The organism is Streptomyces sp. NPDC040432 (genome assembly GCF_055595445.1).
Window position 1 is genome coordinate 115,344 of sequence record NZ_JBVIVP010000008.1, and the last position, 110,769, is coordinate 226,112.

At 72.1% G+C, this 110,769-nt stretch carries 111 protein-coding genes and 1 pseudogene (2 of these 112 running past the window's edge); 62 read left to right on the plus strand and 50 right to left on the minus strand.

Features of this window, described 5'->3' with window-relative positions; all coding sequences use genetic code 11:
- The 5 genes from ACZ58N_RS19265 to ACZ58N_RS19285 form a co-directional block, all read right to left on the minus strand.
- Nucleotides 1-2,905, minus strand: partial view of a type I polyketide synthase gene (locus ACZ58N_RS19265; RefSeq protein ID WP_471161068.1) — the 5' portion only. Its footprint begins 5,519 nt before the window's first position; 2,905 of the gene's 8,424 nt are visible here — the first part of the coding sequence; its start codon is at nt 2,903-2,905; the stop codon falls past the left edge of the window.
- Nucleotides 2,906-3,116: 211 nt separating this feature from the next.
- Entirely contained in the window at nt 3,117-4,604 is a 1,488-nt protein-coding gene (locus tag ACZ58N_RS19270; protein ID WP_471161071.1) for a hypothetical protein, read from the minus strand.
- Between the two features lie 169 nt (nt 4,605-4,773).
- Nucleotides 4,774-5,118 carry an Asp23/Gls24 family envelope stress response protein gene (locus ACZ58N_RS19275; RefSeq protein WP_471161073.1) on the minus strand — a complete coding sequence of 115 codons (345 nt, stop codon included), beginning with the start codon at nt 5,116-5,118 and terminating at the stop codon, nt 4,774-4,776.
- The gene (locus tag ACZ58N_RS19280) at nt 5,115-5,765 is read right to left on the minus strand and encodes a hypothetical protein (protein WP_471161075.1); all 651 of its coding nucleotides are present in this window, start codon (nt 5,763-5,765) and stop codon (nt 5,115-5,117) included. Before ACZ58N_RS19280 ends, ACZ58N_RS19275 begins: the two co-directional genes overlap by 4 nt.
- Nucleotides 5,762-6,349: an RNA polymerase sigma factor gene (locus tag ACZ58N_RS19285; protein WP_471161077.1), complete on the minus strand. Its 588-nt coding sequence runs from the start codon at nt 6,347-6,349 to the stop codon at nt 5,762-5,764. Before ACZ58N_RS19285 ends, ACZ58N_RS19280 begins: the two co-directional genes overlap by 4 nt.
- A 418-nt stretch (nt 6,350-6,767) precedes the next feature.
- Here ACZ58N_RS19285 and ACZ58N_RS19290 point away from each other — a divergent pair, with 418 nt between their 5' ends.
- From ACZ58N_RS19290 to ACZ58N_RS19320, 7 genes and pseudogenes are all read left to right on the plus strand, one after another.
- Entirely contained in the window at nt 6,768-7,274 is a 507-nt protein-coding gene (locus ACZ58N_RS19290) for an Asp23/Gls24 family envelope stress response protein (RefSeq protein WP_471161079.1), read from the plus strand.
- Between the two features lie 80 nt (nt 7,275-7,354).
- Nucleotides 7,355-7,540 (plus strand): hypothetical protein, encoded by a 186-nt coding sequence (locus ACZ58N_RS19295; protein ID WP_471161082.1) that lies wholly within the window; start codon nt 7,355-7,357, stop codon nt 7,538-7,540.
- Nucleotides 7,537-8,508: a DUF6286 domain-containing Asp23/Gls24 family envelope stress response protein gene (locus ACZ58N_RS19300; protein WP_471161085.1), complete on the plus strand. Its 972-nt coding sequence runs from the start codon at nt 7,537-7,539 to the stop codon at nt 8,506-8,508. Before ACZ58N_RS19295 ends, ACZ58N_RS19300 begins: the two co-directional genes overlap by 4 nt.
- Nucleotides 8,508-9,089 carry a hypothetical protein gene (locus ACZ58N_RS19305; protein WP_471161087.1) on the plus strand — a complete coding sequence of 194 codons (582 nt, stop codon included), beginning with the start codon at nt 8,508-8,510 and terminating at the stop codon, nt 9,087-9,089. The genes ACZ58N_RS19300 and ACZ58N_RS19305 overlap by 1 nt, the downstream gene beginning before the upstream one ends.
- A gap of 16 nt (nt 9,090-9,105) precedes the next feature.
- Nucleotides 9,106-9,711: pseudogene (locus ACZ58N_RS19310) on the plus strand (YihY/virulence factor BrkB family protein); the annotation flags it as partial.
- Between the two features lie 479 nt (nt 9,712-10,190).
- Nucleotides 10,191-10,598: a DUF427 domain-containing protein gene (locus ACZ58N_RS19315; protein WP_471161090.1), complete on the plus strand. Its 408-nt coding sequence runs from the start codon at nt 10,191-10,193 to the stop codon at nt 10,596-10,598.
- A gap of 283 nt (nt 10,599-10,881) precedes the next feature.
- Complete coding sequence (locus ACZ58N_RS19320; RefSeq protein ID WP_471161093.1) at nt 10,882-11,112, plus strand: hypothetical protein; 231 nt, start codon at nt 10,882-10,884, stop codon at nt 11,110-11,112.
- A gap of 260 nt (nt 11,113-11,372) precedes the next feature.
- On the opposite strand, the gene ACZ58N_RS19325 is transcribed toward ACZ58N_RS19320, so the two are convergent.
- Nucleotides 11,373-12,500: a hypothetical protein gene (locus ACZ58N_RS19325; RefSeq protein WP_471161095.1), complete on the minus strand. Its 1,128-nt coding sequence runs from the start codon at nt 12,498-12,500 to the stop codon at nt 11,373-11,375.
- Between the two features lie 186 nt (nt 12,501-12,686).
- Between ACZ58N_RS19325 and ACZ58N_RS19330 the strand changes: the two genes are divergently transcribed.
- The 3 genes from ACZ58N_RS19330 to ACZ58N_RS19340 all read left to right on the plus strand — a co-directional run bounded on the left by ACZ58N_RS19330 (nt 12,687) and on the right by ACZ58N_RS19340 (nt 15,121).
- Nucleotides 12,687-13,580, plus strand: coding sequence for an SMI1/KNR4 family protein (locus ACZ58N_RS19330; protein ID WP_471161098.1), 894 nt, complete (start codon nt 12,687-12,689; stop codon nt 13,578-13,580).
- Between the two features lie 214 nt (nt 13,581-13,794).
- Complete coding sequence (locus tag ACZ58N_RS19335; protein ID WP_471161101.1) at nt 13,795-14,103, plus strand: hypothetical protein; 309 nt, start codon at nt 13,795-13,797, stop codon at nt 14,101-14,103.
- 172 nt (nt 14,104-14,275) lie between these two features.
- Nucleotides 14,276-15,121 carry a 2OG-Fe dioxygenase family protein gene (locus ACZ58N_RS19340; protein ID WP_471161103.1) on the plus strand — a complete coding sequence of 282 codons (846 nt, stop codon included), beginning with the start codon at nt 14,276-14,278 and terminating at the stop codon, nt 15,119-15,121.
- Between the two features lie 57 nt (nt 15,122-15,178).
- Here the strand turns inward: ACZ58N_RS19340 and ACZ58N_RS19345 are convergent, their stop codons facing one another.
- Both ACZ58N_RS19345 and ACZ58N_RS19350 read right to left on the minus strand, forming a co-directional pair.
- Nucleotides 15,179-16,474 (minus strand): diacylglycerol/lipid kinase family protein, encoded by a 1,296-nt coding sequence (locus tag ACZ58N_RS19345; RefSeq protein ID WP_471161445.1) that lies wholly within the window; start codon nt 16,472-16,474, stop codon nt 15,179-15,181.
- A gap of 94 nt (nt 16,475-16,568) precedes the next feature.
- Entirely contained in the window at nt 16,569-16,946 is a 378-nt protein-coding gene (locus tag ACZ58N_RS19350) for an amphi-Trp domain-containing protein (RefSeq protein WP_471161106.1), read from the minus strand.
- 278 nt (nt 16,947-17,224) lie between these two features.
- Here ACZ58N_RS19350 and ACZ58N_RS19355 point away from each other — a divergent pair, with 278 nt between their 5' ends.
- From ACZ58N_RS19355 to ACZ58N_RS19365, 3 genes are all read left to right on the plus strand, one after another.
- The gene (locus ACZ58N_RS19355) at nt 17,225-18,655 is read left to right on the plus strand and encodes a DUF2252 domain-containing protein (RefSeq protein ID WP_471161109.1); all 1,431 of its coding nucleotides are present in this window, start codon (nt 17,225-17,227) and stop codon (nt 18,653-18,655) included.
- 91 nt (nt 18,656-18,746) lie between these two features.
- The gene (locus tag ACZ58N_RS19360; RefSeq protein ID WP_471161110.1) at nt 18,747-19,199 is read left to right on the plus strand and encodes a hypothetical protein; all 453 of its coding nucleotides are present in this window, start codon (nt 18,747-18,749) and stop codon (nt 19,197-19,199) included.
- Nucleotides 19,200-19,308: 109 nt separating this feature from the next.
- Nucleotides 19,309-19,458 (plus strand): hypothetical protein, encoded by a 150-nt coding sequence (locus ACZ58N_RS19365; protein ID WP_471161113.1) that lies wholly within the window; start codon nt 19,309-19,311, stop codon nt 19,456-19,458.
- Between the two features lie 1,115 nt (nt 19,459-20,573).
- Here the strand turns inward: ACZ58N_RS19365 and ACZ58N_RS19370 are convergent.
- Nucleotides 20,574-21,032 (minus strand): nuclear transport factor 2 family protein, encoded by a 459-nt coding sequence (locus ACZ58N_RS19370; RefSeq protein WP_471161115.1) that lies wholly within the window; start codon nt 21,030-21,032, stop codon nt 20,574-20,576.
- Nucleotides 21,033-21,398: 366 nt separating this feature from the next.
- Here ACZ58N_RS19370 and ACZ58N_RS19375 point away from each other — a divergent pair, with 366 nt between their 5' ends.
- Entirely contained in the window at nt 21,399-21,896 is a 498-nt protein-coding gene (locus ACZ58N_RS19375; RefSeq protein WP_471161118.1) for a hypothetical protein, read from the plus strand.
- Nucleotides 21,897-21,908: 12 nt separating this feature from the next.
- Here ACZ58N_RS19375 and ACZ58N_RS19380 read toward each other — a convergent pair whose 3' ends face one another.
- Entirely contained in the window at nt 21,909-22,868 is a 960-nt protein-coding gene (locus ACZ58N_RS19380) for a DUF1152 domain-containing protein (protein WP_471161119.1), read from the minus strand.
- 314 nt (nt 22,869-23,182) lie between these two features.
- Between ACZ58N_RS19380 and ACZ58N_RS19385 the strand changes: the two genes are divergently transcribed.
- Nucleotides 23,183-24,751 carry an alpha/beta hydrolase gene (locus ACZ58N_RS19385; protein WP_471161122.1) on the plus strand — a complete coding sequence of 523 codons (1,569 nt, stop codon included), beginning with the start codon at nt 23,183-23,185 and terminating at the stop codon, nt 24,749-24,751.
- A 229-nt stretch (nt 24,752-24,980) separates the two neighbouring features.
- Here ACZ58N_RS19385 and ACZ58N_RS19390 read toward each other — a convergent pair whose 3' ends face one another.
- The gene (locus ACZ58N_RS19390; protein WP_471161124.1) at nt 24,981-25,553 is read right to left on the minus strand and encodes a snapalysin family zinc-dependent metalloprotease; all 573 of its coding nucleotides are present in this window, start codon (nt 25,551-25,553) and stop codon (nt 24,981-24,983) included.
- A 286-nt stretch (nt 25,554-25,839) separates the two neighbouring features.
- Complete coding sequence (locus ACZ58N_RS19395) at nt 25,840-26,790, minus strand: DUF4232 domain-containing protein (protein WP_471161127.1); 951 nt, start codon at nt 26,788-26,790, stop codon at nt 25,840-25,842.
- A gap of 194 nt (nt 26,791-26,984) precedes the next feature.
- Between ACZ58N_RS19395 and ACZ58N_RS19400 the strand changes: the two genes are divergently transcribed.
- Complete coding sequence (locus ACZ58N_RS19400) at nt 26,985-27,470, plus strand: hypothetical protein (protein ID WP_471161129.1); 486 nt, start codon at nt 26,985-26,987, stop codon at nt 27,468-27,470.
- 83 nt (nt 27,471-27,553) lie between these two features.
- Here ACZ58N_RS19400 and ACZ58N_RS19405 read toward each other — a convergent pair whose 3' ends face one another.
- A complete protein-coding gene (locus ACZ58N_RS19405; RefSeq protein ID WP_471161131.1) occupies nt 27,554-27,859 on the minus strand; it encodes a hypothetical protein in 306 nt (101 codons plus the stop codon).
- A gap of 146 nt (nt 27,860-28,005) precedes the next feature.
- Between ACZ58N_RS19405 and ACZ58N_RS19410 the strand changes: the two genes are divergently transcribed.
- Entirely contained in the window at nt 28,006-28,500 is a 495-nt protein-coding gene (locus tag ACZ58N_RS19410; protein WP_471161134.1) for an HIT family protein, read from the plus strand.
- Here the strand turns inward: ACZ58N_RS19410 and ACZ58N_RS19415 are convergent.
- On the minus strand, nt 28,469-28,942 hold the full coding sequence (locus tag ACZ58N_RS19415; protein WP_471161136.1) for a hypothetical protein: 474 nt from the start codon (nt 28,940-28,942) through the stop codon (nt 28,469-28,471). The genes ACZ58N_RS19410 and ACZ58N_RS19415 overlap by 32 nt on opposite strands.
- Between ACZ58N_RS19415 and ACZ58N_RS19420 the strand changes: the two genes are divergently transcribed.
- The 3 genes from ACZ58N_RS19420 to ACZ58N_RS19430 all read left to right on the plus strand — a co-directional run bounded on the left by ACZ58N_RS19420 (nt 28,932) and on the right by ACZ58N_RS19430 (nt 30,249).
- Entirely contained in the window at nt 28,932-29,324 is a 393-nt protein-coding gene (locus tag ACZ58N_RS19420; RefSeq protein WP_471161139.1) for a YciI family protein, read from the plus strand. The genes ACZ58N_RS19415 and ACZ58N_RS19420 overlap by 11 nt on opposite strands.
- 344 nt (nt 29,325-29,668) lie before the next feature.
- Nucleotides 29,669-29,893, plus strand: coding sequence for a hypothetical protein (locus ACZ58N_RS19425; protein ID WP_471161141.1), 225 nt, complete (start codon nt 29,669-29,671; stop codon nt 29,891-29,893).
- Entirely contained in the window at nt 29,890-30,249 is a 360-nt protein-coding gene (locus ACZ58N_RS19430; RefSeq protein ID WP_471161142.1) for an STAS domain-containing protein, read from the plus strand. The genes ACZ58N_RS19425 and ACZ58N_RS19430 overlap by 4 nt, the downstream gene beginning before the upstream one ends.
- Before the next feature lie 114 nt (nt 30,250-30,363).
- Here the strand turns inward: ACZ58N_RS19430 and ACZ58N_RS19435 are convergent, their stop codons facing one another.
- Complete coding sequence (locus tag ACZ58N_RS19435) at nt 30,364-31,572, minus strand: PucR family transcriptional regulator (RefSeq protein ID WP_471161144.1); 1,209 nt, start codon at nt 31,570-31,572, stop codon at nt 30,364-30,366.
- Nucleotides 31,573-31,784: 212 nt separating this feature from the next.
- Between ACZ58N_RS19435 and ACZ58N_RS19440 the strand changes: the two genes are divergently transcribed.
- The 9 genes from ACZ58N_RS19440 to ACZ58N_RS19480 all read left to right on the plus strand — a co-directional run bounded on the left by ACZ58N_RS19440 (nt 31,785) and on the right by ACZ58N_RS19480 (nt 40,219).
- Nucleotides 31,785-32,582 (plus strand): ABC transporter ATP-binding protein, encoded by a 798-nt coding sequence (locus ACZ58N_RS19440; protein WP_471161146.1) that lies wholly within the window; start codon nt 31,785-31,787, stop codon nt 32,580-32,582.
- Entirely contained in the window at nt 32,570-33,373 is an 804-nt protein-coding gene (locus ACZ58N_RS19445) for an ABC transporter ATP-binding protein (protein ID WP_471161149.1), read from the plus strand. Before ACZ58N_RS19440 ends, ACZ58N_RS19445 begins: the two co-directional genes overlap by 13 nt.
- Nucleotides 33,370-34,260 (plus strand): branched-chain amino acid ABC transporter permease, encoded by an 891-nt coding sequence (locus tag ACZ58N_RS19450; protein ID WP_471161151.1) that lies wholly within the window; start codon nt 33,370-33,372, stop codon nt 34,258-34,260. Before ACZ58N_RS19445 ends, ACZ58N_RS19450 begins: the two co-directional genes overlap by 4 nt.
- A 79-nt stretch (nt 34,261-34,339) precedes the next feature.
- Complete coding sequence (locus tag ACZ58N_RS19455; protein WP_471161448.1) at nt 34,340-35,389, plus strand: branched-chain amino acid ABC transporter permease; 1,050 nt, start codon at nt 34,340-34,342, stop codon at nt 35,387-35,389.
- Nucleotides 35,386-36,657, plus strand: coding sequence for an ABC transporter substrate-binding protein (locus tag ACZ58N_RS19460; protein ID WP_471161154.1), 1,272 nt, complete (start codon nt 35,386-35,388; stop codon nt 36,655-36,657). The genes ACZ58N_RS19455 and ACZ58N_RS19460 overlap by 4 nt, the downstream gene beginning before the upstream one ends.
- Nucleotides 36,658-36,826: 169 nt before the next feature.
- Nucleotides 36,827-37,600: a TetR/AcrR family transcriptional regulator gene (locus tag ACZ58N_RS19465; protein ID WP_471161157.1), complete on the plus strand. Its 774-nt coding sequence runs from the start codon at nt 36,827-36,829 to the stop codon at nt 37,598-37,600.
- A complete protein-coding gene (locus tag ACZ58N_RS19470) occupies nt 37,597-38,820 on the plus strand; it encodes a cytochrome P450 (RefSeq protein WP_471161160.1) in 1,224 nt (407 codons plus the stop codon). The genes ACZ58N_RS19465 and ACZ58N_RS19470 overlap by 4 nt, the downstream gene beginning before the upstream one ends.
- Before the next feature lie 119 nt (nt 38,821-38,939).
- Nucleotides 38,940-39,416: a hypothetical protein gene (locus tag ACZ58N_RS19475; protein ID WP_471161163.1), complete on the plus strand. Its 477-nt coding sequence runs from the start codon at nt 38,940-38,942 to the stop codon at nt 39,414-39,416.
- 137 nt (nt 39,417-39,553) lie between these two features.
- On the plus strand, nt 39,554-40,219 hold the full coding sequence (locus ACZ58N_RS19480; RefSeq protein ID WP_471161165.1) for a hypothetical protein: 666 nt from the start codon (nt 39,554-39,556) through the stop codon (nt 40,217-40,219).
- A 154-nt stretch (nt 40,220-40,373) separates the two neighbouring features.
- Here the strand turns inward: ACZ58N_RS19480 and ACZ58N_RS19485 are convergent, their stop codons facing one another.
- On the minus strand, nt 40,374-40,664 hold the full coding sequence (locus ACZ58N_RS19485; protein ID WP_471161168.1) for a VOC family protein: 291 nt from the start codon (nt 40,662-40,664) through the stop codon (nt 40,374-40,376).
- On the minus strand, nt 40,661-40,918 hold the full coding sequence (locus ACZ58N_RS19490) for a hypothetical protein (RefSeq protein WP_471161170.1): 258 nt from the start codon (nt 40,916-40,918) through the stop codon (nt 40,661-40,663). The genes ACZ58N_RS19485 and ACZ58N_RS19490 overlap by 4 nt, the downstream gene beginning before the upstream one ends.
- A 113-nt stretch (nt 40,919-41,031) precedes the next feature.
- On the opposite strand from ACZ58N_RS19490, the gene ACZ58N_RS19495 reads away from it, so the two are divergent.
- Together ACZ58N_RS19495 and ACZ58N_RS19500 are read left to right on the plus strand one after the other, a co-directional pair.
- Nucleotides 41,032-41,349 (plus strand): helix-turn-helix transcriptional regulator, encoded by a 318-nt coding sequence (locus ACZ58N_RS19495; protein ID WP_471161173.1) that lies wholly within the window; start codon nt 41,032-41,034, stop codon nt 41,347-41,349.
- The gene (locus tag ACZ58N_RS19500; RefSeq protein WP_471161175.1) at nt 41,346-41,909 is read left to right on the plus strand and encodes a hypothetical protein; all 564 of its coding nucleotides are present in this window, start codon (nt 41,346-41,348) and stop codon (nt 41,907-41,909) included. Before ACZ58N_RS19495 ends, ACZ58N_RS19500 begins: the two co-directional genes overlap by 4 nt.
- Nucleotides 41,910-41,960: 51 nt before the next feature.
- Here the strand turns inward: ACZ58N_RS19500 and ACZ58N_RS19505 are convergent, their stop codons facing one another.
- Entirely contained in the window at nt 41,961-43,061 is a 1,101-nt protein-coding gene (locus ACZ58N_RS19505; protein WP_471161177.1) for a C40 family peptidase, read from the minus strand.
- A 322-nt stretch (nt 43,062-43,383) separates the two neighbouring features.
- On the opposite strand from ACZ58N_RS19505, the gene ACZ58N_RS19510 reads away from it, so the two are divergent.
- Nucleotides 43,384-43,725, plus strand: coding sequence for a HopJ type III effector protein (locus tag ACZ58N_RS19510; RefSeq protein WP_471161180.1), 342 nt, complete (start codon nt 43,384-43,386; stop codon nt 43,723-43,725).
- 119 nt (nt 43,726-43,844) lie between these two features.
- Here ACZ58N_RS19510 and ACZ58N_RS19515 read toward each other — a convergent pair whose 3' ends face one another.
- Both ACZ58N_RS19515 and pgm read right to left on the minus strand, forming a co-directional pair.
- Nucleotides 43,845-44,717 carry a GNAT family N-acetyltransferase gene (locus tag ACZ58N_RS19515; RefSeq protein ID WP_471161182.1) on the minus strand — a complete coding sequence of 291 codons (873 nt, stop codon included), beginning with the start codon at nt 44,715-44,717 and terminating at the stop codon, nt 43,845-43,847.
- A 252-nt stretch (nt 44,718-44,969) separates the two neighbouring features.
- The gene (gene pgm / locus ACZ58N_RS19520; protein ID WP_471161185.1) at nt 44,970-46,610 is read right to left on the minus strand and encodes a phosphoglucomutase (alpha-D-glucose-1,6-bisphosphate-dependent); all 1,641 of its coding nucleotides are present in this window, start codon (nt 46,608-46,610) and stop codon (nt 44,970-44,972) included.
- A gap of 319 nt (nt 46,611-46,929) precedes the next feature.
- On the opposite strand from pgm, the gene ACZ58N_RS19525 reads away from it, so the two are divergent.
- From ACZ58N_RS19525 to ACZ58N_RS19545, 5 genes are all read left to right on the plus strand, one after another.
- Nucleotides 46,930-47,094: a hypothetical protein gene (locus ACZ58N_RS19525; protein ID WP_471161188.1), complete on the plus strand. Its 165-nt coding sequence runs from the start codon at nt 46,930-46,932 to the stop codon at nt 47,092-47,094.
- A gap of 514 nt (nt 47,095-47,608) precedes the next feature.
- The gene (locus ACZ58N_RS19530; RefSeq protein WP_471161190.1) at nt 47,609-47,779 is read left to right on the plus strand and encodes a hypothetical protein; all 171 of its coding nucleotides are present in this window, start codon (nt 47,609-47,611) and stop codon (nt 47,777-47,779) included.
- Nucleotides 47,780-47,929: 150 nt separating this feature from the next.
- Nucleotides 47,930-51,064: a lantibiotic dehydratase gene (locus tag ACZ58N_RS19535; RefSeq protein ID WP_471161192.1), complete on the plus strand. Its 3,135-nt coding sequence runs from the start codon at nt 47,930-47,932 to the stop codon at nt 51,062-51,064.
- Between the two features lie 4 nt (nt 51,065-51,068).
- Complete coding sequence (locus ACZ58N_RS19540; protein WP_471161195.1) at nt 51,069-52,268, plus strand: lanthionine synthetase LanC family protein; 1,200 nt, start codon at nt 51,069-51,071, stop codon at nt 52,266-52,268.
- Between the two features lie 210 nt (nt 52,269-52,478).
- Nucleotides 52,479-53,489 (plus strand): zinc-binding dehydrogenase, encoded by a 1,011-nt coding sequence (locus tag ACZ58N_RS19545; protein WP_471161197.1) that lies wholly within the window; start codon nt 52,479-52,481, stop codon nt 53,487-53,489.
- 41 nt (nt 53,490-53,530) lie between these two features.
- Here the strand turns inward: ACZ58N_RS19545 and ACZ58N_RS19550 are convergent, their stop codons facing one another.
- The 6 genes from ACZ58N_RS19550 to ACZ58N_RS19575 all read right to left on the minus strand — a co-directional run bounded on the left by ACZ58N_RS19550 (nt 53,531) and on the right by ACZ58N_RS19575 (nt 59,164).
- Nucleotides 53,531-54,073 (minus strand): DUF6368 family protein, encoded by a 543-nt coding sequence (locus ACZ58N_RS19550; protein WP_471161200.1) that lies wholly within the window; start codon nt 54,071-54,073, stop codon nt 53,531-53,533.
- 69 nt (nt 54,074-54,142) lie between these two features.
- Nucleotides 54,143-54,541, minus strand: coding sequence for an Imm32 family immunity protein (locus ACZ58N_RS19555; protein ID WP_471161202.1), 399 nt, complete (start codon nt 54,539-54,541; stop codon nt 54,143-54,145).
- A 155-nt stretch (nt 54,542-54,696) separates the two neighbouring features.
- Nucleotides 54,697-55,506 (minus strand): class I SAM-dependent methyltransferase, encoded by an 810-nt coding sequence (locus ACZ58N_RS19560; protein WP_471161205.1) that lies wholly within the window; start codon nt 55,504-55,506, stop codon nt 54,697-54,699.
- Between the two features lie 231 nt (nt 55,507-55,737).
- Nucleotides 55,738-56,946 carry a NupC/NupG family nucleoside CNT transporter gene (locus tag ACZ58N_RS19565; protein WP_471161207.1) on the minus strand — a complete coding sequence of 403 codons (1,209 nt, stop codon included), beginning with the start codon at nt 56,944-56,946 and terminating at the stop codon, nt 55,738-55,740.
- Nucleotides 56,947-57,229: 283 nt separating this feature from the next.
- Nucleotides 57,230-58,825 (minus strand): FAD-dependent monooxygenase, encoded by a 1,596-nt coding sequence (locus ACZ58N_RS19570; protein ID WP_471161210.1) that lies wholly within the window; start codon nt 58,823-58,825, stop codon nt 57,230-57,232.
- A gap of 87 nt (nt 58,826-58,912) precedes the next feature.
- A complete protein-coding gene (locus tag ACZ58N_RS19575) occupies nt 58,913-59,164 on the minus strand; it encodes a hypothetical protein (protein ID WP_471161212.1) in 252 nt (83 codons plus the stop codon).
- A gap of 354 nt (nt 59,165-59,518) precedes the next feature.
- Between ACZ58N_RS19575 and ACZ58N_RS19580 the strand changes: the two genes are divergently transcribed.
- From ACZ58N_RS19580 to ACZ58N_RS19590, 3 genes are all read left to right on the plus strand, one after another.
- Nucleotides 59,519-60,421, plus strand: a complete 903-nt coding sequence (locus tag ACZ58N_RS19580; RefSeq protein ID WP_471161214.1) for an MbnB/TglH/ChrH family RiPP precursor modification enzyme — start codon at nt 59,519-59,521, stop codon at nt 60,419-60,421.
- A complete protein-coding gene (locus ACZ58N_RS19585) occupies nt 60,421-61,224 on the plus strand; it encodes a hypothetical protein (protein ID WP_471161217.1) in 804 nt (267 codons plus the stop codon). The genes ACZ58N_RS19580 and ACZ58N_RS19585 overlap by 1 nt, the downstream gene beginning before the upstream one ends.
- Before the next feature lie 83 nt (nt 61,225-61,307).
- The gene (locus ACZ58N_RS19590) at nt 61,308-61,487 is read left to right on the plus strand and encodes a hypothetical protein (RefSeq protein ID WP_471161220.1); all 180 of its coding nucleotides are present in this window, start codon (nt 61,308-61,310) and stop codon (nt 61,485-61,487) included.
- 117 nt (nt 61,488-61,604) lie between these two features.
- Here ACZ58N_RS19590 and ACZ58N_RS19595 read toward each other — a convergent pair whose 3' ends face one another.
- From ACZ58N_RS19595 to ACZ58N_RS19605, 3 genes are all read right to left on the minus strand, one after another.
- Entirely contained in the window at nt 61,605-63,143 is a 1,539-nt protein-coding gene (locus ACZ58N_RS19595) for a serine/threonine-protein kinase (RefSeq protein WP_471161223.1), read from the minus strand.
- Nucleotides 63,144-63,356: 213 nt separating this feature from the next.
- The gene (locus tag ACZ58N_RS19600; protein WP_471161450.1) at nt 63,357-64,604 is read right to left on the minus strand and encodes a CoA transferase; all 1,248 of its coding nucleotides are present in this window, start codon (nt 64,602-64,604) and stop codon (nt 63,357-63,359) included.
- Nucleotides 64,605-65,193: 589 nt separating this feature from the next.
- Nucleotides 65,194-67,239 (minus strand): hypothetical protein, encoded by a 2,046-nt coding sequence (locus tag ACZ58N_RS19605; protein WP_471161225.1) that lies wholly within the window; start codon nt 67,237-67,239, stop codon nt 65,194-65,196.
- A 183-nt stretch (nt 67,240-67,422) separates the two neighbouring features.
- On the opposite strand from ACZ58N_RS19605, the gene ACZ58N_RS19610 reads away from it, so the two are divergent.
- Together ACZ58N_RS19610 and ACZ58N_RS19615 are read left to right on the plus strand one after the other, a co-directional pair.
- On the plus strand, nt 67,423-68,184 hold the full coding sequence (locus ACZ58N_RS19610) for a ricin-type beta-trefoil lectin domain protein (RefSeq protein ID WP_471161227.1): 762 nt from the start codon (nt 67,423-67,425) through the stop codon (nt 68,182-68,184).
- Between the two features lie 179 nt (nt 68,185-68,363).
- Nucleotides 68,364-69,437: a DUF4034 domain-containing protein gene (locus ACZ58N_RS19615; RefSeq protein ID WP_471161230.1), complete on the plus strand. Its 1,074-nt coding sequence runs from the start codon at nt 68,364-68,366 to the stop codon at nt 69,435-69,437.
- A 103-nt stretch (nt 69,438-69,540) separates the two neighbouring features.
- Here ACZ58N_RS19615 and ACZ58N_RS19620 read toward each other — a convergent pair whose 3' ends face one another.
- Nucleotides 69,541-70,284, minus strand: a complete 744-nt coding sequence (locus tag ACZ58N_RS19620) for a hypothetical protein (protein WP_471161233.1) — start codon at nt 70,282-70,284, stop codon at nt 69,541-69,543.
- A 156-nt stretch (nt 70,285-70,440) separates the two neighbouring features.
- Here ACZ58N_RS19620 and ACZ58N_RS19625 point away from each other — a divergent pair, with 156 nt between their 5' ends.
- Complete coding sequence (locus ACZ58N_RS19625; protein ID WP_471161236.1) at nt 70,441-71,046, plus strand: signal protein; 606 nt, start codon at nt 70,441-70,443, stop codon at nt 71,044-71,046.
- 100 nt (nt 71,047-71,146) lie between these two features.
- Here the strand turns inward: ACZ58N_RS19625 and pip are convergent, their stop codons facing one another.
- On the minus strand, nt 71,147-72,109 hold the full coding sequence (gene pip / locus ACZ58N_RS19630) for a prolyl aminopeptidase (RefSeq protein WP_471161239.1): 963 nt from the start codon (nt 72,107-72,109) through the stop codon (nt 71,147-71,149).
- Between the two features lie 141 nt (nt 72,110-72,250).
- Between pip and ACZ58N_RS19635 the strand changes: the two genes are divergently transcribed.
- Entirely contained in the window at nt 72,251-72,823 is a 573-nt protein-coding gene (locus tag ACZ58N_RS19635; RefSeq protein WP_471161242.1) for an SMI1/KNR4 family protein, read from the plus strand.
- Nucleotides 72,824-72,847: 24 nt separating this feature from the next.
- On the opposite strand, the gene ACZ58N_RS19640 is transcribed toward ACZ58N_RS19635, so the two are convergent.
- From ACZ58N_RS19640 to ACZ58N_RS19650, 3 genes are all read right to left on the minus strand, one after another.
- Entirely contained in the window at nt 72,848-73,471 is a 624-nt protein-coding gene (locus ACZ58N_RS19640; protein WP_471161245.1) for a hypothetical protein, read from the minus strand.
- A 296-nt stretch (nt 73,472-73,767) separates the two neighbouring features.
- Nucleotides 73,768-74,208 carry a hypothetical protein gene (locus ACZ58N_RS19645; RefSeq protein WP_471161247.1) on the minus strand — a complete coding sequence of 147 codons (441 nt, stop codon included), beginning with the start codon at nt 74,206-74,208 and terminating at the stop codon, nt 73,768-73,770.
- Nucleotides 74,209-74,420: 212 nt separating this feature from the next.
- Nucleotides 74,421-75,077 carry a hypothetical protein gene (locus tag ACZ58N_RS19650; RefSeq protein ID WP_471161250.1) on the minus strand — a complete coding sequence of 219 codons (657 nt, stop codon included), beginning with the start codon at nt 75,075-75,077 and terminating at the stop codon, nt 74,421-74,423.
- A gap of 14 nt (nt 75,078-75,091) precedes the next feature.
- Between ACZ58N_RS19650 and ACZ58N_RS19655 the strand changes: the two genes are divergently transcribed.
- Entirely contained in the window at nt 75,092-75,394 is a 303-nt protein-coding gene (locus tag ACZ58N_RS19655; RefSeq protein ID WP_471161252.1) for a heavy metal-binding domain-containing protein, read from the plus strand.
- 109 nt (nt 75,395-75,503) lie between these two features.
- Here ACZ58N_RS19655 and ACZ58N_RS19660 read toward each other — a convergent pair whose 3' ends face one another.
- From ACZ58N_RS19660 to ACZ58N_RS19675, 4 genes are all read right to left on the minus strand, one after another.
- On the minus strand, nt 75,504-77,015 hold the full coding sequence (locus tag ACZ58N_RS19660) for an oxidoreductase (RefSeq protein WP_471161253.1): 1,512 nt from the start codon (nt 77,013-77,015) through the stop codon (nt 75,504-75,506).
- A 225-nt stretch (nt 77,016-77,240) separates the two neighbouring features.
- Complete coding sequence (rpsR, locus tag ACZ58N_RS19665) at nt 77,241-77,477, minus strand: 30S ribosomal protein S18 (RefSeq protein WP_471161256.1); 237 nt, start codon at nt 77,475-77,477, stop codon at nt 77,241-77,243.
- 75 nt (nt 77,478-77,552) lie between these two features.
- Entirely contained in the window at nt 77,553-78,704 is a 1,152-nt protein-coding gene (locus tag ACZ58N_RS19670; protein WP_471161258.1) for a CobW family GTP-binding protein, read from the minus strand.
- Entirely contained in the window at nt 78,704-78,949 is a 246-nt protein-coding gene (locus ACZ58N_RS19675) for a type B 50S ribosomal protein L31 (RefSeq protein ID WP_471161261.1), read from the minus strand. Before ACZ58N_RS19675 ends, ACZ58N_RS19670 begins: the two co-directional genes overlap by 1 nt.
- A gap of 173 nt (nt 78,950-79,122) precedes the next feature.
- Between ACZ58N_RS19675 and rpmB the strand changes: the two genes are divergently transcribed.
- The 3 genes from rpmB to rpmF all read left to right on the plus strand — a co-directional run bounded on the left by rpmB (nt 79,123) and on the right by rpmF (nt 80,009).
- A complete protein-coding gene (gene rpmB / locus ACZ58N_RS19680) occupies nt 79,123-79,359 on the plus strand; it encodes a 50S ribosomal protein L28 (RefSeq protein WP_471161264.1) in 237 nt (78 codons plus the stop codon).
- On the plus strand, nt 79,359-79,664 hold the full coding sequence (gene rpsN / locus ACZ58N_RS19685; protein WP_471161267.1) for a 30S ribosomal protein S14: 306 nt from the start codon (nt 79,359-79,361) through the stop codon (nt 79,662-79,664). Before rpmB ends, rpsN begins: the two co-directional genes overlap by 1 nt.
- Before the next feature lie 174 nt (nt 79,665-79,838).
- Nucleotides 79,839-80,009 carry a 50S ribosomal protein L32 gene (rpmF, locus tag ACZ58N_RS19690; RefSeq protein WP_471161269.1) on the plus strand — a complete coding sequence of 57 codons (171 nt, stop codon included), beginning with the start codon at nt 79,839-79,841 and terminating at the stop codon, nt 80,007-80,009.
- Nucleotides 80,010-80,084: 75 nt separating this feature from the next.
- On the opposite strand, the gene ACZ58N_RS19695 is transcribed toward rpmF, so the two are convergent.
- The 6 genes from ACZ58N_RS19695 to ACZ58N_RS19720 form a co-directional block, all read right to left on the minus strand.
- On the minus strand, nt 80,085-80,723 hold the full coding sequence (locus ACZ58N_RS19695; RefSeq protein ID WP_471161272.1) for a histidine phosphatase family protein: 639 nt from the start codon (nt 80,721-80,723) through the stop codon (nt 80,085-80,087).
- A 237-nt stretch (nt 80,724-80,960) separates the two neighbouring features.
- Entirely contained in the window at nt 80,961-81,860 is a 900-nt protein-coding gene (locus ACZ58N_RS19700) for a hypothetical protein (protein ID WP_471161274.1), read from the minus strand.
- Nucleotides 81,857-82,870, minus strand: coding sequence for an SPFH domain-containing protein (locus ACZ58N_RS19705; protein ID WP_471161277.1), 1,014 nt, complete (start codon nt 82,868-82,870; stop codon nt 81,857-81,859). Before ACZ58N_RS19705 ends, ACZ58N_RS19700 begins: the two co-directional genes overlap by 4 nt.
- A gap of 125 nt (nt 82,871-82,995) precedes the next feature.
- Nucleotides 82,996-83,511, minus strand: a complete 516-nt coding sequence (locus ACZ58N_RS19710) for a carbonic anhydrase (RefSeq protein ID WP_471161280.1) — start codon at nt 83,509-83,511, stop codon at nt 82,996-82,998.
- 260 nt (nt 83,512-83,771) lie between these two features.
- Complete coding sequence (locus tag ACZ58N_RS19715) at nt 83,772-84,962, minus strand: M20 family metallopeptidase (protein WP_471161283.1); 1,191 nt, start codon at nt 84,960-84,962, stop codon at nt 83,772-83,774.
- Nucleotides 84,959-86,452, minus strand: coding sequence for an MFS transporter (locus ACZ58N_RS19720; RefSeq protein ID WP_471161285.1), 1,494 nt, complete (start codon nt 86,450-86,452; stop codon nt 84,959-84,961). Before ACZ58N_RS19720 ends, ACZ58N_RS19715 begins: the two co-directional genes overlap by 4 nt.
- A 313-nt stretch (nt 86,453-86,765) precedes the next feature.
- On the opposite strand from ACZ58N_RS19720, the gene ACZ58N_RS19725 reads away from it, so the two are divergent.
- Nucleotides 86,766-87,761: an Lrp/AsnC family transcriptional regulator gene (locus tag ACZ58N_RS19725; RefSeq protein WP_471161288.1), complete on the plus strand. Its 996-nt coding sequence runs from the start codon at nt 86,766-86,768 to the stop codon at nt 87,759-87,761.
- A 172-nt stretch (nt 87,762-87,933) separates the two neighbouring features.
- On the opposite strand, the gene ACZ58N_RS19730 is transcribed toward ACZ58N_RS19725, so the two are convergent.
- The gene (locus tag ACZ58N_RS19730) at nt 87,934-89,754 is read right to left on the minus strand and encodes a solute carrier family 23 protein (RefSeq protein WP_471161290.1); all 1,821 of its coding nucleotides are present in this window, start codon (nt 89,752-89,754) and stop codon (nt 87,934-87,936) included.
- 467 nt (nt 89,755-90,221) lie between these two features.
- Between ACZ58N_RS19730 and ACZ58N_RS19735 the strand changes: the two genes are divergently transcribed.
- Nucleotides 90,222-90,953 carry a helix-turn-helix domain-containing protein gene (locus ACZ58N_RS19735; protein ID WP_471161293.1) on the plus strand — a complete coding sequence of 244 codons (732 nt, stop codon included), beginning with the start codon at nt 90,222-90,224 and terminating at the stop codon, nt 90,951-90,953.
- A gap of 317 nt (nt 90,954-91,270) precedes the next feature.
- Nucleotides 91,271-92,704 carry a nucleobase:cation symporter-2 family protein gene (locus ACZ58N_RS19740; protein ID WP_471161296.1) on the plus strand — a complete coding sequence of 478 codons (1,434 nt, stop codon included), beginning with the start codon at nt 91,271-91,273 and terminating at the stop codon, nt 92,702-92,704.
- Nucleotides 92,705-92,774: 70 nt separating this feature from the next.
- On the opposite strand, the gene ACZ58N_RS19745 is transcribed toward ACZ58N_RS19740, so the two are convergent.
- Nucleotides 92,775-93,890, minus strand: a complete 1,116-nt coding sequence (locus tag ACZ58N_RS19745) for a hypothetical protein (protein ID WP_471161299.1) — start codon at nt 93,888-93,890, stop codon at nt 92,775-92,777.
- Between the two features lie 377 nt (nt 93,891-94,267).
- Between ACZ58N_RS19745 and ACZ58N_RS19750 the strand changes: the two genes are divergently transcribed.
- Nucleotides 94,268-95,683 (plus strand): DHA2 family efflux MFS transporter permease subunit, encoded by a 1,416-nt coding sequence (locus ACZ58N_RS19750; protein WP_471161301.1) that lies wholly within the window; start codon nt 94,268-94,270, stop codon nt 95,681-95,683.
- 78 nt (nt 95,684-95,761) lie between these two features.
- Here ACZ58N_RS19750 and ACZ58N_RS19755 read toward each other — a convergent pair whose 3' ends face one another.
- Nucleotides 95,762-96,643 carry an AraC family transcriptional regulator gene (locus ACZ58N_RS19755; RefSeq protein ID WP_471161304.1) on the minus strand — a complete coding sequence of 294 codons (882 nt, stop codon included), beginning with the start codon at nt 96,641-96,643 and terminating at the stop codon, nt 95,762-95,764.
- 206 nt (nt 96,644-96,849) lie between these two features.
- Between ACZ58N_RS19755 and ACZ58N_RS19760 the strand changes: the two genes are divergently transcribed.
- Complete coding sequence (locus ACZ58N_RS19760; protein ID WP_471161307.1) at nt 96,850-97,965, plus strand: serine hydrolase domain-containing protein; 1,116 nt, start codon at nt 96,850-96,852, stop codon at nt 97,963-97,965.
- A 108-nt stretch (nt 97,966-98,073) separates the two neighbouring features.
- Here the strand turns inward: ACZ58N_RS19760 and ACZ58N_RS19765 are convergent, their stop codons facing one another.
- Nucleotides 98,074-99,696 carry a serine/threonine-protein kinase gene (locus tag ACZ58N_RS19765; protein WP_471161453.1) on the minus strand — a complete coding sequence of 541 codons (1,623 nt, stop codon included), beginning with the start codon at nt 99,694-99,696 and terminating at the stop codon, nt 98,074-98,076.
- Nucleotides 99,697-100,155: 459 nt separating this feature from the next.
- Here ACZ58N_RS19765 and ACZ58N_RS19770 point away from each other — a divergent pair, with 459 nt between their 5' ends.
- From ACZ58N_RS19770 to ACZ58N_RS19795, 6 genes are all read left to right on the plus strand, one after another.
- Nucleotides 100,156-100,767, plus strand: coding sequence for a hypothetical protein (locus ACZ58N_RS19770; protein WP_471161310.1), 612 nt, complete (start codon nt 100,156-100,158; stop codon nt 100,765-100,767).
- A gap of 104 nt (nt 100,768-100,871) precedes the next feature.
- Nucleotides 100,872-101,540, plus strand: coding sequence for a hypothetical protein (locus tag ACZ58N_RS19775; protein WP_471161312.1), 669 nt, complete (start codon nt 100,872-100,874; stop codon nt 101,538-101,540).
- Nucleotides 101,541-101,542: 2 nt separating this feature from the next.
- Nucleotides 101,543-102,748, plus strand: a complete 1,206-nt coding sequence (locus ACZ58N_RS19780) for an MAB_1171c family putative transporter (RefSeq protein WP_471161315.1) — start codon at nt 101,543-101,545, stop codon at nt 102,746-102,748.
- A 40-nt stretch (nt 102,749-102,788) separates the two neighbouring features.
- Nucleotides 102,789-103,970, plus strand: coding sequence for an MAB_1171c family putative transporter (locus ACZ58N_RS19785; protein WP_471161318.1), 1,182 nt, complete (start codon nt 102,789-102,791; stop codon nt 103,968-103,970).
- 67 nt (nt 103,971-104,037) lie between these two features.
- Nucleotides 104,038-105,234 carry an FAD-dependent oxidoreductase gene (locus ACZ58N_RS19790; protein WP_471161321.1) on the plus strand — a complete coding sequence of 399 codons (1,197 nt, stop codon included), beginning with the start codon at nt 104,038-104,040 and terminating at the stop codon, nt 105,232-105,234.
- 127 nt (nt 105,235-105,361) lie between these two features.
- Complete coding sequence (locus ACZ58N_RS19795; protein ID WP_471161324.1) at nt 105,362-106,621, plus strand: NADH:flavin oxidoreductase/NADH oxidase family protein; 1,260 nt, start codon at nt 105,362-105,364, stop codon at nt 106,619-106,621.
- A 40-nt stretch (nt 106,622-106,661) separates the two neighbouring features.
- Here ACZ58N_RS19795 and ACZ58N_RS19800 read toward each other — a convergent pair whose 3' ends face one another.
- Nucleotides 106,662-106,862, minus strand: coding sequence for a hypothetical protein (locus ACZ58N_RS19800; protein ID WP_471161327.1), 201 nt, complete (start codon nt 106,860-106,862; stop codon nt 106,662-106,664).
- Between the two features lie 128 nt (nt 106,863-106,990).
- Here ACZ58N_RS19800 and ACZ58N_RS19805 point away from each other — a divergent pair, with 128 nt between their 5' ends.
- Nucleotides 106,991-108,355 carry an NAD(P)/FAD-dependent oxidoreductase gene (locus ACZ58N_RS19805; protein WP_471161330.1) on the plus strand — a complete coding sequence of 455 codons (1,365 nt, stop codon included), beginning with the start codon at nt 106,991-106,993 and terminating at the stop codon, nt 108,353-108,355.
- 428 nt (nt 108,356-108,783) lie between these two features.
- Nucleotides 108,784-109,188 carry an aggregation-promoting factor C-terminal-like domain-containing protein gene (locus ACZ58N_RS19810; protein ID WP_385685050.1) on the plus strand — a complete coding sequence of 135 codons (405 nt, stop codon included), beginning with the start codon at nt 108,784-108,786 and terminating at the stop codon, nt 109,186-109,188.
- A gap of 136 nt (nt 109,189-109,324) precedes the next feature.
- Here the strand turns inward: ACZ58N_RS19810 and galE are convergent, their stop codons facing one another.
- Complete coding sequence (galE, locus tag ACZ58N_RS19815) at nt 109,325-110,323, minus strand: UDP-glucose 4-epimerase GalE (protein WP_471161333.1); 999 nt, start codon at nt 110,321-110,323, stop codon at nt 109,325-109,327.
- A gap of 280 nt (nt 110,324-110,603) precedes the next feature.
- Here galE and ACZ58N_RS19820 point away from each other — a divergent pair, with 280 nt between their 5' ends.
- Nucleotides 110,604-110,769 carry the 5' portion of a hypothetical protein gene (locus tag ACZ58N_RS19820; RefSeq protein WP_471161335.1) on the plus strand. Its footprint extends 407 nt past the window's final position, so the window shows 166 of its 573 coding nt (coding positions 1-166); its start codon is at nt 110,604-110,606; its stop codon lies off the right edge, out of view.

Sequence of the window (110,769 nt, forward strand, 5' to 3'; positions counted from 1 at the left end):
CGGGGGCAAGCCTGCTGTCGGCCAGGGCCTGGCGGATCACCCGTTGCTGTGCCGGGCCGTGCGGTGCGGTCAGCCCGTTGCTCGCGCCGTCCTGGTTCACCGCCGAGCCGCGGACCACGGCCAGCACCGTGAGGCCCGTACGGCGTGCGTGCGACAGCCGGCTGAGCAGCAGCATCCCGGCGCCCTCGGCCCAGCCCGTGCCGTCGGCCGCCGCCCCGAACGCCTTGCAGCGGCCGTCCGGGGACAGCGCCCGCTGTCGGCTGAACTCCACGAAGGACGCGGGCGAGGACATTACGGTGACCCCGCCGGCCAGCGCGAGCGCGCACTCGCCGCGGCGCAGCGCCTGGCCCGCGAGGTGCAGTGCCACCAGCGACGAGGAACAGGCCGTGTCCACGGTGATCGCCGGCCCCTCCAGGCCGAAGGTGTACGCGATACGACCGGAGGCGACGCTGCCGGCGTTCCCGATGCCGAGGTAGCCCTCCACGTGTTCGGGTGTCACCGCGAAGCGGGCGGCGTAGTCGCTGTACATCAGTCCGGCGTACACCCCGGTCGCCGAACCGCGCAGGGTCAGGGGGTCGATCCCGGCCCGTTCGACGGCCTCCCAGGCGACCTCCAGCAGCAGCCGGTGCTGCGGGTCCATGGCCTGCGCCTCGCGGGGCGAGATGCCGAAGAAGGCAGCGTCGAAGCGGTCCGCGCCGCGAAGGAATCCACCTTCGCGGACGTACGTCCGGCCGGGGCGGTCGGGGTCGGGGTCGTACAGCCCGTCGGTGTCCCAGCCCCGGTCCGCGGGGAACGGGCCGATGGCGTCCGTCCCGTCGGCCACCAGCCGCCACAGTTCCTCCGGGGTGCTCACCCCGCCCGGGTAGCGGCAGGCCATCCCGACGAGGACCACCGGGTCGTCATCGTCGTCGCGGTCCCCGCCGCCGGAGGGGGCCCGGGCACAGTCGGGGAGGGCGGTTCCGGTGTCGGCCTCGCCGGCGCCGGCGCCGAGCGTGCCCAGGTGGTCGGCGAGGGCCGCGACCGTCGGGAAGTCGAAGGCGACGGCCTCGGAGAGCGGGATGCCGGTCGCCGCGGCCAGCCGCTCCCGCAGCACCGTTGCGGTCAACGAGTCCATCCCCAGGTCCCGCAGCGCGGTGCCGGGCTCCACCGCATCGGGCGCGCAGCCCAGTACGTCCGCTGCGGCGCCCCGCACCAGGGCCAGTACGTCGGCCCTCGCATCCCCGGCCGGTGCCGTTGCGCCCAGCCGCCGCCCGGTCAGGTCGGCGAGCCCGTGCCGCCGTACCTTCCCGGAAGAGGTGCGGGGGATGCGCTCGACCTCGTACAGGGCGGCGGGCACCTTGAAGAGGGACAGTTCCCGGCGGCAGGCCGCCAGGATTTCGGTTCGGTCGAGTACGCGGCCGGGCTCGGGGACCAGGAAGGCGACCGGTACCTCGCCGAAGGCGGGGTGCGGGCGGCCGGCCACGGCGGCGTCCGCCACCCGGGGCAGCCGGCGCAGCACGGCCTCCACTTCCGAGGGGTGGATGTTCGCCCCGCCGCGGATGATCAGATCACCGGCCCGGCCGGTGATCACGAGTTCCCCAGCCGCGTCGATCCGGGCCAGGTCTCCGGAGCGGAACCAGCCGTCGCGCAGCACCGCGGCGGTGGCCTGCGCATTGCCGTGGTACCCCGCCGTCACTCCGGGCCCGCTCACCCACAACTCCCCTTCGCCCACGTCCCTTCCGTCCGCTCCGCCGCCGACCCGGACCCGGGTGCCGGGCAGCACCCGGCCGCAGGACTCGGCCTTCGTCGGGGCGCCCGGCGCCGCCATGGTGACCGGGCCCGCCTCGGTGCTGCCGTAGTGCTCCAGGTAGGGGGCGCCGCAGACCTCCTCGAACTCCCGGCGGAACGCGGGCCCCGCCGAGGCGCCACCGCTGACGCACCCGCGCAGGGCGGGCGCGCCCAGGCCCGCTGGTGGTCGGCGGTCGCGCTCGGCGTCGTCCTCGCCCGTACGGCGTGCCGCTTCGGCGCGCACCTCGTCGAGCAGGGCGGAGTACGTCGTCGGCACCCCGCCGAGGAGGGTGTACGGGGCGTCCGTGCGGCGTAGTTCGGACAGCACCTCCGCCACGGTGAACCGGCGCGGGATCATGGCGCTCGCCCCGGTGGCCGCCACCCCCACCACGCAGACCACGTGGCTCATGGCATGGTGCAGCGGCAGGGGCCACAGCAGCCGGTCCTGCCGGGACATCCCGAGGACGCCCACGAGGCCGGCGGCCACGGGCGCGAGGCGGTTCCGCTGGGTGAGCAGTACGCCCTTGGGGGTGCCCGAGGAGCCCGAGGTGTAGAGCAACCAGGCCACCTCGTCCAGCCCGAGGTCGTCCGGCGCGGGCGTGCCCGGTTCGGTGGCCACCAGGTCCTCGTAGTGCAGGAGGCCGTGGTCCGTGCTGCCCGGCCGCGGGTGGCCCCGGGTGGCACCGTTCGGGTTCGTCCCCCGTGGGTCCTCGGCCTCCGCGAGCACCAGCACGGTCAGTGCGGGGCGGGCCTCCAGGAGCGGGCGCAGCCGGGGCAGGCGGGCGGATTCGGTGACGAGGACGCGCGCTCCGCTGTGGTCCAGCAGGTGGGCCAGCTCCGGCCCGGAGCCGTCGGGGTCCAGCGGCACACCCACCGCGCTCGCCCGGGTGACGGCCAGCAGACTCTCGACGGCCTCGACCCGGTTGCCGAGCAGGACGGCCACCCGCTCCCCGCGCGCCAGGCCCAGCCCCCCGAGATGCCCCGCCAGGCGTCGGGTTCTGCGTTCCAGATCCCGGTAGGTCAGCCGGGTTCGGGGGTCCTCGAAGGCGACCCGGTCCCCGATGCTCCCGGCATGCTCGCGCAGGAGCACCGGCAGCGGCCTGATGACGTCCTCGTCCGTACCCATCTGATCACTCACCCGTCCGAAACCTCCTGAGTGGACTCGTAGTTGAGATGTCCACACGGCCCTTCGGGTTCCATCGGCGGCTGTGGGCTTCAGCGGGCGAGGCGGAGTTCGGGCTTCAAGGGCGAGCGGGGCGTCGCCTGCCGGGCCGCGTCGAGCGGCGTTCTCCACAACTCGATCACGTCAAGGCCGACTTCTTCGGTCTGCTCTCGTTGCGAACGGATCGCTACGGCGTGATGGCGGCGTTCAGGCAATGGTCGAGGAGGGCGTGCATGCGGGGAACCGGGAGGGAGGGGTTGGCCGCGGCGCCCTCTGCGGTGCGGGGGTCGGCGAGGAGGGCTTCCAGAGTTGCCGCTGTCAGGGTCGGGTTGGTGGCCGCCGCCCGGCGTACCGCGTCGTCGGGGTCCTCCAGCGGAGGTTCGGTCAGCATCGGGTCGGCCGCGGCCCGGGCGCGCACCTCCGGGTCCGGGTGGCCGATGAGGTGGGTCCATCCCGTGCGGGGGAACGCCGGCAGGGTCAGCAGGTGCGGACGGTGGGCCGGGCGGGTGACGAAGACGTCCAACAGGAGGTGCGGCGGCGCCAGTGGGTGGTGGCAGGCCAACCGGATCCGCACCTCCTCGTCGTCGTCCAGCGCCAACGTCCCGACGAGCTCTGCGGGCAGGCCGGGCGAACTCGCCGCGACCCGGCGGAGCACCGGTTCCTCGGACACCGCGCAGGTGGCGTACCAGTCGGTCGACGGCTCGTCGGGTGAGACCGTGATCGGGCAGGTGCAGTTCGGACCGTGATCGAGCACACTCCGAACCGCTTCGCATTCGCCCCAGGTGCGGATGAGGGGCTGAAGTCGGGCACGCATCCGCACGTCCTCGTCCGGATCCTGCCTCAGCTCCGCCGCCTCCGGTCCCAAGTCGGGCCGGGTGGCGACCAGGCTGCGGATTTCCGCATCGGGGTGGCGGGCGAGTCGCGCGAGGGCATCGGCCGGAGCATGGCGGTTCCCGGCCAGCAGGTGCACTTCGCCGTCCGAGACACACTGCGCGACGACCGCGGGTGACAGGGCACAAGTGGCGAGTATGTACACGGTTTCGCGTGCTTCGACGGACTGAAGCCTGGCCTCCACCGCCTCCGGGTCCAGCACCCAGTTGTGCTCCCTGGCCTCCGTCCGCACCGTGGGGTCCGGGTCGTCGAGCAGCGCATCGCGCTGCGCGGCGGTGAGCGACTGCCACTGGAGCGCGGCGTGCAGGCGGAGTGCGGGGTGGTCGTGACCTGCCATGTCCCGCGGGAAGGAGCGGGGGACCCGCCGGGAGCACCAGAGTTGCCCGCTGATGTCCTTTTCATCCACCTTGCCGTCCTCGCCCCCGTCCTGGGCGGTGAGAAAGGTGACGAGGATGTCGTTCGGCAGGGGCCGGACCCATCGGGGCACGAGCCGGCCGCGGGCGCCTCCGGCGAGGTGCGCGCGGACGATTCCCGAAGGGTCCGATGCCAAGGGGGCGAGGCGTGCGGGGTCGACGTGCAGGTTGCGGGCGAGGGCACGCCGGATGTGATCGACCTCGTGGCGCAGTGCCGCGTCGATGACGGCGTCGGGCAGGTCGCGGCGCTCGCACATCAGCAAGCCGGCCTCGCCGGCCGCTTCGTCCAGGAGACGTTTCAGCACGTCGGCAGGTGCCGCCTCGTTGAAGGCGATTCCGCGCAGCCGGAGTTCACGGAGGGATTCGGACACCACGCCATCCTGCCACTGCCCGACGGTCGCGGGCTCGGTCGCGTCACGACCGGGGTCGGGCAACCGCGGCACCGGGCCGGGCCCGCCGTGAAGGATGCTCGTGTCGGTTCGAGCGATCAGTGCCGGGTTCGGGTCGGCTCGGCGGACCACCTGGCTCGACGACCTCCCGTCACAGGATCCCGGTCACCGTGACCCGTACCGGGGTCGTCCCCGTGCCGGTCGGGTACGCCGTGCGGACGGCGTCGCGGATGTCCCGCGTCACGTCCACGGCCCGGTGCCCGTGCAGCAGGACGACGTGGACCTCGACCCGCGCCGGCTGCCCGTCGGTACGGGTGATCCGGACACCGGCGTTGCCGCGCAGGGGTGTTCCCGGTGTGCGCGGGCCCGTCCTGGAGGCGACGGCGGAGCGCAGGACGTCACCGAGCGCGGGCTTGAGGAAGGCTACGCCGCTCACGCCCAGGACGGCGTCGGCGATGGCCGTCCGGGCCGCTTCGTCACTGTTCGCTGTGGTCATCGGGGGTCCTCGGTGGTGGGTTCTTCATGGAGGTCGATGACGACCACGTCGATGGCGGTGATCCGCAGGCCCAGGGCCTGTTCGGCGGATTCCGCGATCGCTGCGCGGATCCGGTCCGCGGTCGGTTGGAGGTCCTGGTGCATCCCGATGGTCACTTCGATCCGAACGCGGGCCGGTGTCCGGGCATCGGGGCGAGGGGAGGGTTCGGGATGGATGCGGCAGCTGCCCGCCCGCACCCCGGGGACCCGCTCGGCCACCGCGCGGAAGGTTCGGGCCGCGGCTGCTTCGTAGATCCAGGCGTCCTCGTCCGTGTCCCCCAGTGCGAGGGTGTGACCGGGGCGGAGTTCGAGGCGCACGACGTTCATGATGCTCGCGGTGAGCCGGGCCATGTCGGTGTCGGTGTCGCCGTCGGCGCCGGTCTCGCGGGTTCGGTGCAGGGCGGCGTCGCGGAGCAGGGCGAGGTCCGCGAGTGCGGCGGTGCAGTGGGGGCATCCCTTCGGGTGCGGGTCGTCGTCGCCCTGCCCGGTCGCGCCCGGTTGGTTCCGTGCCCCTTCGTCCCAGAGGAGCGCGAGGTCCCTGCCGCAGGGCAGGACGGTGTCGTCGTCCTCGGTGCCCGCGCCGTTCAGTGGCTCGTGGGGTTCGTTCATCGCCATGCGTCCATCGCCTCCGTCAGACAGCGCCGTGCTCGGAAGACTCTGGCCCGTACGGCTTCCTGGCTGATCCCGACCGTCTCCGCAATCGTCTCGTACGGCATTGTCTCGATCTCCCTCAGGATCCAACAGGCGCGCTGCTCCGGCGAGAGGAGTGCCATCGCCTTCCCCAAGGCGTGGACGGCGGCCTGGGACTCCGCGGCTCGCTCCGGGGAGCTCTGGTGTTCGGGTGCCGCCTGCTCGGGCAGCACGTCGATGTCGGTGATCGGGCGTCTGGCCCGCAGCGCGTTCAGGCAGCGGTTCGTGACGATCCGGTGCATCCAGGTCCCGAATCCGGCGTCGCCGCGGAATTCGGGGAGTTTGCGCCAAGCGTTGACGAATGCGTCCTGGACCGCGTCCTCCGCTTCGGATCGGTTGCCCAGGAACTGTGCCGCCAGCCGCAGCAGGGCAGGGCCGTGCCGGCGGACGAGGGCCTCGAAGGCCTCCTCGTCCCCTTCCGCCGCCCGGGAGGTGAGGAGGGCGTCGTCGTGCTCCGCCCCTGCTCCTGACTCCTGTGGGCCTTCGTCCCGCTCAGCCGTCACGCGTCGGCTCCTCTCGCGCTCTCCATGTTGGACACAGCAGACACCCATTTCGTTACGGGGTTCCTCCGATCCCCCGCATGTTCCCGGCAGCCCGATCCGAAACCGGTATGTGACGAATCTGCCCGGAATGGTGTCGTGCACGGGCGGTGGGCGTCCATCCGAGAGGTTCGGAGCGGTGGGGTGATCGGGTGGGCGCTGCTCGAAGGTTCGTCGGGGTGCGGTCCGGGTCAGCCCGCGAGAACCCTTCGTGCGGAAGCGGCCCGACGGCACCTGAATCCGGAGGCCGTGGAGCCCGCGCGGCGAGCGGATCGGATTTCTCGTGGCGGCCGCGTCACAGCCGGCCGTCGCCCGGGTCTATGGAAGTGACAGCACATCACGGCGCCGGTTCCCGCGGCGCCCGGAGAAGGGATGTACGACGATGCCCACCGAGCAGCTGGTTCCGGCGCCGAAGAAGGACCACCGCGCCCAGACGGACACGACGGCCACGGGTACGACCGACATCACCCTCGGCAGGCCGGGGGTGGACGAGCCCGCACAGACGCGGGGGAAGACGTCCATCGCCGATGTCGTCGTGGTGAAGGTGGCGGGACTTGCCGCGCGGGAGATCCCCGGCGTCCACGACATGGGCGGTGGCCTGTCACGCACGCTGGGCGCGGTTCGTGACCGGGTGCCCGGTGGCCGTCCGAACATCGGTCGGGGTGTGAAGGTCGAGGTCGGGGAGCGGCAGACCGCCATCGACCTGGACCTCGTGGTCGAGTACGGCGTTTCCGTCACCGAGGTGGCGGCCGATGTGAGGGAGAACGTCATCGGCGCGGTGGAGCGCATCACCGGCCTGGAGGTCGTCGAGGTGAACATCGCCGTCAACGACGTCCACCTCCCCGAGGACGAGGACCGGACCGCGTCCGGTGAGACCCGCGTCGAATAGCGGGCACGGGGTGTGCACGGGTTGCCAATGACCACCGCGCCGTCCCCTTTCGGACGCACGGGCAGAGAGGCGGAGAAGACGTGAGCAGGGCGTTCATCGGGATGTTCACAGGGATGGCTCTGGCGTTCGCCGGATACTTCGGAGGCTTCGCCGCGTTCGTGCTGGTCGCTGCCCTCGGCACGATCGGCTTCGCCGTCGGAGCCTGGCTGGACGGCGGCGGACAGCCGCACGAGTTGCGGGCGATGTTCGATCGGGGCCGGCGATGACCGCCCCCGCGCCCCGCGGGTCGACCCCGCCCGCCGCGCGTGGGACGACCACCGTCGCGGACAAGGTCGTTCGCAAGATCGCCGAGCGGGCGGTGGGGGAAGCGCTCCCCGCCACGATCGTCGGCAAGGTCGGCGGGACGGCAACCGTCGACGGCCGCAGGGCCGCGGTGGCCCTGCGCATCGCGCTGCCCTATCCCGCGCCGCTTTCGGACACGACCCGCCACGTGCAACAGCACGTCGCGGATCGCACCCGGCAGCTCACGGGGCTGGACATCGTCCGGCCGCGACTCGCCGTCGACCAACTGGTCGCCCGTAAGAAGGCACTTGGGCTGCCGGCCGCGACGCCATCGGCCGGGTCGCCGCGGCGCAGCCCGCGCCGGTGGTGGTCGGCGCGCAGCCTGCCCGTCGTGGTTCTGCTCCTCGTGGCCTTGCTGGTCTTCGCGGCGGTGACCGCCGACGTCATTCGCGTCCACGCCACCCATCACGCCGCAGCCGCCTGGCGGATGTCCACGGTGGAGTGGTTGGCAGGGCACCGCCTCGCGGACCGGGCCGTCACCATCGGCGCCCTGGCCGTCGCCATGGTCGGGGTGGTGCTCATCGTGTTGGCGTTCGCTCCCGGGCACCGGCGGCGGCTGGTCGTCATGGGCTCGGGTGCGTGCCGGACGGTCGCGGTGGACCGCTCCACCGTGGCCACCCTGGTGCGTGACGCGGTCGGCGCTGTGGACGGCATCGACGCGGTGCGGGTCCGGGTCGGTCGCCGCCGCGTCACTGCCCGTGCCCGTCTGGCCTTCGGCGACCAGGACGCGGCGCTCCTTCGTGCCACGGCTGCGGTGGACCGGATCCTGACCGCCTGCGCGCTCCGGCACACCCTCCGACACAAGGTGACCGTGACCCCTCTATCGACCTGGCAGGCTTCCGCGTCCGGCTCGGACACCCCCGCTCCGGACCCGGGGAAGGGAGGCGTCTGATGGCCGCACCGAGTACCACTGCCAACCGGCTTCTCCTCGCCGCCGTGGGCCTCTTCCTGCTGATCGGCGGCCTTTGGTCGGCGACCGCCCACACCTCGCTCTCCGGGTGGCTCCCGGCCGGTCCGCCCACCGCGCCGCCCGACGCGACCCTGCTCGACCGTGAGGCCTTGGCCGATCTCCGGACCCACGGATGGTGGACTCCGACCGTCATCACGGTAGGAGTCCTCGCCTCCGTCCTGCTCGCCCAACGGCTCCTCAGCCGGTTCCACCGCCGCCGCCGTCGTACCCTGCCGCTGGCCGCGGCGGGCGGCTCCCTGCGCACGCGCGCCCTGGAGGAGGCACTCACCGAGCGCGCGCTGACCATCGACGGCATCGGCCGCTGCCGTACCCGCGTCCACCATCGCCGCAGGCGCCTGCGCCTGGACCTGCGCCTGTGGCTGGACCCCGACACCACCCCGGACACCGTCATCGAACCCCTCACGGCCCTGGCGGCCGAAGCCCGAGCCGCGACCGCCCCCTACGACGTCGACACCCGCCTGCGCATGAGCCACCTGACCCACCGGATACCGCATGTCCGCTGAGACCCGACTCCGGCACTCCGCGGCCTGGACGCTCCTGGCCGCGGGCACGGGCAGCGCCCTGTGGTCCTCCTCCAGCTACCTGGCCGTCTTCCGCCGCGCGCTGCACCACATGCACCGGGTCCCCGACCGGCGCTCCCCCTGGCGCAAGGCCCACCGGATCCTCGCCACAGCCCTCACGCTGCTCGTACTGCTCGCGGTCATCTCCCTCGTCCTGATCCTGAGCGGCCCCGTCGTCACCGGCATCGGCCATCTGCTGCACCTCGACAGCGGCGTCCCGTTCGTCTGGGGACTCGTCCGCCTGCCGCTGCTCCTGACCCTGGTCGCGGCCCTCGTGGTCGTCCTCTTCCACACCGGTCCGGTTTCCGCCCACCGCCGTCGCCACAGCCTGCCGGGCGGCACGCTCGCGGCCGTCCTGTGGCTGACGGTCTCCGCGGGCTTCTCCCTGTTCACCTCCTTCCTGGGCACCTACAGCCGCCTGTACGGATCCCTGGCCGGGATCGTCGTCTTCCTGGTCTGGCTCTGGCTCTCCAACCTCGCCCTGCTCACCGGCGCACAGTTCACCGCCGAACTCCACAAGGGACAAGGCCCGGACGAGCGGGGTGCTGCGCCATCGACGGCGTGAAGCACCTCCACCGCCCCGCACCGGGCGGCGTGCGGACGCGACCGTGCCGGTCGGACGGTGTGCGGACCGGGTCGATGATCCACCTCCGGGACTGCCCGACCGTTCTGTCGTTTCCTACGAATCGTGGGATCACGCGCGGCGGGGGACGTATGCGCTGCAACCTTTCAGCCGGAAGAGGCGAAGGGAGAGGGTGACGGCCGGCCGCTCCCAGGTCCATCCGGCGGAACAACAGCCGGCCGGCCGGCCGCTCGCGGCCGACGCACACGAAGGAGGAACCATGACAGCGTCCGCAGCCCCACCCGTCAGGCCTCCGCAGGAGACCGGGTGCGTACGGATGGCCACCTACTGCCGCGGATCGCTCCCGCGGCCGAATCCGGAGGGCGGCAGTGATGCGTAGCGGCAGTGAGGGATCCGGACGGGAGGCCGAGTCCGTTTGGAGCTATCCCCGCCCGCCCCGGGTCGAGGCTGATGATCGGCACGTGGTGGTCACGTACGCAGGCGTGCGGGTGGCCGATACCCGCAGGGCTCTGCGCGTCCTGGAGACGAGTCACCCGCCGGTCTTCTACCTGCCGCTCGACGACGTCCGAGCGGACTTCCTGGTCCGATCCGCGTCGCGCTCGTTCTGCGAGTGGAAGGGAATCGCAACGTATTGGGACCTCGTAGTCCCGGATCGCGACAGATCCGTGAAGGCCGCCTGGAGCTACGAGGATCCCTCGCCCGCCTTCGCCCCGATCACCGGCTGCGTCGCCTTCTACCCGACCAGGGTCGAGGGTTGCTGGGTCGAGGACGAGCCGGTGGAAGCCCAGCCGGGAGACTTCTACGGCGGTTGGATCACGTCCGAGATCACGGGTCCGTTCAAGGGCACGCCCGGCTCGCAGGGCTGGTAGCCCTTACCCGCGGGAAGTGACCGGCGCGCCGGGACGTGCGCCCTCCCCGTTCCCGTCCCACAGCCGCCCGGGGCGGTGGGCGGCCATCCGCTCGGGCACTCCGGGCAGGTTCCGGCTCGCCCACCCGCATGCGACGAACTCCGCGCCAATGGCGACCTCTCGCGGCTCGGCGCACTCGGCAATCGGCATCCGCAGGGCACACTGGTAGCACCAAGAACTGCCGGGAGGCCGGATGAACTGGGCGTCATGGACCACGCGCGGGGTCTTCGCAGGGCGTGACGGTGTGCACACAGGTGAGAAGGGTCCCGTCCTCACCGGTGAGCTCGACATTCACACCACGTGGACCGAGGCCGACGGCCTGGCGCAGGTCACGGTGCAGTACAGCGGTGCGTCCGAGTGGCTGCCCATGGCCGGCAGCCCCGTCCCCTGCGCCGACGAGCAGGCCAGCCGTACCCTGCACGAGGAGGTCATCCGTGCCGTACGCGCCGGAGCCTCCTTCCCCCTGAGCACCTAGGGATCCCTGCACTCCGCCGGAGGCGCGGCCCACGGTCCGTCGCCGGGGGCCGGCCCCGACACGGTCCTGACCTCGGTCGGGGCCCGACGGCGGGGCCGGACGGATCTGCCGGTCGGGCCCCGCCGTCGTGCGTCGGCCCGAGTTCGGCGTCACCGCCGGCCGCGCCGCGGTCATGGTGTGTGACCACCTCGGCAGTGGCGGTGGGTCGCCCTACGTCCGGGGGTCGGCCGGTGGACGTTCAGGGTGGTACCGCGGTGCCGCTACCCCTGCGGGAGGTAGGCCTGCTTGGCGGCGCAGGTCCACACCGTCGGGCTGCCCAGGCCGTTCGCGTCCAGGAGGGTGCCGCCGACCCGGTCGTCGTCGGTGACGGTGTGGGCGCTGCCGCGACGGGGGCCGTCCCCGCCCGGCAGGGCCAGCACCGGCCCCTTGCCCGGCCAGTACGCGGGCTGGGTGCTCGCCGTCCAGAGCTCCTCGTAGGACGCCGCGTAACCGACTGCCACACCCGAGGTCGGGCTCGTGCCCTCCAGGGCCAACTCCGGCTCCCCCGCCAGCCGTCCGGGCTCGGTGGGCAGGGCGTCGTAGGGCTTCTTCCAGGTCGCCGGACGGTGCTCGCGCAGCTCGCGCCAGCTCGTCCGCTCGTGCCCGACCACCCGACCGCGTTCGTCGATGCCGGTGCCGACGGTGCTGTACACCTGCGCCTCCTCGTTCCAGACGCGGAGGCTGTACGGCGGGTAGCCACCGGCGGGCCAGACCACCGGGTGGAAACGCATGATGTTCTGGTCGTTGTCCTGGTCGTAGAACTCGGCGTTCACGTGGCCCAGGACGTCGCCCCGCTTGTTGATCGCCTTCACCGACAGCTTGCTGCCGGGGAAGGCGTCGGCGGGCAGCGGGAGTTCACGGACGACCTTGCCGTTCGCCCACTCCTTGGCGATGCCGTCCTCGCTCGTGACGATGCGTCCGCCCTCGTTGACGGCCACCGAGGACGCGTGGCGCCCGGGGGTGGTCAGCGTCTTCACCGCGGCGTCACCGGGGCGGTAGCTGAAGGCGACGGTGGTGTCCGTGTCGCGCCGGAGCGTGCCGACCATCAGCCCGCCATCGCTGACCGATGAGACCTGCCCGCCCGTCCACCCGTCGGGCAGGGGCACGGCGTGCACCGTGGTGCCCGTCCAGTACACGGGCAGGCCCTTGCTGGTGCCGACCGCCAGATCCGCCCGGCCGAAGTCCGACACGGTCCCCCCGTCCGCGACGGACCCGACGGGCAATGCCTGCAGGGTCCGGATCTCCGGTATGCAGCCGGCGGACGGCGCGGCCCCGGCCGGACCTGCGGCCGTCACCAACCCGGCCAGCACGGCTGCTGCGACGACTGCGACGGTGTTCTTCTTCCTCACGTGTGAGGCCCCCCTCGTGATCATGGCGTACTCGAACACACATACTGCCCGGCGATCCGGGGCGCTCGCACGTGTTTTCGCAGCCCGGACAACGATGTTGAGCAATTCGCCCGGCAGTGCGTCGGGGCTCCGCCCCGGTGCGAAACCCCGTCGATCCCCGCGCGTGGTGACGCATACGGTGCCTCCATGGCTGATCGGAAAACCAACACGCCCGACCACGACGACCCGCTGGTCCGGCTGCTCCGGCTCATTGAACCGCCTGCCGTCCTCGTCGACTCCCGTGGTGACTGGGCCGGCGCGGAGGCGATGCTCGGGACCCCGCTTCCCGACGACTACAAGCAGCTCGTCCAGGCGTACGGTTGGGGTGAGTTCTGTGACTTCCTCCGCCTCCGGACACCGTTCGGAACGAGCAGGCACAACGGCATCGAATGGCAGCGGGTCCACCCGACGGGATCCCGCGAACAGGACCACAGGCTCCACCCGTATCCGCAGCATCCCGCTCCCGGCGCACTGCTGATCTGGGGCACCACGATGGACGCCGACCGGCTGTGCTGGCTCACCGGCGGGGACCCCCAGGAATGGCCCGTCGTGGTATGGAGCAGCGAGGGCCGGTACGAGACCCACGCCATGGGCGCGGCCGAGTTCATCGAGAGCTGGACCCTCGGGGAAACGGATTCCGATGTGCTCGTGGGCATGGATCCGGGCCTGGCTCCCTGGTTCGACTCCTTCCGTCCGCGTACGCACCGGTGCCTGCGGCTGTCCGAAGGCCCCTTCTCCCACGCCGAACGCCTACGGCTCCTGCTCGAAGCACTGGCTCCCACTGCCGACCGGGGCTCATGGCGGTCCGAGCACGACGAGACGGGACAGGACCACTTCGCCACCCTCGATGACGACTGGCTGCTCACCTACGACGCCTCCGGGCCCCACCAAATCCGGGTCGAATTCCCGCCCGAGGAAAGCGGGCGGGTCGAGCAGCGCCTCCTCGGTGCCGTTCTCCACATGGGCTGCGAGGTCGTTGGGATCACGACCGCGGCCGGAACGTCGCTGCCGTCCTGGGACACGGTCACGGACGAGGATTGACAGGCCGTTCGGGCCGACCTACGGCTCCCGTCCACCGGCTCCCGGCTCCCGGCTCCCGGCTCCGACACGTCTTCCGGGGACGGGGGTTGCGGAGGTGGCGGTAAGGGGCTTTTAGGGGCGGAACAGGGGTCGGGTCCTGTGGTCCGCGGGTTGCCGGGCGGGAAGCATGAGGGGCGGCGTTTGCCAAATTGTCCGACCTACTCAGGAGTTGTTCATGCGACACCGCTTTGCTGCCGCCCTGGCCCTCGGGGCCGCTCTCGCCATCGCACCCGTGGCGACCGCTTCCGCCGCCACCGCGACCGCGACCGCGACCACGGTCACCGCCGATCAGTGCTTCAAGAACGGCGGCTTCTTCGGCGGATACAACAGTGACGCGAAGGCGTTCTGCACGCGCGGCGTGTACGACGGCATCCCGTTCGACAAGGACCCGAACCAGGGCTGGTGTCCCGAAGGCCAGCACATCGTCTTCCGATACCTCCAGGGCCTGTTCTGCGTCCCGAACGTGCCCACCGTCAAGGGCTGACCCCCGCCGCTCGGAGTTCGCTTGAGCCGACAGCCCCGCAGCAGACAGGCCGCTGCGGGGCTCGTGCGTACGCGAACTTTCCTCGCTCGCATGGAAGGATGCCGACTGCTCCCCGGACCGACGCGGGCAGGGCGGATCCGTGGCCCTGGTGGGCTACTTGGGTGGAGGACGCGTGGAAGAGGCAGAACCCGGGCGAAGTTCACCCTGCGAGGCGGCCGATCCGGCTGGAGGCCGGGCGGGTGGAGGCCCGGAGGATCTGCGCGAGCTCGGGTTCACCCGCTTCGGCGCGGACCGGCTCGGTACCGTCCCGGCGGGATCCCTCGCCGCCGATCTGGCCAGGATCCAGGAGGTCTGCTCGGCGCTGCCGCCCGATCCGTACGTGCCGGGAACGAACCGGTTCCGCCGGTACTCGCACGCCGTGCACCTACCGTGGAAGGGCGAGCTGTCCTGGATTCCCGGGGCCCCCGACCCCGTACACGGAACGGTCACGGACTTCTCGCAGGGCAGCGACGACCGTGAGCGCCTCCGCCCGAGACGCGCGCTCCCCGCCATCCCCGAGACCCTGCTCGACAACGCCCTGCTGCTGCGACTCCTGCACGGGGACGTCGAGCAGGCGCTGAGTGCGAAGGATCTGGGACGACGTCCCCTGTGGGTCGGTGTCCACCTGATCCGACTCGGCGTCGACGGGCCGGGGCAGGAGGCCGTGTCCTCACCGAACTGCCTCCATCAGGACGGAGGCTCGACCGGCACGTTCACCTTCGCCCATCTGATCAGCCGCACCAACGTCACCGGCGGGCAGAACGTCATCGCGACACCGGCCGGTGCGGGCCTCCAGCCCGACGACCCGTGGGCGGACATCCACGCCGCTTTCACCCTCACCGACCCACTGGACGGTTACGCGGTCCACGACCACCGGGTCAGCCACTACGTCGGCCCGGTCCGCGCGGGCTCCCGGCCGGGGCCCGGCGAACGGTCCGTCCTCATCGTCGGTATCGCCCCGTACGTTCCCCAGCTGTGAAGCCGGTGGCAAGACCGCGCCGCGGCCCGCACCCCACCGGCGGCCACCCGCCATCGGCTACCGGCCGGAGCCCGCGGCCCGCTTCGTCGTGAAGGCAAGTCTGCGCACCTCGGGCCAGTTCATCGGTGCCCCGGCACCGGCCCCGGGCCGGTGCCGGGGCAGCAGGACCCGCAGTGCTCCCGGCTCCACGTGACAGCGCACCGGCGCCGGCATCGTCAGGGACTCGCCGTCCACCCCGACCTGGATGACCGGACCGTCCGAGTCCACGACGACCTCGCGGACACGTGCCGAGGTCAAACCGCCGGCCCGGCCGTGACGCAGGATTCCCGCCGCCTGGGCGGCGTTGGTCACCTTCACACCCAGTACGCCGAGCGTGCCGGTGTCCAGCCGACTGCGCCTGCGGAGGCCCGCCGCGTCACCCCGGCCGTACGGATTGTTGCTCACCAGAACGGCCTGCGGACCGTCCACGGCGAACCCCGCGGCGCGCACACTGAGCCCGGGGCCGGTGTGGCCCGCGAGCAGGTCCGGCAACAGCGCCAGGATCGTACGGATCTTGTCGTCGCGGTACGCCGGGCTCCGGACCACCTCCGCGTACGTCCCGAAGGACGCGTTGTTCACGAAGGGCCGGCCGCCGATCCTGCCGAGGTCGACCCGGACCTCGACCCCGTCGGCCAAGGCGTCCAGGCAGGTCGCCGGGTTGCGCCGGTCCAGTCCGAGGTCCAGGGCGAAGTGGTTGCGCGTGCCCGCGCTGACGACCAGGAACGGTACGTCCCGCTCCGCGGCCACGCCGGCGACGAGGGCCTGCGTGCCGTCGCCACCCGCGACTCCCAGCAGGTCGGCCCCCTCGTCCACCGCCCGGCGCGCGAGAGCCGCGACGTCCTGGGGATGTTCCGGGTCGAGGAGCACCACGTGGGCGCCCATCGCCTCGGCCTTCTCGCGAAGGCGGAAGGAGCCGACCTTTCCCCCGCCTGAGCGGGGATTCATGATGATGTACGGCCGTCGCGGCGGCACGGCCGGCAGCTCGGGCATCCGGGACCGCCCCTCCTGGGCGAGCGCGGCGCGTCCGCACGCCGCGGCCAGCACCCACAGGAGGACCGAGCAGATCACGACACTGAGCAGTCCCACCCGCGAGAACCACACGATCACGGCGACGGGAGCCGCCACCAGCAACAGCGCCGCCATCCACCGAACGGGTCCCCGGTGCGACAGGACGAGCCAGGCGGCGACAGCGGTCAGGGACACTCCGACGAGCCCGACGCCCACCAGGACGAAGCTCCGGAGCCCGGCGAAGACCAGCATGACGATGAGGGCCGCCGCGCCGGACAGCAGGGCCAGACGTGCCTGGGCGTACATGCTCACGTGGGGGGCCTCCGTTCGACCACGCGTCTCCTCGTTCACGTCCTGAGGGCCGAGGGACTCCGCGTCCCGGGGGCCGCCGAGCCGTGGCTCACGGACGCTTCGCGGCGGACCGCCGGGGCTTGGCCGTCGCCGCGGTCTTCCTCGGTCGTGCGGGGCGCGGCTGTGCCGTCGGCGCCCGTTCTCCCTCGTCCGAGGTGCCCTGCGAGGTTTCCCGCCCGGCGCGGGCAGCCGTACGAGGTCGACCGGTCGTCCATTTCAGTTCGATCTCCAGCTCGATCTCGTCACCGTCCACCTCGATCTCGATCTCGCTGCGGAGCTCGTCGGGGACGCGCAGGCTCAGGACGCCCGAACCCAGCGTGACCTCGGCGTTCCCACCCTCCCTCAGTGCTTCGGCGAGCGCCGCGAGCTGCTCGGCCGCCTCGCTTCGGGACAACGAGCGTTTCTGTTCGAACTTGAGGTCCGACATGGTTCCTCCAGGACACGGAACACGTCTGACCGAACCGACCAGACACCTGCCATGGTCTGTTCCTGAGGCGCATCCCGCACGACCGCCCGGTCACACGGAGGACGATTCCCGGCGGCCCGGTGGTGTCCGTGCGCCGTGCGGGGCGCCCGGGGCGGATCTATGGTGGCAAGGAGCCCCGGCATCCGGCAGTGCTGGGAGCGCGAAGTCCCCCACCGCCCCGGCGGCTCGTCGGTACAGGGTGCTGCTCGACGGCCGTAGGGCCAGGCAGGAGGGCTCGGATGGACCGCCAATCGGGCACCGCGATGCGCGCGTCGCACCGGGCGAGCCCCGCGGAGCGGGCCGCACGTGGCAAGGAGGCCCGGCGCCGCTCGCCACGCTCGGGACACGCGGCGTACGAACCCCCGGCGCAAGGGCGGGACCCGCTGGCGGTCCTGGAGGCACAGTCCGCGACCCGGGTTCCCGAACTCGTACCGATCCGCTACGGCCGGATGACCGAGTCACCGTTCCGCTTCTACCGGGGCGCCGCCGCGATCATGGCCGCGGACCTGGCGGGCAGCCCCGACTCGGGGATCCACGCCCAGCTGTGCGGCGACGCCCACCTGCTGAACTTCCGATTGCTGGCATCGCCCGAGCGCGAGCTCATGTTCGACATCAACGACTTCGACGAGACGCTGCCCGGCCCGTGGGAGTGGGACGTGAAACGGCTGTCGGCGAGTTTCGTCATCGCCGGCCGGGCGAACGGCTTCGACGACGCCGAGCGGGCTCGCATCGTGAGCGGCACCGTGCGCTCCTACCGCGAGGCGATGATCGACTTCGCCCGCATGGGGAACCTCGACGTCTGGTACGCGAAGATCGACGCCGGACGCCTCAAGGAACTGGCAGCGGCCCGGCTCCGCAGGAAGGGCCGGCTGAAGCTCGACCGCGCCCTGGCAAGGGCGCGGTCGCGGGACACCCTGCAGGCGTTCGGCAAGCTCACCCGGTCGGTCGACGGTGACGCGATGATCGCGCCGGACCCTCCGCTGCTCGTCCGGGCCGCCGACCTCCTGCCGGACGCCGAACGCAGCCAGTTGGAAGAGCAGTTCAGCGGACTCATCGACCGGTACGGGCTGACACTGCCGTCCGACCGGCGACACCTGTTGGCGGACTACCGGCTGCAGGACGTCGCCCGCAAGGTGGTGGGGGTCGGCAGCGTGGGAACCCGGTGCTGGATCTTCCTGCTGCTCGGGCGGGACGGCGGGGACCCGTTGCTGCTGCAGGCCAAGGAGGCCGGCCCTTCCGTGCTCTCCGACCACCTCGGGACCGGCCAGTACCGCAACCAGGGCGAGCGCGTCGTCGCGGGACAACGACTGATGCAGGCGACGAGCGACATGTTCCTGGGTTGGGAGAGGGTCGACGGGATCGACGGCAAGCGTCGCGACTTCTACATCCGCCAGTTGCGCGACTGGAAGGGCATCGCGATGCCGGAGACGATGTCACCCGCACAGTTGGCGACGTTCGGCGAGGTCTGCGGCATCACACTGGCCCGCGCCCACGCGCGGTCGGGCGACCGGATCGCGATCGCCTCCTACCTGGGCAGCGGCGACTCCTTCGACCGGGCCCTCGTCCACTTCGCCGAGGAGTACGCGGACCAGAACGAGCGTGACCACCGGACACTGGTGGACGCGGTGCGCACGGGACGCCTTCCGGCCGAGCAACTGCCGACGGACTGAGGGCACGGCCCCACCGAGCCGACGGCTCAGATTTCAGCAGCAGATCGTGATCCTGGAGGCCGAGGTCGTAGCTCCCCGGTAGCCTGCCCGCGTGGCTGAGACCTGGAACGAAGAGCAGTTGATTGCGGACGGCTTCGAGCGTGTGTACGCCGAATTGGACTGGTACGACGGACCGCGCGCCGGCCTTGCTGACGTCGACGGGAAGCCGCACTACTTCCAGAACCACGACTACGACCACCGCGATGGAGCCGATGTGTACCAGGTCTGGCCCGCGAGCGAGGCGGCGGTGGAGCTGGAGCGCGAGCAGTGGGCGATCTTCGCCCGGTGGAACGAGCGTCATGAGGCCGGCGAGGTCGGACCGGAGAGCCATCCGGGCCACGGCGGAATTGACGCCCGTTATGACGAGCTGGAGCTGCTGCTGGCGCCGCACCACCAGGCGCCGGACAGCGCGCGTCGGCTTGTGGGTGAGCTGCGGTTCGATGCCGGCACTCGCTACCGGGTCGTGGGGCTCGATTACTGGTTTCGGTGGCGTCCGAGCAGGTGAGGCCGCCGTTGATCATTGGGTGCTGTGCGGATCATCAAGGATCACGCGGTGATCTCGGAGTCCACGGCGACAACCCGCAGCCGCGGACCGCCCTGGAACACCGCCGGACTTGCTACGTCCTGGCCGTGTCCAGCACCCACCCGTCATCACGCCCGCCGGGAAGTTCCAGTCCAAGACCCTGGCCGCGCGGATGCCGAAGCGGTCCTGGCAGCGGCTGTCGACCGGCGCGGGCGCGAAGGGCGAGCGGTACTACGACTGAGCCCGGATCGACATCCACGGCCGCATCGGTCGGCTCGGTGAGTGGTGTCTGCTGCCCCATCCGACCCGTCACACCGTTGAACTGGCCATCTACCGCTGCTTCTCACCGCGCCCGCCATCACCACAGCCGCCCAACGCCGCGACCGACCCGCCCCCGACGGCCTGAGCCCCATGACCGGCAATGAGATCGAGCACCTGTTCGCGGCACTGATATGCCCAGCCCACGACCTCGCACGCCGCCTGCCCTGGTCACACTCGCGACGCCGGCATCAAGCTCGCGCCCGCCGGTGCAACCACCGGCATCAAGCGGCTGTCCAGCCATGAAGATCACGATCTACGGCTGGGAGTATGGGGCCATGTCAACGCTGCGATCCGACAGCTTCACGGCGGAAAAATCCGCGAGGATCCGCGCGGATCGTGCCAGTGTGAGGGTGTGACCAGGATCGATGGGGCGGATGGGTTCGTGGCTGGAAGCACCGATGGGTTCGGAAGTCTCCACCCCTATCGAATTCGGGGACGAGACCGCAGCGCGGTGATCCTCTGGAGGGGCGGCAGGGGCGACGAACCCGATCAGGTGCTGGCGCTGCCGGAGGGGGATCGCTATCGGGTACCGGTGTTCACGACCGTCCGACGGGCACGGACGTACGCGAACCGGCAGGGGCCGAGGCCCGCCGCTTCCTCCGAGGCCAACACTCTGGATTTGGCCCGTGTCCAGTACTGGCTTGAGGCTCCGGAGCGTCGGCGGGTCCCCTCGGGGCCTGTGCTGGAGGCATGGAACTTCTTCGAGGACCTGTCGCGCGGACTCCGAGGAAACGACCGGCTGCCTCGGCAAAGCGCTCCGCACGACAGCGCCTACGAAAAACTGTTCGCGGACGAGTGCGTCGAATGGACTCCCGCGGAACACGCTGCGGCATGGGAACTGCTGTCGGTCGGGGTGGAGTTGTGGAACTCATGCCCCGTGATCGTGAATCCCCCCTTGCACGTGGCCCTCCGCGATCACGGTGCGGCGTCGGTGTCCACGCGGGGAAGGCAGGAGGCCTCGATCGAATCGGCGAGAACGGCAGGAATCGCGAGCGCGAGCGGAAGTCTCCGGTCGTAGCCGACCGCTTCCCCGGCTCACGGGGTGCAGGCCTCGGCGATCGACCTGCTGTTCTCGTAGAGGTGGTGCCGAGTGATCCGGCCGTCCTCGACGGTGAGGTGCAGCGCGAACGGGCCCTCGAAGGACTTTCCCGTCGCACGCACGGTCCCTGACAGGTGCCCCATCAGGACGGCTTCCGTGCCGTCGACGAGGAAGGTGTCGACAGAGGCACGCGCCTCTTCGGGCACGGTGTGCTCCAGCAACTCCGTGAGCTGGGCGGCACATTCCGCGGCGGTGGACCGCGGACGGATCCACGGGACGCCGGGGTTCTCGGCCAGCAGCCAGTCGACCTCGCCGGCGAAGAGTTCGACGAGCCGCCCGATGTCCCCGGCCGTCCGGGCTGCGAGGAACTCCTGCACCACTGCACGGGTTGCTGCGGCAACGGAATTCGTGGTGGTGTTCGCACGCGGTGTGTTCACGGTGGACCGGACGGACATGGCGCTCTCCTCGCGGCTGCGTTACCGACGGTGTTTCCGTCGATGTGCTCGATCCTGCCGGTGGAGGAGACCGTGGTCGATTACCCCAGGGGTCATGAGCGGCCGACGGGGACGGGCGCACCTGTTGCGGTGGAGCTCCGGCCGTGAACGGCTACCCTGTCGAGGATCTCGTCGGCGGCGCGTGTCGTCACCGCGATCATTCAGCAGTTCGGACCGGCCGGGCACATGAAGGAGCAGAACACATGCGCCTGGTGGGCATTGCCTTCTGGGCATTGCCTCGGGGCCGGTGGGACGAGCGTGTGGGGTTGCGCGGGACTTCTCCGTGCACCGCGACGAACCTGCTCCAACGGCTTGCAGGGGGGGCACATGAACAACAAGGTCAAGGGGCTCGCGGTGGTGATCGCCGGGCTCGGCGTTCTGGCGGCCGGGGGGCTGCTTTCTCCGGATGGCACAAGCTCCACAGGCAGTGGTTGGAAGCCGGAGCCGGACTCCGGTGCGCCGAAGTACACCGGTCCGGACCCCGTTCAGGAGGACGTTCTCCAGGACTTCGGTTCCGTGGCGGCGTCGGCAGGATTGGGACCCGGTATCGCCGGCGGCGGTGTGGTGAACGCGGCCGGGTGCGTGGCGGCCCAGAACCACATGGGCTCGACGAGCGACGCGCAGCTGGCCGTCATCGTGGACCGGCTGGCGGACCGCGGCTGGCGCATCACCGAACGCCGGACCGCCACCCCCGTGGCGGTGGCCCTGGCAAAGGGCACCTGGAGCCTGGTCGTCACTCCCGACCCGCCGGGCGGGACCGCGTACCTGTCGCTCGTGGCGGTCCGCGCCACTCCCGCCTGCGAGGAACAACTCGCCGCCCCTTGACCTGAATCGAGGTCAGTGCGGGATGCGCCGGGCCGGGCGGGTGACGATCTCCTCGCGGAACTCGGCGATCCGCGATTGGACCTGACGCAGCAGCGAGGTGTCCTCGATGCGGTCCAGGTAGAGGCAGCGCGCCGCCAGGGCCGGCAGCTCGAAGGCGAAGCACAGCGACATCAACGGGTTCACGAACAGCTCGCCGCCGCGGGTGCGCTCGGTGAACCGGACGTCGCCGAACGCACCGCGCACGGCCGCCGCGATGGAGCCGTTGACGATGCTGGGACGCTCGGGAGTGTGTTCCTGGGCGTGCGCCACCGCGTCCAGGTAGAGGGCGCCCTCACGGGTGGCCCGCGGAACCGAGAACGCCCCGAGGTACGCCCCGTCGCGTTCCAGGGCCGCGATGTTCTCCAGTACCAGACCGTGGCTGACGCCGTGGTAGGCGTCCACGCCGAATCCGACGGACACGACGAGGCGCTCCGGTACGTCGTCCAGCGCCGCCAGCGCCGCAACGCTCGTCAGGTCCTCCTCGGGGGTGCCGAGCCCGGCTTCGTCGCCGCGCATCAGAATGTCCGTGCCCCCGTCGACCAGGACGATCGCGTCGATGCCGTGGAGGTCGATCAGGGCCCGGTAGGCGGCGCGCAGGGGCTGCACCCCGACCTGTGGGAAGGCGTACACCGTGGACGGGTAGCCGAGGCGACGGAGCCACTGGGCGAGGGTCCGCTCGGGGAAGTAGGCCTGGTGGGGTGCGGTCTCAGGGGTGATCGCGGCGAGGTCGGGTGCCACCCAGTCCTCGGTCGGCAGTCCGGCGAGTGAGCTGAAGGAGAGGTTGGCCAGGTGAACGTCCTTGCCCTGGTGCATGAGGGAGAGCGCGATGGGGAGTCCGGAGTAGATGTCGAACCCCCCGCCCGCGCCGGTGACGAGGACGCGTTCGGCGCTGTCGAGTCGGGCGAACAGCGGGTTGGTGTGGAGGGCGGTCATGCCGCTCATTGTGGAGGGCCCGCGCGGACCGCGCCCCGGAATTTCCCGGGTGGCCGCAGGGGCGACGCCGTGCGGAGCGGCAATGGGCGCACCGATCACGACCGGAGTTCCTCAGGCCCTCGCATCCGGACGGGGCGTCGGCACCGCACCCGTGCCGGTGCGCCACCGGTGCTCAGCGCGTTCGGCTCGCGCGGTGTGCCGAATCGCGGTTTCGTGGTGGGAGGGGCTCACGCCACACCCCGACGCGGTGTGCGGGTCGGCAGGAGCCCAACGCAACGGAGGCAGGAGCCCAACGCAACGGAGGAGGGCCGGCCATGCCCCTGTCCGTACCGACCGGCGGCCGCCGGTACCGCGCGGCCGGGCTCGTCGCCGCAGCGGTCTGCTCGACGCTGCTCAGCTGTCCCGGACCCGCCGCCGCGCAGGAAACGCCGTCGCCGTCGCCGAGCGTCCCGCGGCTCGACTGGCGGCCCTGCACGCCCGGCAGCCCGTACGACTGCGCCACCGCCCGCGTCCCCCTCGACCACTCCGCCCCCGCCGGCCGCGCCATCGACCTGGCGGTGGTCCGCAGGAAGGCGACCGACGGCGCACACCGCGTCGGAACGCTCTTCGTGAACCCCGGCGGACCGGGCGGGCCCGGGACGGTGCAGGTCCCGCAGAACTACGACTCCGTCCCCAAGGAACTGCGGGAACGGTTCGACATCGTCAGCTGGGACCCCCGAGGCATCGGGAACAGCACGGCGGTGAACTGCTTCGCCGACGCCGAAGAAGCCGGGGCATGGGGGCGTACCAAGCCGGTCGGCTTCCCCGTGGGTGAGAAGGAACGCACCGCCTGGATCGACGCCTACGAGGACCTCGGCCGGCGCTGCGAGAAGCGCGACGCCGATCTCCTGCGCCACGTGTCGACCGCCGACACCGCCCGGGACCTCGACCTGCTCCGGCAGTCTCTGGGAGAGCAACAGCTCAACTACTTCGGCGTCTCCTACGGCACGATACTCGGCGCCACCTACGCGAACCTGTTCCCCGACAAGGTCCGCGCCATGGTCCTGGACAGCAACATCGCGCCCTCCGCGTGGACGAACGGCGGCCGTGCCGACGCCCGGACCCCCACCTTCCTGCGCATGGGCTCCGACCTCAGCGCCTCCGCCACCCTGAACAAGTTCCTCGATCTGTGCGGATCGGCCACCACGGCCCGCTGCGCCTTCTCGGCCGGCGGTCCTGAGGCGACCCGCGCGAAGTTCGACCAGCTCATGCAGCGCCTCAAGGTCCGCCCGATGGACACGTGGACCTATGCCAGGACGGTCGCCGACACGGTCAACGGCCTCTACATCGTCGACCCGGGCTGGACGGACCTCGCCCGCCGCCTCCAGGACCTGTGGGAGGGGCGGGCCCCGAAACCGGCCGCGCTCCCGTCCCCTCCGCCCGTCGCCGACCCCGAGCCGTACCTCGGCGACGAACAGGCGATGGCCGTGTGGTGCGGCGACAGTCCCAACCCCCGTGATCCCGCCGCCTACCACGCCCTGGAGGAAAACAGCGCCGAGCGGGCGGGCGACGCGGGCCGCTTCTGGACCTGGGCCGGAGAGCCGTGCGCCACCTGGCCGGCCCGGGCCGCCGACGGGTACACCGGACCGTGGAACAACCCCACCGCACACCCCGTCCTCGTCGTCGGCACCACCTACGACCCCTCCACCTCGTACGCGGGTTCGCGGGCCATGGCGAGGGAACTGGCGAACGCCCGCCTCCTCACCCACGACGGGTACGGCCACACCGTCCTGTTCAACAACTCCAGTGGCTGTGTGAAGGCGTACGAGAGCCGCTACTTCATCGACGGCACGCTGCCGCCCCCCGGAACCACCTGCCGCCCGGACGAGCAGCCCTTCTCCTGATCCCGCTGAATCCGGTCCGGGTCGATCGATGCCGCGCACGATGACGTCCGGCCCGATCAGGTGGCATCCCATGCCATCCGGCAGCGATCGGCCCGAGAACGACGCGCCGCGAAATCCGGGTTCACCTGCCGGCGCTTCTGACGAAGGCCTGCGGCGGACCGGCGCGGGCGCCTTCCGGGAGTCCGTCCCGGCCGGGCGCCCGCACCGGCCCACACGCCGGCCCCGACGGTCAGGGGGCGTCGATGAGTACCCGGCCGTCGGTGGGCACGATGGCCGCGAGCCCGTTCGCGTACGCGTTCTGCACGCGCGTCCGCTCCGTCGCATTGGGCACGGCGTTGGCGCAGGCCGTACCGGCGCTGGACCCGGACATCAGCTGGGAGCACGGTCCCGGCTTGGTGTCCGGCAGGCCCAGGCTGTGGCCCAGCTCGTGCGCGGCGATGCGCGTCTTGTCGTACCCCTGGCTCACGGCTTGCGAACCGAGTTCGACGCGCACCTGCCGCCCGGGGCGCACCGGGCCGAGTGTGGCCTGCGGCCAGCCGGTGGTCGCCACGATGACGATCTCCGCCCGGACTCCGGGCGCGGCCTCCACCAGCCGCACGTTGCTGACGTTCGCGTTCCAGGAGGCCACGCCGGCCGCGATGGCCGCCTCCCAGCCGCCGGCCCGACTGTCGTCATAGCGGAGCGTCACCACCGCCGCGGTGGCGTCCGGTGCGGGTGCGGGTGCCGCCGTCGCGGCGGTTGCCGCCGCGAGGACCAGCGCGGCGGCGGAGGTGCCTGCTTTCAGCCAGATGCCCAGGGACATGGTCGTCTTCCTTCACGCGTGGGGGGCCCGGCCCCTCGGCGGAGCCGGGGCACTGGAGACGCCGCCACCGCCCGCCTGTTGCCCGCGCGTTCGGACAGCCGCCCCTCCGGAGCCCTAAGAAGGTAGCCCCACTCCCCCTCAACCCGTCATGCACCTGCCAGCCAATTCCGGCAGGAACTCCGGCCGACGCCCGGTGAGCGGGCACCGCCACCCGGGGCCGACGCGGACTCACCCGACCAGCGAGCGGACCTTGGCGTCGGTACTCGGCGATGGCTGCGCGATCCGGTCAGCGCTTCGCCTTCGTCCAGGGTTTGACCCCGAGCCTTCCCGTGGTTCCGAGGTCGAGGTTCGGGGTCACCACGACCGGGTCGGCACCGGACTTCGCGCGGACCCGCACGTGGGGGATGTTCGTAGGCGTGCCGGACTCGGTGGTGTTGCGCCAGACCAGACCGGAGATCGCCGACTCACCGGGCTTGAGCGTGACGGGCCGGGGTTGCTCGTCGGGCCCGGCACCGGTGGTGATCTCGCCGCTGCCCTTGAGGATCCTGATGCCGTCGACGGGCTTGAGTTCGCCGTCCAGGAGCTCCAACAGGGGGTAGCCCTCGACGGCGTAGTCGCGCGTGCCGCAATTGTCGAGGTGCAGGCCCACGACGCGCAGGCCCATGGCCGCATCGCCCTGGTCCACGCTGACACGGATCCCTGAAGCGGGGCACGTGCCCGGATCGGTGGGCGCCTCGCTCGCGGGGACCTTCGCCACTTCGAGCACCTTGGCCCGCGTGATCCGTGGCGCGGCCGGCGGCAGTTCCCCGGCCCGGACGGTGCCCCGTACGGTCTTCCCGGGGCCGACGTCGCGGACGGTCGCCGTGCGGTTCGTCAGTGCCTGACCATCGCCGCTGACGAAGGTGAACACGATGGTGTAGGTCAGGGCCTCGGCGCCCGTGTTCGTGACTTCGTAGGCCGCGCCGACGCCCGCGTCCGCGGGCAGGCCGTCGGCGGAGACCGAGTGGCCGCGGGAGGCGGAGGCGGAGGGCTTCGGAAGGGTCAGCGCGGTGACCTTCACGCCGTCCTTGCCCGGGTCGTCGACCTGGGTACGGGACGTCGGATCGGACGCGTCGGCACTCCCGGTGCCGCCCTGCTCGGTCCCGCATGCCGTGAGCAGCACAGCGGTCGCGGCGAGGGCCGACAGGAAGGGAGCGGTGCGGGCACGAGCCGGACGTAGGGGGGCGGTTCTCAGCATCCAGTCATCCGATCAGGAGATGGGCCCCGTGCCTGTGGCGGAGGGCACAGTTCCTGTCATAGGGGTGTCACAGGTTCGGGGCACGGTCCATGGCTCAGGCCTGACGGTCCCATGGGGGGGGAGGAAGCGGCCCTGATCATGCGCGTTCCCTGGGGCGTACCGTTGCACCAGGTCACGAGGTGGGAACGGGCAGGATGAGGGACTTGGACACCGAGGGGAACACGGACTTCGCGCTGCTCCGTGGTGCGACAGGCTTCTTCGTGCCGGGTGACGGTCCGCTCCCGGACACCGACCTGAGGGTGTTCCGAAGCGCGCTGCATGCCGCCGCCCGAGTCGTCGGGGGCCGGGTGGGCGAGGTCGAGGAGCAGGCGTACCCCCGCACCTTCCATACCGCGTCGGTCATCGATCGCACGGGCGAGAGCGTCGTCCTGTGCCACGGCCATCACCCGTGGATCGCCTTCGCCGAGGAACGCCGCGATTGGTACCTGGAGGAGTTCCGCCGCCCTCCGTCGTGGGCCCGCGCCTTCACCGAAGCAGGTTTCGCGGTTCTGAGCAGCGAGCAGCTCGCCACACCTCTCTCCGCGATGGACACTTCAGTGCTCACGCGGGGCGAGTGGCGCCAGATCCGCTCCTACGGCATCACCACGTTGGGCGGGGTGCTCTTCAACTCGTGGGCTTGACTGCCTGTCCGGCCGGTTCCTCGGATTCGCCGACCGGACACGACCTCCCCGTGGGAGGTCCCACGTGCCGATGGCCTCGACCGTCAGTACTCCTCGTCCGGGTAGTTCCACTCCAGCACCACCGTCGCCGACGGCGCGACCTCCTTCACGTACCAGACGACGGACTCCTCGAATTTCGGGCACCACAGGTAGGAGCGGCTCACGATGAGCGGGAAGTCGGTCCTCCCCTCGACGAGCCAGGCGTCGCCGTCCTTTTCCGCCGTCACCCCGACCTGGTCGGCGATGCTCTCGTCCCGCAGCAACTCCCGGAGCTCCGCGACGATCGCTCGCGCCTGCGCCTCGTCGGCGACGGTCGACACCCGGAGATCGAATCCAATGTTCACTGACATGCCGGGCAGGCTAACCGATCGATTCCCGCCATCGTGTTCGGTCCGGCCACGGGCGTTGCGTCGAGCTGGTGGCTGTCGTGGTGCTGCGGCAGACTGGTCGATCCCCTACCGAGAGGCGCGCCCCGGTGTCAACGGACAAGCTGCCCATGGACCTTGATGCGTACACGGAGCGGACCCGGACCGGTCCGTGCTTCGTCTGTGCCTTCCTGGCGGGGAACCCGGACTACCCGCACGAGACGGTTTTCGAGGACGCCGCTCACGTGGCGTTCCTGGACCGGTGGCCCACGGTGCCGGGAAAGGTTCTCGTCGCACCCAAGGCACACGTCGAGCACGCCGTCCGCGACCTGAACGAGGCTGCCTACGGTCGGCTCATGTTGTTCGTCCGGGAGATCGCCCTCGCCGTCGAGGCCGTCTGCGAGCCGGAGCGCACCTACCTCTACTCGCTCGGCAGCCAGCAGGGCAATGCGCACCTGCACTGGCACATCGCCGCTCTGCCCCCCGGCGTCCCCTATGCCGAGCAGCAGTTCCACGCGCTGATGACGGAGAACGGGGTCCTGGCCCCGTCACCGGACCAGGCGGCGGCGCTGGCCGCAGACCTGCGTGCGGCGATCATCGCACGGGGAGTGCTGGGGCCCGGGTGACCGACGTCGCGTCACCGTTCCGCAATGGCAGCCCGGCCGGCGCGGCGGAGACGGGACCGTCGGTGCACGGGTGACGGGACTCACGCGGGACTTGGAGACCACTACGGGTGACGGCCGGGTCGCCCCGTCGGTCCGCGACTCGATTCGCCGTCGAGCGGAAGCCGACCTCGACGCCGGCCCCGTCGCAGCCGCCCGCGACCTGGCCCGGCTCTTGAGGCTGATCGGCGAGAACCACGCCTCGGGGCTCCTGGGAGCGCTCCTCCCCCAGGAGGAACTCAAGGATCTTGACCCGGTCACGAACCGGATCGCGTTGCGCGAAACCGGCTTGGCGGAAAGTGGATGCCGGCGCACCGATGAGTTCTGCGGCGTTCAGCGGTCCAACCTGTGTAAGCCCGAAACGCTCCACCAGCCGCCCCGGAAGGGTGAAGACGATGAAGTACATGATCCAGATGAACGTGCCCGCCGATCAGTGGGACGCCGTCATGTCCGGGTACTCGCAGGAAGACATGGAGGCGATGTTCGCCCACATGAATGCCCTCAACGAGGACCTCACCGCCGCCGGGGAGTGGGTCGACGGGCAGGGCCTCGGTGGCCCCTCCCTGGTCAAGACGGTGCGGGCCGGAGACGACGGGCGCCCTCAGGTGACCGACGGACCGGCTCACCCCGGCTCCATCCTGGCCGGGTACTGGGTGGTCGATGTCCGGAGCGAGGACCGCGCCCTGGAAATCGCCGCCCGGGCATCGGCGTGCCCGGGGGCGGGCGGGAAGGTCGGCAACGACCCGGTCGAAGTGCACCCGATCCCCGCGGATCCGACCCAGGCCTGATCCGGGACACGGAGGGCCCTGATCCGTTGGAGATGCCGAGCAGCGCCCGGTCCGCAGCACGGGCGTACGGGGTGGGCGGCGCATCGTCGACGGCGTGCCGAGGGGGTGACCGGTGGCGGCGGCACGTCGTTGTCCCGGCATGCGCGTGCACGTGATGCTGCCGGGCACCGGAGGACGGGAGTGGTGTCGAAGCGGTCCGCCGCCGCAGGGGGGCGTCTCCCCCGCGACGGCCGGTACCGGGAAGCGGCGGAGCGGCCGTCGAAATGACACGCCGCGTTTGCGGGGCCGTATCCCGGCAACACTCCGTAGTTGCAGGCGGTCGAAACCCGACGGAAGGCAGGAACGTGACCCTCGATACCCGGCTCGACCTCGTCGCGGCCCTCACCCCGGTCGCGTCGCGCGCCCTCGTCGCGACACCCGCCCCGGCCCTCGCACCCCCGCGTGACGCGATTCCCTTCCCGGACCTGCCGCCGCCCCGCCGGCACCTCCTCGCGGGACGCGTGCGGCCTCAAGGCCGTCCGCGGCCGTCGGCCCTCCTCACCCTCGGCCCCACCAGGACTTCGCGATGAGCACCGTGCCCCACAGCCCGCTCCAGGTGTCGTGTGCCGTCGCGCAGGACACCGTCCGGGTCCAGCTGTCCGGCAACCTCGATCACACGTCGGCCCACGTCCTCCTGGGCGCCGTCACCCGGGTGCTCGCCGAACATTCCGGCCTCCGCGAGGTCCGCCTGCACTTCACGGACGTCGATGACGTCGATTCGACGGGACTGGCCGAACTGCTGATGATCCGACGGCAGACCGACGCGTCCGGCATCCGACTCCGCCTGGAGAACCGGCCCCTGCGCCTCGAACGCCTCCTGCACCTCACCGGAACCCTGGACTACCTCACCGACGCCGACGGTCGCGGCGCCGCCATGTCGGAGTAGTCCCGAAGGGCCCGCTCCGGCAATGCCGACGGACACCACTGACACAGGCGACGGGGGCCGGCCCGCCCGGGCGTCCGCGAGGCCCGCGTCGCCACGGCGTCGAGGGCCTCGCGGTCAGCCGCCCGACAGGCGGTAGGCGTCCCGCGCCAAGGTCAGGGCGATCAGGTCTCGGGGACGGGACAGGGACGTCGAGGTCAGGTGTTCCAGCCGGCGCAGCCGGTTGAATACCGTGTTGCGGTGGCAGTACAGGCGGCTCGCAGCGCGGCCCGCCGAGCCCTCCGCCGCCAGCCACGCGTCGAGGGTCTCCAGCAGCATCGCCCGGTCCGCCGGGTCCAGGTCCAGCAGGGGGCCGAGGACCGCGTGGACGAGTTCCGCCGAGAGTTCGGGCTGGCGCACCACCAGCGCGGTGGGCAGCCGGTCGGCCAGCTGCACCAGTACCCGTTCCTCCTGCCCGCAGGTGCGGAGCGCGGTCTCCGCCAGTCGGCGGGCCCGGCCCAGTTCGGTGAGTCCCCCCACCACCGGGCTGATTCCGCCCGGCCCCGGACAGCGGTCCGCGAGCTCCGCCACCAGGTCGCCCGGTGAGGAGTCGCCCAACGCCACCACGGCCAGTTCCCGATCGGTGCGCATCCGCCAGAACAGTCTCATGCCGTTCGCCGCCGCCACCCGGTGCACCGATTCGCCCCGGTCCGCGGGCAGCACCACCACCACGTACCGGCCCTGCTCGGGCAGGTCCAGGGCGAGTGCCACCTGGGCGGCCAGGGCCGGCGCGCCCTCCCCCTCCAGCAGGGCGTCCAGGAGGACCTGCACCCTCTCGTCGCTGCGCCGGCGCATCTCCACCTCCGCGGTGCGGTAGGCCTCGGCGGTCGCGGTCGCCTGCTGCTCGATACCCGCCCACATGGCCCCGGCCGCGCGGGCCAGCACCGGCAGCGCCTCCGGATCCTTCTCCGTGACGATGTCCAGCAGCGCGTCCCACGTCAGCCGCCCCGCCCGGCGGTAGGCGTGGAGGAGGAGGTCCAGCGGGAGCCCCTGCTCGGCGCGTCGGCGGCCCAACTCCTCGGCGTACGCCAGGTCCTTGCGGGGCGCCGACCGGCGGGCCGCGAAGGCCTCGATCCCGTAGTGCATGGCCTCGCTGATCTGTTGCCAGTGCTCGTCGCGCGGGACGGCCAGGTCGAACAGTGGCGAGTGCTTCGCCAGATCCTCGATCAGGTGGTCGGTGAGTCCGGGGATGTCGGCGATCAACACGTCCGCCGCCGACAGCAGGACCGACCATTCCTCTTCCGTGCGCGTTCTGCGTCCGCCGCCCATGGCCGCCGAGAATGTCATCCGCCGCCGCTGCCGTCAGGGGCGCGCGCATCAGGTCTGTGCCGGTGCACAACGCGTTCCGGTTCCGGCTGGTCATCGGCAGCGATTCCGCATCCGGGCGTGGACGGCCGCCCCGCGCCGATGTTGGGGTGTGCGCCAGCACACAGACCGTACGCAGCCCACTCGAAGGACCTTCGGGGCCGTCGGGGGCCGTTCGGAGGAAGGAGGAGTACGTGGGTTCGCTACAGGTGCGCGCACTGTCCGTCGGCTACGGGCCGGTCCGGGCCCTGCGCTCGGTGTCGCTCGACGTGCCGGCCGGCGCGGTGGTCGTCGTGCTCGGCGGGAACGGCGCGGGGAAGTCGACGTTGCTGCGCGCGGTGTCACGGACGCTCGGGTTCCACCGGGGTGCCGTGACGGACGGGAGCATCACCTTCGACGGCAGGCCGCTGGACGGGCTCGGTCCGGACCGGGTCGTCGCCGCGGGAGTCGTGCAGGTTCCCGAGGGGCGACAGGTGTTCACACGGATGACCGTCGCGGACAACCTGCGGGCCGGGGCGCTGGGCGGCCGGGCGGGGTCCCGGGCGGACACCGCCCGCTCCCTCGCGCGGGTCCACGAGCTGTTCCCCGTACTGGGCCGGCGGGCGCGGCAGCGCGCCGGGCTGCTCTCCGGCGGCGAGCAGCAGATGCTCGCCCTGGGGCGCGCCCTGATGGCCCGTCCCCGCCTGCTGCTGCTCGACGAACCCACCCTCGGGCTGGCGCCCCGGATGGCCGCCACCATCGCGGAGACCATCACCGAGATCAACGCCTCGGGTGCCTCGGTCCTCCTCGTCGAGCAGAACGCCGCGCTGGCGTTGCGCCTCTCCTCCCACGCGTACGTCCTGGAGGTCGGTGAGGTGACCCTCGACGGCCCGGCGGCCGAGCTGGCCGGCTCGGACGAGGTGCGGCGCCGCTACCTCGGCATCACCGACGGGGACGGCTCCGCGGTCGCTCCCGCCGGGGAGCGGCGGGAGTTGGGCCGGTGGTCGGCGTGAGCGCGTCCCCGTCCCCTCCCCCGCCGCTGACCGTCACCGACGTCACGGTCCGTTTCTCCGGCCTGATCGCGCTCGACTCCGTTTCCTTCACGGTGGAGCCCGGCAGCGTCCACGCCGTCATCGGTCCCAACGGCGCGGGCAAGTCGACCTGTTTCAACGTGCTGTCCGGGGTGTACCGGGCCTCCGCCGGCCGTGTCCGGTTCGGGGAGGCCGAGCTCACGGGCCTCGCCCCGCACGCCGTCGCGGGCCTCGGCATCGCCCGTACCTTCCAGAACCTGGCGCTGCCGCCGCACACCACAGTCGCGGACAGTCTCCTGCTGGGTCGCCACCGGCTGATGCGGTCCGGGTTCCTGGCCGCGGGGCTGCGGCTGCCGGCGGCCGCGCGTGAGGAACGTCGGCATCGCGAACGGGTGCGGGAGATAGCCGAGTTCGTCGGACTGGAAGGGGACCTGGCGGCGCCCGCGGGTTCCCTCCCGTACGGGAAGCAGAAACTCGTCGAATTGGCCCGGGCGCTGTGCATGGAGCCGCGGTTGCTGCTCCTCGACGAGCCCGTCGCCGGCATGACGGCGGACGAGAGGCACCGTACGGCGGCCGTCATCGCGGGCGTGCGCGACGGCCTCGGCATCTCGATCGTGCTGGTCGAACACGACATGGGGGTGGTGATGCGGCTCGCGGACGCGGTGACCGTACTCGACTTCGGCAGGCGCATCGGCGGCGGAACCCCCGCGCAGGTGCAGAACGATCCCGCGGTGATCCGCGCGTACCTCGGTGAGGAGGAGCCGGCGGCATGACCACTTTCCTCGAACTGCTCCTCGGTGGGCTCTCCATGGGCTCCGTCTACGCGCTGATCGCGCTCGGTTTCGTGGTCATCTTCAAGGCGACCGAGGTGGTCAACTTCGCGCACGCCTCGCTGCTGCTGGCGGGCGGGTACGTCACCGCGACGCTGCACGAGGAACTGGGCTTCTGGCCGGCCCTCCTGACCGGCGTCCTCGCGGCGGCGGTGGTGGGGTCGGCGATCGAGTTCCTGGTGATGCGACGCTATCGGGGCCAGGACCAGAGCGTGCTGGCCATCGTCACCATCGGCGTCGACATCCTCCTCATCACCGACCTCACCCGACGCATCGGCACGGACGTGCTCTCGCTCGGCGATCCGTGGGGCGATCGCGTCGTGCACCTCGGTCCGGTCACGGTGCCCCAGACGAGGATCGCCGCGATCCTCGCCGCGGGCCTGCTGATCACGGTGTTCATGCTCGTGTTCCGCCACACTTCTTGGGGCGTGGCGATGCGCGCCGCCGCCGAGCGGCCCGAGACGGCCGCGTTGATGGGCGTCCGGCTGGGTCGGGTCTCGCTCGCGGCCTGGGCGGTGGCCGGGGCCCTGGCCGCCGTGGCCGCCCTGTTCCTGACGGTCTTCCCCACGCCGGGCCTGGAGCGGGCCACCTCCCTCGCCGCGCTCAAGGCCTTCCCGGCGGCGATCCTCGGGGGTCTCGACTCCACGTCGGGCGCGCTGGCGGGCGGGCTGATCGTGGGCGTCACCGAGGCCCTCGCCACCGGCTACCAGGGCCAGTTGGCCTTCCTCGGTCGCGGCATCGGCGACCTGGCCCCCTACCTGGTGATGGTCCTGGTCCTGCTGGTCCGCCCCGCCGGCCTCCTCGGTACGAAGGAGCTCGCCCGTGTCTGACACCCGCAGTGCCGTGCGGCGCGACGCGGCCGTCGCCTCCCGGGCGGGCGGACGGTCACGGTCGGCGACCGTCCGTGGCGTGGCGGCGGCAGCCGCGGGCCTCGTGCTCCTCGCGCTGCCGTTCTACCTCGACCGGTTCTGGTTGCAGGCGGGACTGTTCGCCATCGCCGCCGCGATCGGTGCCATCGGGCTCAACCTGCTCACCGGGGCCACCGGGCAGCTGTCCATGGGGCACGCCTTCTTCCTCGCCGTCGGCGCCTACGGGTACTGCGCGTTCGCCGGGGACGACGGCGCGGCCGGCGGCCACGCGACGGTCGGGCTCGGACTGCCCGGTTGGCTGGCCGCCGCTCTGGCCGTCGCCCTCGCCGGGGCCGTGGGGGGTCTCTTCAGCCCGATCGCCGGCCGGCTGCGCGGGGCGTACCTGGGCATCGCCACCCTCGCGCTGATCTTCATCGGCCAGCACCTGCTGTTCAACGCGACGAGTCTCACGGGTGGCTTCAACGGGCGTGCCGTGGAGCCGCTGTCCCTGTTCGGATTCACCTTCGACGACACCGAGACCGTCATCGCCTCCGTCCCCTTCCACTCCGCGGAGAAGCTCTGGTACGTGGCGCTGGCCGCGCTCCTCGGCGGCGCCCTGTTCGCGCGCGGCGTCCTGCGGGGTCGGCCCGGCCGGGCCATGAACGCCCTGCGGGACCACAGCATCGCCGCGGGGGTGATGGGGGTGGCCGTCGCCCGGTACCGGGCCGCCGTCTTCGTCCTGTCGTCCATGTACGCGGGGCTCGCCGGCGTCCTGCTCGCCCTCGTCTTCCAGCGCACCGTGCCCGACTACTTCGGCATGGTCCTGTCCCTGGAGTACCTGGCCATGATCGTGATCGGCGGTCTGGGTACGGTCCGGGGCGCCGTCGTCGGGGCCGTCTTCGTCTCCCTGCTGCCCCAGTTGCTCACCCGCTACAGCGACGCCCTCCCGCTGGTGTCCGCGCCCGGAACGGGTGGGGTGTCGCCGGGCGAGGCCTCGCGCTACCTCTACGGCGCGGCCGTCGTCGCGGTCGTCCTGTTCCTGCCCGGCGGCCTCACGGGCATCGCCCGGACCGTCCGGAACCGCACCACACCCCCGAAGGAGCGAACGTGAACAGAAGAAGGCTCTCTGCCGCGGCCCTGGCGGCCGCACTCGTCCTGACCGGTGCCGCCGGGTGCAGCGGCAAGGCCAAGCCGGAAGGGGCCGCCGACGGGGACAAGCCGGCCGCGGGCGGGGTGAAGGCCGGGGTGGGGGTGAGCGACAAGAGCATCCGGCTCGGCTCGCTCACCGACATGACGGGCGTCTACGCGTCCCTCGGCAAGAGCGTCACCCAGGCCCAGCAGCTGTGGGCGAAGCAGACGAACGCCGGCGGCGGCATCTGTGGCCGCACCATCGAGCTGACGGTCCGCGACCACGGCTACGATCCGCAGAAGGCCCTCGCCGCCTACACCGAGCTGGAGCCCACCGTGCTGGGCTTCACCCAGTTCATCGGGTCCCCGTTCGTCTCCGCGGTCAAGGAGCGGATCGACGGCCGGGACAAGGGCCTGGTCATCCCGCAGGCCTGGTCGGCCTCGCTGCTGGGCAGTCCGTACATCCGTACGGTGGGAGCGACGTACGACGTGGAGACCATCAACGCCGTCGGTTTCCTCCTGGACCAGAAGCGGATCGCCTCGGGCGACCGGATCGGTCACGTCTACTTCGAGGGCGACTACGGCGAGAACGCGCTGACCGGGGCCAAGGCCGTGGCCACCGAAGCCGGGTTGACGGTCGTCGAACAGAAGATCAAGCCGACCGACAACGACATGACGGCCCAGGTCGCGGCGCTCAAGCAGGCCGGGGTCAAGGCCGTGGTGATCAGTGCCGGGCCCCGTCAGGCCGCCTCGCTCGTCGGGGTGGCCGCGGCGGGCGGCTGGAACGTGCCGATCGTCGGCAACAACTCCGCCTTCGCCCCGCAGCTGTTGGCGACTCCGGCCGGCGCGGCCCTGCAGAAGGACTACTACGTCGCCTCCTCCGCCCTGCCGATCGGCTCCACGGAGACGGCCCCGGCGGCGCTGGCCGCCGCGTACAAGGCGGAGTACCCGGACTCCGGGCTCGACAACGGCGTGGTGGCCGGCTTCACCGCCGGTGCCCTGTTCGGCGAGGTGCTGAAGAAGGCCTGCGCCGACAAGGACCTGACCCGGGAGGGCATCCGCGCGGCGTTGCTCAGCCTGAAGTCCTACGACAACGGATTCGGCATCACCCACGACTTCTCGGACCCGAAGGCGCCCTCCACCCGGCAGAGCGTGATCCTGAAGCCCGACGCGGGAGTCCCCGGCGGTATGAAGGTCGTGAAGGAGGCCGCCGCGGCGCCCGCCGCGACGAAATTCACACCCGCCGGCTGAGGGATGCCCCCGCCTGCGGCCGGCCCCGGCGGACCACCACCGGGGCCGGCCGCAGGGTCGGGACCGGCGGTCCCGACGCGACCGGTTCCGACTCCGCACGGGGATTGACGCCTCGTCAGGTTCGGGCGCACCTTTATATCGGAACTCCGATATAAGTCCGGGAGCCGCCATGACCCCGCGCCGCCACGCAGCCGATCCCTCAGCACCCCGGTCACCCGACGCACCGTCCGGCACCTGTGCACCGTCGGGTACGCCGCCGGGCGCGGAGCCGGGTCGGCAGGAGCGGCGGAAGGCCGAGACCCGGGGGCGGCTCATCGACGCGGCGGCCGGACTCTTCGCCCGCCACGGCTACCACGCCGTCTCGGCGGAGGCCGTCGCCGAGGCAGCCGGGCGGACCACCGGCGCCCTCTACAGCCACTTCGGCGGCAAGGAGGGCCTGCTCCTGGCGCTGCTGGAAGTGTGGAAGGAGAACACCGCGCAGGAGCTCAGCGCGCAGATCGCTGCCGACGCCGCCCCCGAGGACCCCGCCGTACGCCACGCCGCAATGTGGGGCAGCCTCACCCGCCCGCACCCCGAGCGCGGCGACTCCTGGCTTCTCCTCGAAGCCGAACTGTGGTTGCACGGCGCCCGCGGCCCCCTCGTCGGGACCAGGATCGCCGACCGCTACGCCGAAGTCCGCGCCCGGCTCGGCGAGGCGCACACGCAGCGGGCCGAGGCCACGGGAACCCCGCCGGCCCGGCCACCCCAGGAGGCGGGCGCCCTGGTCCTCGGGCTCCTGCTCGGCCTGGCCATGCAGCACCGCCTGGATCCCCACGCGGTCCCCGACTCGCTCGTCGTGGACGCCCTGGGTGTCCTGCTCGCGACGCCCGACCCGGCTCCCGGCGTCCCCGAACGCCGAAGCCCCGCAAATCCCGCAACCTCCCGAAGGGACGTGGACGCGTGATACCCACCGGCGAAGTGGACCTCCTCGAAGACACCTGGGCCGCCGGAGTCCCGCACGAACAGTTCGCCAGGCTGCGCCGCGAGGACCCGGTCCACTGGCACGAGATCCCGGGCCCCGGCAGCCACCAGGGCTTCTGGGCCGTCACCCGGCACGCCGACGTCAAGGCCGTCAGTCGCGACCCCGAGCTCTGGTCCACCGAACTCGGCTCGTTCATGGTCCGCGACCAGAGCCCCGAGTCACTGGAGAGCCTGCGCCTGGTCCTGCTCGGCATGGACGCCCCGCGCCACTCCCGCTACCGCGCCCTGGTCAGCGCGGGTTTCACCCCCCGAGTGGTACGTCGCCTCGCGGCAAGGATCGGCGAGCGGGCCGCCCGCCTGGTGGAGGAGGCCGTCGTCCCGGGTCGCGAGATGGACTTCGTCCCCGCGGTGGCCGCCCGGCTGCCGATCCAGACGATCTGCGAGATGGTCGGCGTGCCCTCCGAGGACGAACAGCTGATCTTCGAATGGAGCAACCGGATGGCCGGCGGCCAGGACCCCGAGTTGTCCGCCGGCCGGCACGACAGCGACCTCGCGGCGGCCGAGATCTACTCGTACTGCGACGCGTTGGCCGCCGATCGTCGTGCCCGCCCGCAGGACGACATCCTCTCCACGCTGGTCCACGCCGAGGTCGACGGGGACCGACTCGCCCAGCACGAGATCAACATGTTCTTCGTGCTGCTCTGCGTCGCCGGGAACGAGACCACCCGCAACCTCCTCTCCCACACGGTGCTGGCCCTGGCCGAACACCCCGCCGCCCGAGCCGAGCTGGCGGCCGCCCCGCACGACGAGGCGTTGTGGACCTCCGCGACCGAGGAGTTCCTGCGCTGGGGCGGCTCGATCCACAACTTCCGCCGCACCGCCACCCGCGACACCGTCCTGCGCGGGCGGTCGATCTCGGCGGGCCAGAAGGTGGTCACGTTCTACACCTCCGCCAACCGTGACGAGGAGGTGTTCGCCGACCCCTTCACCTTCGACGTCCGCCGTACCCCCAACGAGCACCTGGCCTTCGGCGGCGGAGGACCGCACTTCTGCCTGGGCGCCGGCCTGGCCCGTACCCAGATCAAGGCATTGATACGTGAACTCCTCGCCCGTCATCCGGACTTCGCCGTGACGGGAGAGGTTCGTCGGCTCCGCTCCGACTTCATCAACGGCATCAAGTACCTGCCCGTACGGTTCGGTTAGCCGGGGCCTTCGGGAACACCGTGTCGGCCTCGCAGACCGTGACCGACCGGCTGCTCCCGGCGCCGGACGAACCGTCGGCTCCGCCCTCGTTGTCAGTGGTCGACCGTAGTGTTGGTCGGGTGAGCGACCTCCATGAACTGATGGTCTCCGTCGACCTTCGGGACGAGATCTCCGAGGCCGAGCTGGCCGAGCTGCGCTGGCACCTGGGGGCCGGGCCGCGGCCCGAGAGCCTGTCCATCATCACCGACTTCCCGGTCGTGGTGGAGGACGATTCGGGTGCTCCGGTGATCGAGAACGATCCCCACCCACTGCTGGCCGAACAGGGCCCGGCGTCACGCGTGGGTGGTGTGCTCGTCTCGGCACTGGCCGGTCGCGACGACCAGCCCCGCAAGGGCTGGTCGCTGACGTCCCGACAGGAGATACACCCGGACCAGTTCGATGAGGTCGGGGAGCTGCTCTGCTGGCTGGCAGCGCGGGCCCGGACGACACACCTGCGCGAAGACGGCGCGGTCCGCGTCGGTTTCCTCAGGTTCCACGAGAGCGATGTTCCGGATGCCCTTCAGGTCGCGGGCGGAATGGTCGACTGGCCCGCCTGAAAGGCACGGCGAACGGCTTGCGGCGTGACGCTCTCGATGCTGCCGCGCGAAGGGCGCCCCTGGTCGCAGGGCGCTCTTTACGTGTCCGTGCCGTCGCGGTTACCTGGAGTGCGCAGGTACGAGTCACGGGGGTGGGCATGGCCGGTTGGCAAGGGGGATGGGTACGCGGGCTCCGGCGGACCGTGGTGGCGCTGGCCGCGCCACCGCTGACCGCGGCCCTGGCGTTCGCGGTGGCCCGGCAGTCCGCGTACGGGTCCCTGGGCACCTGGTGGTTCTTCCTCGGCGGGTTGCTGCTCCCGCTGGCCCTGCTCGCCCGGCACGCCGCCCTCGCGGCGCGGCGCGGAGCCCCGCTCATCGCGTCGTCCGCCCTGCCCGCCGCTCTCGGCGCCGTCCTGGCGCTCGCGTCCGTGGGGCACAGCACGCTGGAGGACCGGGGCGTCGAGATCAGCTGCGTCGTTCTGAAGGTCACCGAACGCACCGATACGGACGCCTCGATGGATGCCGAGGGCCACTGGACCCATACCACCCGGACGTCTTACGACCACCGCCTCGACTGCCCCGAGGGTGGCCCGGAATTCCTGAACACCCCCTCGCGGCTCGCGAAGGTCGGCGATTCCCTGGCCGTCGTGCACGACCCGCAGGGAAAGGTCTCCCCACGGGCCGCCGGGGACGTCCACGGCCGGGGAATGCGTACCGCAGCCGCGGTGGCGGTGGGTACGGCGATGATCCTGGGGCTGGTCGGCGGGATCCGGGAGGCGTACGAGAAGCGCACCCGGAGGCCGCGTCGGCCGACAAGGCGGTGAGCCCCCGCCCGGGAGCGCGACACCTCCCCCGCGGCGAGGCCCTGCTGCTGGTATGCCAATGCAGTGCGTCCGAAGCGGCACGTGGCACGATACCGATCATCCGGTGGGGGTGGAGTGGACCTCCACCCCCCCCACAGTCGATCGGTGTTCTCCCTCAGTTCGCCTGAGGCACCGTCAGGACAACCGTGCGACCATCAGGGTCGGTCAGGGTGTGCCTGCCGGCCTCGCCGTTCGCCGGAGCCGTCAGCCCGAGGCGCAGGTAGCCGGTCTCCGGCCGGCGGGTGGCCGGATACAGCTCCAGGACGGTTCCGTCGGCGAGGGTCATGGCGTAGTGCTCGACGCCGTTTCCGTGTTTCTCCGGTACGGGATCGAGGCCGAGGCCGGCGTAGAAGGCACGGCACTCCTCCAAGCGGGTCGTGTGGATGACGAGCAGATCGATGTTCATCCGGCGTCACCCCCACCGTTCGCCCGGCCTCCGGACACCGAGACGGGAGTCCGCGGGCCGGGCTTCCACCAGCCGCGGGTCATCGCTACGCCGACCGCTCCCATGAGAAGGATGATGACCACCGATACCGCCCAGATGGTCCACCACAGCGGGCGGACATCCCCCTGGGCCTCCGCCCCGACGAGCGTGAGCCCACCGGCCAAGGCGGTGAACAGGGCGATCACATTCGGGTACCGCGCAGCGAACTTGAGCATTCGTCTCTTCCCCCCGGTCGGAACGCTTGCAGCAGGGCGTCGACGCAAGGTGTGAACCTTGCGCGCACCGCCCGCTCTTGTGTCGGACTCAAGGTATACATACCTTTGGTGGTATGCCAAGCAAACAGCATCAGGAGTCCGACGAACTCGACGATCGCGATCTCGCCTACCGGATCGCCCAGGCGGTATTCGATCGTCGAACGGAACTCGGCTGGTCACAAAAGCAGTTGGCGGAGGCGGCCGGTATGAGGCAGCCGCACGTCTCCCGGCTGGAAGCCGCCAGGAGCCTGCCGAGCCTCGACGTCCTGCGCAGGGTCGCGGAGGCGTTGGGCACCGACCTCATGGTGTCCCTCGTACCGCGCACGGCCGGTCACGCGTCCGCCCCGGCCACCTCGGCATCCCGCAGAACCACAGAGGAGATCCACGGATGACGCACTGGCGCGTCCCGGCCCGCGAAGTGCGGCACCGTCACTACGGGGACATGTGGTTCGTGCCCGCCGCCGTCACCGCGGTGGTGCTCATGGTCACGTACCGGACGACGGTCGGCCTGATCGCCTCGGTGATCGGCGGGGCACTGATGGCAGCCTCCACCGTGATGCAGGTCCGGCACCGGTGGGGGCCGCCCTGCCTGGAGTGCGTCAAGGCGATGCCGCTCAACCCGGGGGAATCGGCCCGGGAGAACGTGGGTGCGCGCTGGGCCCTCAGGGCTTTCCACACCGTCGTGTGCCCGCTCCCGATGTTCCTGCTGGGTTCGACGGCGCAGTTCGTCCTCCTCGTCCTGGGCTGCCGACCGCTGTACGAGTCGGTCGGTATGGAGGACGCGGAGAACCTGGCGAGTGTCTTCCTCGGTCTCGGGCTGGGCCTCACCGCCACCACCCAGTGGATGACCCGGACGCACAACCGCCTCGCACCCTGGTGTCCTTACTGTGAGGACGACGAGTCGGCGCCGGCCGACCCCGACGGTGGGCGAAGTCGGCCCGTGGCGACGTGAACCCCACCCGTGGCGGCGGCCCCCCGGCCCGGCCGCCACGAGGGCGCGGCGTCAGGGGCCGATGAAGCGGGTCGCGCCCACGAACGGGCGGTTCGCCAGGGGCTCCTCCCTGACGCTCTCCCCGGTCCTGGGCGAGTTGATCATCATTGGTTCGCCCTTGTCGTTCCTGCCCACGTAGATGCCCACGTGGGTGACGTTCGAGGCGCCGGTACCGAAGCCCACGATGTCACCGGGCCGGAGGTCGCTGGTGGAGGTGATCCGCTCGCCCTCGGCCGATCCGGCCGGCGCGGCACCGCCGCCCGCGTCGAACTGCGGCTGGCTGTCCCGAGGGATGGTGATCCCGAGGGCGGAGTACACCTGACTCGTCAGGCCGGAGCAGTCGTACCCGAAGCCGGCCGTGCCGGACCACAGGTACTCCAGACCCAGGAACTTGCGCGCTTCGGCGACCACGGCGTCGCCGGTCACCCCCGATGCCGGCACCTTCGCGAGGTCGTCGCGCCGGAAGTAGATCGGGGTTCCGTTGTTGGCCCGGGCCTCCACGATGAACGGAGCGCCGGCGACGGGCTTCACGGCGAACTCGGTGTTGAACGAGTACTCGGTGCCCCCCTTGGACGGCGTCCCCTCCGCGAGCGCCGGACGGGAGGCGTAGCCGCGGGCCGTCGAGCTGGTGACGCGCTCCAGGGTCGTGCCGGACGGGGCCTTCTTGCGCACCTTCGTCAGCTGCCGGTCGGGCAGCCAGCCCGGGTAGCCGGCCGTGTTCCGCGGCGTGGGCTGACCGTGGACCACCACCTTGTCCCAGAGCACGCCGTCCTTCGTCATCGTGTCCACCACGGTGACCCGGCCTCCGTACAGGGCCTGCGTCTCACCCGGAACGTCTCGGCGCAGATCGATGTCGTGGGCCATAGCGGCGAACCAGCCCCTGATGTCGACCGGATTGGTGAGCGCCTTCGCGTCGACCGTCCGCACCTTCTCGGGGCTCTCCCAGATCTGGGCGACGGAGACGTCCACGTAGCAGGTCCGGTAACCCTTGCAGGCGCCGACCGGAGACGTGGCAGGGGCGGCGGTGTCCGCGGCGGTCGCCCGGTGCGCCAGGGGAACCAGGGCCATGACGGCGCTGAGGGCGACGGGCAGCGTGAGGTTCGAGAGGGGCATACGACGATTGTCCTGCGCGGGCCACCGGGAACCAGGGACCGATCGGCCGTCCATGCGGCTGATATCGGACATGCCGGCCGAGCGCATCCCGGTATCCCGGTACGCCCGCGTCGTGGCACCGAACGTGTGGCGCCGGCGCGGGAGGGACCCTGACGGGGACGTCGGGGTACGCGTGCCCGGGTCGCGCTGTCTCACATGGTGACCTGCGCAAACACCGTCCGTGCGGATGTATGGCGCGGCTCCTGGCGGCTGCGCGCGGCGCGGTATGGTCGTGCGGTCTCGGACGGCATTCGGTCCGTCCGTTCGATCCAGGGGAACCACCATGACTGATCTGAACTCGCTGCGGGCAAGCCTTGCGTCGGGTGAGCACGAGTTCGCCGACACCTTGGCCTTCGTCGCCGCGCACTACGACTACCAGCCGCAGGCGTTCCGCAACGGAGACCTGGAGAATGCGGCAGGCACGAACGAGGGGTCCTGCAAAACGCTGGGGCTGGCCCTGCTGGAGGGACTGAGCGACCAGGAGGCACTGCTGGCGTTCGGCGAGTACTACCGCAGCGTGCTGGCGACGCCGGACGACACCGATCACGGGAACATTCGCAACCTCATGGCCCATGGCCTGGGCGGGGTGAGCTTCGCCGGCCAACCGCTGGCCCGGCGGAGCTGATCGGAGAAACTCGGGCCGGCGCGCACGGTCAGCTGCGGCCCCGGGGCGTGAAGGCCTCGCCCCCGGCCGGCTCACACCGCACCGCGCCGGGATCCGAACCGATCACTCGCCACGACACGTTAGGCGATGCGTGCCCTGCTGTAGGAGTACAGCCGGTCGACTTCCACGAAACCGGACGTGTCGTAAAGGGCGTTGGCCGCCGTGCGGTCCCTCTCGTCACCGGGCACGGCGTCGTCGTCGACGTACAGGATCACCTCCGTGGCGCCGAGGTCGGCCGCCACGTCGAGAGCCGAGCCCAACATGGCCCGACCCAGGCCGCGGCCCCGCGCCGCGGCATCCACCTGGATCCACCACAGCACGGCGGCCCCTTGGACCGGCAGGCCGACAACGGCTTCCGCGTACACGGAGCCCCGCTCCCCCACCTCCAGCCTCCGGGCCTGCCGGCCCTCCGGGTCCGGTCCCACGCGTACGTGGGCCAGACGGGGCAGCGCCGGGGCGGGGAGAGCGGCGCGCATGTAGCGCCACAACCGCTCGCCGGTGAATCCGGCGTGCTCCAACACCCTTACGGTGGAGGGGCGGTGGACCGTCGGGAGCGCCTCAAGCCCCTGCGAGAGGGCGGAGGCGAACTGGAACGCCTCCACGCGGCGGGTCCCGAACACCCTCAGGACGTGCCGGACCAGCCGTTCGGCCAGGGGCTCGTCCTCGCGGCAGTGCAGCCACAGGAGCAGGCCGGTGCCGTCCTCCTGTCGGAGCGCGTACGAGACGACACCCGTCACCGCGCCGTCGCGGTCCAGCGCGACCCAGGTCTGCGGCTGTTCCAGCGCATCCCACCAGGCAGCGTCCACCGGCGAACGGCCCGCAAGGGCCTCTGCGAGCATGGCAGGGTTCGGTACCGGTTGACCGGGCAGCCTGTCGGCCGCCGACAACCGCAACACCGCGGGCTCGTCGCCGGGATCGTAGGGACGCAGGACCACCTCGTGCGCGGAACTCATGAGGACGACCCTGGCCAAGTACGGCTCCGGTGTCCAGAAGGCCGCGCGGGCCGTCCCCCGCCGCGTGCCGGGTGTGTGCCAGAGCAGGGCGACGGAGCTCGCCCGGTCCTTCATCGCGTCTCCGACGCTTCCCTACGAGGTCGACTGCTGGTCCTCCGGGTGGACGCCGGAGGCATGGGGTGCGCGTCCCACCATTTCGGGCGGGCGGCCGGAGCATCGACGCCCCGGCCGCCCCGGAGACCACCGCCGGGGTCAGGCGGACAGCGCCGCCGACACCACGGAGCGTGCCTCTTCCTGGACCTCCGCGAGGTGCTCGGGTCCGCGGAACGACTCCGCGTAGATCTTGTACACGTCCTCGGTGCCGGAGGGGCGGGCGGCGAACCAGGCCCGGTCGGTGCTCACCTTGATCCCGCCGAAGGCCGCGCCGTTGCCCGGAGCGCTCGTCAGCACCGCGGTGACCGGGTCGCCGGCCAGCGTGTCCGCGGTGACCTGGTCCGGGGACAGTCGGCCGAGCACGGCCTTCTCCGCGCGCGTGGCGGGCGCGTCGATCCGCGCGTACGCGGGTTCGCCGAACCTCGCCGTCAGCGCGGCGTACCGCTCGGAGGGGCTCTGTTGCGTCACCGCGAGGATTTCCGAGGCGAGCAGGGCGAGGAGGATGCCGTCCTTGTCGGTCGTCCATACCGAGCCGTCGCGGCGCAGGAACGACGCGCCGGCGGACTCCTCGCCACCGAAGCCGAGGGAGCCGTCGGCCAGTCCGTCCACGAACCATTTGAAGCCGACGGGCACTTCGACGAGTTCGCGGCCGAGGTCGGCGGCCACCCGGTCGATCATTCCCGAGGACACGAGCGTCTTGCCGATGGCCGCTCCGCGCGGCCATCCTTCGCGGTGGCGGTAGAGGTAGTCGATCGCGGTGGCGAGGAAGTGGTTGGGGTTCATCAGGCCGCCGTCCGGTGTGACGATGCCGTGCCGGTCGGCGTCCGCGTCGTTGCCGGTCGTGATGTCGAAGCGGTCCCGTCCCTCGATCAGCGAGGCCATCGCGTAAGGGGAGGAGCAGTCCATCCGGATCTTCCCGTCCCAGTCCAGGGTCATGAAGCGCCAGGTGGGGTCGGTCTCCGGGTTGATGACGGTCAGGTCCAGGCGGTGCTCCTCGGCGATGCGCCCCCAGTAGGCCACGGAGGCCCCGCCCAGCGGGTCGGCGCCGATGCGTACACCGGCCGCGCGGACGGCGTCGAGGTCCAGCACGGAAGGGAGGTCACGGACGTAGGCGTCGAGGAAGTCGTACCGGCCGGTCGTGGCGGCGGCGAGTGCCCGTGCGTAGGGGATCCTCCGTACTTCCTTGGAACCGGCGGCGATGATCTCGTTGGCTCGTTCCTGGATCCAGCCGGTCGCCTCGGAGCCGGCGGGCCCGCCGTGGGGCGGGTTGTACTTGAACCCGCCGTCGCCGGGCGGGTTGTGGGAGGGCGTGACGACGACGCCATCGGCCAGGGCTCCGGTAAGGCCGCGGTTGTGGGTCAGGATGGCGTGGGAAACGGCGGGGGTGGGCGTGTAGTGGTCGTCGGCGTCGATCAGGACGTTCACGCCGTTGGCGGCGAACACCTCGATGGCGGTGACCTTCGCGGGTTCGGACAACGCGTGCGTGTCGGCGCCGAGGAACAGCGGTCCGTCCACGCCGTGGTGAGCCCGGTATTCGCAGATGGCCTGGCTCGTCGCGGCGATGTGGTCCTCGTTGAAGGCCGTGTCGAGGGACGAGCCCCGGTGACCCGACGTTCCGAAACTGACGCGCTGGGCCGGGTCGGCGGTATCGGGGTGCAGGGCGTAGTACGCGGTCACCAGGCGGGACACGTCGATGAGGTCCTCGGCCCTCGCCGACTGCCCGGCTCGCTCGTTCGACATCCGTTCGCTCCTACGATTTCGGTCGGGACTCCGGACGGGGTCCGCACGGCTCCATGATCGTCCGGGCGGGGCATCGGGCCGCGCTCGACGCCCCGCCGCATCGCCACTCGACCTACCCAGGAATCCCGTGCCGGCACGCCCCGGATCCGGATCGATTGCCCGGTGTACGTTTTGCGGAGTATGTGATGGTAATAACGCCTATGCGTCCCTGCTCATCCCTGCTACCCGATCGCGGGTCGCAGCACCGTACGCGTCCCCGACGTCACGTCGCGCGGGAAACGGGGACCGCTACTCACCATCAGTTCCGAGGGAGGACCCCATGGGCAAGATCCGCAGCGGAGTGAAGGTGCTTCGCGGCATGAAGCAGGAGGCCGACGGCAAAGCGTTGATGGACCCCCGGCTTCGCACGGCAGGGCGACGACTCATCGATCAGGGGCGCAGCGAGATGCACCGCGGGCCCCACGGGGAGCAAGCGGGGCTCTGAGCGAGCCTCCGGGACGGACGGCTGCGGGGCGACCGAGCCGCGCATGCCAGGACCGTCCTCTCCGCCCGCCGGCTGACTTTCCGTAGCGTGGAGCTGGTCCGGAGCCTCTGCGCTGCGCGGTCCACCCGCGCAGCCGAGCCGCCCCGCCGTCGCGGTGGCGGATCCCCGTGTACGGGCGATTCTCGTCGCCCGTCGCGACGTACTCCTGGCCCGGGGTGAACCGCTCGGCGCGCCGCTCGACGGGGGTGCTGATCGCCGGCGTACGGTGTTCGCCCGCCCGCTCGATCTCCGCCGTCCGCCGCGGCGATGCCATGGCCGTCCGGGCGGCCAGGTCCACACCGGTGGATTCCGGGTACTCCTCGTGGCCCTCACCGCGCACGCCCGTCGCACTCGTACGACGAGGCTCATCCCGCTCGCCGTACGAACGGAGGACACGGTCGCGCTCCTCCCGTTCCTAGCGTGGCGGAGGAACATCGAGTGAGCCGCCCGCCCCGGCGGGCCGAGAGGAGATCCCATGAACGCATACGACCTGGCCGAGGCATTCCGGTTCGACCCCCGTGTCGACACGTCGGGGTTCGGTGCAGCCGATTCCGCGACTTCCGGTGCCCGCGACCTGTCCATCCCCGACTGGATGACCACGGGTTGTGCCGACCCGGGCTCCGACCGTCGGCAGGACGGCCGGTAGCGCGCCGCCTCCGGGAATCGGGGCGCGGCGCGACCACGCTCCGTACGCACGCGCTCCGGTCCCGGAGCGACCGGAGGAGAGGGGAGGACGGGAGGACGGGGAGGGACTTGGAGGGATGGGGGCCGGACAGGGACAGGACCACCGAACGACATGCGACGACGAGTGTTCGAACCCGGGCCGGGCGCACAGGCCCGCATTCCCCTGAGGCCCTTCGCCGCGCCGCCCGGAACCGGCACGGGGTTGCTGGAGGAAGCGGTGTTCCTGGCGGCCCCGGGCGTTCTGGGGACACGGGGCCCGGCCGGCCGAAGGGGCGGCGCCACGAGCGACGGGAGTGCCGGCCGCGAGCGGTCGCTGCGCTCCTACGAGATCCGGTCGCGCACGCGTCCCACGCCCAGCGGGGTCTTCAGCGGCATCACCCCCGTGCGCTTCACCCGCGGACCGGCCGGCGCCGAACGGCTGGTGCTGGGCACGGCCCACCGGGCGGTGACCGCGCCGAGCGGCCTCTGGCTCGCGAGGATCGCGGACCGGATGCTCGACGACCCGGACGTCCTCGACCGCGTCGGCGTCACCACGGACAACACCGTTCGCGCCGTCGACGGCAGGTTCGAGGTCGACCACGCGCCCGTCGGAGGGGTCGTCGGCGTGCACAGCGTCCGCGACACCCCGGTCTCCCGGATGCTGCTGCGCACCTGCGCGGACGGCAGACCTGCCGCCGACGTACTGGCCCACCTGCGCGGGCTCCTCGCCGGCCACACCGGTCCGGCCTCCGAGCGCACATCGGGCGGGCGAGCGGCGAACCGAGGGACGACGGACCCCGTGGGCGTCGACGATCGGACAGCGGGCCGCCCGCCGGTCGACGAGGGAACGGCGGACCACGCGCCGGCGCACGACCGGACCGCCCGTCAGCTACTGCTCCAGATGATCCGGTCCGGTCTTCTCCTGACCGACCTGACCGCCGACGGGCCGCCGTCACTGACGCTCGCCCGGATGGCCTCGCTCACGCGTCCCGGTGACGCCTGGTCCGTGCTGCCCGAGGTACGGGACCTGCTCGCACGGGCCGACGCGCATCCTCCCGGGGGGAGGCGGCGCCTCGAACTGCTGCAACGGGCCGAGCAGTTGCTGAAGGACTCGGATCCGCCCGGTCGGCCACTGACCGCCGACACCCGGGCCGATGCCACGATCGTCCTGCCGCGTCGGCTGGCCGAGCAGGCCGCCGAAGCCGCCGGTGTGCTGTGGCGGACGGCCCACACGAAGCCTCCGCTGACGGACTACCACCGGCGCTTCGTCGGGGCGTTCGGCATCCACCGCATGGTGTCCCTGACCGACCTGCTGGACGCCGCGACGGGCTTGGGCCCGCCGGGGCCCGGCGACGGGCTCGGCGCCTCCGACGAGTCCCCACCCGGCCGCCTGGCGGTCCTGGCCCGGCTGGCCGCGCACCCCGGGCCGGACAACGAGGTCGTACTCACCGAGGAGCTGGTGGACCGGCTCGCCTCGGCCCGCACCGAACCCCCGCCCCGGTCGGCGGAGATCCACGTCCGCGTCGTCCGCGACGGTACGGGGCCGTTGCGGTCGGCCGTCTGCCCGGGCGCGGGATCCCAGGAGGCGGGCTCCGCGACGACCCGGTTCGCCGCGCTCGGACTCACGGACGACGACCCGGGCCCGCCGCCCGACCGGCGGGCCGGCGGGAACGGCGGGAACGGCGTCGGCGCACTCGTCGCCCACGTGGTGTGCCGACCCCTGACAACGGGGGCCGCGGCTCTCGCGCCTCCCGCCGACGGCCCCGGACCGCGCATCGCCGTGGGCGTCCCGGCCCGGCCCGGTGACCTCACCCCCGCAGACCTGTACGTCGCCTCCGACGGGCACCGTCTCGTCCTCTGGTCGCCGCGGCACGGCCGCCGCGTCGTCCCCGTCGTGTCGCACCGCCTGACCCCCGAACTGCTGCCCGCCTCGGTCAGGCTGCTGCGGCTGCTCGGGCAGGCCGGTACCCGCCCCTGGCGCACCTGGTCGTGGGGGCCGTACGCAGAGCTGCCGGCGACCCCGCGCGTCCGGCACGGCGACGTGATCCTCGCCCCGGCCCGCTGGACGCTGCCGGGGACGCTGACCGAGGCGGTCGACCGGCCGGCGGAGTTCGCCGCCCGGCTGGACGACTGGCGTACGGGCACCCGGCCGTGCCCGCCGCGGTACGTGACGGTCGAGGAGGCCGACCGGTTGCTGCCGCTGGATCTGGACGACCCGCGCGACCGGGAGATCCTGCGCGCCCGGACACGGCACGGGGTACGGGCGGTACTGGAATCCCTCGGAGCCGCCACCGACCCGGCGGTCGTCCGGGGCCCCGACGGCGCGCACCTGCTCGAAGTGGTGGTGCCGCTGCGCCGGGTCGCGGTCGGCGACGACCCCGTACGGCTGGACCCGCGGTGCGCGCCCCGCGCCCGGTGTCTCGACGGCCGTGAAACGGACCGTACGACGGCCGCGTGGCTGTCGCTGGCCGTCCAGGTACCGGGCGAGCGGCAGGACGCCGCTCTCCGCCGGCTCGGCGACACCCTGGGCGGACTCCCGCCGCAGGCGGCCGCCCGGTGCTTCTGGATCCGCTACGCGACCCCCGGTTTCGGACCGCACCTCAGGGTCCGTCTCGGCGGCGGCCCCGAGGTGCTGGAGGATGTCCTGCGGCCGGCGGCGGAACGCTGGGCGCGGGAGCTGGCAGCCCGCGGGCTGGCCGGCTCGACCCGGTGGGAACCGTACGTTCCGGAGGTCGAGCGGTACGGCGGCCCCACCTGCCTGGCCGCCGCCGAAGCCGTGTTCGCGGCCGACAGCGCACTGGCCCTGGCCGCGCTCGACGCCCTCGCGTCCGGGGGCACCGCGATCCCCGTGGAGGACCTACGGATCCTGCTCGCCGCGGCGGGTGCCGTGTCCGTGGCCCGACTGGTGGCCGGCGGTTCCCCGCGGGCCGTCGCGACGGCCGGGCTGAGCCGTGACGCACGCCTGCGCCGCGAGGCGCTCCGCGGCCCCTTCCAAGACCTCCTGCCCGAGCCGACGGCCGGGGGTACGGCCCTGCGGACGGCGTGGCTCGCCCGTGACTCGGCGCTCGCCGCCTACGGTGCGGTGCTCAAGGCGGCCGGCGCCGGTCGTACCGCCGCCGGCCCGACCCCGGCGGGGGCCTCCCACGAGATCGCGGAACTCTGCGCCTCCGATGTCGTCCACATGCACGTCAACCGGTTGCTCGGCCCGGACCCCGCGACGGAGCGCCTCGTACGCTCCCTCGCCTCGGACGCCCTGTACCGGGCGTGACCGGGTGACCGCCGTCCGCGAGAGCGCCGCCACGACCGTACGGGAGGTCGCGGACGCTCTGGCCGATCCGCTGCCGATCGTCCGGAGCCTGCCCGCCGAGCGCGTCCACACCCTCGGCGACGGGCTCGCCGGTACCGCCCTGCTCCATGCACGTCTCAGCGCGGTCGACCCGGCCGGCGTTCGGCGCGCCCTCGCGCACTGGGAGTCGGCCGCCGCCGCACTGCGCCACTGCGGTCCGATCGGCGTGGACGGCGCGTTCCGGGGCCGCGGCGGCCTCGCCGCGTCCCTGATCGTCGGAAGCGCGTACCTGCCCCGGGGCGCGGTTCCCACCGACGCGGTGCGCGAGGGGACCCGTTGGCTGTCCGACCGTGCCGAGGCGATCGCGGCAGGAGGACCGCCGCCGTACCCGGCGCCGGTGTACGACGTCGTCCGAGGGCTCAGCGGCATCGGCCGGCTGCTGCTCGCCGCGTCGGAGGGCGGCTGGGCGGGCGACGCGGCTCCGGGGCTGACTGCGGCCCTGACCCTGCTGACCGCCATGGTCCTCGACGCAACGTCGAACCGGCCGGGCCGTTCGGCCGGGGCTCCGGACCCCCGTGTCGGCGCCGGCGCGGCCCGCGTCGTCGACACCGGTATGGCCCATGGCATCGCCGGCCCGCTGGCGCTGCTCTCCCTCGCCGAGGCCGCCGGAGTGTCCGTACCCGGCCGGCGCGATGCGGTCGAGGCCGCCGCCGATTGGCTGCTGGACCACCGGTCGGGCGCGTCCTGGCCGCCCCGGGCACCCGGCGGCCCCCCGGACGGTCGCCGCGACGCCTGGTGTTACGGGGCTCCGGGCATCGGCCGCGCCCTGGACCTCGCCGCGACCGCCGTCGGACGGACCCGCTACGCGGACGCGGGGCGGGCCTCACTGCGGGCGCTCGCGGACCGGGCTCCCGACTCCTGGGACACCCGGGGGTACGGTCTGTGCCACGGCGCCGCCGGGGTGCTCCAGGCCGCTCTGCGGGTCCCCTGCGGCGGACTCGCCGACACCGCCGCCGAACGGACCGTGCGCCTGCTCGCCGAGGAGCGTCGGACGGGCCGCGACGGCTGCCGGGACGCCGGCTTCCTGACGGGTGCGGCGGGAGCGGCCCTGGCCCTTGCCCAGTACGCGGACCTCCCGGCCCGCCCCGTACGCGCCTCCTGGGACTGCTTGCTCCTCCTGGCCTGACGGGCCCCCGGATCGAACACCGCGTCGGTGTCGTGGGTGACCCCGGTGGAGATGATCCGGTGGGACCCCGCGCACGGGGTGCGTCGACGGGACGACGCGCCCTCCTCCCTCGTCTCCCCCTTCCCTTCCGTCGATTTGCGCCGGTGCCCCGAGGCGCTTACCTGGAGGGGAGGGGGATCGAGCGCGTCCGCAACCGGAAGGAGCGGGAGCATGGAGACGATGCCGGCCGCACGGCTGTCCCTCAAAGGTGGCGGCCTGGCCGTCGAGGAAGTACCCGTGCCCGTACCCGGTCCGGGACAGGTGCTGGTCGAGGTCCGGGCTGCCGGGGTCTGCCTGTCGGACGTGCACCTCATCCAGGGCGTGCTCAAGCCGCCGCCCCTGGTCGGCGACAAGGTGACGCTGGGGCACGAAACCGCAGGGGTGGTGCACACCCTCGGAGAGGGCGTGACCGCCGTGGGTGTCGGTGACCACGTCGTCCTCCAGGCCGGCGAGCTGCGCGACGGGGTGCTCATCACCCGGGGGGTGAACTGCGACGGGGGCTGGGCCCGGTACGCGCTCGCCGCCGCCGACGCGGTGGTGCCGCTCCCCCCGGGAATCCCCTTCGAGGAGGCCTGCATCATCCCCGACGCGGTCTCCACCCCGTGGGCGGCCATCACCTCGCGCGCCGCCGTGCGGCCCGCGGAGGCGGTGGGCGTGTGGGGCGTCGGAGGACTCGGAGCCCACGCGGTCCAGTTGCTGCGGCTGGTCGGGGCCTGCCCGATCATCGCGGTGGACCCGCTCGCCGAGGCCCGCGAACGGGCCCTGCGGCTCGGGGCGGACGCCGCCCTGGACCCCACCGACCCCGATTTCGGCGCCGGACTCCGTGCCGTCACCGGCCCGCAGGGCATCACCACGGCCTTCGATTTCGCGGGTGTCCCGGTAGCCCGGGACCAAGCGCTGGGCAGCCTCGCGGACCAGGGCAGGCTGGTGCTGGTGGGGCTCACCGACCAACCGCTGACGGTCAAGGACAGCACCTGGTTCTGCCGGTTCGGACAGCAGGTCATCGGCCACTACGGGTCACGGCCCGAAGACCTCGCTGAACTGGTCGGCCTCGTGAGCAGGGGGCGCCTGGACCTCTCCGCCTCGGTCAGCGGCGTCTTCCCCCTGGCCGACGCCGCACGGGCCGTCGAGGCACTGGACAACAAGGAGGGCAGTCCGATCCGGCTGATCCTCAAGCCCTGACGGCGTCCGGCCCCATCCCCTGCCCACCGGCCCGCCTGCGACTACTTCAGCAGCCGGAAGCCGGGCTGCCGAGCCCAGGCACGGAGGAACTCCGCCGAACCGTAAGCGGTGGGCCACGGATCCGTCGTCATCGCGACGATGCCCGGAAGGCCTTTCACGATCGGGATCTGATCCTCCAGGAGTTCGACGTTGGCGACTCCCCCGATCACGTCCATGACGGCGGCGGTCAACAGGGCCGTGACAACGTGATCGACCGGCTCGTTGCAACAGGCGATCACGTCGACGGCGTGCGTCGGTGTGAAACCGATGAGGGTTTCCTGGTCGCCCTCGTCGGCGTGCTCGGACTCGAATATGTCCTCGTCGCCGATGCCGGGGCCCATGAGCGAGACCATGACGGGCCGACGTCCGTCGACGCCCCCCGTATCCGCCACACCGAGGCTCGCCGCGTGAACGTTCAGGTCGTATCCACCAACCCGCTTCTCCTCGAAGTGGGATGAGGACCGGACAAGGAGTTCCCGGAGCCTTTGGATCGCCGTCGACGGGACCGGCTCCGGCAACTCGATCACCAACACGGGTCCGCCCATGAGCGGGAGCCTATCCGGCCGCGGCGATGGAGTGATCACGCGTCCCGGCCGAACGCCGTCGTCGGGCCTTCAGCGGATGGGCATGCCCCCGTGCGGGCTGTTCACGACCACGGGCAGTGCATCGGGGGCCAGGTAGTGGTGGTCCGGGTAGTACTCGACGTGCCGGTGCCCGCCGTCGTCCATCCCCGCGACCGACCGGATTTCGTCCGCGAGAGCCGTCAGGCCCTGCCGGTCGCCCTCGATCAGCAGAACGCCCCGCTCAACGTCGACCCGGATCCGAACGCCCGGGCCGTCGCCGCCCAGCACCTCGACCGAAGCCAATTCGGTGCCGCCGAAGTCCGGTGCGTCCGAGGCCGCGGTTTCCAGGGCGCCCCTCCCTCCGGCGAGCGCGCCGGCGAGGGCGACGAGGTCCGCCGCGTCGCCCGACAGGTCCACCCCCTCGTCGTCGGAGAAGAACAGGATCCTCATCCGCCACCACCCCTTTCGTTCCACGGCAACGGACTCAACGATCCGATGCCGTCCCACCCGAGCCGAGCCGAACCGAACCGAGCCGAACCGATCCGGTCCGGTTCCGGTTCCGGTCCGGAACGATACCCAGCGCCGCGGGCTCCTGACCGGCCTCGTCAGCGCCACCCGTAGGCCAGCAGCGCGAGGTGCGGCAACCGCAGGTCGCCGTCCGGGGTCAGGAACGGACGGCTGAGTTCGGTGGCCTGCCGCACGATGCGGGTGATGGCCGTCGGATCCGCCGACGAGGTCAGCAGTCCGGTCTCCAGCGTCCGGGTGAGCCCGTCCGACCAGGCGGCCGGGCTCACCCGGTGGTCCCAGGCCAACGTCCGGCAGGCCGCCCCGCGCAGCCCCGCCCGCGCCAGCAGTTCCGCCATCCCCGCGGTGTCCCCGGGATGGCCGGCACCCGGGGGCCGCAGTCGGTCCGGCGACACGCGTGGGGCACCGGCGGCGCGGAGGGCGCGCACCAGGACGGTCTGCCCGGCAGCCGGTACGTCCGTCCAGCAGGTCAGCGCCACCCGTCCCCCGGGTCGTACGACCCGGCGCAGCTCGGCCGCCACGGCCGGGGTCGGGCCGGCGTGTCCGAGTACGAAGTTGCCGACGGCCGCGTCGAAGGTCGCGTCCCGGAACGGGAGCAGGGGCAGTGCCGCGACCAGGGTGTGGGCCCGGGGGGCCGCCGCGCGGGCGAGTCGTGCCATGGTGGGCGAGGAGTCGACGGCCGTCACCCGGGCCCCGCGGTCCGCGGCGGCCCGGGCCACGGTCCCGGGGCCGGTTCCGACGTCCAGAACTCTGGTGCCGGTGCCCACTTGGGCGGCATCGAGGAGGGATGCGACCGGCCCGGCGCACGCGGCTCCGAGGGTGTGCGCGTACAGCGCGGCGTGTTCCTCCCAGATGTCCGCGGTGCGGGTCTGCTGTCGCGTGTCCGCCATGGCCTTCCTCCGTCCGGCCGGCGCGCGGGTGACCTCCCGCGGGGTGCGGGGACCCTGCACTGCCGCCCCCACCAGCACACCAGGCGCAACCGCCCGGCCGGGACGACCGACCGGAGGAACGGGCGGAGGAATGCGGGGAACGGGCGAGCGGACATGCGGGCCGGCCGCCCCGGACGGTCGCGGACTCCTGCTGTGGTCGGGGCACGGCCGGGCTTCGTCGCGTCCGTACGGTCAGCCCACGATGCCGACGATGGCCGCGTTGCTGAGGTTGGCCAGCGTCCCCGCGAGCAGGGCCAGCAGACCGAGGCGGGCGACGTCGCCCCGCCGCTCCGGAGCCAACGCGCCGAAGGAGCCGAGCTGGATGGCGATCGATCCGAAGTTGGCGAACCCGGCGAGGGCGAAGGTGGTGATGAGCACCGTCTTGGGTTCGAGGGAGGGGATCTGGGGGCCGAACGAGGCGTAGGCGACGAACTCGTTGATCACCGTCTTCTGCCCGAGCAGGCTGCCCACCGTGGAGGCTTCGTCCCAAGGCACGCCGATGAGCCATGCGACCGGTGCGAAGATCCACCCCAGTACCCGTTGGAACGTCAGGTTGTCGATGCCGAACCAGCTCCCGGCCACGCCGAGGATGCCGTTGGCCAGGGCGATGAGCGCGACGAACGCGATGAGCAGGCAGCCCACGATGACCGCGAGGCGCCCGCCGTTGAGCGCGCCGCGGGCGAGCGCGTCGATGACGTTGGCCGATTCCGTGTCGCGGACCCCCCGGATGTCGCCCTGTTGCTCCACCTGCTCGGTCTCCGGGTAGATCGCCTTGGCGATGACCAGCATGGCGGGCGCGTTCATGACGCTCGCCGCCAACAGGTAGGGCAGTGGGGCGCCGAGCAGCGAGTATCCGACCAGGGTGGAACCGGCCACGGACGCGAAACCACCCGTCATGCAGGTGAACAGCTCCGAGCGGGTGAGCCGTCGCAGGTACGGTGCGATGAGCAGCGGTGCCTCGGACTGGCCGAGGAAGATCACCGTCGTGGCCCAGATCGACTCGACCCGGCTGGTGCCGAGGAGCCGGGAGATGAACCCGCCGACGATCTGCACGACCCATTGGATGACGCCGACGTAGTAGAGCAGCCCGACGAGCGCGCCGAGGAAGATGATGACGGGCAGCACGCCGATGGCGAAGGGGACGGACGAGCCCTTGGCCAGCGATCCGAAGAGGAACTCCGTTCCCGCGCTCGTGTAGCCGATCACCTTCGCGATCAGGTCGGCGAACCAGCGCAGTGCTTCGCGGCCGGGTTCCCACTTGAGCACGAGCAGGGCGATCACCACTTGCAGGGCGACGCCGATGCCGAGCGTCCGCCAGTTGATCTGTCGCCGGTGGCGCGAGATGGCGTAGCAGAGGCCGTAGATCACGAGAAGGCCGAGCAGGCCCTGCAGCCGAGTCATCGGACGCGAACTCCCCCATCGGGCCGAGCAGGCCCCTCGTGGCCCGGCGGGCTCGTGTGCTCGCGTGCTTGCGGGCTCGTGTGCTTGCTTACTTGCTTGCGTGCGTGCTTGTGGCGGGCCGGAAGGCAGCGGGCACACCGGGTGGTCACACGGCATGCACGATCGTTCGGACCCGCACATTCGGAACCTATGAGACAAACCGCCCTCGGGTCTCAGGACACGCCCGACTCCCGACCGGGCGGGTCGGTACAGGACACGATGGGACGCCCACCCGGTCGCGGCATCACGCGGCGATCCGGTCGATCCGGCTCGTCGCGGGGGTCGCCGCTTCGCCGGCGGGCTCCGCGGACATGCCGGAGGCCCGCTCCAGGGCTTCGCGCACGGCTCGCTCGCCGGCCGCCCGGGTGTCAGGCGCCGTTCCCCATCGATGGGCGACGTACCCGTCGGGCCGGACCAGGACGGCCCCGCCGGGGCCGATGCCGTACCGGGTGGGGAACGCCCTGCGGGGGTCGCGCAGGGTGCCGTCCGGGCCGCCGATCCGGTGCGCGGCGAGCGGGACGCCGAGTCCGGTCGCGGCCCGTCGCCCGGCGGCCGGCCAGCATGCTCCGAGCGGACCGGCGAGCAGGGTGAATCCCGTCCCGAAGAGGTCGAGTACCGATACCCGGCCGGTGTCGTTCCGCAGCCACAGGTGCGGGGCCCGGCTGCCGGGGCGCCCGGTGGGGTGGAACGGGTCCTCGCAGGGTTCGGCGTCCGGGCCGCCCGCGGGGTCGGGGTACAGGTAGCCGAGTTGGAGGGTTTCCGGGTGCAGTGCCTCCGGCAGTCCGCGGGCGGTCGCGAGGACGTGCCACAGCGTGTGGGCCGCCACGCGGCTCCGCTCGACGTCGTAGGTGTCGAGGAGGCGCTCGCCCGCTCGCCCGTGCAGGACGGCGGCGAGCTTCCAGGCGAGGTTGTGGGCGTCCTGGATGCCCGTGTTGCCGCCGAGGCCACCGATCACGGGCATGGTGTGGGCGGCGTCTCCCAGGAGCATGACCCGGCCCTCGCGGAACCGTTCGGCCACCACGGCGGAGGCTCCCCAGCGCAGCACGCTGCGCACGTCGGGTTCGAGGGCGGGCAGGCCGGTGACCAGGCGGATCCGGTCCCGGGCGAACCGGCGGAGCACCTCGTCCGCCGCTCCCTCGGCGAACGGGCTGTCGGGGATGCCGTACTCCCACAGGGGTGCCTGCGGTGTGCCGCGGGCGAAGAGCACCTGGCTGTCGGAGAACACGACGGCGGTGGGGCGGCGGCCGTGCAGTACGGGGTCGAGGTCGGCGGCGAAGACGGTGCTGAGGAAGCGCGGTTCACCGCGGCGGCCTTGCAGTTCGATGCCGAGGGCCTCCCGAACGGGGCTGCGCGTGCCGTCCGCACCCAGGAGGTAGGCGCACCGGACGGTACGCGACCGGCCGGTGGCTCGGTCGAGGATCCGGGCGGTGACGCCTTGCGGATCCTGGTCGAACGCGGTGAGTTCCCAGCCGAAGAGCACCCGCGCGCCGCGGTTGCGGGCTTCGGCCAACAGGATCGGTTCGAGGTTGTTCTGATCGCAGAGGCGGCTGCCGGCGGGGCTGATGGGCCGGGTCGGGTCGCCCTGCGGGCCGAGGGGGGTGTACGTCCTGTCGGCGAGGGTGTCCGCCTGGTACCAGCCGCTGGGGCGGCGGCCCACGGCGTCGACGGCGGCCTCCAGGCCCAGGGATCGGAGCACCTCGCCGGAGCGGGCGGTGAGGACTCGTGACCGGGGGTGGCTTCCGATGCCGGGACGGCGTTCGACGACGAGGCATTCCACCCCGTGGTGGGCCAGCAGCACCGCGGCCGACAGGCCGCTGAGGCTTCCGCCGGCCACGAGCACCGGCACGTGGTCGGGTACGGGCCGCGTGTCTCTCGCGGGTCGGGGGGTAGGGCCGGGGCCGGTCGCGGTGTTCATGCGGGCCGGGGCTCAGCGGACGGTCGAGGCCGCCGCGAGGGCCGGGGCGGTGTGGGGGGCGGGCTCCCGGTCGGCGAGGTGATCACCGGCGGGGGGCGCGTTCAGGGCAGGGGCATGGGGTGCGTGCAGGGCGTGGCAGACGCAGAAGCAGAGCCAGCCGTCGGCGCGCAGCGGGCTGCGGGTCCGGAGTTCGGTCAGGGCGAGCCAGTCGGGTTCCGTCCGGGCACGGGTGGTCGCGTACGCCCGGTCGCCATGGTTGCTCATCGTGTTCGTCCCTCTCCTGCGGTGGGCCCTCCGCCACACGTGCCCGGTGGGGTGAGCGTGCGCGCGATCGGGCCCGGCGGGCCGGGTGGTGCGGGGCCGCACCACTCCTCCAGTGCAGCCCGGGAGCACCGCCGCCGGTGTCCTCCGACCGGCCGAACCCGGGGACGACCGCCGAGGAGGGCGCCGCGCCGACGGCGTCATGTCGTCCCGCCAATGGCCCGACCGCAGGAAGGACCGGCCGCGGCCCCGCCCCTACGGTGGCCGCAGGAGGGCGAAGGAGACCGCAGGAGGCCTCAGGAAGTCCTGCCCGCCTCGGCTCAGGAAGTCCGGCCCGCATCGTGAGAGGACCCGTCCATGACCACCGCACCTTCGAGCCCCGCCCCGCTCGCCGCCGCGACTGCCGTGCCGGTGACCGGCCTGCCGTACCTCGGTTCGGGGATCGGCTACCGCACCGAGATCAAGGACGCCATCGGCTCCCCGGCGAGCCGCATCGACTGGCTTGAGGTGATCTCCGAGCACTACCTCTTCGCGCCGCCCGACGTCCGCGACGTCCTGCACCGCCTGCGCCGCCGGTTCCGGATCGTGCCGCACGGACTGGAGCTGTCGATCGGTGGCCCGCGCGATCCCTCCCCGCGCTATCTGGACGCTCTGGCGCAGCTGGTCGACGAGATCGACGCGCCCTGGTTCAGCGACCACCTGTGCTTCACCCGGGCCGCGGGCGTGGCCCTGAGCACGCTGACGCCGCTGCCCCGGACCCGGGAGATCGCCCGTGAGGTGGGGCGTCGCGCACAGCGCGTCCAGGCCGCCGTCGGCAGGCCCCTCATCCTGGAAAACGTCACGTACTACATCGATCTCCAGTCACCTTTGTCCGAGGCGCAGTTCATCGCCGAAGTGATGGAGCACTGCGAGTGCGGGCTGCTGCTGGACCTGACGAACCTGGACATCAACGCACGCAACCACGGCTACTCGGCGATGGACTTCCTCGACACGATCCCGGTGGAACGGGTCGTCCAGGTGCACCTGGCGGGCGGGACCGGCGGCGAGGACGACCGCATGGACCTGGACACGCACAGCGAGCCCGTGCCGCCCGCCGTCTGGGACCTGCTGACGGAGCTGGTGGACAGGGCCCCGCTGCGCGCCACGCTGCTGGAACGCGACCAGAACTTCCCCGACGACTTCGGCGTGCTCCAGGCCGAACTCGATCACGCCCGGCAGATCCTCGACGGCGCCCGGAACGCGCGGGCGGGGGTGCGGTGATGGGCCTGCGCGAGGCGTTCGCCTCGGTCATCGCCTCTCCCGGAACCCTGCTGCCCCTGCTGCGCGAGGACCCCGGTCGGGTCCAGGGACGCTTCGACCTGTCCGACGCGGAACTGGCGGCGCTGACCGGTGTCGACGGGGACAGCTACTCGTTCATGGCCGAGGAGAGCGGCGCCAAGCGACGCATCCACCTCTCGGTCGGCATCCCCCGGACGGTGACCGAACTCACGGAACACCATCCGGATGTGCTCGACGCGTTCCTGACCACGACGACGCTCGCGGAGGACCCCGGCGACCCCACGGGGATCGCGCGGGCCTGCGAGCAGCTGCTGGAGTTCGACCGACTGCCGCCCGCCACGGCCGACTTCGGCCGGTTCGAACTCGACCAGTACCTGCTGCTCAACGACTCGGTGGCCGCCGAGGCCTGCCGCCCCGCGCCCGCGGCGCAGCCTCCCGCCCCGGTCGCACACGCCGTGGAACAGCAGCTGGTCCTGTCGCCGGCGGTTCGCGTGGCGACGTACGAGCACGACGTGACGGACCCCGAGGCGCCGGTCCGGATGCCCCGTGAGGTGGTGACCGTCCTGCTCCAGCGAGCCTGGGACGCGCCGCTGCGGGCGTACCGGATCGGGGCCGGGACGGGGCTCCTCCTGACCTGCTGCGACGGCACCCGCACGGGCCGGGAGGCCGCCCACGAGGCCGACCTGCCGGAGGCCGCGGCCTTGGAACTGCTGGAGCGGCTGGTGAGCACCGACATCGTGCGCGTGGCGGCCGCGATCGTCCACCAGGGTCGTCCGATCACATGACGCGGCCTCCCCCGCCCGTCCGGTTTCCTGGGAGGCAAACCTTCCAACCGCTCCGGCAAGGAGGAGGAACCATGAAAGGCTCCATGCGCGAAACACACGTGGACGTGGGTCAGGCTCTCTCACTGGCCCCGTTGCCCGACACCGTGGTGGCCCGCCGGGCCGGCCCGCCCCGGGACTTCAACTGCTTCTGCGTCTTCTGCACCCGGGCGGCCGACACGTCCACGTCCCACCCGAGGCGTGCCGCGAACCGCCGGTCCGGCTGAACTGCGGCCGTGACGTCGACCGGACGAGGCCGCTCGAACCGCGAGCGGCACCGCATCCGGGCGGTGCGCCGGGAGCGCGCCGCCCGGATGCGGTGGCCGGATGCGGTGGCCGGCGGATCATTCCTCGTTGAGCCAGCCGCAGACGTAGTACTGCTGGTTCGCGTCCCGCTCGATGATCCATTGGTTGAGGACGTCACCCGCGGGTTTCCCCGTCTCGATGTCGCGCCGGGTGATCCTCGCTTCCACGCTGAGTTCGTCCATGTTCGGGGGGATCTCGTAGGGCTGGAGTTCCCAGCGGTCCACGAAGTAGCCGTTGAGGACGAATCCGAGCAGGCCCGCGCGCATCCGGGGGCAGGTCCCTCGGCGCAGCGACGTCATGTCGTGGTCGGCCAGTCCGTTCATGTAGAGCGCGAAGACGCGCTCGATGGCTTGGCGGTCGAGGGGAGCCCGTGCCGGCCCGGGGGTTGGAGTGGGGGTGGGGTTTGCGGTCCGGGTCGGGCCCGACGGTACGGACGGGGTCGGTGCGGGAGGGGACGGGGTGCGCAGGGTGGGGGTCGTGGATTCGGTCGCGCGCGTGCGGCCGGGGTCGTCGTCCGGGGATCCGGTTTCCGGTAACCACCAGGGCACCGCGAGCGTCGCGGCCACGACGACGCCCACCGCACGAGCCGCCCGGTACGCCCGTCGACGAGTCGGTCGATCCGGATCCTGTACGGCCGGCGCGGCCCCCGGTGCGGGATGCCGTGCCGGTGGGGACGCCACGGGTGCGGCGTCCGGCGCCGCGCCCAGCCGCAGCGTGGACGCCGAGGTCGGCCGGGGGCCCGGCCCTGCGGGCCCCGTCCCGCCCGCCGGTCCGGCGAGGAGGTCGTACGCCTCGTCGGCGGTGAGGCGTTCCGCAGGGTCCTTGCGGAGGAGGCCCGTCAGCACGGGGGCGAGTTCGCCGGCGCGGACGGCGACGGCGGGTTCCTCGGTGGCGACCGCGACGAAGACGGCCCAGGAACCGGAGCCGCTGAACGGAGGGTGCCCCTCGACAGCGGTGAACAGGGTTGCTCCGAGGGACCACAGGTCGGATTCGGCGGTCGCCGGCAGTCCGCGCACCTGCTCCGGGGACATGTAGGTCGGGGTCCCCATGAGGGCCCCCGTCCGGGTCAGACCGGGCTCGCCCTCCACCGCGGCGATCCCGAAGTCGGTCAGTACCACCCGGTCGCCTTCGAGCAGCACGTTGGCGGGCTTGATGTCCCGGTGGGTGACTCCCGTGGCGTGCACGGCGCGCAGCGCGTCCAGGACCTGTCGGCCGATCCCGGCCACCCGGGCCGGCGGCAGCGGGCCGTCCTCCCTCACCAGGGCGTCCAGGGAACGGCCGTGGACGAGTTCCATCACGATCCACGGGCGGCCGTCGTCGCCCGCTATCCGGTCGTGGACGGTGATGACCCCCGGATGTTTCAGCCTGGCGGCGGCGCGCGCCTCACGGTCGAGGCGGCCGATCCAGGCCTCGCGCAGGGAGGCGTCGAGGTCGTCCGGGAGCCGGAGCTCCTTGAGGGCGACCTCCCGGTCCAGTTGCTCGTCGTGGGCCCGCCATACGGTCCCCATGCCGCCCTGGCCGAGCAGTTCGGCCAACCGGTACCGGCCGGCCAGCAGTCGTCCGCGATCGTCAGTCACGCCCGGAACCTAACCCAAGGCACCCGGTCGTGAGAACGCGCCCAACTCCCGACCCGTGCCCGGGGCCGCCGGGCGGCCGACAAGCAGTGGTTCCGGTGCGAGGGCGACCTGACGAATCAGCGTCGAACGGACGGTACGGGGATGGCCGGAGGCCCCCGCGGCCGTTCCGTACGTCCTCGGCTCGCAGTGCTCTGCCGACGAACACGGCAGGCCTCAGGCCCAGTTCGGCAGGTCGGTGCCCCACCGGGTGGACGCCCGGTTCCAGTTCGCGGGTCCGCCGTCGTAGTGGACCGGGGACGAGGCGTGGCGCAGCAGACCGTAGGGCGATTCGGTTTCGGTGAGCCAGGGTCCGGGGTCGTGGGCGTCGGCATCGCCGTGTGCGGGGGTGGGGCGGATGCCGTGCATCAGCCATGACGCGGTGCCTGCCAGGGAGAGGCGGACGTGCCGTCCACCGCCGCTGATCCGGCGGTCGCTCAGTGCCCGGAGGACGGCGGCGGCGAGCAGGTACCCGGTCCCGTGGTCCAGTGCCTGTGCGGGCAGCACTCCCGGGCGGCCGTCGGCCGTGGCTTCGATCGCCGCGATGCCCGTGCGGGCTTGGACCAGGCTGTCGAAGCCGCGTCGCCCCGCCCAGGGACCGGACCAGCCCCAGGCGCACAGTTGCGCCACGATCAGGTCGGGATGCCGGGCAAGGAGCGCCTCGGGCGTCAGTCCGTGCCGGTCCAGGGCGCCGGGGCGGTAGCCGGTCACCACGACGTCGGCCTGGCCGAGGAGGCCCTCGAAGGTGCGCCGATCGCCAGGGCGGGCGAGGTCCAGCAGAGTGGAGCGTTTGCCCATGCCCGTATCGGCGTGGGCATCCGCGTCCTCGGGGAGCCGGGGGGCGTCCACGCGCAGTACGTCGGCGCCCAGCAGCGCCAGCGTTCGCGTGCCGACGGGGCCCGCGATGACGCGGGTCAGGTCCAGGACCCGCACTCCGTGCGCGGGCGTGGACGCGGGTGCCAACGGTCGGGGGTCGGTCCGCCCCACGTGCCGCGTCTCGACCAGGGCGGGACCGGCCGGGGTGCGACCGGCCGGGGCGGGTGCGGCCGGGGCGGGTGCGAAAGCCACGGCCACGGCCAGGCCGCCCGCTGCGTAGACCGTCTCCTGGACCTCCTGGGCCGGGCGCGAAGCCAGTTCCTCGGTGAGCGCGCCCACCAACGCCCGGTCCTGCCCCGTGTCCCTGATGCCCAGGGCCCCGAGGAGCCGGGCACGGTGATGCGGATAGTTTGCATGGGTGCGCACCCATCCGTCGGCCGCCTGCCAGAACCCGGACAGCGGAGCGAACGACGTCGGCACCCGCCCGTCGATCCGCAGATGGCGTTCACTGACGAACGCCGTGGCCACCGCGGCCTCGTTCACCCGCACCGCGGGCACCCTGACGCCGTTGCGCAGCGCCAGCAGTTCCGCCGCCGCCAGCGAGGACACCCCCACCGCGGCCCGCGCCAACTCCCGCACCGGCAGACGCGACGGCAGGACAGCGCCCGCTTCCTCGTAGGACACGTGCCGAACCAGTTGGCTCCGGCCTCCCAGAGCCGCCCAGGCGTGTGCGGTGGCCGCGTCCTCGGTGTACGTCACCCGCTCATTGTGCGACACACCCGGGGCGACGCCGCGGAGCAGGAGCTCCCGCCGCGCACGGTGACCTGCCCCGTGGCCCTCGGCCCGGGCCGGCGCGCGGGCGGGGTCGGCGGGCGGGCGGGACACAGCGAAGCGGCTGTGCCGGCGCGTCCGACGCCCGGAGCCCCGCCCGTGTCCGTCCGGGTCATCCCCTGAACGGTTGAAGACGTCCAGGACGTCCGGCCGGTACCCACGTCGCCGGCGGCCCGGGGGCCGTATCGGGGCGGATCCGGGCACCTCGCTGCCGGGCCCTCGCGCGAGCGGTCTCCGGCCCGTCGCACGCCTCGACCGCGAAGGCCCCGAAGTCCCCGAAGGCCTGGGTGAACACGGCGGAAGACCCCGACCCCATGACCACGGCCGGATCAGGCCACGGGCCGCCGCCAGGAACGGAGTTCGCGGTTCACCGGTGGCCGTCCGGTGGTCCGGACCCGGGTGCGAGTTGGGTCGCCAGGAGGGTGAGGCCGCGGCGGAGCCGGCGGAAGTACGTGGCGCGGCTGAGGTGCAGGGCGCGGGCGATCTGATGGTGGGTGCGGGAACGGCCCAGGTAGTAGGCGGCCAGGATGGTGCCGGCCTCCCTGTCCGTGGGAGCCGGCGACGCGGCGAGCGCGGCCACACCGTCGGTCAGCCAGGCGCGCAATCGCGGCGGGGACGACAGCTCCGGCAGGACCAGCAGCGGGTTCCCGGCGAGGCCGCCCGGCTCTCGGAGTCCGGCCAGGGCGCGGCCGACGAGGGCCGGCAGGTCCTCGTCGGGCAGGGTCGCGAGCCCCACCCCGGTAGGGGGTGCGGTCCCGGGGGTGGCGGGCGGGCCCGCGCCGAGTCGGCGGATCCACCCGGCGAGGCCGGTGGTGGTGAACTCCTGGCTGTAGACCTCCGGGCGGCGCCCGCACCGGTAGACGTCGTCCCGGATGCCGCCGTGCCGGCGGAAGCTCAGCGCGTGCAGCAGGCTCTGGTAGTCCGGGCTCGCCGTGGAGACGAGGAGGTTCCCGGCGAGGGTCGCCTGCACCAGGATGTGGCGCAGCATCTGCGCGTGCGCGCCCGGGTCCGCGCCGTACGCCGCCCCCAGGAACAGCCCGGCCCCGCTCCCGGCCCCGGCTCTGCTCCCGGCCCCCGGCCCGCCGCCCGGGTGGCCGTCGTCGTCGGTGGCCGCTCCGGGGGCGAGAAGGCCGGGTGCGTGCTGCTGGAGCAGCGGTTCGATGCCATGGGCGGTGTCCGGGCCGACGGGTACGAGGGCGGCCAGCGCCACCGGCGCCCCGTCGCGGTCCCGGGCGAGGTGGAACGCGGTCGGGGCGGACGCCAGCCACCCTTCCGTGACCCGCTCCGAACGCCTTGGGTCGAAGCCGTTGCGGACCGCCCAACGATGCATCAACCGTCCGATGTCATCGGCGTCGCCGGAGCCGGCAGGCAGGATCCGCGCATCGTCCTCGACCGGTGGGAACAGCGAACGTCGCAGGGCGGGTTCGCCGGACAGGAACAGCCCCTGCTCGACGATCCGGGCCTGCTCGCGCGGGTCCCGGCGTTCGGTGAGCAGCGTCTGCCGGTAGCCGGCCGCGCGCGTCCGGACGTCCCGGTGGGCCTGCGGTCGGCGCCAGGCGTAGGCGAGTTCGAACAGGGACCGGTACGGTTCGCGCACCGCCAGCCCGAGTGGTCCCCGCCGGACGAGGCTCAACGCGGCCAGTGCGGAGAACACCTCCGGCCCCGCGGTGAGCAGCCGTTCGTCGCCGGCGCCCACGGTGGCCAGGAGCCGCAGCGCGTGCCGGTCCCGGCCCCCGGACCGCGGCCTCTCGCGGTCGAGGCGCCCGAGGACCTCCTCGGCCACGGCGTCGGCGACGGCGCCGGGCGCGTCGGCGGGAGTTCCGGCGAGGAGCTCCCGGGCGGCGAGGACGGCCGGGAACGGGTACCCGCCCGCGAGGCGCACCGCCAGCGCCACGGCCTCCGCGTCCTCCAGCCCGGTCGCCCTGACGAGGTCCTCGATGTCCCCGGTCGGCCACGGCTTCATCGCCACGACGGAGGGCGCGTACCGGTCCGCCCAGCCGGACAGTCCCCGCAGCGGCCTCCGGCTCACCACCAGCACGGACGGCGTCCCCGGATCCCGGCTCCGCCGTCCCGAGGAGCCCGCGAACCACCCCGTGGCCACCGGCGGGCCTGCGGCTCTCGGAGCGTCGCAGGGGCGGGGCTCGGTCAGGGCCGCGGTCACGGCATCCGCCTGGCCCGGGCCGTCCACGCTGTCGACCAGGAGGAGCCCGTCCCCTTGCGCGGCGCCGGCGAGCAGCCCCCGTACCCGCTCCGCGGCGACGGACGCCGACAGTCCGCACAGGTCGACGCCGGTGGCCACGGGCAGCTGCCGGGCCAGGGTGCTCTTCCCGCTGCCGAGGGGGCCGCAGAGGTTGACCACGGAGTGCGCGGCGAGGGCGGCGGACAGGGCACCGAGGCCCGGGGGGATCTTCACGGTGCCCCGGACGATACCCAGCCGGCGCCGGCCGGTGTCAGCGGGCAACCAGCCGAACCGTGGCTTGAGTTGATACTTCCGTGAGACTACGCGAACGCGGCCCGCGGCTAGGGTCTGAACGACCGCGGGGCCCCGGCGGCGCACGTTCCTGCACGGCCACCACCTACTTGAATGGAGTCCGGAGTGAAGCTGGTTCGATGGCTGTCGACCACGGCCACCGCCCTCCTCGCCGCGACCACCCTGCTCACCGCGCCCGCCGCGGCGAGCAGCACCGCGAGTGCCACCGCGGCCACCCCCGCGCGCACCACCGTCGGCGCGACCGCCGCCCTGGCGCCCACCGCCCCCAAGTACTTCCTCGGCACCGGATACGGTCCGTACAACATCGCCGTCGACGCCGCCTGGAACACCGCCTACGCGGCGGCCGTGAACGAGGGTTACCAGGCCTCCCGCTGCGCCCGCTCGGCCGGTCCGGCGGCCAACCCGATCGGCGGCAACGGCTACTACCAGGTGCTCGTCGAGATCTACTGCAGCGTGCCGCCGCCTCCCGGGTCGGGCCAGATCACCGGCGTCCACTCCGGCAAGTGCGTCGACGTCAAGGGCGGCAGCCTCAAGGACGGCGCGCCGATCCAGCTGTACCAGTGCAACGGAACCGATGCCCAGGCCTGGCGGCTGGAGAGCGACGGCACGGTGCGCGCCCTCGGCCGCTGCATGGACGTGCAGTACGCCAAGACGGAGAACGGCTCCCACATCGGGCTCAACACCTGCCACCAGGGCCTGAACCAGAAGTGGGAGTTGCTGCCGGACGGCCTGCTGCGCAGCGTCCACTCGGGCAAGTGTCTGGACGCCCTCGGTTGGGCCACCGGCAACGGCACCCGCCTCGGGATCTGGGACTGTGCCCCGGGGCACACCAACCAGCAGTGGCGCGGCGCGCCCCTGGGCACCTGACCCCCGCGTACGACCACCCGACCCGCCTCCGTACGGCCCCCGGTACACCCGGTCCCGTACGGAGGCGGGTCCGCGGCACGGGCCGATGCCTGCACGGGCGGGCCGGATGTCGAAAACGAGTCCGGTACTTTGCCGCAGCGTTGGCTTGTCGTGACCCCGACCAGGGATGATGACGCGTTGTGCTCACCAACATCGTCACCGCCGTCGGTCTGGCCGTCCTCCTCTGGGCGCTCGTCCGCACCACCCTTCTCGCCGTCCGCAACCGCAGGGCCCGGGACTTCGACGCCTCCGCCTACGGCCTCGTCCCCCGCGAGGAGCTCGACAGCCGGCGTTCCGGCCCGCCGCGGGACGAGCCCGCGCTGCGCCTCGCCGTCGACGCCGCCCGCGACGGCCGGTGGGAGCCGGCGGCCGGGCTCCTCGCGGTGACCGTGGAACGCCAGGACTGGGCCGAGCGCCTGCGGCTCGTCGAGGTGTTCGCGGATCTCGCCGTGGAGGACGAACGTTGGTTGCGGATCTGGCGGGCCGAGCGTCCGCAGGACGCGGACGCCGTCGTCGTGCACGCGCACGCCCTGCTGCTCCGTGCCTGGGCGGCGCGCGGCGAGAAGTACATCAAGGAGACCTCCGACTCGCAGGTCGCGATGTTCGGGGAGCTGCTGCCGACGGCCATGTACGCCGCCCACGAGGCGGCCCGGCTGGCACCGGGCGATCCGTCCCCGTGGGTCACGATGATCGCCGCCGCGCGTGGCCTGGGGCTGTCCCACGACGAGTTCCGCCGGCTGTGGGGCGAGCTCGCGAGCCGTGCTCCGCACCACTACGACGCGCACTGGCAGGCCCTCCAGTACTGGTGCGAGAAGTGGTACGGCTCGCACCAACTGATGTTCAAGTTCGCGAAGGAGGCGACGGCCTCGGCTCCGGCCGGGAGCCTGATGTCGGGCATCTACCTGCATGCCGTGCACGAAGCGGTCCTTCAGGACGGTGAGGCGGCCTACCGCACCTGGGCCACGAAGCCGATGCTCGCCCTCATCCGGGCCGACCTGGCGCAGGCCGATCCGGAGGACCGACGGCTTCCCGCGATACGACACCTGTACGCCGCCGTGCTCGTGAAGACGGGCCGGTACGCGGAGGCCTTGGCACAGTTCCGGCTCCTCGGCGGGTGGTGCGGAGCGGCGCCCTGGACGGACGCCCGGGATGCCGCGGCGGCTTTCCATCACGCCCGCGGCCTGGCGGCCCTCCACTCGGGGCGCCCCCGGTAACACCACGACGGCGGCGGGCACGACCGGCCTTTTCGTTCGACGTCGGGTTGCGCGACCTGCTTCGGCCTGCTTCGACCCGCTCCGGCGTCCCGAGGTGCGGTGGTCACGCATCGGGCAGGCAGAGCCAGATCTCCGAGAGGGTGAGGCCGTGCTCGTTGGTCACCGTGCCGCACGGACAGCCCAGCGCGATCCGACTCCAGTCACCGGTGACCACCCACGGGCCGCCCGCACTCCCGCACCTCGGGCAGGTGAAGGTCTCGGCCGTCCACACCCCGGGCGAGGGCCTGCCGTAGTGCCGGAACCTGCCCGTGTGCCGGGCCCGCCAGGGCTCCGCCGGCGGGGTGAGCGGGACCGTTCCCGGCCGGTTCGGTGCCGCCAGGACGGTGAACAGGGCGATCAGGTCGGGCAGTAGGGCCTCTCCTGCCTCCGTCGGCGGCGCCGCGGCACCCGTCGTGGTCCCGTGCGGGGCCCCGTACCTCGGCGCCGCTGCCGCGGGCGACGGGGTCGGGGCGGCGTGCCAGGGCAGGAGGGCGCGAGCTACGGCGGCGAGCAGGGCCACGGCCGGTGGGCTGACGGAACCCGCGTCGAGGTGGTGGAGGGTGCTCCGCAGGACGCGTTGGAGCCGCCGGTCCCGATCCGCGGTCCGGATCCGCTCCGGCGGGTGCTTGCGCGTGGGGAGCGGAGCGGTGAGGCGGGCGAGGACGGCAGCCGCGGCGTGCGCGTCCACCGGCGACGGATGCCACTGGCCGGTGGCCAGGAGTCGCCGAGCGCGCCCGGACTCCCGGGCCAGAGCCCGCGTCGCCAGTACCGCGTCGGAGTTCGCGGGAACCGCGCGCTCTCGACTCATGACTCAGCCCCTTTCGTTCCGTCACCGTGTCGTTCGTCGGGTACGCGCCGCGCGCAGGCGCACATCCCCTCACCGAGGTGCCGACCCCGGCGGACGGGCGCGGCCGGAGCACCGTCCTGCGCGGCGCACACCACAGGCGGCAAGTATCCTCCCGGGATGCGCATACGAAGATCATTCGTTGTCCTCGCGGCAGCGGCCCTGCCGGTCGGTGCCTGTACGGCGCCCGACGCCGCGGAACTCGCACGCCAACCACAACCGGGCATCGCGCAGCTCAGCACCGGCGAGCTCCAGAGCCGGTGGTGGAGTTGGGCGGCCTCCAGCCCCGAGAGCTCGAACCCGGTGTCCGATCCGGACGGCAGCTTCTGCGCACAGAACCAGCCCGCCGACGCCTGGTTCCTCGCAGGCACGTTCGGCGGCAAGGCCGAGCGGCGCTGCTCGATCCCGGCGGAACGCCCGGTGGCGTTCCCGCTGCTGAACTTCACGGGCACGAAGGCCGAGTGCTCGGCGCGGCTGGCGGAGGCGAAGGGCACCGTCAAGCTCGGCACGGCCGAGGTGGCCGTGGAGCGGATGGAACCCACCCCGATCCGGATCACCGGCGTCGAGGGCAACCCCATCACCGGGGAGGCGGGTTCACTGTCCACGCACGGCTGCGGGCTGTGGGTCCGGCTGGGGCCGGTACCCGTGGGGACCACCTCGCTGACCATCGAGGGCTCCGCAGGTGCGTTCTCCCTCTCGGTGTCCTACGACCTCCAGGTCGCGTAGGGGCGGGACCCGCGAAGACTCCTCGCGGCGACGACGGAACGGTTGCCGCTGCCGGACCCGCCGAACACCGGGTCCGGCTCCACTGCCGGACGGCTTGACATCAGAGCTGGCGGGCGAACCGGTCCAGGGCGCCGAGGACATGGGCGCGCGTCGTGTCGCTGCCCAAGTGGCCCGCGTCCCGGACGACGATCAGCTCCGCGTCGGGCCATGCCCGGGCGAGTTCCCACGCGGTGTCGAGCGGGCCTCCCATGTCGAGCCTGCCGTGTACGAGCACACCGGGTGTGCCGGCCAGGCGGTGGGCGTCGCGGAGCAGGGCGCCCTCCTCCAGCCACGCGCCGTGGGAGAAGTAGTGGGAGCAGATGCGAACGAAGGCCAGTTGGGCGTCCGAGGGCCGGTCGCCGTAGGGGTGTGCGTCTCCGTCCGTTTCCCCGGACAGGACCGCGTCCTCCCAGGCGCACCAGTCGGTGGCGGCCTTCTCCCGCACCACGGCGTCCGGGTGTTCCATGAGGCGACCGTAGGCAGCGACGATGTCGCCGTCGCGCGGTGTGCCCGCGGCTCCGGCGAGGAAGCGTTCCCATTGCTCGGGGAAGTACCGGCCGACCCCACGGTAGAGCCATTCGATCTCGGAGCGCCTGGTGGTGGTGACGGCGGCGATGACGATCTCCGAGACCTTCTCGGGGTGCGTTTCGGCGTAGGCCAGGATCAGCGTGGAGCCCCACGAGCCGCCGTACAGCAGCCAGCGGTCGATGCCCAGGTGCACCCGGAGCCGTTCCATGTCCGCGATCAGGTGCCGGGTGGTGTTGTGCCGCATGTCGGTCGTGGGGTTGCTCGCGTGGGGGGTGCTGCGCCCGCACCCGCGCTGGTCGAACAGCACCACCCGGTACCGTTCCGGATCGAAGTACTGGCGGGCCGCGGCGCCGCATCCGGATCCCGGACCGCCGTGAACGACGAGCGCCGGCTTGCCCTCCGGGTTGCCGCACACTTCCCAGTACACGAGGTTTCCGTCGCCGACATCGAGCAGTCCTGTCTCGTACGGTTCGACCGGCGGGTGCAGTTCGCCCACATCAAGACCTCCAGGACATCGGAACGACGGGGAACAGCGTAGGGCCGGGGCCCGGGGTCGGGCGAGATGGCCGGGGCCGCGGACGCAACGCCTCCCCACCGGCGTCAGGGACGGCGGCAGGCTTCCAGTAGCGTCCGTCCCGTGAACACCCTCGACTCCCTCGATGCCCTCGTCCGTCTTTGCCGGCCGCCCGTCGAACCGCCGCCCGCGGTGGACTGGACGCAGGCGGAGCCTGCGCTGGGTACGACGTTGCCGACCGACTACAAGCGACTGGTCGAGGTGTACGGCGACGGGATTTTCGACGACACGATCTGGCTGCTCGTCCCCGGCTCCTCCTACGCCGACTGCGACTTGCGGGCGCAGGCGGCGGAACGGGACGAGATCCTGGAAGGCCTGTGGGAGTTCGAGCCGAGGCCCGCCGCCCTGCTGGAGGCGGGGGCACGGGTCGTCCCTTGGGCGTTCGAAGAGGGCACGGGGGCGTTCCTGTATTGGCTGGCGCGGCCCGGTCGCCATCCCGACGAGTGGACGGTGCTCTACAACGAGGGACGCGGACCGCTGTGGGAGCACCACGACATGGGGTGCTCGGCGTTCCTCCTGGGGGTGCTCACGGGAACGGTGGAAACGGAGTACTTCGGTGCCCTCCGCGACGCGCCGAAGCCGACGGAGCACCGCTTCCAGACGGCCGCCCGGACCATCGGAGCGTCCCGGCGCTGATGCCGCCCTCAGGAAGGCGGGCGTTCAGGGCGCGCAGCCCCGCAGCGTCGAACCCGGTGCGACCTGGCGCTTCTCCACACCGCGCAGCATCAGGGTGACGTGTTCCCCACCCGCGATGCGCTTGAACTCCACCCATACCTGCGGCACGACCACGAGCCGGTCGCGCGATTGCAGCTCCGCAGGAGGACCGCTCCGATCGATGGCCCCGGTGAGGTCGCCGACGACCACCACACCTCGACCGGTGATCCCGAAGGCCTGCGAGACCCGGAACGTCCAGGCCCGATCCGCCCTGGGGGCAGTCGTGAGTACCTGCACCTCAGCCACCGGGCGCGACCCTTCCGCAAGGATCAGGCGAGTGCCCGGTCCGCATGGGAACGGCACCCCGCCACCATGCGCCCACCGACCGTGCACCGCCCCCTCGCCGAGCCCGAGCCCCGGCCCGGCAGGCACGTCGTCGAACGAGACGCTCCACGACTGACCGTCCGTCCCGGACTCGGCGAACGCCGTCGGCGCGTAGAGGCCGCCCGGATGCGGATCCCTACGACCACCGTCCTCAGCGGCGAACCACCGCATCCAGCCGCTGATTTCCAAGCCGTCGTCCACGCCATCTTCCCCGCCGTCGTCCACGCCGACATCATCGCCGATCACGCCGGCGCCGCAGGCTGGGTACGGAACCGCGACCGCCAGGACCGCGACGCGGGCCGCCGATCGGACGCCTCAGCCGTGGGCTGAGGCGAACGTAGCCGGACCGTTCGCTACGACCGGCAGAGCGCCTCCACGGCACGAGCCGACTTCACGCAGGCGCCCGTACCTCGCCCTGGCTCAGGGCCCGTGGCCGGCCGGGGCGCCTTCCTCTTCCCAGGTCCGGGCGCGCGGGAAGAGGAGTCGTCATTCGACGCGGCCACGGTGAGGCCTCTCCGCGCGTATGCGCGGGTTCGTCCCGGTCAGCGGCGGCCGGTGGCCAGCATGACGAGGAACTGGCCGCCACCCGGCTCGATGGCGGCGGTCACCGGCAGGCCCGGTACCAGCCGGGAGAACCGGTCCACCAGCCAATCCGCCGTCTCCTGGGCGTCCTTCTTGGTGGGACAACGGCCCACCATCTCCCGGCCCCCCTTTCGCTCCAGCCTCTCGGCGACGGCGATCAGCGGAGCGGGTTCGACCACGTAGAGGCGATCCGGCCAGGCGATGACCGCCTTGACCGCACCCTTGCGGGTATTGCAGCCGCGGTGCGCGAGCCGCTCGGCGACCTTGGCCTTCCGGTCGGCGGTCCGGCTGTCGACGCTCGGCCCCCGCGGGTCGTTCACCGACTCGTCGGGGTCGACCGGCTCGTCACACACCCAGCACCGCCAGCCGTCGCGTTCGGCCACATCATCAAGGAGACTCATCCGAGCAACCTAGCCTGCCCCGACCGCCGCACGCGCACCCGGGCCCCCGGGTCCTCGATCGATCCGCCGCCCTCACGCGGAGGGCGACCGGACGGCCGTACGGTGAACGTCGTCGGGCCGAGAAGCCGGCGGCCGGTGCGGGACCGCCCGGACGACCGCCCGCAGTACGTCGTCGGACGCGGACGGCGCGCCGACCTCACCGTCGGGGTCGTTCAACGCCGCACCCGGTCGACGTTCCATTCCCGCGGGAGGACTCCGTCGCAGAAGACGCAGAAGAAGTCCCCGTCGCGAACGATGTTCAGCCGGTCGCAGGCGGGACAGCGCCGGAACACGACCTCGTGGGTGAAGTGGGGAGGATGTCCGATCCCCACCACGTCCAGCGCCTCGGCAACAGCCGGCCACGAGTCGATGTCCGGGCAGTATCCGGTCGACTGGTTGCTCACCTCGGTGACCAGCCACCGCCCTGCCCCTCCCCGGAAACTGATCTCCCCGGCGCCGAGGACGCGGCCACCGCCGGCACAGACCACGTGCTCGCTCCGGCGCGGCGCGAGGCGCAGCGTCCCCGCCCGGTCGATGACGTAGGTTAAGGGTTCCGCCAACTCCGCCGCCGTCAGGGCGGAAGCCCAGTCCTCGAAGTCGGCCGCCGCGCGGATGCCTCGGCCCTCGGTCCCCGGCCGGACCAGGGTCCGCAGATCGGGCGGGCCCACGTACTGATAGCTCCGCCCTGGTGAGTTCACACCGGCCAACCTACCCGGCCGCCCGTCCACCTCGGCTGCGGCCACGTCCTCGGCGCCGACGGCGGCGCATCCGCCCGTGGAGCCCGCGAGTTCGGCTTCGACGGGCCGCCGTCGATCGCATGTTCGGTACACGAAAGAATGGTGCGATGGACAGGAAAATGCAGAAGGAAATGGACGAGAGGCAAAGGCGCGAGTGGGCCGCGCGTGAGGCCAGCCGTGGCTTCTACAGCGTGACCGTGCCCGCGCCGCCCGACCCGCACACGGCGCTCGGCGTCGTCGCCGGATACTGGCGTCACAGCGTGATGGAAGCGGTGGAGAGCATGCAGATCGAGGCCCGCAAGCTTGGCGCGGACGGTGTGCTCGGTGTGTCGATCGTTCCGGACTCCGGCTATGGCGGCGCGCGCTTCGTGGCCTACGGCACTGCCGTCCAATGGGCGCAACCCGAGTAGCCGGACATGCGGTCGCGGAGCGATCCGGCCACCCCGCAGGACACTTCACCGGGAGTTCCCGGCCGCCGCTTCCAGCACTCGGCCGCTTCCGGCACTCGGCTGTCGGGCGCTAGTTCTTCTGCAGGGTGCGGGTGACACCGGCGATGACGGCGGTCGTGAGCATCCAGCCGGAGACGATCAGCAGGTAGGCCAGCCCCTGGAGGCCGTCGTGCGACCAGTACCACCCCGCGCGCTGTCCCAGACCACCGATGGGGATCAGGAGGTCGAGCGTGTAGACGAGGGGTTGGAACGGGACGCCTTCACCCGGCTTCACGGAGCTCGGGGAGCCGGCGCCGAAGGCCAGCGTGCCCAGCAGCGTCAACGTCAGGAGCCAGACGCCTGCCAGCCACGGCCGGTAGCCGTAGCCGACGGTGACGTCGAGCAGGTGCCCCCACGCCCGTGCCGGCAGGGACAGGGTGAGGCGTCGGTGGCGCTGCTTGGCCAGGAGGACGCGGCGGGCGTCGTCGTCGTGGCCGATCCGCCGGTACCAGAGCGCGAGTTGTTCGTACGGCTGCGGTGCATAGCCGGGATTCCGTCGGACCCAGGCCAGGCGACGGGCGACCTCGTCCCTGACCGGTGTTCCCGTTCCGCCCGCCGATGACGCGGCTTCCCGGAATCGGATGGAGCCGTAGGTGAATCCTTCCAGGAGCACCCTCTCGGGACGGCTCCGCTCGCTGTCCTGGCACCACGCGGCCTGAACGAACCGGAGGTCCACCAGCCCCGCGGGGGGCACCGCGGTTCCGTAGTCGAACTCCCCCACCTGCATCGCCCCACAGTCCAGGGCTGTGCCGTCCCCCTCCAGACGGGCTCCTTCGAACGTCAGCAGACCTTCTATTCGGGCCCTGCGCAACCGCACGCTTCCCGACGCGGTGAACCCCTCGGAGCAGTCCACGGTCGCGGCCGTCACGTCACCGGCGGCAAGTGCGACGCCACCCGTGTTCTCCAGCCGTGCGCCCTGCAGGAAAAGGCCGTTGAGCAGCCGTGCACCGGGCAGCCGGAACCCGCCTCGGGTGGTGAGCCGCCGCGCGAAGACGCTGCCGTCCAGGACGAGGCCACCCGCGAGCACCGCCCACTCCCCCGGGCTTGAGATCTCGGCGTCCGTGAGCACGAGGTTTCCGGCCATACGGACGTTGACGAGTACGAGGGGGCCACCTTCGACGCTCGACCGCCTCAGGTCCAGGTCGCCCTCGATCCGCGCGAGTTCGGCATCGACGCCCGGGACCCAGCTGTCCGTGATCTCGATCGTGCGGGTCGTGGCTCCGTGCAGGCGCACCGCCTCGTCCAGCCGGCAGCCCGCCAGCGAGAGGGTGTGGCGGATCTCCGCCCCGGACAGGTCGAGGCGGCCGGTGACGCGCGTGCCGGCCAACCGCAAGGCGGCCACGCCACCGGCCCGATCGTCGTTCGCGCCGAGCAGCAGCTCCGTCACCACGGCCGCGCGGACCGTGCGTTCGGGCCCCCACCCCGCACCCGAGGAGGGAGCGTCCGCCTCGGGCACGCCCGTACGCAGATCAACTCGGCGCCCTTCGGGGAAGGCGTCCCACAGCTCGCGCTCCGGCGGGGTCAACTCGTCGTATGACAGCACCCGTGCAGGATAATGATCTCCGCTCCGGGGCGTGCGCCAACCAGGAGATCGTCCCGGCCCGTCAGGGGGTCGAGGCGCTCTCGTCACCGGGGGCGGCGATGACCTGACCGGTCCAGGTCCACGGTTCCCGGCGTGGATCCCAACTCACTTCGACGGCGCCGCGACGAGCCTTCCGGGCAGGCGACGGGACCCTCGGCCCGGGTGCGCCGGTGGAGGCGGGTGGGGTCACCGACCGGGGTAGGGCAGGAGTGCCATCTCGCGGGCGTTCTTGATGGCGGTGGCGAGGGCGCGCTGCTGCTGGGCGGTCACCCGGGTGACGCGGCGGCTTCGGATCTTGCCGCGATCGGAGATGAACCTGCGCAGCAGGTCGGTGTCCTTGTAGTCGATGTACGTGATCCCGGCTGCGTAGAGGGGGTTGGGTCGGGAGGTGGTGGGCTTGCGGAGCTCGGTGCGTCGGGCCACGGCGGTTTCTCCTTGCGGGTGTGTCGTTCGTTCGCTTGCGGGTGTGGTGTGCGGCTCGTTCGTGCGGGGTGGTGGTCAGGCCGCGTCGAGGAGGGAGTCGAAGGCGGGGGTGAGGGCCTTCCACCCCGCCGGCCCCGACGCGTACTCCGCGTCGGTCAGCAGGCAGGAGTCGAGGAGGTGTTCCAGCCCGTCGCGGTCCAGGCCGGGCGAGGTGAAGACGAGGTGCTGGCAGCAGTCGCCGTGCTCGGGGTCCCAGTCCAGGGCGGCTGCCGCCCGGCGCACGGGCGGCACCATCTCCCAGGCCGCGTCCGGCAGCGATGCCAGCCAGGGCCCGGCGCTCTCCACGCACAGCGCCCCGCCGGCGGCTTCCCAGGCCAACAGGGTGTCCGGGCGGTCGGCCAGCCAGAACCGGCCGCGGCTGCGGGCGGCGGCGCAGCACAGGTCCTCCAGGGCCTGATGGAGCCGTTCGGGGTGGAACGGGCGCCGCCGGTGCCAGACGAAGGTAGTGACGCCGGCCTCGTCCGCATCCTGGGGCAGGAGCGCGCAGGCCGGATGTTGGGCGGCGGCCGCGGCCTCGACGTCGAAGCCGGCGAGAGCGGCTCGGACGAGTTCGGCGGAGGCTGCCGGCAACCGCCTTGCCGTGGCGTGGAGTTGGGCGAGCAGTGCGTGGTCCTCGTCGTCCGCCTCCTCGCTGTCGACGACGGCGAGGACGGGCGCGTATTCCAGTTGGCGGGCCCAGGTGTCGCCGACGGTCCGCCGGTCGGTGGGCGCGGCGGCGAGTCCGGCTTCGGCCAGGTCGTCGCCGTTGGCGAGGTACGGCAGGACGAGCGCGGGGTCCACGGCGGTGATCACGCTCGTCACGACCAAGCGATCCGCACCGTGCACGGCGATGACCTCCGCCATGGCCGCCGGTTCGACCGAGTCCCACAGTTCGACGACGGCGAGCCGGGTCGTACCGCCGTCCGCCAGCCTTTCCAGTTCGGGGACGAGGTCCTCGCGCAGTGCGCAGCAGGCGCAGTCGTTCACCAACGGTGTCTCGTCGCTGGAGATGGGCCCGGCGTCGTCGCGGACGAGTCGGAGCACGGTGCCGGCCGGGGCCGACGTCAGGTCGTGGTGCAGGGAGACGCTTCCGGTGACGGACCGCAGGAGGTGGTCGACGACTTCCTTGCGGGCAGCGGAATGGAGCCCGGCGACGATCGCGACGGGGAGTTGGTGGTCGTGCCGCATCAGCGTGCTCCGTAGCGGCGTTCGAAGCGTTCGACGCGGCCCGCCGTGTCGAGGGCGCGCGCGGTGCCCGTGTAGAAGGGGTGGCTCGCCGAGGAAATCTCGACGTCGACGAGCGGGTAGGTGTTTCCGTCCTCCCAGTGGATGGTCCTGTCGCCGGTCATCGTGGAGCGGGTGAGGAACGCGGTGCCGGTGGCGGAGTCGCGGAAGACGACGGGCCCGTAGGCGGGGTGGATGCCGGGCTTCACGGCGGGAACCTTTCGTCGATGCGGGTGGGGGTCGGGGTGCGGAACCGGTCCTGGTGGAGCGGTGCACCATCCGGGCGGGGCCGTGCCCTACTATATGGCAACGGTTTTCATTTCCAACAACTCTCCCGCCCGGAGCCCCGCTCACAGACCCACGCAGAGAGGACCCACCACCCATGGCGGCACACTGCCAACTGACCGGCGCCAAGCCGGGATTCGGTAACTCCATCTCCCACTCCCACCGGCGCACCTCGCGCCGCTTCGACCCGAACATCCAGCGCAAGCGCTACTGGCTTCCCGGTGAGGGCCGCCACGTCCGCCTGACGCTCAGCTCCAAGGCGATCAAGACCGTGGACACCATCGGGATCGAAGCGGCCGTGGCCCGCATCCGCGCACGGGGTGGCAAGGTCTGATGGCGAAGAAGAGCACGATCGCGCGGAACGAGAGGCGCAAGGAGGTCGTCGAGCGCCACGCCCACCGTCGGGCCGAGCTCAAGGAGATCATCCGGCGCCCGGCGGCGACCCCCGCGGAACGCGAGGCCGCCCGGGCAGATCTCCGCCGACAGCCGCGCGACGCCGGCGCCACCCGGGTGCGCAATCGCGACAGCGTGGACGGACGCCCCCGGGGCTACCTGCGGACGTTCGGCCTCTCCCGGGTGCGCATGCGGGAGCAGGCACACGCCGGGTTCCTGCCGGGAGTGACCAAGTCCTCCTGGTGAACACCCCCTCCCGGCCGCAGGTACTCGCGGCCGGGAGGGCGCACCGAGCGCCCCCGAGCGCCCGGGACCCGGGTACTCCATGCCCCTCACAGGCACATCAGGCACACCAGGTGCCCGTTCCATCTCCCCGCGCCCTCCCCCTCACCTCTCCCCCACCTCATCAAGGAGTTCACGATGGCCGTTCCGAAACGGAAGACGTCCCGCAGCAACACCCGTCACCGCCGCGCCCGGTGGAAGGCGATCGCGCCCCAGCTCGTTCCGGTCACGATCGACGGATCGGTCCACCAGGTCCCGCAGCGTCTCGTGAAGGCGTACGAACGCGGCCTCGTCCGTCCCGAGGGCTGATCCCTTGACCTCGCACGACCGGCTGCCGGTGACCGTCCTCCCCGACTTCCTCGGCGGCGTGGCGGCGGGAATCGGTCAGCCGGCCGTGGGGTCGAGGTGCCGGGTGTCCCCAAGGCCGACGACGTGACGGTTGTGGAAGAAGTCGTCCTCGCGCAGTGTGGTGATGCTCCCGGACGGCGCCCGGAAGGCGACGTATCCGGCCGACTCGATCGGCATCCTGATCCAGGACGCCACCACGTACGTCAGGGAACCGCCGTGGGTCACGATGACCTGGTGCTCGCAGGGGCGTCGCAGGATGTCGTCCATGGCCGCGTAGACGCGTCGTGCCCACACGGCCTTGGTCTCGGCACCCGGCACGCCCTCGTCGTGGTCCATACGCTCCCCGACGGCCGGCGGCGGGACGAACCGCCGGTCGAGCCACGCCTGCGGCCTGCCACCCGCCTCGCCGTATGACTTCTCCCGCAGCCTGCGGTCCAGGACCGCTTTCACACCGAGCGCTTCGGCCACCTCGTCGGCCGTCCGCACGGTGCGCCGCAGATCCGAGGAGAACAGTTCCACCTCGGCGTCCTCCGGGATCCTGGCCCGCAGCGCCCGGGCGATGGCGACCGCGGCGCGGACACCGGCGGGCGTCAGCCGCGAGTCATGCCATCCGCCGACGACTCCCTCGACGTGGTGCGTCGCCTCCGGATGGGTGACGACGTGGAGAGTGCGCATGAGCGTGTGCCTTCCGATGGGCGGCGGCCGCTTCCGCCGGGTTGCGAACCGCAACCGTGGCAGGGGGCGTTCAGCGCCATCAAGCGGATTCTTCGGACCTTGCTCGGGTGCCGGCGCGGTGACAGGCCTCGGCGCGGCCCGTCCGGGCGACCTCGTGTCCGCTTCGGGGCGGGATCCGGGGCGGGATCCGGGGCGGGATCCGGGGCGGGCCGGCCGCTTCCCCCGCCCCGGGGGCGTTCACGTCACAAGATGCAGTGAGGTGGCCGCGATGCCCAGCCGTACGCTCTGCCCCCAAGTCAGCTCCAGGGCGTCGGCCTCCATCCCGTCGCCGAAGACCACCATCCGGTCCGACTCCACGGTCAGCCGGAGGCCCTGGCCTCGCCCCAGCTCACCGGCGACCCTCGTCGTTCCGGTCGTGGGCGAGGGCCAGGCCTCGCGCACGAACCACAGGAGCCGACGGTCACAGGGTGCGGGCAACCCGGCGGAGCTGCCGCGCTCCAGCCACAGGGAACGCAGCCAGCCCGTGGCGCCCGTGCCCGTGCCCACCAGCACGCCCGAGGACGCCTGGGCCTCGCTCGGGCCCGTTCCGTCGTCCGACTCCAGTCGGTAGCGGGCCGTCTGGTGTCCGGGCGACCCCAGGTAGATCTCGTTGAGCGCGAGGAGGCGCTGGGTGTCGTCGGCGACGGCCTCGACCATGGTCAGTTCCTCCGCCCGGCCGCCGGCGGCGGTCGCCGCGTGCAGCAGGGCGGCCGTGTCGCCGCAGCGGTGACGGACCAGGACGCCCGGGTTGCGTCCCGGGTCGGTGTCGATGCCCACCACCGGCTGACCGTGCAGGTACTTCGCCGTGTTGGCCACAAGCCCGTCCTGGCCGACCACGACCACCACGTCCTCGGGGGCGAACAGGAAGCGGTCCAGATCCGCCCGCTCCACCCGGGAGCTGCGCCAGGTGAGCGGCACCGCCGCCGCGACCTCCCGCAGGGCCTGCTGCGTGCGGTCGTGGCGGCGCACCACTTCGTCGATCGACCTGCCCCTGCTGGAGAGGAAGAACGCGGCCTGCCCGTGCGTCCCGTGCCGGGCGAGCAGTTCCTCGTACTCGGACCTGCGGTGCACGACCACGGCCCGCGGGGCCAGGCTCACGCGCCCGAGCCGCCTTCCGGGCGTCCGAGCCTGGTGAGGAGGCCGGTGAGGACGTCGGGAGACAGCGTGACGCTGTCGATCCTCGGCAGGTTCTCGGCGAGCCGGGTCACCGCCAGGGCGTGCAGCGTCGCCGGGCCGACCTCGTCGTGGACGCGCAGCCAGGCGGCCTGGGCTTCGGCCCGCGCCGCGCCCGTCTCGCGCGCCGCCTCCGCTTCCGCGCGGGCCAGGCGGACCTTGCGGGCCGCCTCGGTCTCGGTCCGTACGCCGTCCGCCGACGCCTTCTCCTCGGCCTCGCGCCGGGCGTTGGTGCCGCGCTGGTCGATCAATTCCTCCTCGCGCCGCGCCAGTTCGATCTGGCTGGCCAGCTCGTTCTCGGCGATGGCACGCTCGCGCTCGACGGCGACGGCCCGCCGCTCGTAGGTGGCCCGGTCCGCCTCCTGCTGGATCTGCTCGCGGGCCGGGGTCCGCAGGGCGCGCTCCACCTCCGCCTCGGGGCGGATCGCCACGACCCGCACGGCCACCACCTCGATGCCGGTGGCCGGGAGCCTGGGTTCGGCGGCGAGACCGGTGGCGACCTTTTCCCGTACGGAGGCGACGCCGTCCACCAGGGCGACGGCCAGCGGGGTCCGGGCCAATACGTCGAGGGTGTGCTGCTGGGCGGTCTCGGTGAGGAGGGTGGCGATCTGCTCCAAGGGGGCGCCGCGCCAGCTCCCCGTGTCCGGGTCGACGGAGAAGTCGATCCGGTCGGCGGCCTCGGCCGGGTCGCTGATCCGGTAGGTGACGGTGGCCTGCACCGCGACGTCCTGGAAGTCGGACGTACGGGCATGGAACGCCATCGCCAACTCTCGGTCGTCCACCGGCACTTCGGAGAGTGCGGCCGACAGCGACCGGTACCAGAAGCTGAGCCCCCGCCCGTCGTGGACGAGTCGGCCGCGCTTGTGGTGGCGGATGTGCGTGGTGGGCGCGGAACGCAAGTGACGCCAACCGAAGCGCCGCGTGATGTCGGCCATGGGAACCCCCTCATTTCGTCAACACGACGATAACCAGTTCCGGTCATATCGTCAAGGGGACGAAAAGGGTTCCTGGGCGCTCCGCCGACCGTCGAACCGGAATTCCGGGGTCGCCGGGTTCGCGGTCACACGGGGAAGAACGTGCCGGTTCCGGGTCGGTAGCAGGTCGTTTCTCCGGTTTCCAGGTCGTGGTACCAGCCGTGCAGCCGTGGGCGTCGCGGGCCGCCCGCGGCACCGGCCACGTCGGGGTGGGCTCCGATGACGGCGAGTTGCCGGGCGACGTGGTCGTGTCCCGCTTCCCGGCCGTCGGAGCCGGTGGCCGGGATCTCCGAGCAGTGGGAGTGCCCGAGGACGACGACGTCCTTGATCGTCGGGGTGTGCAGGGCCTCCGCGAGCAGGCGCGCGGCGCCGGCGTCGACCGGGTCCTTCGGGTCGGGGACGGAGCCTCCCGGGGTGCGCAGTTCGAAGACCTCCCCGGGAAGGGAATCGATGATGAACGACGGGTGCAGACGGGGGTCGGTGCAGGCGATGATCAGGACGTCGGGATGCGGGCGGCGGGCGAGGGCGGGCAGGTGGATGCCCGCCGTACGGGCACGGCGGCGGTAGCTGCGGGCACCGGCGGCCAAGCGCAGCATGGCCATGGAACGTCGACCCCTGACGATGCCGCGGGTCACCGGAGCCCCTCTGCGGGGGTGGCACGGTCGACGGTGACCGGTCGTCGGGCGGGCTGCCCGGGGCGGGGAGCGCTGTCGTCGGATCGCTGGATCGGGCTTGGTACGGGGTGCATGGCGGCGTCCGATGCTGGATGGCCCGGGCAGGGCGTGACCCGGTGCCCGGGCGACCGCGGGAGCCGGTTGCCGGCCCACCGGTCATGGCGAGGAGTACGGGAGCTGTGGGTCGGTCAGTGGGCAGGTGTGCCGGGGCGTTCGGCGCGTCGGGTCAGGAGCCGGGCGCGGTGGGCGGGGTCGGTGGCGATGGTGATCGCCGTCCAGGCCATGGCGAGCCCGCCGTCGAGGACGGCGCGGTCGGCGGCTGCGGTGGTTCCGTACCGGGTGAAATCGGGGTGGTGCATGATCGTGTCGCCGCAGTCGTAGCCGATCGCGGGGTGGATGGTCGGTACGAGGTGCGACACGTTGCCCATGTCGGTGGAACCCCCGCGCAGGTTGGGGTCGGTGGGCGGGACGGTCCGGCCGAGGGCCTGGGCGGCGTTCCGGTAGGCGTCGCCGATGGCGAGGTCCTGGCGCAGGTCGGCGTAGTCGTTGCCGACCGTCTCCAGGGCGAGCTCGGCGCCGGTGGCCAACGCTCCCGCGTCGAAGCAGGCGCGGACGCGGGCTCGGAGTTCCGCGAGCTCCTCGGCGGTACGGGCACGGCAGTCGTACTCGGCGCCGGCGTGGGCGGGGATGACGTTCGCGGCGTCACCCGCGGAGGTGACGATGCCGGAGACGACGGCCTCGGGGAGCATCTGCTGGCGATGGGCGGAGATGGCGACCTGGGCGATCATCATGGCGTCGGCGGCGTTGACGCCGCGGTGGGGCATGGCGGCCGCGTGGGCGGGGACACCGGTGTAGGAGACCTTGAGGCTGCTGATGGCCAGTGAGGTCATGCCGACCGCGTCGGCGGGTGCGGCGTGGACCATCATCGCGGCGGCGACGTCGTCGAACGCGCCCGCCCGGATCATGTCGACCTTGCCGCCGCCGGACTCCTCGGCGGGGGTGCCCAGCAGCTTCACGGTGATGCCGAGTTCGTCCGCCAGGGGGGCGAGGGCGAGGGCTGCGGCCACGGAGGCGGCGCCGTTGACGTTGTGCCCGCAGGCATGGCCGATACCGGGCAGCGCGTCGTACTCGGCGCAGATGGCGATGACGAGGTCACCACTGCCGGCAGTGGCGTTGATGGCCGTGGGCAGGCCGTAGGCGCCGAGCTCGGTGGCGAAACCGGCTGCTTCGGCAAGACCGGCGATGCGGCGGGCGGAGCGGTGTTCCTCGTAGGCGAGTTCGGGGGTGGCGTGGAGGTCGTGGCTGAGGCCGAGGACGGCGTCCTGGCGGGTGGTGAGGAACGCGCGGGCCCGTTCACGGGGTGCGGTGGTGGCGATCACTGGTGCTCCTTGCCGTCCGCGTCGGTGCCGCGGTCGGAGCTGTTGCTGTTGCTGTTGTCGCGGGTGCGGTGGAGGAGGGCGAAACCGGCTCCGAGGAGGGAGACGGCCGCGCACAAGGTCCAGGAGGTGGTGTACGCGCCGAGGCCGGGCAGGGTGTCGCCGGCGGGGGTGTGGGCGGCGGAAACGGTCAGGACGACGGCGGCCCCGAGGGACCCGCCGACGCTGATCAGCAGTTCGTTGATGCCCGAGCCGACCGATGTCTGGGCGTGGGGCACGGCTTCGACGGCGAGGGTGCGGGTGGAGTGCTGCAGGAAGCCGATGCCGATGCCGGCCAGGGCGTTGGCCGCGATGAGCACGGTGGCGGAGGCGTGCGCGGCGGCGGAGAGGGCGTAGCCGACGGCCATGAGGGCCGATCCGGTGCTCAGGGTGGCCCGGTCGGTGATGCGGGCGGCGACGGCCGGTGCGAGGAGCGCACCGAGGGCGATGGCGAGGAGGTGGGGGAGCATGGCCAGGCCGATGCCGAGGGGGTCGAGGCCGAGCCCGTAGCCGGCTTCGGTCCCGGTGGTGCCGTAGAAGACGGGGTTGGCGATCTGCAGGCCGAACAAGCAGAAGCTGAAGGTGACGGTGACCAGTGATACCACGACGACGTTGCGTCGGCGGAACATGGTCACGTCGATCATCGGGTGCGGGACGCGCAGCTCCACGGCGATCCAGGCAGCGAGGACGACCGCGCCGCCGATCAGGAGCGACCACAGGCGCGGGGCGCCCCAGGCCCAGCCGGGTGACCCACCGAGGCCCAGCCCGAGCATGATCGCGACGAGGGCGGCGCACAGGAGGAGCCCGCCGACCCAGTCGATCCCCCCGGCGTGGTGGGTGGGGGTTTCGGGCAGCAGGGGCAGGCTGACGGCGAGGGCGACGGTGACCGCGAACGCGGGGACCCACAGCGCGCCGGCGGGGTTGTCGATGCTCGCGGCGACGGCGCCGCTGGCGAACAGACCCAGCGTCATGCCGGCAACCAGCGCGGCGACCATGACGCTGATGCCTCGGCGGCTCTCCGCGTCACCGGCGCCGGGCCGGTTGCGGAGGATGCCGACGAGGAGCGGGAAGAAGCCGGCGATGGCGCCCTGGAGGATCTGTCCGGTCAGGAGCGTCGCGAAGTCACGGGCGAGTCCGACGAGGAGGGAACCGACGAGGACGAGGACGAGGTTCCAGCGCAGGATCCTGCGGTGGCCGTGGAGGTCTCCCAACCGGGACAGGACGGGCGTGAAGACGGCGCCGGCCAGCAGGTTCGCAATGCTGATCCAGTTCAGGTCGGCGACGGTGATGCCGAGCGCGGTCGTCAGGTTCTTCAGCAGCGGGGAGAGGAAGCCCTGGATGACGCCACTGGACAGTTCGACGACCACGACCGACGCGATGATCGCGGCCGCGGGCGTGGGCCGGGGCGCGCGGGGCGCTGACAGGGCAGGTGGGGGCGCGTCGAGGGCCGTCATACGTATCACTTTCAGGAGGCCGCGCCTGGGGGGACGCGAAGCGGGGATGGCCGATCCCGCCCCGGCGGTCTCAGGCCTCTCGGGCCCCGGGGGCGGAATCCGCACCACCATGACGCCGCACATCCGTGATCACGGCAAGATCTGCGCCGGATGTCGGTGGATGCCGGCACAGGAGGGCCGCGGGCGGCGGAATTCGGCACGGGGCCGTCGGTCGGAGGTGGGAGCGGGCGCGCCGCCGCGGGCAGCCCGTGGCAGGTCGTACCGTCGTTGCGCGCCCCGCACGGCGTTGTTCCCGATCGGCAAGGAGACCTCGATGTCCCGATCAGCCCCGGACGCCGTCCCCGACATGGGTGAGCCCTTGGACGCACTGGACCACGGAGTGCTGCGCGTCCTGCACCGCAGGCCGCGCGCCTCCTACTCCGAGGTGGCCCACGCCTTGGGGGTCCACGAGCGGACGGTCGCCCGTCGTCTGGAGCGGATGACCGGCACCGGCCAGGTCGGCTTCGCGGCCGGACTGATCCCCGAGTACCAGGGAGAGGGCATCACCGCGGAGGTCGCGGTGCGGTGCCTGCCCGGACGGGTCCATGAGGTCGCCGTGGCGCTGTCGGCGCTGGATCAGGCGAGGTCGGTGGAGACGTCCACCGGTTCCCTGGACGTTTTCGCCGAGCTCCACCTTCCCGACCACGAGGCGCTGCTGCGGCTGGTGGACCGGGTGCTGGGGCGGATCGAGGGGGTGGCCGACATCCACACCTCGCTGATGCTGCGGCTGGTGCTGACCGCGAGCGACTGGGCGCCGTACGACGACGAGCCGACGGCCGTGCGACAGTTCGCGGTCGAGGGCCGGTCGCTGCCGGAACCGGTGGAGGTCGACGAGCTGGACCGGCGCCTGGTGGACCTGCTGCACCGGGACGCCCGGCTGTCGACGGCCCATCTGGCGCGGGAGCTGAACGTGGGCGAGACCACCGCCCGGCGGCGGCTGGCGCGCCTGATGGACTCCCACATCCTGCACCTGCGGTTGCACGTGGATCCGGCGTTCCTCGGCTATCCGGTGGAGGCCCGTTTTCGGCTGGGTGTGCCGCACAGCCGGCTTGAGGAGGCCATGCGGCTGATCGCGGCGGAGCCCGCGGTGCGCCAACTGATGGTGACTTCAGGGCAGATGAGCGTGCTGGGCTACTCCAGCCATCGGAACCTGCGGGACTTCCACGACTTCGCGGCGCGGGTGTTCGCCCAGCTCGACGTCGTGACCTCGTCCGACATGGCCCTGCTCATGAAGACCTACAAGCGTGCCGGGTTCCTGACCGAGGGGTGAGTGACGCGTGTCCGCCCGGTGGATGCCGCACGGACCGACGCGTTCGGGGTGCGGTGCGCCACCGGGCCCGTCGCGGGAGCGGCCGAGCGCCTCCCTTGGTGTGGTCGGGAGGCGCTCGGCCGGACCGGCTTGTCGGAGCCGGTGGTACCTGATGTGCTCGGACGTGCCGCGGCTACCGGATACCGCCCTGAGCGGGGCCGGGAGGCGGGGCGTCCCGGTGGTGGTCGGGGTGGCCCGCTCGGGGGTACGGGGAACGTGCGGCACGGAGGGGGTGCAGGGGGCCGGGGAAGCTGATGCGCCCGTGGTCGGCCGGGTCCGTAGGCGGCTCGGGCGCCGGCGCGGGGGCGGTGGCGTCGGACGTCGGGACGGGAGGGGCCGGTTCGTGGCCGACCAAGTCGCCGCCCGAGGGTGGGAAGGGGACGGCCGTGTCGGCGAAGCCGGTGAGGTGCGGATCGTAGGCGGGCCAGTCGCCCGGCACCGGTGTCGGACGGGCCGGTGGCCGCGGATGTCCCCCACCGGGAAGGGGCTCGGCCGCGGTGCGGAAGGCGGACCGGCTCCTGCCGGGCGGCGCGGCGTGCGCCGGGGGGCCGCCGAGTCCGCGGCCTTGGTCGAGGGTGACGTGCTCGACGGGAATCCGGTCCAGATCGGCTTCGGTGCCGCGCCCGAGGTGGTTGAGGACGTAGTTGAGCAGGACTGCGACCAGGCAACCGGCGGTGATGCCGGAGCCCAGCACGGTGGCGAGCGGGGACGGCAGGCGGGCGTAGAAGTCGGAGCCGGTGATGGGGAACAGCCCGAAGGCGAGGGTGACCGAGACGATGAGGCTGTTGTGGCCGTTGCTCAGGGAAGCCTTGGCCAGGGTGCGTGTTCCGGCGACGGCGACCGAACCGAAGAAGACCACGCCGGCGCCCCCGAGTACGGGCAGGGGCACCAGGGCGACCAGCGCGCCGAGGACGGGGACCAGTCCCATGAGGACCAGGATCGCGCCGCACAGGGTGACCACGTAGCGGCTGCGGATGCGGCTGAGCGCGACCAGGCCGACGTTCTGGGCGTAGGAGGTGCTGGTGAACGATCCCAGGACACCGCCCAGGACGGTGGCCAGCCCTTGGGCCCGCAGGCTTCCCGTGATGGTGCGGTCCTTGGTGGGGCGGCCGGTCACCGCGCCGAGCGCCAGCAGCGAAGCAGTGGATTCCATCATGGAGACGAGCATGACAACGATCGCCGTGGCGATGACCGTGGGCACGAACCGCGGGGTGCCGAAGGCGAACGGCTCGGGCAGGGCGAACAGCGCGGCCTCACCGAGGGGGTCGAGGTTCACCTTCCCGAGCGGTACGGCGATCAGGGTGCCGGCGAGCATGCCGAGGAGGATCGCGATGCGGCCGAGGAAGCGTCCGGAGAGCGCCCGGTGGATCAGCAAGGTGACGGCGAGGGTGGCGGCCGCGAGCGCCAGGTTGGACGGTGAGCCGAAGTCGGGGGCGTCCGGCTCACCGCCGCGGGCCCAGACGCCGGCGACGGGGAGCAGGGAGAGTCCGACGAGGGTGATGACGCAGCCGCTGACCACGGGCGGGAAGAACCTGACCAGCCGGCAGAAGGCGGGTGCCAGCACGAGGCAGGTGATGCCCGCGACGAGGGTGGCACCGAAGATCGCGGGGAGGGCGCCGGCCCGTCCCTCGGTGGCGGCGGTCGCCAGGGCGGGGGAAACGACGGCGAAGGAGACACCGTTCGTCAGCGGCAGCCGGGCGCCGATGCCGAACAGGCCGAAGGTCTGGGCGATGGTGCCCAGACCGGCGACCAGGAGGGCGGCGGCGAGGAGTGCGGAGAGTTGGGTGGGGGTCAGGCCGAGGGCGCTGCCGATGATCAGGGGTGGGGCGGTGAGGCCGGCGTACATGCTGGCGACGTGCTGGAGCGCGGCGGGCACCAGCCGGCGGGCGGGCAGGATCTCGTCGACCGGGTGCGGGGGTGCGTCCGGTGTTCGGGCGGAGGCGCGGGGCGACAATCTGGGTCCTTGGGACACCGCCCGCCGGACCTTCGCGACCGGGGGCGTGCGGATGGGGGTGTGGCGGCCGGGACGGGGGACGGCCCGTCCCGTCGATGCGGTGGCGGCGGTTCACGGGGTGGGTAAATCCAGCCACCACCAGATTTCACATCACGGAATTCTTTTTCCGCTGTGGACGGGACGGGACTCTAGGTAGCCGCCCGGTCGTTCGTCAACTCCCCCAAGCCGTAAGGGCCTAGCGGACGCAACTTTGGAGGAACTGCCGAAGCCGGCCTGCCGCCGCTCCCCCGGACGGGGTGGTCCTCGGGCACATAAGCCCAGGCCATGACGGTTCTTCACGCCACATAAACAACAGATGCGCCCTCACCACGCTCACGGACGGGCACGTTCGGGCCGGCACCTGAGGGCCGCCGCGAGCCCGTCCGATCGCTTGGCGGATTCCCGAACGGTCCCTACGGTGTGCCGCTATGCCTTCCGCAGACAATCCATCCACGCTGCCCCCCTTCGACCCCTCGCGTGCCCGCGCCGTCCGGCAGCAGCTCGGTCTCACCCTCGGACAGGTCGCCTGGGCGGTCGCCGCCTACCGGGGTGCGCCCCTGCACCCCGAAACCCTCCTGGCGTGGGAGTCGGGCACGGCGGTTCCCGACGAGGACGAGGTCAAGGGGCTTGCCGCCGCACTGTGGTGCTCACCCGTCGCCCTGGTGGGCGAGCCGGCCACGCTCGCGCAGTGCCGCACCGTCGCCGGTCTCTCACCGGGCGAGACCGCGGCCCGACTGGGCATGACGCACACCCGCTGGGAGGAGGCCGAACGGCACAACCGCTGGCAGGGCACCGCGGCGCAGACCGGCGCCCTCCTGCGGGTCCTGCGACCGCCGCCGTCCTGTTTCGTGGCCGTCTGCGGCAGAACGGAACAGCTCAAGGTCCTGCTCCGGGAAGCCGTTGCCAGTTGGTGGCCCACCTACGTCACGTCCGTCGCCCGCCTCGTACCGCTCGACCCCGCCGCGATCGGCTCGGCCCTGGAGCGCCTTCACCTCGGCTACCAACATCTGGACCAGGCCACCGGCACGTCACCGCGCGCGGCGGCCGAGGCCGAGGCACGGGCAGCCGCGTTCCTGGAACACGTCGACCTGCACCTGTGGCACGCGCTGCGCACCCCTGCCGACACCGCCCGATCCGACCGGGACCACCGCGACTCTTGACACCCGGTGTCCGTTCGTGAACAACTGGGCCGACTCCGCCGGACGGAGCGCCGCCGGCCCGCATGGGTGGACACATGCGCCGCGGCCGCCGCAAGGACCGCAGGAACGCCGCCGGGGACACAATCCCCGCCCCTGCCGCTCCTCGGCCCCGCTCCCCCCGCTCTCCGGCACCCGCAGCCCCCGGCCTCGACGGCCCGAGCCGTGCTGCCGCCGTACCCGCCCCGCGCCACCCACAGCCACCGTGCCGGCCCCCGGGCCCGCACTTCACTCAAGCTGCGCGCACGCCCTCCCGCGTCGCAGCCAGGAGGCACGCCCCCATGTCGCAAAGACCCCCCGCCACCGGCCCGGACGCGCCCGAAACCACGCCCGAAACCGGTCCCGACACCACGTCGGCGGCCCCCGGCCGCCACCCCGTGGACCAGATGCTGCCTCCCCTCAAGCTCGTGGGCGCGGGTCTGCAACACGTCGCCGCGATGTACGCCGGCGTCGTCGCACCACCCCTCGTCGTCGGCATCGGTGTGGGCCTGTCCACCGCGGAGATCGCGTTCCTGATGAGCGCGAGCCTGTTCACCTCGGGCATCGCGACCCTCCTGCAGACCCTCGGGTTCTGGAAGGTCGGCGCCCGCCTGCCGTTCGTCAACGGCGTCTCGTTCGCCGGCGTCGCCCCCATGCTCGCCATCGCCAAGGCCGAAGCACCCGAGGACGCCCTGCCCGTCATCTACGGGGCGGTGATCGTCGCCGGTGTCTTCGGGCTCCTCCTCGCACCGTTCTTCTGCAAACTCATCCGGTTCTTCCCACCCGTCGTCACCGGCACCGTCATCACCCTGATCGGCGTCTCCCTGCTGCCCGTGGCCTTCAACTGGGCCCAGGGCGGGAACCGGGAGGCACCCGACTACGGCAGCCTGAAGTACATAGGGCTCGCCGCCGTGACCCTCCTGGTCACCGTGGCGCTGCGCCGCCTCCTGCGCGGTTTCCTCAAGCAGATATCCATCCTCCTCGGCCTCGTCGCCGGAACCCTGATCGCCCTTCCCCTGGGCGCGGCCGACTTCAGCGGCGTCGCCGACGCCGACATCATCGGCTTCCCCACGCCCTTCCACTTCGGCGCGCCCCAGTTCGCGGCGGCCGCGATCATCTCCATGTGCATCGTGATGCTCGTGTCGATGACCGAGTCCACGGCCGACGTACTCGCCCTCGGTGAGATCGTCGAAAAGCCGGCCGACGAGAGGACCCTCGCCGCCGCCCTCCGCGCCGACGGCCTCGGTACCGCCCTGAGCCCCCTGTTCAACGGATTCGCCGCGAGCGCCTTCGCCCAGAACGTGGGCCTGGTCGCGATCACCAAGGTCCGCAGCCGGTTCGTCGTGGCCGCCGCGGGCGTCATCCTCATCCTGCTCGGACTGTGCCCGGTCCTGGCCTCGGTCGTCGCCCTGATACCGCAGCCGGTTCTCGGTGGCGTGGGCATCGTCCTGTTCGGAACCGTCGCCGCCAGCGGTATCCAAACCCTCACCGGCGCGGCCCTCGAACGGGGCGACAACGTTCTGATCGTCGCCATCTCCCTCGGCGCCGGCATCATCCCCATCGCGGCCCCGACCTTCTACCACGCCTTCCCGGAGAGCGCCCGCATCGTCCTCGACTCCGGCATCAGCACGGGTTGCGCCGTCGCCGTCCTGCTCAACCTCGCCTTCAACCACATCGGCCGCAAACCCGCCCCCGCCCCCGAACTCGCCCCCGACGCACCCGCCGTCCACCACTGATCGAACGTGCCCGCGGCCCGGATGCCCGCACTCATCCGGGCTGCCCCGGCATCGGCCACCCGCGGGAAGGTCAGCGGCGCCCGCAGCGACCCCGCAGTTCGGCGATGACCGCCTTCTCCCTTGCGTCGAGGTCCCCGTCGACCGTGGCGACCCGTTCGGCGGCGTGCAGAACGTCGGCGAGATCCCCGGGCTCGGCGTCGACCCGGTGCCACACCTCCTCCGGGTCGATGGTGATGACGCCGGCGAGTTGCTCGTCGTGCAGCTGATGCCGCTCCCGGGCGAGCCGCGTCAGCTGCTGGAACAGGAGGCGCTCGGGGTCGGTGACCTCGCCGTCCGCGTTGATGACGAGCCAGGCGACCCAAAGCAGCAGCCGGGGATGCCGCGTGCGTCGGATCAAGGTGTCGGCGAGTTCGATCACTTCCGCCTCGCCGCGGAACACGGACTTCGCGTGGCGTCCCGCGGCCACCGTCGTGTAGCGGTTCACCATGATGGTGAGGGGGATCCCCACGCCGGGGATGCCGAACTTGATGATGTTGCGTTGCAGGAGGTGCTTGCCCACGAACGGAAGGCTCTTCGCGGCGGCGAGGACCGGGCCGGAGTAGTACTTCTTGAGGACTTGGCGGACCAGGCCGGGTATGAACCGCGTACCGCTGCGGGCGACCTCTCCGGCCTTGATGCCGAACGCCACCCGGACGAGTTTCATCATGTCCTCGGGGTCGTCCACGTCCAGCGGGATCCGGTAGATCACCGCGATGTCGTGGGCCAGGCGCATCTGGAGCTGGGTGATGTACGTCAGGTCCACCATGAACGTGAGGAGACCGGCCGGAACCGCGGCGGGACTTGCGCCACCCAAGGAGCCGACGGTCGCGGCGACCGTCCCCGTGTAGAGGCTTGAGGTGATCCCGCCCTGGATCATGGCGGCCTTCGCGGCCAACTTGATCTGCTTGCCGACGATGCCGTCCGCCGGCACGCCCTTGTACTTCTCCTGGAAGTACTCCCAGTTGGCCCTCTTGGCGTACGAACGCAGGGCCTGGGCACAGAGTTTGGTGAACCAGCCGCCCGACTTGATGTCGTCCGCGCTCAGCCCTTTGACGAACTCGTTGAGTTCGGCCCGTTCCTGTTCGACCGCTTCGCGGTCGTCGTCGTCGCCGGCGTCGACGGCATCGTCGGGCAGCAGTTCGGTCACGTCGGGGTCCCCTCCCGGATGGTTCGGCGATCTGCCAGATTGCCAGATACGAGCGGGTACCGGGCGGTTGTTCGAGCAGACGCCCCTCTGTCGGCGGCCGGGCGATATTCCGTGAGTGCCCGCCCCCGGTGACCGACCCGTGGCCGTGGTGGTGCGAGCCACGCCCGCGCGTGGCGGGCGGCGGCGGGGCCGTGGCTGCGATGATCGGCGTCGAGATCGTCGCGCCGCCCCGGTGCGCCTTCGAGGTTCCGTGAGTTCCTCCGTGCGCATCGACGTGTGCGCGAGTGCCCCCGCCCGTGGAGGGCTCCCGTTGCCCGCCCTGGTCCCCGCACCCGAAAGGTGCGGCCGGGGCGGCCGTGCCGAGGACACGACCGACCTTGCGACACCCGTTCCGCACCCGCTCCTTCGCCGGGCCGACCGCGAGCCCCCGGGCCGCGCTGTACGCCCTGTGCGTCAGCTTCTTCATGATCTGCCTGGACGCCACCGTCGTGAACGTGGCCGTCCCCGACATCCGGACCTCGCTCGGCGCCTCCCTCAACGACGTGGTGTGGGTCAACAGCGCCTACGCCCTGTGCTACGCCGTTCCGTTGATCCTCGCGGGACGGCTCGGCGACCGCTACGGACCCAGGAGGGTCTTCCTCGTCGGCGTGGCCGGGTTCACCTCGGCGTCGCTGGCGTGCGCACTGGCCCCCGGAGCCGAGGTGCTGATCGGCGCCCGCGCCGTCCAGGGGTTGGCGGCCGCGCTGATCGCGCCCCAGACCATGGCGATGATCGTCCACCTGTTCCCGGCGGACCGCCGCGGCGCGGCCCTGGGAGCCTGGGGCGCGGTGGGCGGCGCGGCAATGGCGGCCGGTCCCGTGATCGGCGGGCTCCTCGTCGCCTGGACCGGCTGGCGGGGCATCTTCCTGGTGAACCTGCCGGTCGGGGCCGTAGGGTGGATCGCCGCGTACCGTTGGCTGCCCGACCGACGACCGGCCGCGCGGCACCGGATGGATCCGTGGGGCATCGCCCTCAGCGGGCTGGGGCTGACGGCGCTGGTCTTCGGCGTGCAGAGCGGCGAGGCGTACGACTGGGGCACGGTCGCGGGCCCGGTGACGATCCCCGGGATCCTCGTCCTCGGCGTGCTGTGCCTGGTGGCGTTCGTGTGGTGGCAGCACCACAACCCGGATGAACCCCTGCTGCCGCCCCGGCTGTTCCACCACCGCGACTTCTCGGCCGCCGCCGCGGCGGGCGGCGCCATGGGGGCGGCCATGGGCGGCCTGTTCCTGCCTCTGATGATCTACCTGCAGAGCGACCTGGGGTACAGCCCCCCGGCGGCGGGCGCGGCCACCGTTCCGATGTTCGTCCTGTCGTCGCTGTGCGCCCGTCTCGCCGGCAAACGGTCCGACACCACCGGTCCCCGGCTGCTCGCGGCCCTCGGTTTCGCCCTGCTGATCGTCGGCACCGGATCCCTGACGCTGCTGCTGGCCCCGGGGATCGACCTGTGGGCGCTCATGCCTTCCCTCCTGGTGTCCGGCATCGGCATCGGGCTGGTCTCCGCGCCGCTCGCCGGCATCGCCACCCGGTCCCTGGAACCCTCGCTGGTCGGCGCCGCGTCCGGGGTCTTCAACACCACGCGCCAGCTCGGCGGCGCTCTGGGCAGTGCGGCCACCGGAGTCATCCTCCAGGCCGGCCTCGGCAGCACCCCCACCACCGCCACCCAGGCGGCCCTCGCCTTCCCGGTGCTCATGCTGGTCGTCGGGCTCGCCTGCTGCGGCGCCGTCCGGCCGACTCCCCCGCTCCGCCCGGCGTGAGGAGCGACGACGGCTTCGGCAACGGCCGGACGCCACCGGCCGCACGGCCCGCCCGCGTGCCCCGCCGCACTGCGGGGGTCACCTCCCGGGGCCGGGGCCGCCGCGCTCCACCGGGATCCACAGTTGGGATCCGGTCTCCGCGCCGATCTCCACCGGCCGCGTCCGCAGGAGCTCCGGTCCCGGGCGGCTCGTGTACGCGTTGGAGGGGAACCACTGGGTGAACACGTCGCGCCACAGGTCCTGGAGGGCGCTCGGATAGGGCCCGTGGTTGTCGAAGACCGCCCAGGTCCCGGCCGGTACGTCGAGGGCGTCGAGGTCGGCGGCCTCCGCCTCGGGGCCGGTCACCACCCCGATCCAGTAGTCCACCTCGGCGCCCTCCTCCCTGCTGTCGGTCAGGTGCACCACCGCCGACAGGACCCCCTCGGGCTCGTGGTGGACGAGCTCCTTCATCCGTGCGAGCGCCGGCTCGTCCAGGCTCTGCAGGTGGGCGTCCGCGGCCGCGTTGGCCCCTTCGTGCACGAGGGGGATCCGGGCCTTCCTGCCGACGAACCTGAACGGCTCCTTCTCCACGATCCGGTACCGCATGCTCGTGGCCCCCTCGACGACGACACGGAAGGACATGCGCGGCTGCGCCGTGAGCTCGGCGCCCGTGCGCCGGGCTTCGCCCGGGCCGACGCCGTGCACCGACCGGAACGCGCGGGCGAACGCCTCGCCCGAGCCGTACCCGTACCGCACCGCGACATCGAGCAGGGTCGCCTCCCCGGCCAGTACCTCGGCCCCGGCGAGCGTCATCCGTCGGCGCCGCAGGTAGACGGGGAGCGGCATGCCGGCGAGCGCGGAGAACAGCCGTCGGAAGTGGTACTCCGACACCGCGGCGATCCGGGCGACCTCGGCCATGTCGACCTCCTGGTCGAGTCGGGTCTCCAGGTGGTCCAACGCCTGATTCAGCCGCTCCAGCACGTGTATCCGTCCCTCTTCCCTGTCCCTCGGGTCTCCGGCGCGGGAGCACCGACCCGCCCTGCCGCGGGCCCGGCCGTGACGGCCCCGAATCCGACCCTATGGCGTGTCCTGAGGGTCTCGCCCGACCCGCGGCGCGCGCGGCGCCCGACAGAACCGGCGTGGGAATTGTCGGGTGGGAAGGCCCGCACCGGCCGAGGCTTACGTCCATGACTGATATCGAGGGAGTGTGCGAGCCGCGGTTCGCAGCGGTCCGTGAGACGTTCGCGGCATTGTTCGACAAGGACGACGTGGGTGCCTCGGTGGCCGTGTACGTGGACGGAGAACCGGTGGTCGACCTGTGGGGTGGGTACGCCGATGCGGACCGTGCCGTCGGTTGGGGGCGCGACACCCTCACCTGTGTGAATTCGACGACCAAGAACATGGTCGCGCTGTGTGCGTTGATCCTGGCCGACCGGGGCCGGCTCGACCTGTGCGCACCGGTTGCCACCTATTGGCCCGAGTTCGCCGCGGCCGGTAAGGAGGGGGTGCTCGTCCGGCACGTCCTGTCGCACACCGCGGGACTACCGGACCTGGCCGGGCTCACCGGGGTCGAGGAACTCCACGACTGGCGGGCCGTGACGGCACGGTTGGCGGCGCAGGCCCCCGAATGGGAACCGGGGACGGCCACCGGCTATCACGCGCTCACCTTCGGGTTCCTCATCGGTGAGATCGTCCTGCGCGTCACGGGCCGCGGAATCGGCGAGTTCTTCGCCGACGAGGTGGCCGCGCCGCTGGGCGCGGACTTCCACATCGGGCTCGCCGCGGAGCACGACCACCGCGTCGCACCGCTCGTCCCGCCGCCGTCACTGACCGACGACCACACCGCCGGACCGCCGACCGGACCGGACGGAACACGCCGGGAGTACACCGGTGCCATGATCCGGGTCAGGGACGTCAACTCCGTCGCTTGGCGGCGCGCACTGATCCCCGCGGTGAACGGCTTCGGCAACGCCCGGTCCGTCGCCCGCGTCCAGTCAGTGCTGGCGAACCGGGGGGTGGCCGGCGGTGTGCGGCTGCTGTCCCCCGGGGGTTGTGAGCCCGCGTGGCAGGAGGTCTTCCGCGGCGACGACCGCGTCCTGCGGACGCCGATGTCCTGGACCACGGGCTTCGGCAGGTTCGGCAACACCTTCGGGTGGGGCGGCTGGGGCGGCTCGCTGGTCGCGAGCGACCCGGACTCGCGCATGACGGTGGCCTACGTCATGAACCGGATGATCGACCGGGAACGGCAGCAGGACGACCGAGGCATGGAAATCGTCATGGCCGCCTACGACGGACTGCGCTGACCGGGCGAAGAGCGGTCCTCGCCCGTCCCCGGCACCACGGGAACGGAGGTCGCCGTGGCCCCGACGGTCCGGCCGGCGCGCCGGGAGGAGCCGGCCGTGAGGAGCCGCTCAGCAGGGCGGGGACGAGCCCTTCTGGCCCTTGAGGTCGCGGTTGTAGAGCCACCCGGTGGCGTTCGTGCCGTCCACGCGGACGAACGTCCACTGGTTCCCGTAGGAGTTGACGATGTAGCACTGGTACCAGAGCTTCGTTCCGTCCTTGACCAGGCCGCCCTGGGCGCACTGCTGGTACGGCGCCGCCAACAGGTGGTGGCTGCCGGAGATGTAGCCGTAGGTGCCCGGCGCCGGGTCCTTGTGGGTCCAGCCGGCACAGCCCGTCGGTACGGGGGTCGGCTTGGCCGGGCCGGACGAGGAACTCTTCGGGGGCGGTGACGACGTACCGACCTTCTTCGAAGCGCCGGCGGACGGCTTCGCCGTGGACGTGGCACCGGAAGGAGACGCCGACGGGCTCCCCGCAACCGGCCGCGTCCCGGGCTGCGCCCCTGGCTGTGCGCCGGGCTGCCCGGCGGCGGTCGTGGAGGCGTCGGGTGTCGGAGCGGGGGCCGCCGTCCGGGCCCGGTCGTCGTCGCCCGAGGTCACCGCGTAGGTGACGCCGCCGGCGGCGAGGACGGCGCCGGCCGCCACCGCGACCGCGACCCGGCCGCGGCGCCGAGCCCGTACCGCTCCCGTGGAGCCGGACGGGTCGACGGTGAACGGCTGACCGTACGGGGAGACCTGTGCGGGGCCGGGCGACGGGAAGCCGGGCCGCTGGTTGGGGGCGTAGGGCTGCGGAACCGATGGGGCGACGGCGTCGAAACCGCCCGGCGGGGGTCCGAACCCGACTGCGGGCACGGGCTGCTCGGCGGAGGCGGACGGTTCCGCGGCGGTCGCCGCCGCGGGGACCGCGCGGCCGGTGGGGACCTCACCGGCACCGGCCGCCACCTCCTCCAGCATCGCGCGGGCCCGGTCGGCGGTGGGCCGACGCTCCGGTTCCTTGGCCATCAGCGCCCGCAGCACCGGGGCCAGGGGGCCGGCGCGCCGGGGTTCCGGCAGCGGCTCGCCGACGATCGCCGCGAGCGTGGACCACACCGAGGTCCGGCGGAACGGCGAGACGCCCTCGACCGCCGCGTACAGGGTCATGCCGAGCGACCATATGTCGGAGGCGGGTCCGGGCTCCCTGCCCTGCGCCCGCTCCGGGGGCATGTAGTCCAGCGAGCCGACCAGTTCACCGTTGCGGGTCAGCTTGGCCATCGCCTCGTCGTCGGAGGTCTCGATGGTGGCGATGCCGAAGTCCGTGAGTACGACCCGCCCGTCGCGCTCCAGCAGTACGTTGCCCGGTTTCACGTCCCGGTGGAGGACACCGGCGCGGTGCGCGGCGTCGAGCGCGTCCATCAACTTGGCGCCGATCGCGGCGGCCTCGTGGGGGTCGAGCGCGCCGCGCCGCGAGACGACCTCGTCGAGCGAGGGTCCGTCGACGAGTTCCATGACGATGACGGGCAGCCCCTGCTCGTGCGTCACGTCGTGCACGGTGACGACTCCGGCGTGCCGGATGCGGGCGGCGGCCTGCGCCTCACGCTCCATCCGTGCTCGCAGGTCGGCCAGTTCGGCCTCGCTCGCGTCGGTGTAGGCCCTCAGGACCTTGACGGCGACCTCACGGGCGAGCAGTTCGTCGACCGCCCGCGCGACCACGCCCATGCCGCCGCGGCCGATCACGGAGATCACCCGGTAGCGTCCCCCGAGCACCTTTCCGATCAGGTCCCGGTCGTTCGCTTCCCCCGTTTGACCTTCTGGCACCGCATGCTCCGTTCCGCGACCGGTCGTCCGTCTCGACCGGCTGACGGGGCACAAGCGTAGATGCACGGTCCGCGGGCGGAGCACGCGGCCGGCCACCCGACGTGCCGTGCTTCGCACCGCGTCATACCTCGTCGTACCGGAATGCGTCGGGGCGTCCGGCCTGCCCGACAAGGTCCCCCGGAGCGTCGGATGAGCCCCGTGGGGCGGGCGGACGCGGTACGCCAGGACGGGCGCGCGATCGAGCCAAGCGAAACGATCGTTTCATTGCGGATCCGACCGTTTCCGTGATCTAGTTGACATGCGCGGGGCTTGGGGTTCCACCGGACCGCACGTGCCCATTCCATCCCGTCCGGAGGGTCCATGAACGACGGGTACGAACAGCTCGCCGAGACCGTGAGAGAAGTCGAAGGGCTACGGCTGCAGTCGGGCCTCGACAGGGCATCCGCCTTCAACCTGCCGGTCCTCTCCTTCCACACCTCGCTGGCGGAGGCCGACATCCGGCGACTGCTCGACGGCGATCCCGTCGAGGCGTCGGCGAGCGGCCCGGCGGAACTGGCCCGCCGCATCGCGTTCCTCAAGGAGACGCGACTGACCGTGGACAGGGACACCGGGAACCGGCGTCAGTACACGACGGCCGAGATCGCGGCCGGCAGCGGGATGACGCCGCAGTGGCACGGCAAGCTCCTGAACCGGAGCACGCCGAACATCTGGCACGGTGCGGGTCTGGCCAAGTTCTTCGACGTCCCCATGGAGTACTTCACCCACACTCCGCCCGAGGCCGTGAAGAGAGTTCTGGACAGCAAGGTCGTCCCGGAGCTCACGGCGCTGCTGAAGAACCCTTCGGAAGCGGTGAAGAATCGTTACGCGCTGCAAATCCAGCTTCGTCTCGGCGACACGGAACTGCCGCCGAACCTGGAGACGGCGCTGATGGCCTTCGTGGACGCGATCACCCAGGAAAGCTCCCGGCCTTGAGGTCGGGCCGGAGCCCGGGCGACCGACGGGCTCCAGCGAAGGAAGCGGAGGGCGGGCCGCGGCTTCACCGCCCATCGGAAGGAACGCAGAGTGAGGGCATTCGGATGAGCGAGCGGCAAAGGGGCGATCTTCGCAAGGGCGTGTTCGGGGCTCTCGGAAGGACGATCCGCCCGGGGAACCTGCTCGCCGCCCCGAAGAACCACCTGACGCGACGGTCGTCCGAACGCAGGATCGCGAAGTTCTGCGACGAGGTCCTCGCGGGCCTCGGGCGGCCGATCCCCTCGGATCCGGACATCTTGTTCGAGGTGTTGCGGGCCGACGTCGAGCGGCGCTTCAACGCGGATGACGACGGACTGCCGTACCGCCCGGTCCTCCTGCGCTTCCGTGAGTTCCCCGAGGAGACGGCCAGCGGCCTCACCGCCAGGTTCGACGACCGAGTCGTCATCATCATCGAGAGTAAGACCACCACGTTGCACCAGTTCGTAATTTTCGCACATGAGATTTGGCACACCCTGAGGGGTGAATGCCTGTCACACGGAACCCACAGCCGGGTGGCCACGGCGGCGGCCCGTTCGCTCGGCGGCGACGTGGCGAGCCACGACCTCGTCGCGCTGGCCGCGAGGAGTCACGTCAACACCGACGAGGAGGACGACGCGGAGAAGTTCGGGCTCCAGTTGGGCTCCCGTCTGCGGGAGTACCTCCAGGGCGGCGCAGCCGTTCCGGTCACCGGTCCGGCGGGCCGGATCCAGTCGAGCCTGGGCAGAGGCTACTGAGCATGACCGGATCGGACTACTACATACCCGCCGCCGTACTGGCGATCGCCCTGGTGGTGAAGTCGCCGTCGTTCTGGCACACCTGGCACTCACCGATGTCGAAGTCGATCTTCGTGATCCTCGCGTCCTCCGCGGCGGGCTTCGTGTTCGGCGCCCCGCCGACGATCGAACGGGTCAACCGGATCACCGGCGTTCCCAACATCTCGGCTCTCATCGTCTACTGCATCCTGTCGTGCCTGGCGTGCGGTTCGCTGGTGCTCCTCATCAACTGGCGCGGGGGCGCCGAGGAGACCGTCCGACGGCACACCAGACTCTGGATCGCCGCGACCTCCGTGGTGATCGCCACCTTCTGCGTGCTCTTCTCGCTGAGCGACGTGCCGATCGAGCAGCAACGCGACTTCGACACCTTCTACGCGAACACCCCGTTCGTCCGCGAGATGATCGTCCTCTATCTGACCGCGCACACCGCCACGAGTCTCGTCGTGGCGACCAAGTGCTGGAGGTGGGCACGTGAACTGCGCGAGCTCCAGGCGGCATGGACCCACTGGGGTCTGATCATCCTGGTGACCGCGTTCGGCCTGACCCTGTCGTTCGCCCTGCTCAAGTTCATCGCGGTGGGCGCCAGGTGGACCGGTACGGACGCCTGGGATTCGCTCAGCACCGACATCGCCCCTCCCCTCGCGGGACTGGGCGCGGCCATGACCACCGTCGGTTTCCTGCTGCCGGTCGTCGGACCGCGGCTGGGGTCGATGTGGGTCTCCTGGCGGGCCTACCGGGCGATGGAGCCCCTGTGGCGTGCGCTGGAACCGTTCGCGGGGCCCGGCAAGCCGGTGCGGATTCGTCCCACCGCGTCGATGGAGATCCGGGCCATGGCGAGGTCCACCGAGATCGCCGACCGTCTGCTCAACCTGGCGCCCCACCTGGACAGCGGCCACCGCGAGGCGGCCGAACGCTACGCCTCCTCGCACGGCTGCACGCCGGACGCCGCCATCATCTTCGCCGAGGCGGCGACGATCCACGCGGCCCTGGTCCCCACGGACACCCGCAGGGTCCCTGCGTCAGGGCGGACCCCCGTCGCCATCGACGTGACCGCCGCGATTCCCACCCGTGTTTCCGGCACGAACGGTCTTGCCCGGCTGAGCATCCAGTTCTCCCACATCCACCGGTCCGGCTCGCCCGTCGGCGTCGACCGCTCGGAGAGCAACTGACCATGCCCACTGCCCTTCGTGCGGCTCACGGAAGCCCCCGGTGAACGGGGGAACGGCGTACCTGAGCTCGGCCGCCGGTCTGTTGGTCGCCACCGCCATCAAATCGTGGGCACTGCGGAAGAACCCGCGGGACCCGCTGCTGAGGGCCGTCACCGCGACCCTCTTCGTCGGCGCGCTCCTGTTCTTCACCGCCGCTCCCCCCCATCTCGCGGCCATCAACGCGATGTTCGGCGTGCCGAACATCGCGGCGCCCATCGTCTACTCCATCCTGACCGCGTTCGACGCCGCCACCATCGTGCTGTTGATCCACTGGCGGGGCAACGACGACGCACGCGTCACCCGGCGGCAGACCCGCTCGTGCCTGACCGCCTACGCCTTGGTCGCCCTGGCCATCTGGGCCCTGTTCGCGCTGGGCGACGCACCGGTCGAGCGGCTCCGTGACCTGGACACCTACTATTCCCGCACGCCGTGGATCCGCGAGATGGTCGTCCTCTACCTGGCGGCGCACAGCGTGGCGGCCGTCACCATGCTGGTGCTCAGCCGGCGTTGGTCGAAGCAGGTCAACGGCACCCTGAAGGGCGGGCTGCTGCTGATCACCGCGGGGGCCGCCTGCACGTTCGCGTACGACCTCCTGAAATACACGGCGATCATCGCGCGCTGGCTCGGTCACGACTGGGACTGGCTGAGCACCCAGGTCGCCTTCTCCATGGCCAGTGTCAGCGCCTTCCTGATCGCCGCCGGCTTCGTCCTGCCGCCCCTCGGGCAGGGCGCCGGCTACCGGTGGCGAGCCCTGTGCCGCTTCCGCAGGCTCCACCCCCTGTGGCTGGAGGTCCGTCCGGAGATACCTTCCACGAACCCACCGCCCATGCCCTGGTGGCAGCCCGTGGAGCACCGTCTCATGCAGCGCGAGAGGGACATCTTCGACGCGGTGCTGCGGCTCACGCCCTGGTTCGACCGTCCCACGGGCGCGAAGGTCTACGCGCTCGCGGTGGCCGAGGGCACCGGCAGCGCGCGGGCCCGCAGCGAGGCCGATGCCGCCGTGATCGCCCACGCGGTCATCGGGAAGGGACGTGCGGCGCCCGCGGTACCGCACGAGCGCCGCTGGACGATCAGTTCGATCGAGGAGTCCGACGACCTGGTCGACATGTCGGACGCCATGCTGCGGTCCTCGTGGGTGGAGGTGACCCGGCAGTCGGCAGCGCTCGCCGAGCACCGTGCATGACACCGGCGATGAGGCCACGAGCCCGCATCCCGCCCGCCGCTCAGAGATCCCTCACGGAGAGACAGCCATGACCACCAGACACCCGAAGCACGTCGAAGCGCTGATCATAGGCGGGGGGTACGCGGGGCTGCTGGCCGCCTCCGTGGTCGCCCTGGCCGGCTACGACGTACTCGTGCTTGCGGGCCGGTCGGGCGGCGAGGCGGGCGCGGCGGCCGCCCAGCACGGCGAGGTCCTCCACATCGGAGGCATGTGGGACGTCAACGACCTGGCGTACGGCTCGGGGGCGCTGCTGCGGCGGCGTGGTGCTCGGACGTTCCCCCTCACGGCCGGCGCCCACCTGTCGCGGACACGGCCCCGCGCCTGGGGGACGCGCGAGCTGCTGACGTGCAGTCGGGACCTCCTGACCTCGGTGCTGCGCGAGATCGTGGTCGCCAACCCCGCACACGAACGGAACACCACCGTCCTCGACGGCGCCCATGTCGTCGGGCTCATCGGCGACGAGTCGGCGGTGCTCGGTGCGCGCGTGCGCTTCGGTGACGGGCCGGAGGAGGAGATCACGGCGCAACTCGTCATCGACGCGAGCGGCGCCGATTCGCGCAGTGCGGCCTGGCTGAGCGATCTCGGTGTGGCCGTCGTGCCGGTCACCACGCGCGGCACGGCCGGGTTCATGGCCGGCCGCCGCTACCGGGCACCGGACGGACGGGCCGACGTCGCCCTCACGGCTGTCGCGGACGGGACCCACAGCGCGGTGCTCGTCCCGATCGAGAACGGTCTGTGGGCCGTCACCCAGACCTCCCCCGATCGTGAACGGATCAGCGACAGGGAGGCGTTCGCCGCCGCCGCGCTGGCCATGTCCGACCCCACCGTGGGCCGACTGATCGCCGACGCGAAACCCGCCGGTGACGTGTTCGTCGCTCCGACATCGACCCGCTGGCACCGGTACGAGCGCATCCGCGGGCCCCGCGGCTTCGTCGTCATCGGGGACGCCCTGGCGACCTTCAGCCCTCTGGACGCGCGGGGACAGTTGGCCACCGAGGCCGCGGCCAGGTCCCTGCGCGTGGCGCTCGGGCGCGGCATCAGCCACCCGACGGCGTCCCGGAGGGCCCAACAGGCCATCGCCGAGGAGGTCGCCCAGTTGTGGACCGATCCGCAGACGGGGCCCATGGGCGGCAGTCGGCTCAGGCCCGTCACCCCGAGCCTCTCGGCGCGTCTCACCCGCGTACGGACGGCGGCAGGTCGAATGCTGAGGAGGCCGGACCGCTGAACCGGCCCGCAACCGGCCCGGGCAGGACCCGGACCGCGCCCCGCACCGTCTCCGCGCACCGTGCGCTTCACCGCATCGCGCGGGCCACGACGGAACCTCACCCGACGACACCCGGAGGAAATCTTCCATGCACCTGTCCACACCTCTCGAACTGCGCAACGGCAGTCGCATCGCGAACCGGATCGCCAAGGCGGCCATGGAGGAGAGCCTGGCCCGCCAGCCCGGACAACTGCCCGGACCGGAGATCGAGGAGCTGTACCGCAGTTGGGCACGCGGCGGGAGCGGGTTGATCATCACGGGCAACGTCATGGTGGACAGACGGGCCCTCACGTCGCCGGGAACGATCGTGCTCGACGCCGGCACCGACCTGGCTCCGTTCCGACGCTGGGCCGCCGCGGCCGGCTCGGGGGGCGGCCAGGTCTGGATGCAGATCAACCATCCCGGTCGGCAGGTCCGGTCGGACCTGCCCGGTGTCGCGTGGTCGCCGTCCGACATCGGTGTCAGCCTCGGAAAGCACACGAGTGCCTTCGCCCGCCCGACGGCCATGACCGAGGCGGACATCAAGGCCACCATCAGCCGGTTCGCGACGACGGCCCGTCTCGCGGAGCAGAGCGGGTTCCACGGCGTCCAGGTCCACGCGGCCCACGGCTACCTCCTCAGCCAGTTCCTCTCCCCCCTGGTCAACCGCCGTACCGACCGGTGGGGCGGCAGCCTGGAGAACAGGGCCCGACTGCTGTTGAGCGTGGTGCGCGCCGTCCGGGCGGCGGTCACACCCGGGTTCGCCGTGAGCATCAAGATCAACACTGCGGACTTCCAGCGGGGCGGCTTCGACGTCGACGAGGTGGAGCAGGTGCTCGGCTTCCTCACGGACCTCGACGTGGACCTGGTGGAGCTCTCCGGCGGAAACATGGAGAGCGCGGCGACCATGGGCCGCACGGCCGATGACCGGAAACTCGGACGTGAGGCGTACTTCCTCGCCATCGCCGAGCGGCTCGTCGCCTCCGCGCCCGTGCCGCTCATGCTGACGGGTGGCATCGGCCGTCGCACGGCCGCCGAACTGGTCCTGGCGAGCGGGTTCGCGATGGTCGGACTGGCCACCGCCCTCGCCCTGCGCCCCGACCTCCCAACGCTCTGGGAACAGGGTGAGGACATCGAGGTCACCGCGCCGCGCCTCGACTGGCGTGACAGGGACATCGCCAGCGCAGGCGTGCTGGCCCTCGTCCGGACGCACATGAGCCGCGTTTCCCGGGGCCTCGCGCCTCGCGCCCGCACCTCCGCCCGCCTCGCCCTCGCTCGTCAGGGCCTGCGGGACCGCGGAACGATCCGGGCGTACGGGCGATGGCTCGCCCAGAACCCGGTGCCGGAGGCGGACACGCCCGGCGGCTGACGGATCCGGCCCGCCGGACGCCGGCGTGCGCCGCGATGGTTCAGGCCGGAGCCGGCAGGTCGCCGGTCGGCTCCTCGGGGGCGGGCACCCAGCGGTAGACCGCCACGCCGTCATCATCGGGGCCGCGCAGATAGCGGCCGATCTCACGACTACCACTATGCGCGGCCAAGGTCACCTCTGTGGCTTGGATCCCCTCGATGCCCGCGAGAGGACCACCGACGAAGCGCGTAATGATCATCATGGGATTCTAGAGCTCCCCTCCCGACCCCACTCGAATTCCGCCATACCGGCCAAGGCCGGGGCAGAAAGCAGACCCGCATGGCCGGTACGCCCCCCTCTCGGTCCCGAGTACTGATCCTCGGAGGCGGCTTGAGCGGCACCCTGGCCGCCGCGGCGCTCGCTCCGCACAGCGACGGCGTCGACATCGTCGAACGGCACGCCCTGCCGGACAGCCCCCAGGCCCGTCGCGGACTTCCCCAGGCCCGCCACGCCCACATGCTCTGGTCGGGCGGGGCCGACGCGATCGAGTCGCTGCTGCCCGGAACCGTCGAGATGTGGCTGGGTGGCGGCGCACACCGGATCTCCCTTCCCAACGGCATGGTGTCGCTCTCCCCCGGCGGTTGGTACCGGCGGTGCTGGCCCGAAGCCCAGTACCTCATCAGCGCCGGCCGCGACCTCGTCGACTGGGCCGTCCGCACGCGCGCCCTGGCGCTGCCCGGAGTACGTCTGCTCTCCGGGGCCGAGCCGGTCCGTCTCCTCGGCACCCGCACCCGCGTCACCGGTGCGGTCATCCGGCATCGGGACGGCACGGAGGAGGTTCGTGAGGCCGACCTGGTCGTCGATGCCACGGGCCGCTCGTCGCGCGCTCCGAGTTGGCTGGCCGAGCTTGGACTGCCCGCCGTTCCCGAAACCGTCGTCGACGCCGGAGTCGCCTACGCGAGCCGCCGCTACAAGGCCCCCGTCGACACCGCGGGCTGGCCGGTCATCAACGTCCAGGTCGACTCCCGTCTGGCCGGGCCGGGTTCGGGCGGCACCATCCTGCCCATCGAGGGCGGTGAGTGGATGGTCAGCCTCGCCGGCACCCGGGGCGGGCAACCCACCAGCGCCCAGGCCCGGTTCTCCGCGTTCGCCCGCACCATGCGGAGCCCCCTCATCGCGGAGTTCCTGGACCGGTGCGAACCCATGGGCCCGGTGGCCGTCACCCGGAACACGGCCAACCGGCGACGCCACTACGAGAAGGTCCGCGTCGACGGCTTCGTCGCGCTCGGGGACTCCGCCACCGCGCTCGACCCCCTCTACGGGCACGGCATGTCCGTGGCGGCCCAGGGCGCCCGCGCCCTGCGGGACCTGGCCTCGACCAGGGGCATCGGGTCGAAGGGATTCGCGGGGCGCGCCCAACGGGCGATCGGCCGCCCGGCGGCCGCCGCCTGGCTGCTGGCCGTCACCCAGGACGCCGCCTTCCCCCACACGATCGGCAAGAAGCCCACGCTCGCCGACCGCGTCGCCGCCAGGTACGTCAACCGCCTCATCACCACCGCGTGCTCGGACTTCACCGTCGTCGAGGCCCTCACCGACGTCATGACCCTTCAGACGAGCGGCACGGTCCTCGCCCGCCCTCGTGTCGTCCTCGCCGCGATCCGCGGACCGCGGCTTCCCCCTCTCGCCGGCCCCGACCTCACACCCGTGGAACAAGCGGTGCTCCTCGGCCATCCAGCCCCCACGTCCACCACCTGACGACGACCGGGCCGGCGGCCTGCGCGCCTCTGGACACGCTGCGGCAGTGCCCGGCAGGCTCCACCCATGCGATTCGACCGGTCGCCCACGGTGACATTCGGGAGGTTCCGGGGTGAGCCGTCCCATAGGACCCACGTCACATACGACCCGGGATAGTAGACCCGGGAGGCCCTACACGACCCCCTTCGCCGGCCCCTCACCTGCGTGGATGGCCGGACCGCTGCCGCCGGGTCCTGGGTCCCCGGCTGCGAGGCAGGGTAGTAATCGGGTTCGTTGCCACGCCGCCGGGCCGTCGGTAGAACTGGATGAGTCGCCGAGCGGCCCGGGTGCTCCACCCGCCGCTGACGAAGCCCTCCGCACCACCTGAGTGGCTCACGCACGTCCTCGACGTGCAGCGACCGCCCTCGTCCCCTGTGGAAGGTCCTCCTGTGTCGAACACCGTCATCCGCCGCATCGCCGCCTCGAAGAAGGCCCTCGCGGGCACCGTCGTCGCCCTCGGCGTCGCCGGCTCCATGCTCGCCACGGTCCCCGCCCAGGCGGCACCGACGAGCGCCAAGGCCGTCGCCCAGCAGATGATCAAGGACCCGGCACAGTTCGCGGCGTTCAACAACATCGTCTCCCGTGAAAGCGGCTGGAACCACACCGCCACCAACGCCTCCTCCGGCGCCTACGGACTCGTCCAGGCCCTCCCCGCCTCGAAGATGTCCTCGGCCGGCTCCGACTGGAAGACCAACCCCGCCACCCAGATCAAGTGGGGCCTGGACTACATGAACTCCCGCTACGGCAGCCCCGTCGGCGCCTGGAACTTCTGGCAGACCCACCACTGGTACTGACCCACCAGCGGAACCCAACAGACACACACGAACGCCCGGCCGGGACACCCCCGCCGGGCGCTTTCGCGTCCGTGTGGCCGCGTTGCCGTGGATGCGGCCTGCTCCGCCCCGCTTCCGCCTGGCCGGTCCCGGATCGTCAGTCGGTGGTCAGGGTGGTGTCGCGCCGCTCGTACCAGCGCAGGGAGTCCGCGATGCCCTCTTCGAGGGAATGGCGGGCCTTCCAGCCGAGGAGCTCCTGCGCGAGGTCGACGCGGGCGTAGGCGCCGGCGGAGTCACCGGGCCGCCGTTCGGTCTCCACGGTGGTCAGCGGGGCCCCGGTGACGTTCTCGAACGCGGTGACGAGTTCGCGGACGGTCGTCCCGCGTCCCGTCCCGAGGTTGATGACGCGGTAGGGCTCGTCGCGCGTGATGTCGGTGAACTGCTGGACGGCCTTCACATGGGCGTCGGCCAAGTCCCAGACATGCACGTAGTCGCGGATCCCGGAGCCGTCACGGGTGGGGTAGTCGGTGCCCGTGAGGGGGAAGGGGCTGCCCGCGTGATGGACGTCGATCATCTTGCCCAGAGCGTGGGTGGGCGTACGGATCTGGAGGCCGGTGCGCAGGAGGGGGTCGGCACCGATGGGGTTGAAGTAGCGCAGCGAGACGACGTCGAGGGTTCCCGCGGCGGCGACGTCGGCCAGGACCGTCTCGAAGAGGGCTTTGGTGCGGGCGTAGGGGCTGAGGGTTTCGAGGGGGGAGTTCTCGTCGACGGAGAAGTCCTCGGGGTCCGCCCGGTAGATGGAGGCGGAGCTGCTGAAGAGGAGGTTCCGGCAATTGTTCCGGGTGAGGTGTTCGAGGAACTGGATGCCCTTGGACACGTTCTCCCGGTAGTAGCCGAGGGGGTTCGCGACGGAGTCGGGAACGACGATCAGGGCGGCGCAGTCGATGGCCGTGGTGATGTCGGGGTGCTCGGCGAAGATCCGGTCGACGAGGGATCCGTCGCAGATGTCCCCCTCGTAGAAGGTCCGGCCTGCGGTGAACTCGCGGCGGCCGGTGGCCAGGTTGTCGAGGATGACGGGGGTGATGCCGCCGTCGATGCAGGCCGAGGCGATGGTCGAGCCGATGAAACCGGCGCCGCCCGCGATCAGTACCTTCAAGGGTTCTTCCTCAAGTGTTCGGTGGAGCTTCGATACGTGTGCCGACAGTCCCGCCCGCCTTAGCCGCGACGCCGGTTTTGCGGTCCGGCAGCCGCCAGGTGGGACGGGGCTGTCCTGTGTTCCTGCGGGGGTGCCCCCTCTGCCATGACGGGAAGCCCCGGCGTTTGGTTGCGTACGGGCACTGCCGCGCGGGGCGGTCGGAACGCATCCGGCGCCCGCGTGCGTGAGCGTCGGGCCATAACCCGGGCGGCGTGTCGAGCACCGCACGTACCCTTCCTCCATGGGAACGACAGACCCGCAGGACCGGGGCGCGGAGACCACGCACGCGGTCTGCCGAAGCGTCCACGGACACGAAGCCCGTGCCCGCTGCCTCCCCGAGGCCTGGATGTGCGACGTCTTCCACATCGACGGCAGTCTGCGGGACGTCCGGGTGCTGGACGCGACCC

Excerpts from the sequence above, each read along its gene's own strand:
- ACZ58N_RS19275 (WP_471161073.1), bottom strand. The coding sequence starts at position 5,118 with ATGACCACAGCGAACAGTGACGAAGCGGCCCGGACGGCCATCGCCGAC.
- ACZ58N_RS19280 (WP_471161075.1), bottom strand. The coding sequence starts at position 5,765 with ATGAACGAACCCCACGAGCCACTGAACGGCGCGGGCACCGAGGACGAC.
- ACZ58N_RS19290 (WP_471161079.1), top strand. The coding sequence starts at position 6,768 with ATGCCCACCGAGCAGCTGGTTCCGGCGCCGAAGAAGGACCACCGCGCC.
- ACZ58N_RS19300 (WP_471161085.1), top strand. The coding sequence starts at position 7,537 with ATGACCGCCCCCGCGCCCCGCGGGTCGACCCCGCCCGCCGCGCGTGGG.
- ACZ58N_RS19305 (WP_471161087.1), top strand. The coding sequence starts at position 8,508 with ATGGCCGCACCGAGTACCACTGCCAACCGGCTTCTCCTCGCCGCCGTG.
- ACZ58N_RS19330 (WP_471161098.1), top strand. The coding sequence starts at position 12,687 with ATGGCTGATCGGAAAACCAACACGCCCGACCACGACGACCCGCTGGTC.
- ACZ58N_RS19335 (WP_471161101.1), top strand. The coding sequence starts at position 13,795 with ATGCGACACCGCTTTGCTGCCGCCCTGGCCCTCGGGGCCGCTCTCGCC.
- ACZ58N_RS19345 (WP_471161445.1), bottom strand. The coding sequence starts at position 16,474 with ATGTACGCCCAGGCACGTCTGGCCCTGCTGTCCGGCGCGGCGGCCCTC.
- ACZ58N_RS19350 (WP_471161106.1), bottom strand. The coding sequence starts at position 16,946 with ATGTCGGACCTCAAGTTCGAACAGAAACGCTCGTTGTCCCGAAGCGAG.
- ACZ58N_RS19355 (WP_471161109.1), top strand. The coding sequence starts at position 17,225 with ATGGACCGCCAATCGGGCACCGCGATGCGCGCGTCGCACCGGGCGAGC.
- ACZ58N_RS19370 (WP_471161115.1), bottom strand. The coding sequence starts at position 21,032 with ATGTCCGTCCGGTCCACCGTGAACACACCGCGTGCGAACACCACCACG.
- ACZ58N_RS19375 (WP_471161118.1), top strand. The coding sequence starts at position 21,399 with ATGAACAACAAGGTCAAGGGGCTCGCGGTGGTGATCGCCGGGCTCGGC.
- ACZ58N_RS19380 (WP_471161119.1), bottom strand. The coding sequence starts at position 22,868 with ATGACCGCCCTCCACACCAACCCGCTGTTCGCCCGACTCGACAGCGCC.
- ACZ58N_RS19385 (WP_471161122.1), top strand. The coding sequence starts at position 23,183 with ATGCCCCTGTCCGTACCGACCGGCGGCCGCCGGTACCGCGCGGCCGGG.
- ACZ58N_RS19390 (WP_471161124.1), bottom strand. The coding sequence starts at position 25,553 with ATGTCCCTGGGCATCTGGCTGAAAGCAGGCACCTCCGCCGCCGCGCTG.
- ACZ58N_RS19395 (WP_471161127.1), bottom strand. The coding sequence starts at position 26,790 with ATGCTGAGAACCGCCCCCCTACGTCCGGCTCGTGCCCGCACCGCTCCC.
- ACZ58N_RS19400 (WP_471161129.1), top strand. The coding sequence starts at position 26,985 with ATGAGGGACTTGGACACCGAGGGGAACACGGACTTCGCGCTGCTCCGT.
- ACZ58N_RS19405 (WP_471161131.1), bottom strand. The coding sequence starts at position 27,859 with ATGTCAGTGAACATTGGATTCGATCTCCGGGTGTCGACCGTCGCCGAC.
- ACZ58N_RS19410 (WP_471161134.1), top strand. The coding sequence starts at position 28,006 with ATGGACCTTGATGCGTACACGGAGCGGACCCGGACCGGTCCGTGCTTC.
- ACZ58N_RS19420 (WP_471161139.1), top strand. The coding sequence starts at position 28,932 with ATGAAGTACATGATCCAGATGAACGTGCCCGCCGATCAGTGGGACGCC.
- ACZ58N_RS19415 (WP_471161136.1), bottom strand. The coding sequence starts at position 28,942 with ATGTACTTCATCGTCTTCACCCTTCCGGGGCGGCTGGTGGAGCGTTTC.
- ACZ58N_RS19430 (WP_471161142.1), top strand. The coding sequence starts at position 29,890 with ATGAGCACCGTGCCCCACAGCCCGCTCCAGGTGTCGTGTGCCGTCGCG.
- ACZ58N_RS19435 (WP_471161144.1), bottom strand. The coding sequence starts at position 31,572 with ATGACATTCTCGGCGGCCATGGGCGGCGGACGCAGAACGCGCACGGAA.
- ACZ58N_RS19450 (WP_471161151.1), top strand. The coding sequence starts at position 33,370 with ATGACCACTTTCCTCGAACTGCTCCTCGGTGGGCTCTCCATGGGCTCC.
- ACZ58N_RS19465 (WP_471161157.1), top strand. The coding sequence starts at position 36,827 with ATGACCCCGCGCCGCCACGCAGCCGATCCCTCAGCACCCCGGTCACCC.
- ACZ58N_RS19480 (WP_471161165.1), top strand. The coding sequence starts at position 39,554 with ATGGCCGGTTGGCAAGGGGGATGGGTACGCGGGCTCCGGCGGACCGTG.
- ACZ58N_RS19485 (WP_471161168.1), bottom strand. The coding sequence starts at position 40,664 with ATGAACATCGATCTGCTCGTCATCCACACGACCCGCTTGGAGGAGTGC.
- ACZ58N_RS19490 (WP_471161170.1), bottom strand. The coding sequence starts at position 40,918 with ATGCTCAAGTTCGCTGCGCGGTACCCGAATGTGATCGCCCTGTTCACC.
- ACZ58N_RS19495 (WP_471161173.1), top strand. The coding sequence starts at position 41,032 with ATGCCAAGCAAACAGCATCAGGAGTCCGACGAACTCGACGATCGCGAT.
- ACZ58N_RS19500 (WP_471161175.1), top strand. The coding sequence starts at position 41,346 with ATGACGCACTGGCGCGTCCCGGCCCGCGAAGTGCGGCACCGTCACTAC.
- ACZ58N_RS19505 (WP_471161177.1), bottom strand. The coding sequence starts at position 43,061 with ATGCCCCTCTCGAACCTCACGCTGCCCGTCGCCCTCAGCGCCGTCATG.
- ACZ58N_RS19510 (WP_471161180.1), top strand. The coding sequence starts at position 43,384 with ATGACTGATCTGAACTCGCTGCGGGCAAGCCTTGCGTCGGGTGAGCAC.
- ACZ58N_RS19515 (WP_471161182.1), bottom strand. The coding sequence starts at position 44,717 with ATGAGTTCCGCGCACGAGGTGGTCCTGCGTCCCTACGATCCCGGCGAC.
- pgm (WP_471161185.1), bottom strand. The coding sequence starts at position 46,610 with ATGTCGAACGAGCGAGCCGGGCAGTCGGCGAGGGCCGAGGACCTCATC.
- ACZ58N_RS19525 (WP_471161188.1), top strand. The coding sequence starts at position 46,930 with ATGGGCAAGATCCGCAGCGGAGTGAAGGTGCTTCGCGGCATGAAGCAG.
- ACZ58N_RS19530 (WP_471161190.1), top strand. The coding sequence starts at position 47,609 with ATGAACGCATACGACCTGGCCGAGGCATTCCGGTTCGACCCCCGTGTC.
- ACZ58N_RS19535 (WP_471161192.1), top strand. The coding sequence starts at position 47,930 with ATGCGACGACGAGTGTTCGAACCCGGGCCGGGCGCACAGGCCCGCATT.
- ACZ58N_RS19545 (WP_471161197.1), top strand. The coding sequence starts at position 52,479 with ATGGAGACGATGCCGGCCGCACGGCTGTCCCTCAAAGGTGGCGGCCTG.
- ACZ58N_RS19550 (WP_471161200.1), bottom strand. The coding sequence starts at position 54,073 with ATGGGCGGACCCGTGTTGGTGATCGAGTTGCCGGAGCCGGTCCCGTCG.
- ACZ58N_RS19555 (WP_471161202.1), bottom strand. The coding sequence starts at position 54,541 with ATGAGGATCCTGTTCTTCTCCGACGACGAGGGGGTGGACCTGTCGGGC.
- ACZ58N_RS19560 (WP_471161205.1), bottom strand. The coding sequence starts at position 55,506 with ATGGCGGACACGCGACAGCAGACCCGCACCGCGGACATCTGGGAGGAA.
- ACZ58N_RS19565 (WP_471161207.1), bottom strand. The coding sequence starts at position 56,946 with ATGACTCGGCTGCAGGGCCTGCTCGGCCTTCTCGTGATCTACGGCCTC.
- ACZ58N_RS19575 (WP_471161212.1), bottom strand. The coding sequence starts at position 59,164 with ATGAGCAACCATGGCGACCGGGCGTACGCGACCACCCGTGCCCGGACG.
- ACZ58N_RS19580 (WP_471161214.1), top strand. The coding sequence starts at position 59,519 with ATGACCACCGCACCTTCGAGCCCCGCCCCGCTCGCCGCCGCGACTGCC.
- ACZ58N_RS19585 (WP_471161217.1), top strand. The coding sequence starts at position 60,421 with ATGGGCCTGCGCGAGGCGTTCGCCTCGGTCATCGCCTCTCCCGGAACC.
- ACZ58N_RS19590 (WP_471161220.1), top strand. The coding sequence starts at position 61,308 with ATGCGCGAAACACACGTGGACGTGGGTCAGGCTCTCTCACTGGCCCCG.
- ACZ58N_RS19620 (WP_471161233.1), bottom strand. The coding sequence starts at position 70,284 with ATGAGTCGAGAGCGCGCGGTTCCCGCGAACTCCGACGCGGTACTGGCG.
- ACZ58N_RS19625 (WP_471161236.1), top strand. The coding sequence starts at position 70,441 with ATGCGCATACGAAGATCATTCGTTGTCCTCGCGGCAGCGGCCCTGCCG.
- ACZ58N_RS19645 (WP_471161247.1), bottom strand. The coding sequence starts at position 74,208 with ATGAGTCTCCTTGATGATGTGGCCGAACGCGACGGCTGGCGGTGCTGG.
- ACZ58N_RS19655 (WP_471161252.1), top strand. The coding sequence starts at position 75,092 with ATGGACAGGAAAATGCAGAAGGAAATGGACGAGAGGCAAAGGCGCGAG.
- ACZ58N_RS19670 (WP_471161258.1), bottom strand. The coding sequence starts at position 78,704 with ATGCGGCACGACCACCAACTCCCCGTCGCGATCGTCGCCGGGCTCCAT.
- rpmB (WP_471161264.1), top strand. The coding sequence starts at position 79,123 with ATGGCGGCACACTGCCAACTGACCGGCGCCAAGCCGGGATTCGGTAAC.
- rpsN (WP_471161267.1), top strand. The coding sequence starts at position 79,359 with ATGGCGAAGAAGAGCACGATCGCGCGGAACGAGAGGCGCAAGGAGGTC.
- rpmF (WP_471161269.1), top strand. The coding sequence starts at position 79,839 with ATGGCCGTTCCGAAACGGAAGACGTCCCGCAGCAACACCCGTCACCGC.
- ACZ58N_RS19695 (WP_471161272.1), bottom strand. The coding sequence starts at position 80,723 with ATGCGCACTCTCCACGTCGTCACCCATCCGGAGGCGACGCACCACGTC.
- ACZ58N_RS19705 (WP_471161277.1), bottom strand. The coding sequence starts at position 82,870 with ATGGCCGACATCACGCGGCGCTTCGGTTGGCGTCACTTGCGTTCCGCG.
- ACZ58N_RS19710 (WP_471161280.1), bottom strand. The coding sequence starts at position 83,511 with ATGGCCATGCTGCGCTTGGCCGCCGGTGCCCGCAGCTACCGCCGCCGT.
- ACZ58N_RS19720 (WP_471161285.1), bottom strand. The coding sequence starts at position 86,452 with ATGACGGCCCTCGACGCGCCCCCACCTGCCCTGTCAGCGCCCCGCGCG.
- ACZ58N_RS19725 (WP_471161288.1), top strand. The coding sequence starts at position 86,766 with ATGTCCCGATCAGCCCCGGACGCCGTCCCCGACATGGGTGAGCCCTTG.
- ACZ58N_RS19735 (WP_471161293.1), top strand. The coding sequence starts at position 90,222 with ATGCCTTCCGCAGACAATCCATCCACGCTGCCCCCCTTCGACCCCTCG.
- ACZ58N_RS19740 (WP_471161296.1), top strand. The coding sequence starts at position 91,271 with ATGTCGCAAAGACCCCCCGCCACCGGCCCGGACGCGCCCGAAACCACG.
- ACZ58N_RS19760 (WP_471161307.1), top strand. The coding sequence starts at position 96,850 with ATGACTGATATCGAGGGAGTGTGCGAGCCGCGGTTCGCAGCGGTCCGT.
- ACZ58N_RS19765 (WP_471161453.1), bottom strand. The coding sequence starts at position 99,696 with ATGGGCGTGGTCGCGCGGGCGGTCGACGAACTGCTCGCCCGTGAGGTC.
- ACZ58N_RS19770 (WP_471161310.1), top strand. The coding sequence starts at position 100,156 with ATGAACGACGGGTACGAACAGCTCGCCGAGACCGTGAGAGAAGTCGAA.
- ACZ58N_RS19775 (WP_471161312.1), top strand. The coding sequence starts at position 100,872 with ATGAGCGAGCGGCAAAGGGGCGATCTTCGCAAGGGCGTGTTCGGGGCT.
- ACZ58N_RS19780 (WP_471161315.1), top strand. The coding sequence starts at position 101,543 with ATGACCGGATCGGACTACTACATACCCGCCGCCGTACTGGCGATCGCC.
- ACZ58N_RS19790 (WP_471161321.1), top strand. The coding sequence starts at position 104,038 with ATGACCACCAGACACCCGAAGCACGTCGAAGCGCTGATCATAGGCGGG.
- ACZ58N_RS19795 (WP_471161324.1), top strand. The coding sequence starts at position 105,362 with ATGCACCTGTCCACACCTCTCGAACTGCGCAACGGCAGTCGCATCGCG.
- ACZ58N_RS19800 (WP_471161327.1), bottom strand. The coding sequence starts at position 106,862 with ATGATGATCATTACGCGCTTCGTCGGTGGTCCTCTCGCGGGCATCGAG.